Origin of the sequence: Bacillus sp. FSL W7-1085, assembly GCF_038595035.1 — a bacterium.
GTDB lineage: Bacteria > Bacillota > Bacilli > Bacillales > Bacillaceae > Bacillus > Bacillus altitudinis.
In genome coordinates this window covers 995,344-1,110,686 of sequence record NZ_CP152000.1, presented here as the reverse complement: position 1 = coordinate 1,110,686, position 115,343 = coordinate 995,344, and the positions used below count along the sequence as shown (strand labels likewise).

Here is a 115,343-nt window from a genome sequence, read left to right as displayed (position 1 = left end):
CTTTTTTCAACTAAGCACTGATGAATCGGACTCGCTAGAAGAGCACCTTCAATCAGCGGTTTAAAAGCCTCTTCAGTTAAAGCGATGCCTCCCCCTTTACCACCAAGTGTGTAGGCTGGTCGAAGAATGACGGGAAAACCCACTTCTTTTGCAAATTGAAGGGCGTCTTTCGCATTATCTACAATTTCACTTTCTGGTACAGGTTCATTCAAATGCTTCATGAGAGCACGGAATTTCTCACGATCTTCACCGTTTTCAATTGTTTCAACTGACGTTCCGAGCAGTTTTACCCCATGCTTTTTCAGCACACCGGCTTTTTCCAGCTCGACAGCAAGGTTTAAAGCCGTCTGTCCGCCAAGATTGGCTAAAAGACCATCTGGTTTCTCTTTTTCAATGATTCTTGTCACTGAATCAACTGAAAGCGGTTCAAAATAAATTTCATCAGCAAATGACTCGTCTGTCATAATGGTTGCTGGGTTGTTATTCACTAAGATGACGTTGTAGCCTTCTTCTTTTAAGGCCATACAACCTTGTGTTCCTGAGTAATCAAATTCTGCTGCCTGACCAATGATGATTGGACCAGACCCGATGACTAGAATGGTTTGTATGCTTTGATCTTTAGGCATGTGCGACTTCTCTCCTTGCTTGTTTCACTTTCTCAATAAAATCATCGAATACCCATTCACTTTCTGCAGGGCCTGGATGTGCTTCTGGATGAAATTGAACGGACATAATCAGCTTCTCTTTATGAATGAATCCTTCAACAGATCCGTCATTCACGTGGAGGAATTTGACGTCCACTTCTTTGTCATTCATGCTTTTTTCATTGACCACATAGCTATGATTTTGGCTTGTCATAAAGACACGTTTTGATTCTGTATCTTGTACAGGATGATTCGCCCCGCGGTGGCCAAAAGGAAGCTTATACGTATCCCCGCCAAGCGCAAGAGCAATTAATTGATGACCTAAGCAAATGCCTAGTGTCGGGAAGGTCATCATGATGTCATGAATGGTTTTTAAATATGGCTTCATTGTTTTTGGATCTCCAGGTCCATTTGACAAAAGGATCGCATCTGGCTTGATATCAAATACCTTTTCCATTTGTTTGTACGGAATCACTGTGACTTTACAGCCGCGCGCTTCGAGTGAGTCCGCAATAGATTTTTTAAAGCCAAAATCAATGAGCGCTACATGTTCCTCGCCGCTTCCTTGTGTGTATACTTCATCTTCTGTGACCTGCTCAATCACATTGTCTTGCTTCATTGCAGGAGGCGTTTCATTTTCGTCTAAACTAAGCACTGCATTCATCGTTCCATTTGCTCGAATGTTCTGCACAACTGCGCGAGTATCTGTATGTGTAAGAAGCGGAATGTTCCACTTCTGTAAATAATCTTTTATGCTTACGGCTGCAAGGTGATGAGAAAAATGGTCAGCTGCCTCATAGACAACGACCGCCTTCACTTGTGGTTTTTTGCTCTCAAAGTCTTCATGATTGATGCCGTAATTTCCGATGAGCGGATATGTGAAGACAATGATTTGTCCTTTATAAGAAGGATCTGTAAGCACCTCTTGATAACCTGTCATCCCTGTAAAAAAGACCACTTCACCTGTCATGCCAGCTTCTCCTGTCAGATCTCCTTCAAAAGAGGCTCCATCTTCTAAATTTAAATAACCTTTCATGCTTGTGTCACCCCATATTGAATAATTAATAATATAAATGCATGTTTATGCGTTCTGGTGTAAAAAAATTTAGACCGTTACTGCTTCATTTGCTAACACTTGAATGATGGCTTCAATGGCTTGATCCAATTCAACTTTTTTGACATTCAGCGGAGGTAATAATCGAATAACATTCGGACCAGCTGGAAGCACAAGCAAACCTTGCTCTCGAAGGGCTGTGATGTAATCACCTACTGGCTGATGACACTCAATTCCTGCCATTAATCCTTTGCCACGTACTTCTTTCACGATGTTCAGCTGCTTGACTTCTTGCAGTCTCTTTAAGAGGTACGCACCCTTTTCTTTCACTTCTGAAAGAAAGTCTTCTTTAAATATTACATCAAGAGTTGCGTTCACAGCTGACATAGCGAGCATATTGCCACCAAATGTTGTGCCATGAGAGCCTGGAGAAAATGCATCCCCTAAAGCTTTTTTCCCTATCACTGCACCTACTGGAAACCCATTTCCTAAACCTTTTGCGGCTGAAATAATATCAGGATCAAGTCCCGATTGCTCATAGGCAAATGCTGTCCCTGTTCGACCAATACCCGTTTGGATTTCATCTACAATTAGCAGTGCTTGATGTTTTTTGCAAAACGTTTGAACGGCTTCTAGAAATTCAGCTGTAGCTGGATTCACTCCACCTTCACCTTGCACCACTTCCAGCATGACCGCTGCGACATCATCGATTTCACACGCTGTGATCGCTTCAGGGTCATTAAACGGTACATAATGAAAGCCTTCCAGCATCGGTCCAAAACCAGTTTTGATTTTATCTTGACCTGTGGCAGCCATACCAGCATACGTGCGCCCATGGAAAGAGTGCAAAAACGTCACAATATTTGTTTTACCTGTTGCTTTTCGGGCCAATTTGATAGCCCCTTCATTCGCTTCAGCCCCGCTGTTGCAGAAAAATACGAGATCTCCTGAACTGTTGGCTGCCAGCTTTTCCGCTGCTTTTTCTTGCAGTCCATTTTCAAATAGATTTGATACGTGCCAGACCTCGTCAAGCTGCTTCTTGATGGCTTGATTGACCTTTGGATGATTGTGACCTAAATTCGTGACCGCAATGCCTTGTATAAAGTCTAAATATTTTTTCCCAGTTGTATCAACTGCCCAAGAACCTTCTGCCTCTTTAATTTCAACATTCCACCGTCCGTACGTTTGAAAGAGATGACTCACAGGACCGCCTCCTTTTGTTTTACAATTCGAGTTCCTTTAAAGGTATCTCCTGTAAAAATACTACCTTTTCCATTCACAATCATGACTTCATCCACATCTCCCGATAAAGCACTTAGCGCAGATTGCACTTTTGGAATCATTCCCCCGGAAATAATACCTTCATCGATGAGCTTGAGAGCTTCTTGTTCGGTGACAACGTCTAACAGCTCACCATTTTTTAAAATTCCTTCCACATCTGTGACAAACATGAGCTTATCAGCTTTCATAGCTCCTGCGACTGCTGATGCTGCAAGATCAGCATTTACATTTAACGTTTGGCATTCTTCGGTCATAGATAGCGGCGCGATGACGGGAATGAATTGTTTCTCCATTAGTGCTTCTGCCATCTCTGGATTGACTTCTTTGATTTCGCCAACGTACCCATATACATCTTGATCGAGAAAATCGGCGACAAGCATCTGTCCATCTTTACCAGATACACCGACAGATGATATATCATGCTTTGCCAACTCTGAAACAAAGTATTTATTTACCGTTCCTGAAAGGACCATTTCGGCTACCTCTAACACCGGCTTTGTTGTTTTGCGCTGTCCATCTACAAATTCCGTTTTCACTTCTAATTTTTGCAGCATGCTCGTGATTTCAGGACCCCCGCCATGTACGATAGCCAGTTTAAATCCAGCAGCTTGAAGTGAGCGGACATTTTCATAAAAGGTATCGGAAAGTTCTCGAATGACACTGCCTCCACACTTGAACACGATCGTTTTATCCATGTCTATCTCCTTCATTATGTGCGATAGCTCGCGTTAATTTTCACATAATCATAGGTAAGGTCACAGCCCCATGCTGCCGCTTCACCATTTCCTTCATTCATTTGAATGAAAATCGTAATCTCATCCTGCTCTAGATACGCTTTTGCTTCCTCTTCTGAGAAAGACTGAGGTTCATTATGTTTAAACAGACATTGCCCGCCTAAGTAAACTTCAACCTCTTCTGGCGTGACAGAAGCTGCGCTATGACCGATTGCTCCGATAATCCGTCCCCAGTTGGCGTCCGTACCGTATACGGCTGTTTTCACAAGACTTGAACCTACGATTTTTTTTGCAATAATACCCGCTTCTAAGTTGTTTTTAGCACCAACAACTTTCGCTTCGATTAATTTAGTTGCGCCTTCTCCGTCTCTTGCAATCTCTTTTGCTAGATCTTCACAGGCTAGTTTTAATCCTTCTTTAAACAATGGCCATTCTGGATGTTCTTCATTCAGTGCCTGGTTTTCTGCCATTCCATTTGCCATCACAAGCACCATATCGTTAGTTGATGTTTCTCCATCGACGGTAATTTGATTAAACGTCACATCTGTAATGTCACGAAGAGCATTTTGCAAAGCTTCTTGTTCGACATTTGCATCGGTTGTGACAAACCCGAGCATTGTTGCCATGTTCGGATGAATCATACCAGAGCCTTTTGCTGCACCTGAAATGAGAATCTCTTTCCCGTCTATCGTCAAGGAGTATGTCGTATTTTTAATGACTGTATCTGTTGTTAAAATCGCTTCTTCAAAGTGGCCATTTCCTGCTTTTGCTTCTTTTAGCTGAGCGATGCCTGTTTTGATTTTATCCATATCCAGACACTCTCCAATGACACCAGTAGAAGAAACGGCAATGTAATCAGGCTCTGTGCCTAACATGTCTGCACAGGCTGCCTGCATGTCGTATGCATCTTTTAATCCCTGTTCACCTGTGCATGCGTTGGCGATGGCACTATTGACAATGACACCTTTTAGTTTGCCCGTCTTTTTTAAGCTTTTTTGTGTGACTTGAAGAGGCGCAGCTTGAAAGTGACTTTGAGTGTATACCGCTGCACTCGCTGCTGGTACTTCACTGATGATCAAGCCAAGGTCTTTTTTTGAATAGCGTAATCCTATATGAATCCCCTTTGCTTCAAAACCTTTTGGTGATGATACGTCCCCGTCTATTTTGACAATACTTTTTTCATTCAATTCGATCATGTTTGTTGTCTCCCCTGTTCTTATGGATAGAGAGGTGTCATTGTGAGGCCCGCCTCTTCATGTAAGCCTTTGATGATATTGAAGTTTTGAACCGCTTGGCCGGCTGCACCTTTCATGAGATTATCTATCACAGATACAATCGTCAGTCTCCCTGTTCGCTCATCTAAATGAAAACCAATGTCACAGAAGTTACTGCCATATACTTCTTTTGTTTGCGGATATATCCCATGATCTCTCACTCTTACAAAATAGGAATCTTCATAAAAGTCCTTCATCCGTTTCATTAATTCTTCTTTTGTGACATCTGATTTCAATTGTGTATACATCGTCGCCATAATCCCTCTTGTCATCGGGACAAGGTGTGTTGAAAATGTGATGTTCGCCGTTTGCGGGTTCCATTCTCTAAGTATTTGTTCTATTTCAGGTGTGTGCTGATGTTCATTCACCTTATAAATTTTAAAGTTATCGTTCAGCTCTGAAAAATGTGTGCCAAGTGAGGCTGATCGTCCTGCACCGGACACCCCGGTTTTTGCATCTATTATGATCATAGATTCATCGATTAAATTCTGTTTCATCAGCGGTGCTAAACCTAGAAGAACTGCAGTAGGAAAGCAGCCGGGGTTTGCAATGACTTCCGCTTGCTTAATGGTTTCACGATTCAATTCAGATAATCCGTATACAGCTTGTTGAACCGATGCTTCATCCGCTGCCCTTCGTTTATACCACGCTTCATAAACAGTTCCAACTTGAATGCGCAAGTCACCTGATAAATCAATAATTGGCACCCCTTGATTCATGAGCTTCGGTGTGAGTTCACTTGAAACGCCTGCTGGTGTCGCTAAAAACACAGCATCTGTTTCTTGCACAATGGCAGCCGGATCAATGGCTTTTAATGTTTGGTCAGTAATCGTTGTCAGATGCGGATAAGATTGACTGTATAATTGCCCATCACCACTTGATGAATACAATATACATTCCTCCACATGTGGATGCTGCTTAAAGATACGAACTAATTCCGCACCACCGTACCCTGTAGCACCTATAATACCTATTTTCAACGTCAATACACCCTCTTGATCTTTGTGAAATTATTTAACATTATAACATGTATAAAAATTAATTCAATTGTATATTTAATATTTGTTTTCATTTTTTTTCATAAAAAAATCCACATATCTTCGTGAGACATGCGGATTTTATCTATTGTTCTTCATATTGAGGACCAGAAGCGCACTGCATAAATATAATAGGGAACTTGCATAAAAAATCAAATGAATGGTGAAGAAATCAGCAAACAGGCCGCCAAGCATAATGGCGATGGATGAAAAAAGCGCTGTCCAAAAATGATAGTGCCCAACTTCTTTCATTCGCTTTTTCTCATTTGTGAGTTCGGTGACGAGTAGTTTCTCTCCGTGCTTCTGAACACCACCTAGCACACCTAAGGCAAGCTGAATCATATAAACTTGCTCTACTTCTGTGATATGTGGAAAAAGTAGAAGAAGAAACGCCATACCAAACGAATGAATGATTAAAAAGAGACGCTTGTCGGTCGTTTCAGGAAGTTTTCCTAATAATAAATGAATGAACGCACCGCTCAAACCAAACAGACCATAAGCAAGACCAAATTGAGAATAGCTCGACCCAACATTTTTAATAAAAAGAATATAAAAAGGGAAAATGAGACTACTGGCGAAAAACAGTAGACTTTGTGAATAGACGAACCATTTCATTGCTTTAGCATTCATTGTGTATTGTACCTTTCATAAAAGTAGTTGATAAATCTGCCATCTGGATCTGCTTGCTTTTTCTTTTGAAAGAATAGATCGGTTTTTGGATAAGCTTGTTTCATTTGTGCTTTCGTTTGATACGGCATGTATGGTAAGTAATAGCTTCCATGGTGCCGCAAGGTGATATCTGTCATTTGCCGGATGACCCGCTCCGCTTCTGCCTTCTCTTCTTTCTCAAAACCATAATTCACTAACAAAACAAGTGCAAACATATCTTCTTTCGCATATGAGAGATCCGCTTTTTCATTTTTTTGTACGTAGCGGATCGTGATGTTCATTAAATTCAATTCTTCCTGTTGCAAAAAGCTTCTCATGTCATCGATATACGCACGAAAACGATCAACTGGAACAAAGTATTCTTGAAGCACATCGGTATCTGACTCATTTTCATATTCTAAAAAAGCAGAATCAGACCGCATCACGTTATTTCTTGTGATCAGCTGGTCATTTTGACTTTGAAAATACTTCTTTTGCAAGTTCCATAGCAAATCTTTCCCCATATCAAATCTTCTCGAAAGGCCGAGCATAAATTTTAAAGGGATGACGAGCTGATCTTCTTTGAGCTCGCGGTATGGATCAATCTGTTGATCAGAAGTAAGCGAATAATTCGTCACATACATCTCTTTCAAAAAATTTGTTTTCGCTGTAGAGATTCTTGCGAGATGCATGCGCACTTCTTTATTGTTCTTTACATGCTTTTGAAAATAATCAGTGTATTCATCGAAGTGTAAAGAGGTTGTCTCCATCTTATATAATTCATCCTTTGTTAAGGAAAGCTCAACATCTAAAATGACACCGAATAAGCCGTATCCTCCAATCACGGCAGTAAATAAATCATCGCTAGGCTTTACTGTGATGATCTCTCCATCTGCTTTTAACAGTGTGAAAGAGCGCACAGTGTCAATAAGTGAGCCGTAGCGAATGTCACGTCCATGTGCATTTGCACTTAACGAGCCACCAATCGTAAAGATGTTTTGAGATTGCATCACCTTTACTGCAAGACCATATGGGTTCACATATTTTTGAATATCATCCCATGTGGCGCCGCTCTGGACCCGAATGGTCTTCTTTTTTTCATTAAATGACACGATTCGGCGAAATTTCGTCATGTCTAGTACAATGCCATTTTCATAATACGTGTGGCCGCCCATACTATGCTGCTTTCCGGCGATTGAAATGGGCAGATTCTTCTCTTTTGCTTCTTCTAATACTTCTTTTAAAGATTCTATTTCTTTTCCTTGCACGACTTTTTTTATTTTGACCGGCATAAGGTGACTCACATCTGTAAACGCATCAAATCCTTGTCTTTTGTGTGCTTGACCTTCACGTATAGAGACTGATGCAAAAAAGGCAGCGCCATATCCCATCAAAAGAACGATCCATATCCACTTTCGTTTCATTATAGGTACTCCGTTCTATAAAATTACATCCATTATATCAAGCCATACTCCTCCTCTACCTTAATTTTTCATAAAAAAACCTGGTACGAGTTCAACTCATACCAGGCATTTTTCGTATTTACTTATTGAATACCAAGCGCAATTTTAGCGTATCTTGACATTTTGTCACGTGTCCAAGGTGGATTCCAGACGATGTGAACTTCAGTTTCCTTCACTTCAGGCAAGTCACTTAATGCTTTTTTGACTTCATCGACGATAACTGGTGCAAGGGGACACCCCATTGATGTTAAAGTCATCGTGATATCCGCTTTTCCATTCTCATCAAGATCGACATCATAGACAAGTCCAAGGTTGACGATGTCTACGTTTAACTCAGGGTCAATCACCTGTTCTAGGGCGCCTAAAATATTTTCTTTCAATGCTTCATCCATGATATCCACTCCTTTTTCAACTAGTATAACGTACTTTTCCTTTTGGCTAAACGTTTGTGCTTTTCAGGTGTGTCACAAACCAGTCAATGGTTTCAAACATTGCTTGTCTTGAGACCTTATGGCCAGCCTGTCCATCTGTGATAAAACGAATCAAGTGCGGATCTTCTTTATATTGGGTTTCTGCTAACTGGTCATAAAGAGCTTTTGCATGTCTGTAAGGGACAACTGGATCGTTTTCTGCATGCCAGAATAACAGCGGTCTTTTGTTTAATCGATCTGTTTGCAGCGTTAAATCATAAGGGCGCAGCGCGTCTAATTGCTGATGAACCTCTTCATCTGTAATCTCTTTCATCAACCCTTTGTGCCGCATGTCCATAATTTGTGCTTGTAGGAATGTCGTATATTTCGGACTGCCCATCAAGCTGACTGCCACTTTAATCCAATCATGTTTTGCGAGTGCACCAAAGGTCGTGATGCCTCCCATGGAAGTACCTGCAACACCTATTAGATCGGCTTCAATCAATTGTTTTTCTTGAAAATATGTTTTTAAGATATCGATTTCACGGATTTCGTTCAGGACGATTTCCCAAAACTTTGATGCCAGTTCCTCTAAGCTGAGGTTTTCTGATCTTACACCATGATAAGCACAGTCAGGTAAAATGACTCTCATGCCTTTTTCCGCCAAATGAAAGGCGAAGTGTAAGTTGTGCTCTCGTGCACTTGTAAATCCATGAATAAAAAATACAAGTGGCATCGGTTTATCTTTATTTTCAGCTTTTACGATATGTAAAAATGGAATATCGTGCGTCATTTGCTCATCAATGGTGATCACAGCCTATGAATCCTCCTTTATCATTCCCGTCTTTGTTTATTTTAACATGTAGACAACGAAGATGTGATAAAGATACACTATAGGTGGAGGCACCCGCACCAGCTGCCTCCTATTACTTACAGATCAAAGGAGATTTTATGGAGACTAAACCTTATCTAATCGCACTTGACCTGGATGGCACGTTATTAAAAGACGATAAAACGATTTCTGCACACACACTTGATGTCATTCAAAAAGTGAAAGACAGCGGGCATCATGTCTGTATTTCAACTGGCCGGCCATTTCGTTCCAGCTCTCCTTATTATCAGCAATTGCAGCTCGATTCACCGATTGTGAACTTTAATGGAGCCTTTGTCCATCATCCTCTTGATGAAAAATGGGGCAGATTTCACACATCACTTGATCTTCAAGTCGTGAAACAGCTTGTGGATATTAGTGAGGAATATAAAGTGCACAATGTGTTAGCTGAAGTGCTAGACGATTTGTATTTCCATTATCATGATGAAAAGCTCATTGATATATTTAATATGAATGCAAACAAAGTGACCGTTGGAGACCTTCGGGACAATCTTGGAGAGAATGTCACAAGCGTCTTAATTCACGCAAAAGAAGAAGACGTCGGAGCGATCCGGAGCTATTTGACAGATGTTCATGCAGAAGTGATTGACCACAGACGCTGGGCTGCTCCGTGGCACGTCATTGAAATCATTAAAACAGGTATGAATAAAGCCGTTGGACTGCAAAAAATTAGTGATTATTACGGGGTGCCTCAGGAGCGAATTGTGGCATTCGGAGATGAAGACAATGATTTAGAGATGCTTGAATTTGCTGGATGCGGGGTTGCCATGGGCAACGGGATTGATGCAGTGAAACGCGTCTCTAATGAAGTGACAGATACGAATGAACAAGATGGGATTGCAAAATTCCTAACGAATTACTTCTCGCTTTAATTTTTCCATTCATACATAGCAGGTCGAAGCGGGCATACTACCGTTAGACAGGTTGTCCTGTCAGCTTGTGTAAAGGGGCGGATTCCGAATGGGTAAAAGAAGCAAATCGAAACGCTTTATACAACAAGGTAAAGATTCAGTCAGTCTGCATGACGCACGTTTTCCGTATCGTTCCACACTTGAAGAAGCTGCGGAGGACAGGGGAAATATGAAGACTGATGCTTCTGGAGGTTCATTGTGAGAAACGAACTTTTTGATCAAGCCAAATCATTTACTGAGGAAGCCCTTACTTCTTCATTTCCATCTGGTTTAGAGCGTCAACAAGCAGTTCAGCGAGCTAAAAACGCCGTATCATCTGCATTTGCTAATTCGACAGATGCAGAAAGAAACCAGCTGCATACGTTCCAAGACCTGCTTGATGATCTTTAACGAAAAAAGCTGTCCGCTTTGTGGACAGCTTTTCTTATGCTTATTTCACTTGGAACGTTTTCTTCTCAGTGATTTGCTTTAGCCCTTCTGCTTTTCCTTTAAATGTGACGACCGCTTCATACGTTCCCGGCTCCACACCGTTTGACCACGTATCTTGGAAGTCATATGTTTCATCTGCTTTCAGCACAAAGGATTGGATGGCTTGTGTGAACATACGGTCTTTCGAGTAACGGTATTTTTCATTTCCGTCTTCATCGTACACACTCAATTCGAATTTTTGGCTTGTGTTAAACGTGAATTCAATATCTCGATCTGATTCATTTTTTAGTGACATATGAAATTGAACCGAAGAACCTTTTTGGACGGGGTCTACTGTGAGTACAACGGTTTTTTCTCCCATTTGACCGGATACCTCCTTGTCTGGTTCATCCTTTTTTTGTTGTCCACAAGCTGTTAAAACCAATAGAACGAGAAAAAGCACTAACCCTTTTTTCATCTTCTACCCACCTTTTAATCTCGTCTGAAAAATCCAAGAATATTGGTTGTTTGAACAATATTTGTAAAGGCTTTTGGATCGACTTCCTTTATAATTTGTTCAAGTTCATACAGCTCATACCTTGTAATGACAATGACCATCATTTCTTTTTGTTCATTGGTAAATGCCCCTTTTGCCGGAACAGTCGTAATCCCTCTGACCATTTTTCCATAAATGGCTTCTTTGATTTCATCTGCTTTCTTTGTCACAATCATGGCAGTCAGCTTTTCATGTCTCGTATGGATAGCATCAATTACCCTAGTCGTCACATATAATGTGACAAGGGTATATAAAGCTTTCTCCCAACCTTGTAACAATCCTGCTGTAAAAATGATAATTCCGTTTAAAATGAAGAAATACGTGCCCACTGGTTTGTCTTTCCATTTCGCTAAAATCATCGCAATAATGTCAAGGCCGCCTGTAGATGCCCCATATTTCAGTGTAATCCCAATGCCAAGTGCAGAAATGACTCCGCCAAATACAGCATTTAATAAAATATCTTCAGAAACACTTGTCTCTGGTAAAATGCCGAGAAAAATCGTTGTCAGTGCCACACTAATAATGCTATACAAAGTAAAGGAACGACCAACCTTCATCCAGCCTAAAATGCCGACCGGAATGTTTAAAATAAATAATAGGATTCCTGTTGATAAATAAAACGGTGCATATTGATCGATTAAACTAGATAATAGCTGGGCAACCCCTGTAAAACCACTTGCATATACGTCAGCAGGGATTAAAAATAAATTCAGCCCAATCGCATTGAGTAAGGCACCAATGACGACGACGATGAATTTTTTTGCTTCTCCAATGAACATGTTGTCATTCCTCCACTTACCATTCTCTCTATGGTTTTCCCTAAAATTTAGAATTTGAACACGAAAAAATGATTTTCTATGATATAGTTAGGCTAAAAAGATGTAAAATATGGTTGATTTTTTTAGAAAGAAGGGATTTTGATGACTGTTCATATCATAGCAGACAGTGCTGCTGATCTGCCTCTTTCTTATTATGATGAACAAAACATGACACTCATTCCGCTTCGTGTATTACTCGGCGAGCAGGAATTTGAGGATTTGATCACCATTGAACCAAAACAAGTATTTGATGCGATGAGACAAGGCGCAAGTCCAAAAACATCACAAGCTTCACCGAACCGGATCAAAGAAGCCTTTGTTTCTGCAGCCCAAACCCATACATCCGCTATCTATGTTGCCTTTTCATCAGAGCTTTCAGGTACATACCAAACCGCTGTGATGATGGCAAACGAAGTGAAGGAAGAATACCCTGATTTCGATTTACGAATCATTGATTCTAAATGTGCTTCACTTGGTTATGGACTAGCTATCAAACACGCTCAATCACTTGCCATTGACGGAAATACAATACAAGAAATTGAAACGTCTGTAAAGCATTTTTGTGAATCTTTGCAACATATTTTTACTGTAGACGATTTATCGTATTTAGCAAGAGGCGGAAGAATCAGTAAAGCGTCCGCATTTGTTGGCGGATTGTTAAGTATTAAACCCATTTTACACGTTGAGGATGGAAAACTGATACCCCTTGAAAAAATTCGTGGCCGTAAAAAATTATTGAAACGCATTATCGAGCTGATGAAAGAACGCGGATCTGACTGGTCTAGTCAAACTGTTGGCATTAGTCATGGAGATGACCCTGCACTTGCAGAAGAAATGAGACAATTAATCGAAGCGGAATTTCACCCAAAAGAAATCGACATCCAGGTCATCGGAGCGGCTGTTGGGTCCCACTCAGGCCCTAGCACACTTGCCATCTTCTTTACAGGCAGCCCATCATAAAAAGCACCCTTCCCTGAAACATCACGGGAAGGGTGCTTTTCTTATGATAGCTTAAATCGGTGAACGGTTTCGTTTAACCTTGCTGTCATACTCATCAGTTCTTCTACTTGTTTGTTCATTTGATGGAAAGATTGCAGTTGTTCGTTTGCCGAGGCAGAAATTTCTTCGCTGCCCGCTGCCGTTTCTTCTACAACGGCACTAATATTTTCAATCGAGTGCAGCACTTGTCCGCCAAGCTCTGTTGATTGAATAATTTGGTCATTTAAGACCGCCATTTCTTGCTTAATATGTTGTGCTTTTGTTTCTATATCTTCAAAGGAGTGTGAGGTTTTGTCCATTGCATCTTGCTGCTGAAGTGATAGCTTGACCCCTTCTTGTACAGTTTGGCTAATGGATTGAATGCCTTTTTCAATATGACTCACCATGTCAAAAATTTGTCTTGTTGCACGAGACGATTCATCTGCCAGCTTACGGATTTCGTCCGCTACGACGGCAAACCCTTTGCCAGCTTCTCCTGCTCTTGCCGCTTCAATCGCCGCATTGAGCGAGAGGAGGTTTGTCTGGTCCGCAATATCAGAAACCGTTTTGGCCATTGCGGAGATTCCGCTTGCGTACTGAGTGAATTCTCCTGCAGACTCTTCAATTTGTCTCGTCGCACGTGTATTTTTTTCAATGGCTGCTTTTGTTTCTGTTAACGTGTTCTTTCCGCTTTCCACCGCTTCAATGGCATCCTCTGTACTACGGATGACTGTATGTGATCTTTCGGAATTCTTACGGCCATGTGAATCCATTTTCTCAATCAAACTAACGCCATGCTGAAGGTCTTCTGAAATCGCTTGTGAACCATTCGCCATTTCGTCTGTCGATACAGACACTTGATTGGCTGATTCCATAAGCTTTTTGTTTTCATCATCTAGCTGAATCGAGAATGATTCTACTTGGCTTGAGACATGGCTGATCTCTTGAATCAAGCTAATCAGCTGATCCGTCATTTGATTGAACGACTCATTTAATCCGCCGATTTCATCTTTCCGCTTGATGTTCATCCGCTCCACAGCGAGGTTTCCTTCGGCAATCTGTTTTGCCCGGTAAGAAAGGGATTTGATTGGCGTCACAATGGATCTCGTTAAACCAATATTTAAAAAGACGGCGATGACCATCAGCGTGAGGGCTGCGACAGATGCGCTTGTGATGATCCTTTGCACATTGTCTGCCGCCTCCTCTAAATGGTATTCATACGCTTCTTGTGCTCTTTTATTCATCGTATGCACGTCGTTTAAAACACCGTCAATTCTGGCAGCTACTCGTCTGGCATCAGAGGCATTTTTTTCACCAATGGCATTGTTTGCTTCTTGCGTCCATGTGTCAAACTTTGAATTTAACCGTGTTAGGGCTTCTTTGTTCATATTTCCTGCGTTTTTGTTTAACGTTTGCAGCTGTTTTTTCGCTGTCGATATATCGCTTTGAACGACCTCTAGCTGTTCATCTGAAAGGGTCATGGAATAATTGGTCATGGCTTGTTCGACACTTTCAAAGCTGGCCTTCGTTTTTTGTACGTTCAGTAAGGTTTGAACTTCTGTTTCGCTTGATGACTGAATCTTTGTCATGCTCACAATAATAAAGGCAATTACGCCAACCGCTAAAAGAAGTGAAATGAGTGAGTTGAGCAAAATTTTGATGCGTAAGCTCATGATGCTGCCCCCTCTTCTTTCAGAAGTGTCTGCTTCAGTCCATTTAATTTTTTGGTCAATTTCTCAGCATCTTTGAGCACCCGGATTCTTGCCATATCGATTCCGTCATTACTTAAGTCATAAACGATATGCCCGCTTTTGATTTTGCTGCTTTTGACGAGCTGTTCGCTGAATTGATAGACGACTTCATCTACTTTTTTGACCATAGACGAAATAACGGCTTTTTCAGCTGTATAATACTGATCGCTGTCCACGCCGATTGCATATTTGCCTTGCGTTTGCGCTTCTTTTAATACACCAACACCCGTATAACCGGCTGCAGCATATAAAACATCTGCTTTCTTTTTGATCATGTCTTTCGCTATTTTACTGCCTTTGCCTGCATCACTAAATGTGCCAGCATACGTGGATACGACCTTGATTTTCGGATTCACAGATTTTGCGCCTTTTTGATAGCCTTGTTCAAATCGGTGGATCACCTCTGCATCGACTCCGCCAACAAAACCAATGACATCACTTTTTGTTGTCATGGCAGCAAGTGCTCCCGCTAGATAGCTGCCCTGCTCTTCTTTAAAAGTCACTGATGTGACATTTTTCAGTTCAGACACAGCATCAATGAGTAAAAATTGCTTTTTCGGATATTTTTTCGCTACCTTTTCTAAGTCTTCTTGCATACTGAAACCTACACCGATGATCAGGTCATTTCCATCTTTCACAAGCTCGGTCAGCCCTTTTTCATATGTATCGGTTTCTGCAATTTCTCTATAATCGAATTCAATGCCAAGCTCATCACGTGCTTTTTCTAATCCTTTAAATGATGAATCGTTAAATGATTGATCACCAAGACCATCATCCGTCAGCATGACACCAATATGCTTCGCATTTGATATCGGTGGTCCTCCCTGCTGATTGCTGCATGAGGCGAGTACCATGATCATCGCTGCCATCAGAAGTAATGAAATCTTCACTTTCATCCAAAAACACACTCCTTTTATCATCCTACCCCTTATTTATCGGATTTGAGAGGCATTGTTTCAATGATAAAGTGAAGGATTTTCAGCTTTTTTCATGACTTTTTTCACTGAAAAAAACCATTATTTATGATAAAAATAAAAAAAGCGAGCAAATGCTCACTTTTTCTCGTATGTCCATCCTTCTTTTTGGTAAACAAGATCATTTTTCATCAGATGACCTAATGCTCGTTTGAAGGCTGCTTTGCTCATTTGAAATCTTTCCCGGATATCTTCTGGATCACTTTTATCCCCGTAAGGCATTGCACCGTTTCTCGTTCTCATATAAGTTAAGATTTCTTCTGCATCGACAGATAATGCATCCTGTTTTCTAGGAAGCAGAGAAACGTTCACGGTTCCGTCCTCTTTCACTGCAATGACACGTCCTGTCACGGTCGATCCTAATCTAGGCTCTTCCTTTCGTTCCGTGCGGTGGATAAACCCACGCACGCCTGTATCTGTCAGCATAAAAGAACCTGTCGCAATTAAGCGATAAATCGTTCCCGTAATTTCTTTGTTCATTAACGTTTCTGGCGCCTCAGTAAATAATTCACTGATCACATCTTCAGTGGCTGGTTTTGCGAACATTCTCCCGTAACTTGTCACTTTGAGCATACAGTATAGTTTGTCGCCTTTTTTCGGCCACGCTTCCTCAAAAGGCGGGAGGTGTTCAGTTGCAACAAGTGCATCCTTTGACAAACCTATATCGACAAAAGCACCCATATCTTCTACAACGTCTACGACTTCTACCCAGTCGTATGTATGTGCATTGATTTTAGGAATTTTCATCGTCGCTGCCAGTCTTTCCTCATGATCTACATATAAGTAGACCTCTACTTCATCACGATCTCCAATATCCTCTGTCATCTCACTGCGATGTAGGAGAACAGAATCTTCGCCATCTGTTAAAAAGTAGCCGTATTCCATCTCGTTATCTATTTGCAAGGTCAGTTGCTCACCTGGTCTCATGTTCTCTTCCTTCCTATCTGCCCTTAAAAGAGCGTTCGTTCATCTTTTGATTCACTTTATTCTACTATACTTCTGTCATCATGAACATCTCTAGTTCTGTTAGCTAAAGTGGACAAACTGCACTTGAATTATACCGCATACATCTGAACTCTCTTCGATAAAGTTTCTTCTTCCCCTATGGGCATGATAAAATAGACGCAATATCTATAGTTGGAGGTCATATGTGATGGCAAAAGAAAGTTCATTTGATATTGTATCGAAGGTGGAGCTGCCAGAGGTGCAAAACGCCATTCAAGCAGCACTGAAAGAAATTAAAAACCGTTATGATTTTAAAGGAAGTAAAAGTGATATTTCACTAGAAAAAGAAGAACTCGTTCTCATTTCTGATGATGACTTCAAGCTGGAGCAGCTAAAGGATGTCCTTGTGACAAAACTGATTAAACGAAACGTACCGACTAAAAACATTGACTATGGAAAAACAGAACATGCCCTAGGTGGAACCGTTCGCCAGCGTGCAAAGCTGATTAGCGGGATTGATAAGGACAATGCCAAAAAGATCAATGCCTTGATCAAACAATCTGGTTTAAAAGTAAAGTCGCAATTTCAGGATGACCAAGTGCGTGTGACAGGAAAAAATAAAGATGATTTACAAGAAGTGATGGCGCTCATGCGCAAGGCAGATTTACCGATTGACGTCCAATTTATAAATTTTCGATAAATTTCAAATTTTCCATTGATTATTTCCGATTTTTTCGATACAGTTGATGGAAGTTCAATTCATTGACATGTTCATATCGCTTTCTTATCAAGAGAGGCAGAGGGACTGGCCCTGTGAAGCCTCAGCAACCGGTGTAGTAGAAATCTATTTTCTATGACCAAGGTGCTAAATCCAGCAAGCAACTGCTTGGAAGATAAGGAGAAGAATTTCAATACAGCCAAAAAGTCTTCTTCTTATCAGAAGGCTTTTTTTGTTACATAGAAATAAGGAGGAAACCAATGGGCCTATTACAAGACTTACAAAATCGCGTACTGATTGCTGATGGAGCAATGGGAACACTTTTATACTCTTATGGCATTGACCGCTGCTTTGAAGAATTAAATTTATCAAAAGAAGATGAAGTCAAAAGAGTGCACGAAGCATATGTGCAAGCTGGAGCGGACATTATTCAAACGAACACATACGGTGCGAATTATATTAAACTATCCCGCTACGGTTTAGAGGAAGAAACAAAACGCATCAACACAAAAGCTGTACAAATTGCCAAAGCAGCCGCTGGCTCAGCTTATGTCCTCGGAACGATCGGCGGCATTCGAACATTTAACAAAAATGCCTACTCTTTAGACGAGATTAAACGGAGCTTTAGAGAACAGCTCTATATCCTTTTAAATGAAGAGCCTGATGGGTTACTGCTTGAAACGTATTACGATATTGAAGAAGCAAAAGCCGTTCTTGAGATTGCTCGCAAAGAAACAGCGCTTCCGATTGTCATGAACGTCTCCATGCATGAGCAAGGTGTTTTACAGGACGGTACACCGCTAAAAGACGGTTTATCTGAATTATCCTCACTTGGCGCTGATGTCGTCGGCATTAACTGCCGATTAGGCCCTTATCATATGATTCAGGCACTTGAAGGCGTTCCACTTTTGCAAAATTCGCATTTATCTGTCTATCCAAACAGTAGTCTCCCCTCCCTTGAAGAAGGCAGACTCGTCTATGATACAGATAATGATTATTTCCGAAAAAGTGCACTTGAGTTTAGAAATCAAGGTGCACGAATCATTGGAGGCTGCTGCGGAACAACCCCTCAGCATATTAGCGCCATGGCTGAGGCGGTCAAAGATTTAGCACCTATCACCGAAAAAGAAGTGAAAGTATTAAAAGAAGAAATCATTTCCATCCAAGATCAACGAACAGAACCAGGTCTTGACGAGCTTGCTGTGAAAAAACGTTCGATTATCGTCGAGCTGGACCCGCCGAAGAAGCTGAACTTTGAAAAATTCCTTATCGCAGCGAACGAATTAAAAAGTGCAGGCATTGATGCCCTCACACTGGCCGATAACTCTCTAGCTACCCCGCGTATTAGCAATGTGGCATGCGGCGCTTTATTAAAACAGCAGCTTGATATGCGTTCACTTGTCCATATCACATGTCGTGATCGCAATTTGATTGGACTCCAATCTCATTTAATGGGGCTAGACACGCTTGGACTAACCGATATTTTAGCCATCACAGGCGATCCGTCTAAAATTGGAGACTTCCCAGGTGCGACATCTGTGTATGATTTAACCTCCTTTGATTTGATCCGTCTGATCAAACAATTTAACGAGGGACTATCTTTCTCCGGGAAGCCGCTCGGGAAAAAGACTAATTTTTCTGTGGCTGGTGCGTTTAATCCCAATGTCCGTCATATTGATAAAGCGGTCAAACGCCTCGAGAAGAAAATCGAATATGGTGCCGATTATTTTATTTCACAACCTGTTTACTCTGAGGAACAGCTTGTGAAGATTCATGAAGAAAGCCGACATTTGGATAAACCGATTTACATCGGTATTATGCCGCTAACAAGCAGCCGAAATGCTGAGTTTATTCATCATGAAATTCCCGGCATTAAATTGTCTGACTCGATTCGTGAGATTATGGCAAAGGCAGGCGAAGATAAAGAAAAGCAGCGGACAGAAGGGTTAGCGATTGCCCGTTCTTTATTAGATACAGCCTGCGAATTGTTTAATGGTATCTATTTAATTACCCCTTTCCTTCGATCAGATTTAACAGCAGAACTGACAACTTACATCCATCAGAAAGAAAAGGAGCCAAACATCCATGCCAACTATCACTGAACAGCTCAAAAAACGCATCCTCGTCCTTGACGGTGCAATGGGCACAATGATTCAAAACGCCGATCTCACAGCAGAGGATTTCGGCGGAGAAGAGTATGAGGGGTGTAACGAATATTTGAACGTCACAGCCCCTCATATTATCTCCACGATTCACCGGCAATATCTTGAAGCAAGTGCAGATTTAATCGAAACAAATACATTCGGCGCGACGAAGCTCGTTCTCGATGAATATGGACTTGGCCATCTCGCCTATGAATTGAACGTAAAAGCAGCTCAGCTGGCAAAGCGTGAAGCAGACCGTTTGTCGACACCAGACTGGCCCCGCTTTGTTGTAGGCGCAATGGGACCCACTACAAAAACATTATCCGTGACAGGCGGCACAACGTTTGAAGAGCTCGTTGCAAATTACGAAGAACAAGCCCGCGCCCTGATTGATGGAAAATGTGATGCTCTTCTTTTAGAAACAAGTCAAGACATGCTGAATGTCAAAGCTGGATTTAAAGGCATTCAAGAAGCCTTTCACGCAACCGGTATTGAGCTACCACTGATGGTGTCAGGGACGATTGAACCAATGGGCACCACCCTTGCCGGTCAAGATATTGAAGCCTTTTATATCTCACTTGAGCATATGAAACCAATCAGCGTCGGTTTAAACTGTGCAACTGGTCCAGAATTTATGACAGACCATATCCGTACACTCTCCTCCATCTCAAAGTCGGCTGTCAGCTGCTATCCAAACGCTGGTCTCCCTGATGAAGAAGGGCAATATCACGAATCCCCTGCTTCGCTTGCTAAAAAAATTGCCGCTTTTGCAAAAGAAGGCTGGTTAAATATCGTCGGCGGCTGCTGCGGTACAACGCCTGCACATATTCAGGCATTGTCAGATGAAGTACGTTCGCTTCAGCCCCGCAGCATGACGCATGAGTCATCACCGCATACCGTATCAGGCATCGAGCCCCTCATTTATGAAGAAGCGATGCGCCCCCTCTTTGTTGGTGAGCGCACAAATGTCATTGGTTCACGCAAATTCAAACGGCTCATCGCAGAACAAAAGTTTGAAGAGGCAGCAGAAATTGCTCGTGCTCAAGTGAAAAATGGCGCTCACGTCATTGATGTGTGCCTAGCAGACCCTGATCGTGATGAGATAGCAGACATGGAAGGCTTTTTAAAAGAAGCCATGAAAAAAGTGAAAGCTCCTTTTGTCATTGATTCAACCGATAAACATGTCATCGAAAAAGCACTCATGTATTCTCAAGGAAAAGCCATTATCAATTCTATTAATTTAGAGGATGGAGAAGAGCGCTTTGAAGAGATTCTTCCGCTTGTCAAGCTATATGGCGGCGCACTTGTTGTGGGAACAATCGATGAAACAGGGATGGCCGTCACAGCAGATCGAAAACTTGAGATTGCCGTAAGATCGCATGACCTGCTCACGAAAAAATATGGAATCCCTGCGAGTGATATCATTTTTGACCCGCTTGTCTTTCCAGTAGGTACTGGAGACGAACAGTATATTGGTGCTGCTGAAGAGACGATTAAAGGCATTGAGCGAATCAAAGCAGCACTGCCTGAATGTCTCACCATTTTAGGCATTAGTAACGTGTCTTTCGGACTCCCGCCAGTTGGCAGAGAAATATTGAATGCCGTTTATTTGTATCACTGCGTAAAAGCAGGGCTTGATTATGCGATCGTGAATACTGAAAAGCTTGAACGCTTCGCTTCAATTCCAAAGGAAGAAATCAAGCTGGCTGAAACTTTACTTTATGAAACAAATGATCAAACCCTTGCTGAGTTCACCCAATTTTATCGCGGGAAAAAGAAAACAGAGAAGAAACCAAAGATCTCCTTATCACTTGATGAAAGGCTGGCACTCTATGTCGTCGAAGGGACGAAAGAAGGCCTGATTGATGATTTGGCCCTTGCTTTGGAGAAATTTGAATCACCTCTTCATATCATCAATGGACCATTAATGCAGGGAATGTCAGAGGTTGGGCGCCTTTTTAATCAAAACGAATTGATTGTAGCTGAAGTCCTCCAATCCGCTGAGGTCATGAAAGCATCTGTTTCATACCTTGAGCAATTTATGGAGAAAAAGGACGCAAGCGGCAAAGGGAAGATTCTCCTCGCCACCGTCAAAGGCGATGTCCATGATATAGGGAAAAACCTGGTCGACATCATTTTGAGCAATAATGGCTTTCACGTCGTCGATCTCGGAATCAAAGTAACCCCACAAACATTGATTGAAGCGGTGCAAAAAGAAAAGCCAGATATGATTGGATTATCAGGTTTACTTGTCAAATCAGCACAGCAAATGGTCTTGACCGCTCAAGATTTACAAAAAGCAAACATCTCTGTTCCCATTTTGGTGGGCGGCGCGGCGCTTTCACGGAAGTTTACGAAGATGAAAATTTCGCCTCAATATGATGGCCCCGTCCTTTACGCCAAAGATGCAATGGACGGCCTGTCTTTAGCGAATGAATTAAGAGCGAACCCTCTTCAATTTCAAACAAAACCCTTAGAGGATCAAGAAACACTCCATAAGGAAAAAGAAACAACGCAGCCAAAAGCCGTGATTGAATTACTAGAAAAACGCGCGACACTTCCGGAGGCAGCGATTTTCACACCAGAAAATACGAAACGCCATTATGTACGGGATATTGATTTGCACCACATTATGCCCTATGTCAATGAGCAAATGCTGATCGGCCATCATCTCGGTTTAAAAGGAAAGGTCAAAAAGCTCTTGGCTGAACAGCATCCAAAAGCATTGGAGTTAAAACAGCTGATCACAGATCTTCTTCAAGAAGGCAGAGAGAAAAACTGGTTTGCACCTGCATTCGTCTATCAATTCTTCCCTGCCAATTCAAATGGGAATGACCTGCATATCTATGATCCAGAAGCGCCTGACCGCGTCATTGAGACATTCCAATTTCCAAGACAGGAAAAACTTCCGTACCGGTCTATTTCTGATTATGTGCGGAAAAGCGGAGAGAACGAGAAAGATTATATCGCCTTATTTGCAGTGACGGCTGGTACCCGCATACGAGAGGTTGCGCAGCAATTTAAACAAGAGGGTGACTATTTAAAAATGCATGCGGTCCAAGCTTTAGCACTTGAGCTTGCAGAAGGATTGGCTGAACGAACGCACCAAGTAATTCGTGATAAATGGGGATTCCCAGACCCAGTCGATTTCACGATGGAGAAACGGTTCCAAGCCAAATATCAAGGTCAGCGCTATTCCTTTGGCTATCCAGCGTGCCCTAATCTAGAAGACCAAGAAAAACTATTCCATCTGCTGCAGCCAGAAAAAATCGGGATTCATCTCACAGAAGGGTTTATGATGGAGCCCGAAGCATCCGTTTCAGCCATTGTCGTTTCTCATCCTGAAGCTCGATATTTTAACGTTCACTAAAAAAACCTCCTGAATGGGAGGTTCTTTTTATAAATAAAAATGGAATAAATATGAAAAATTAAGTTTATTTACCGATATGATAAATGAAAGTCATTTACTTAAAAGGAGATGTTTGTCATGTTCAAAAAGAAGATCGCGGTTTTATTGCTTACAGGCCTCTTTATCGCTAGCCCTCTTTTCCAATCACCTGCTCAAGCGAGTGAAACTTCTACGAAACAAACAACATATTATACAGAAGAATTGGAGCATCTGTATCCAGACAGTGATTATGCAAACAATGATACGATGGAAAAAGCTCAGTTCTTACAGCACTCTCTTCATCTAAACAAGACCTATTTATATCACGAAGGTAGTATCTCTTCTATGAATGACATTGATTTTTACCGGTTCACCAGCTCTAAATTTGATGGAGCAGATGGCCGCTTTTCTATCAAACTCGTCAATGTGAAAGCTGGAAATGATTTCGATCTTTATCTTTACAATCAGAGCGGGTCACTCGTGTCTTCCTCTGTGCGGACAAACAACCAAAATGAAATCATCCATATGCCGAAAATTGCCGCAAGCACTGACTACTATTTAGCCGTCAAACCAAAGCAATTATTAAATGAAGAGGACAACATGTATCGTATTGTCTTTGATAAAAGTATTGAAAAAGGCACAACCAAACGATATGGATCACCTGCCACATTGAATAGTTTCAATGAAGCCGGATCTCCCAATTCTTCTTTTGATTTAAGCAGCTTGCCGCAGGATGCCGTTGTCACTGGCCTGTCATTAGAAGCTGAAAAAGGCAGTACAAATGCATATAATTATGTATTCACCGTCTCTTCCTTAAAAGGCGGAACAGTGAACGTACCTTGGAACGGTCAAAAAGTTGACATCTCTTCTTATAAAACAAGTCAAGTGCCAGCTAAAGACCGCTTTTTTGTTTCTTTTAATGCAACCGAGGTTCCTCAATTGATCGGTGGACGGCTAATCAAAGTAGGCGTTGTCTCAATTAAAAACTTACAGCTCACCTTTGAATATGAATACAACCGTGACCTCAATTATTAAACTATACAAAAGGAAAAGGGAGCACCGAAGCGCAGGACTGACACCAAATGCGAGGGTTTGTCTATACGCTGAAGGAAAAGGTATCCCCTTTTCCTTTTTCTTATGCGTTCTTATGGTACGATACATATAGTGAAATCAGCTAAGAAGGAGTTGCGTGTATTGCCAAACGTTATACAACGAACTTTAACCCTTGATGACATACCAGACCTTGTCGCATTGTCAAAAGAGGTCGACTGGCCTGATTACAATGCGGAAGAGCTCACATCTCTTTTAACAAATGGACATTTTACCGGTTTTACAACAACTGACGGACAAGTCATTTCATGCGCTGGACTTTTTCAGTATGACAGTGTGGCATCAATTGGGGCGGTGATTGTATCTGAGACACATCGAGGCCTCGGTCTTGCCCGTCAAATGATTGACACACTGCTTCGTCATAGTGATCCAAGTGTCCCTGTCGTTTTAACTGCTACTGTACAAGGACGCCCAGTTTATGAAAAAATCGGCTTTCAGACAGCCGGTTATATTCATACATACAAAGCACAAAAAACAAATCCTAGTGCCCTTCACCCGTCACATCAGATTCATCTTTTTCCCGCTGATCAAACGCACCTCCCGTCTATTGAAAGGCTGGATGAAAAAGGCGCAGGGACCAATCGATCAAACTTCTTAATAAAGCGAATGGAGCGAGCAGCATTTAAACTGATCGCAAAGGATGAACACCACGAAATCACCGGCTTCGCTTTTGGTGTGGAAACACCAGCTAATCTGATGATTGGCCCGCTTGCAGCAAACGATGAACAAACGGCGCTATCACTCATTCAATCACTTCTCACGTCTTATTCTGGCGCCTTTCGTTTAGATATGCAGGAAGAAACAGCTGAACGCCTGCATGCATCACTTGTAGAAGCAGGATTTACGAAAACAAACGTCGCACATTTTATGATGATTCGCGGGAACGAAAAGCAGAACGATCCGGCGCTTCTCTATTTCCTGGCCTCACAAGCATTTTCTTAAAAAATCAAAAAGCTGTAGACAGATGTTGTCTACAGCTTTTCTTTTTTATTTTTCGCCTACGGATGAGAGAACTTGAGCGAGTGCATTTGTGACCTTGCCATGCTCTGATGCATGCGGCCGGTCATCTCCATCTCCATAGCCGTAATCAATCATGCGATTACGGTTTAAGCAAAGCTTTGTCAGCTGAGGCTGGAATAGATCAAATAAAGCAAAACGATCTTTTAGCTGTGGAAATTGCTTTTGATACTGCTGAATTTCTTCTGCAAGCAAGCGCCAAAGCGTCGTTTCATCTAACAGATTGTGATTGTCTAACACGTTTGACACGTAACGAAGATTGCAAATAAACAGACCCGTAAAAATAAATTGTACAAGACCCTCAGGCGGCTCACTACGCAGCACTTCCTTTAGATCTTCTTCTAATGAAGCCAATTCAGGCAGCGGTTGATCACTAATGTTCACATCATCAACAAAATCTTTGATCGCCAAACGATGCGGCTTGTGATCTTTTAATACAAGAATTGTATTTTGTCCGTGCGGTGAAAACACCGTGCCATATTGATACATAAAGTGCAGAAGCGGCGGCATGACAACGTGGAAGAATGACGCCATCCATTCTTTTGCTGACAGACCCGATTTTTCAATGAGCTGCTTCAGATAAGGCTCGCCTTCATGATCTTCATACGTCAGTGCCGCCAACGTAACAGGGCTCTCCCCTTCATCTAAATACGTATAAATGCTTTCTCTAAAAATGACCCCAAGCATTTCAAGGTATTGATATGGCGCACCAGGTAGCTTGCTGTAATAAGGATGATCAACATTGATACTCGCATTCTCACCCGGTAAAATCACGCGGCATACATCGGATAAAAAGGCGTCTTGATCGGCGATTCCTTTAATATGTGCTGTAATACGAGGTGCAATCACCGTACGTTCTGATGGGAGCCCCCGGTACACTAGCGTATTTAAAATACTCATTGGCAGTTTAATATGATGCTTGCCTTTATTTGAGATGTTTGTAAAGGTTCTGATCGATTGCTGTGGAATATATTGATCCAGCCCTTCTCCTAAATACACAATACGGCGCATGGCTAAATCTTCAGGGAAATGCTGGATGATCATATGCGTCCACTGCCATTTATGAACAGGCATCATATAATAATCAGCCACATTCAGCCCTTCATCCTTTAACACACGTTGGAATTGACGAATCGTGACTTCGTCTAATTCTTTGGCAATGATGTGCTCATAGTTCTCATGATCGACCGCATGGAAAGTCGCAAGTTCTCGGTGAACAGCAATCCAAGACAGCTGCACACATTCCTGCCTTTCAGGTGCATAGGCTAAGTAATCATCGTAGCTGAATCCAATACGCCCTTTGTTATAGACGATCCACGGATGACCAGTCATCTCGCCCTCAATCCATGCATAATCTGTATCTGTTAGCTCATCTGCACGAAGTGCTTTTTTCGACAGCAAATGAACATCCGCTAACAAGGTATGGTGAAGCTCTTTGATCAGATGACCAGTTGTTTCAGAAGACATTGGGATGATTGGCTGAATGTCTAGTAAAAACACAATGGCACTAACATCCTTTGTCCATGTTCCGTCTTGACAGCACTCGATCGATTCAGCAATCGTATCAAAACTATCAAACAAACGAGGTTTTGCGAGATAACGATATTTCTTCTGATCGTGAATGATTAATTCATATTGGGCGATGCCATCCTGATGATTTAGCTGAACGGGGTGAAGCATATCCTCATACATATATTCGGACAGCATTTTTGCCACCATTCGCTGGTTTGCTTTTTTCCAAGCAGCAGGATTGACCGCTTTTTTCAATTCATCTTGTACACTCATCGGTTCATCCTCCTTACCCTCTGATTTCTTCAAATGTATTTGCGTGTTTATGTGTACCGAATGTCTGGAAAACATGCTTTTGATAAAGTGGATACACAGGTCGACGAGCCAGTTCATTGATAATGACACTGTTTCGGTACGCCCCTAGCCCTAAATCTGGTGCGCCTACTCCATGTGTATGAAGCTCTGCATTTTGTACAAAAATATCATTCTCACCTAATGTGTTTGTTTTCAATCGATATTCACGTTCAACCTGGAAGCGTCCTTGATGATCCCACTGAATATGATGGGAAATCGGATCAATAAATGGCGGTAATACAGATTGATAGCCCGTTGCCAAGACAACAATATCTGTCTCATGCGTAAAGGATTCCTCTTTGACCCATTGATTGCATGAAAGCGATAAGCCGTCCCTCGTTTCCTCAATCAAATTGACTTCCGTCATCGCCTGCAGCACGGTGTTCAGCTGCTCTCCGCAAGCAGAACGTTCATAAAGCAAGTGATAAATATCTCGGATCATCGCTGAGCTGATGCCTTTATACAGCAAATCTTGCTGCTTTAATAGCGCATCTTTTTTAGGCTGCGGAAGCTCATAAAAGAAATCAATATAGTCTGGAGAGAAATACTCAAGACCTAAATTTGAATATTCCATTGGGAAAAACCCTTTAGAGCGTGTAAACCAATGAATATCCTTCGCCTCATCGTCTGATAAAATGTCATAGAATACTTCTGCCGCACTTTGACCAGAACCGATGACCGTCACGGATTTTCCTTTAAAACAGCCTTCTTTCTTTCGTTTCAAGTAATCAGCAGAATGAAACACCCGATCCCCTAAAGCTGGCTGAAGAGATACTGGTACCGCAGGCTGTGTACCGATACCTAAAACAAGATGCTTACTTTCAAACACCTCTACCGTTTGATCTTTCACATGACGGACATGCACTTCATATCGTTTTTCTCCAGCTTTTTCAACGATGGAGACAGATTCGACATTCATGCCAAATCGGCAAGAATCTAATTGATCCGCGACCCAGCGGCAATAATGGCTATATTCCTTGCGCGGGATATGGAAGTCTTCTAGAAAGTAAAATGAATACAAACGGTTTTGTTCCTGCAAATAGTTGAGAAAGCTATATTTGCTTTTCACATCTGCCATACTGACAAGATCCGCTAAAAAGGGGACTTGAAGTGTTGTCCCTTCAATGAGCATACCTGGATGCCAGTGAAACGCTTCACTTCTTTCAAAAAACAAAGCGTCAATTTCGTCTACTTCTTCAGATAATGCAGCAAGCCCTAGGTTAAATGGTCCAATGCCAATCCCAATGACATCCACTACATTATTTTGCTTGTTGAACCGCGTCATGGTTATACTTCCTTTCAAATCGATCTCGATGACAAAACATCAAAAGACCTGTTTTATCTGGTAAAGTGACTGGTTTCACACGTTCGAATCCACACTTTTCAAAGACATGAATCATTTTTTCGTTCCGAATATCTGGCTCAGCCACGATTTTTTCTGTTCGTTTGTTCTGCTCAAACTGAAATGCTGTCATGGCTTGAAGCAGCGGAGCCGCAAATCCTTTCCCTACATAATCTGGCTCTCCAATTAACAGGTGAATGCCTTGATCATGCGGAGAAGGCTGATAGTACGATTCAATGATATCCCCTTTCACATTGTATGCTTCAAAATAGCTCATCGGCATGCCATCAATGGTTCCTAAATAAAGGGTTTGATGCGGATCATGAATGGCCTGATAAAAGTGCTTTTCAAAAGCAGGAAATGGAATATTCAAATGCCAAAATGGGTGGACATACTCTTCTTGCATCCACTTGTGGACAAGCTGGACGTCCCGTTCATATTCAGCGCGAATGAACCCAATTCGATGCCTCATCCAATCAGCGCCTCCTTATGTAAAAAGAGCGGATTCAACACAGACGTGTACCTGGATTGAGTTTCTAAAGAACCGGTCAGCTCATCCATATCTTCAAACCGCGTGAGTAAGTTCGCTTTTGAAGGCAGCTCCTGTGACCGAAGAAGACTGTTCGTCAGCTCAGATGCACCATATGTCTCTTCATGCGCAAGCAGTGTGTCTCTAATCAGGGCTAATAAATCTTCTTCTTTTGCAAGCCCCTCTGTACCAAAACCATTCACAAGACCAAACAAATGATTAAAGAAGAAATAGTAACGCAGTCTCTCAACCGCTACATCGTCTGCACAAATGGTTTCACTTCTGACGCTTAAGTTTTGAACAAGCTTCGCAAGCTGATCCTTTTTCGATTCGCTATAATAGTAGCCTTGGTTGTCACGATAATAGAATGTGTGCGGATATCCATTCTTTAGCTGTACGACAGCATTTTGCTGATGGGCTTCAAGGGCAAGTCCATACGTTTCAAACAGCCAAAGCATCGGCTCTAACGCAATCGATAAATATTGTGTGAACCAATCACGGCTGACATCTTCTGTTGATCTGCCTTCAGCGTCTGCTAATTCAAGGATAATGCCTGAAAGGCGTGATTTTTCTCCATATGCATGATCCTGACATAGCCCTGCAATTAAGCTTGCCCCTTTTTCATGATGCAAAAATGGATTTTGACGAATGACGACTTCAAAGCCAGATTCCGCCTCATCCCCTTGAATAGATAGATACGCAGGATCTTCAATCACACGGAATCCAGAGAATTTGTCATATAAAGAAACGCCTAATTCTGTTTTTAAGATACGAGACATCTCAACTCCACGATCAAGTTCCTTTTGTTTGTTAACGCGTAAAGAGTTTGTGATCTTTACAGGGACAGAGAATTTAAGCATGTACGCAGAGTCTTTTTGATAGACCGTTCTAAAGGAAGATGTCGCTGTGTATTCAGATCCTAGCGGCCCTAAATACGTCAGCATCCCGTCCTCTATATAACGCTTGACGAACGCTTTCTCCATGACCACTTGGACTTGTAGCGGATGAATCGGAATCAGGACATATTCACCGCCTTCTGTTAACGTCGTCAGTCTCTCTTTTTCTTCTGGCATCTGGCGCATGAGCTCCTCAAACATGAGACTTGCCGCAGATTGTGAAAGAGAAGAATCCTGAAGCACAATTGACGGATGTGCTTTAAAGTAATGAAGCTGGAAAGAGCCTTTCAACTCAGGAGAATAAATAGCTTCCTCCTCTTCTGTCATTCCTTGTCTGCTTTTTGGTGTAGGATGCGTTAAATGCCCAAGAAGAAGTGACTGCTCCGCTTCAATATATTCAAAATCAGCTGAAGAAAGAGCCGCTCGATCACTTTCTCTCTCTCTGATAAATCGTTCAATATTCCGGCAGCTTAAAATGATGCGAAGCATGAACTCATCCTCTGCATCTGTGCGGCCATATTCAATGAGAAGTTCCTTTGAACATAAAGCAACAAGTGTGGTGTAATCGATGATCGTTCCCTGTTGCTCACTGCCTTGCGGGCGAAAGCGAACGGGAAAATCAAAGAGATGACGGCCTACAGGCGAAAAATATCGAATCGGAATGACAAGCTCAAGATCTTGTTTTGCTAATGCTGCTACAAATACAAGTGAGCCGTCTGCTTTTGTCTCTTTCTTTGCAGATCGATCAATTCCTGTTTCACGTAAAAAACAGTTTAAAAAGCTTTGCATAGTTGCATTTTCAGCCATTTGTTTATATTGACTCAACGTAGTACCCTCCCGGATTGAATATGAGCGATCCCGATATCAACAATGTCAGAAAGGATTTCCTCAATATGTGTAATAGTCGTTCTCGGATTTAACAAAGTGAATTTTAAGCAAGTTTGACCATCGGCTACTGTTTTTGCTACGACAGCCGTTCCTGTTTGGAAAAGTGTGCGATGAATGATTTTATTGATGTCCTCTGCTTGTTGATCATCTATAAAACGAAACACGACTGCATTGATTTCAGGATCAGGATTGATCACCTCAAGATGCTCATTTTTCTCAATCAACGTAGCCACATCTTTCGCAAAATGGATGGTATGGTCAATGATACTTGCAAACCCTTCTTCTCCAATCATACGCAGAGAGAGAAGGAGTTTTAGCGCATCAAACCGGCGCGTCGTCTGAACAGATTTATTCACGAGATGCAGAATGCCTTCCAGTTCATCTTCCTTTGGATTGAGATAATCTGCGTGGTAATCAATCAAACCAAAATGTCTTTTATCCTTTAGTAAAAATGCCCCGCAGGAGATCGGCTGATAAAATTGCTTATGAAAGTCAATCGTGATCGAATCAGCCAGCTCGATGCCATCTAATTTTCCTTGGAAGGTTTTGCTTAATACAAGCGCCCCTCCATAGGCAGCATCTGCATGAATCCACAAACCGAAAGGCTTCACCATGTCATATATGTCACGTACAGGATCAATACTGCCAAAATCAGTTGTCCCGCAAGTCGCCACGACTGCAAATGGAAGCAAATCCTGCTCTTTAAGCTCCATAAGCTTCTTCTGCAAATCATGCAGGTCCATTCGGTGATGTTCGTCCGTCTCAACTAACACAACAGCCTGTTCACCTAAACCTAGCTGAGATGCTGATTTTTTCACAGTGAAGTGGGCATTCTTGGAGCAAAGAATCCGCATACGGTTTGCCTCGCTCGGCAACCCTTTCTGCTGTACGTTCCATTGCCAAGTATTTTCGCAAAATGCATCTCTTGCTAAAAGCAGTCCCATGTAGTTAGATTGGGTTCCACCGCTCGTAAAGGTCCCATCTGCTCGTTCTCCATAAGAAAACTTTTCACTTAACCACTTGAGGATTTCCTCCTCAACCAAAGATGCAATGCCGCTTTGATCAAAGGAATCCATTGATTGGTTAAAGGAACTTACGATCACCTCTGCTGCCAGAGCAGGGATAAGAGGTGGGCAATGCAAATGTGCCAAGCATTTAGGGTGTGACACATCAACTAAATGTGGTAAAAGATGATTTTTTATATCTTGAAAAACAGACTCAATGGATTCACCAGCCGGTTGAATCTGGAATAACGATTCGACATGAGCCGCTAATTTCCCAGGCAATATTCCGCTATACGGTCCTCTGCTTGTTTGCCACTCTGCCAGTAAGCTGTCGATGGATGTGTAGAGAGCCGCTTGGAAGGACTCCCTCCCAAGCTGGCTTTGTTGAATAAATAATGAATCGACAGATGGTTTAGTTGACTGCATCGTAAACTGCCTCTTTAAAAATCGTGATGACTTTTTCAAGCTGTTCTTCTGTCATGATCAAAGGCGGTAAGAATCGAATCACACTTCCAAAACGGCCTCCTGTCTCCACAATTAAGCCTTTATCAAAACAATTCTTTTGAATGAGACTGGCTAGCTCTGGATTTGCTGGATAACTGCCGTCCACATCCTGTTTCTCATCTGGATTCACAACTTCAACACCAATCATTAATCCTCTTCCTCGCACATCACCGAGAGCAGGCACTTGTTTTTGAATGTCTTTTAGATTGGCCTGCATACGCTGACCAAGCGCTTCTACATGATCAAGCAGATTGGTTTCTTTTATAAATTTAAGCGTAGCAGTTCCAGCTGCCATCGCCATTTGATTTCCTCTAAACGTGCCAATGTGTGCACCTGGATTCCATTGATCTAAGTCTTTGTCATAAATCACAACGGATAGTGGAAGGCTTCCCCCAATTGCTTTTGATAACACAATGACATCTGGCACAATACCAGCATGTTCAAAGGCAAACATCTTACCAGTTCGGCCGATGCCTGATTGAACCTCATCAATAATAAGTGGAATTCCTTTTTCTTTTGTGATTCGTCTCATTTCTTGTATCCATTCAATTGATGCCGGGATGGAGCCGCCCTCCCCTTGCACCGCTTCAAAGATCATGCCTGCTGGCGGGAGAATTCCACTCTCAGGGTCATTTAATACACGCTCAATATAAGAGCTTGAAATGCGATGTGAGTCTTTACCGCCAATTCCAAATGGGCAGCGGTATTCATATGGATAAGGCAGGAAGTGAACATCTGGCATTAATCCTTGTACTTTTTCCTTTGGCGATAAGTTGCCGCTTAATGACATCGTGCCATGTGTAGCACCATGATATGCTCCGTGGAATGATAGAATGGAACGATTTCCCGTCGCTGTCTTGACTAATTTAATTGCTGCTTCTATAGCATCACCACCAGTTGGTCCACAAAATTGAATTTTCGCTCTTTTTGCAAACTCTTCTGGCAAGTGAGAAAAAATCTCATTCACAAATTCTTCTTTAATCTCTGAAGTGATGTCCAGCGTATGCAACGGTCTTTTTTCATGAAGCATACGTTCAATAGCATCTATAACAACCGGGTGATTGTGACCAAGGGCAAGGGTTCCTGCACCTGCTAGGCAGTCATAAAATTCTCTACCATCTGCATCTGTCACGATCATACCTTCGGCTTTTTGCATGGCTAATGGGAACCGTCTCGGGTAAGACCTTGCATTAGATTCTCTTTGACTTTGTTGCTCTAAAAATTGCTGATTTTTAGAAACGGTTTTGATGGACATAATAAAACACTCCTCCAATTGATAAAGATTATCATTTTCATTTACTAGCCTAGAGGATGTAAGATACGAAAGTCAATTGTATTCAAAAAGATGATTCTAAAAGCATATGAATGCTATATTCTCTTTTTAACGAGTAATTTCGTGTATTTTTTACAAACATCTACAGCCATAAGGGCGATGTAACGTTTGAGTATGAAAAATATTGAAAAAAATTACAAAACAATTCTCCTGGTTCTTTTGCTCTATTCGTTGTAGCTCCCCTGTTTGATACAGGACGGCCGAATGAAATGAATGTAGTAAAACAAAAAATGAACGTTATTTTATCTTGATATAAATGGTTATGATGGTATAATTTCTCTGAAACGAAAGGGAATCGAGGGAGATCTGATGATTTTAACGAAGCATGACCTTCACCACTACTTGGCACAAGATCAGAAAGCACTTGCCATCAATCGAAAAAGACCAAAGTGGCTTGGGGATGATATTTGGAAATATCAAAGATATTTACGAAAATATGAGTACTATACGAATAGCGGTGCTACGTTACGCAAATGGTTTTATCGTTACTTACATAAAAAGAAAGGCATGCAGCTTGGCTTTGATATCCCAATTGGTGTATTTGGACCTGGGCTCAGAATCAACCATACTGGGCTGTTGATTGTGAACAAGCATGCCAAAATCGGCGCGTTTTGTGATATTCATCAAGGCGTGAATATCGGTCAAAACCATCATGAAAAAGATGTGCCCGTCATCGGAGATCATGTATGGATCGGCCCTGGAGCTAAACTGTTTGGAAATATTTATATTGCGAATCATATTTCCATCGGAGCAAATGCAGTAGTGAATCGCTCCTTTCATGAAGAGCGAATTGTCATTGCAGGTGTCCCTGCTCAAAAAATAAAAGAAAAAAGCCCTTCTTTATGAAGGACTTACTTGACCAAAGCAGTGAGCCACATGAGATAAAATAAGATGGATAAACATGAGGATCATCCTGCCCGAGCCCCATCACCATTTATCCTAAGATGCTTTGGCGCAATCAAACCATCAATCGGTAGCAACTTGAAGTGAAACAAATCACCACAGCCGTACTCTCTAATTTGCGTTGGAGTACCCGAAGACCAGCATGAGAAAGTACAAGACAAAGACGAGGATGGCAATCGCATAGATGAGAATGGACACAATCAGTACTGTCCAGCCCAACCCTTTTCTTCCTGTTTGAATGAGATATATTCCAAGTGTGAAGAGCCCGAGTAAAAGACCTAAGATGGCCCATAACCATTTATTTTTCCCGTGTTTTGGTGCATCAACGAATAGGTAGATTGCGACTAAGATGGATACAAACCAACCTGTAATCCATTTCACATTCATCCGCCACCCTTCTTTTTCAATTTATTTAATCTTACTATACTTTTTTCCTAATCTTAAAAACAACTATTCAAATGAATGATTCGGAAGGCTTTGCCATTCTTCTCTCAGCATCCCATACCGCATCGAATCATAATACTCCCCTTGATAGTAACGTACCTTACGCAGTCTTCCCTCAAGGATAAACCCGCATTTCTCTGCGCAACGCATCATGCGTTCATTTCCAGACCAGGTGGTCAGACCGATGCGTGGGATATCAATGTGTGAAAAGAGTTCATCGATCCATAGACGCAATGCCTTTGTTCCAACGCCCCCATTCCAAAAACGTGAGTCATAAATAAGAATCCCACACTCCAGCCAACGTGTGCGTTCATTCTCCCAATAATAAGAAACTGTGCCCTTTAATTCACCTCCAACATCAATGCCAAATAGTTTTGGCAGGACAGAATCATCCTGTAAATAGCGTTTTTTAAATGCAGCAAGCGATATGTCATGTTCAATAAAATACGGTGCATTCCACTTTCGATAAGCCTGGTCTGGCGCTTTAAACCTTAAATGCCATACCACTTCTAAATCGGTTTCGTCTAATGGACGTATGCTCACAATCTCTTCTTTTTTTCCTTTCATCTGTTCACGTTCCTTTACTTTGTCGTTCTTTTAGCAAGATGACGATACTCGATAGGCGTCATGCCTTCATTTTGCCGAAACAGCTTTGAAAAATACGTTGGGTCATCAATGCCTACATGTTCTGCAATGAGAGCTATTTTTTCATTCGTTGAAGCAAGTAGGCTTTTGGCTTTTTCAATTTTGAGTCGATTGATGTACTGGCTCGGCGTCAGTCCGTACACGGTCTGCATACACCTTGTCATGTAATCAGGATGATAATGAAGAATCTCTGCCAGCTTCTCCATCTGTAATTTTTGCGTAAAATGACGTTCAAGATAGTGAACCACTTCTGAAGCGACAGTCTCCTTTGCACTTGGAATATGAAATGCTTCTTTTTGTAAATGAATGAGCATTTCCTCAAATTGAAGCTGCTTTTTGAGCTGAAGTTCAGACGCATCATCATTTAAAGCGCGCATCGCTGAAAGATGCTTCTGTAGCACGCTTTCCCCTTTCACTTTTCCTTTTCGGGGCAGACGAAATTCATAGCTTGCTGCTTTTTCAAAAGTGGCTTGATTTTGCTTCATGTCAAACCAGTGTTCTCTCGGCCGATCTGTAAACTCAAATGAATCAATTGAAAAATGCAGCCACTCATAAAGTGTTTCTTCTTTGCATGGCAGATGTCCACCATGGGCAAGTCCCGGTGATAAGATGATATATTCTCCCTCTTTTACGTGATGAGGCACCTCGTCTTCTGTGATCCACAGTTCACCTTTCGTGACATAAAGAAGATCAAATACGGTGAAAATTCTGGAGATATGTCGTTCTCCTCGATGGAATACACCTTTGCCTGAAGCAATATAGACTGGAAATGGCGGTACAGTAAATGTAATAAACGGACCCATATTCATCCCCTTATGAAGTCGGATTTCTCCAATAAGTTTCGGTTTCATCTCTTCTTATTATAGTCGATGCAAGGTACACTATAAATCGGATTTATACGAAAGAAGGCGATGTGATGAAACCACAAGCACTGACAATACAAAAGGTTCAAGCCAAAAGTGAAAAATCCCACCCTTCATTATTTGCATTAACTTGGCCTATTTTTATCGAAATCTCTTTATATATGCTGATGGGGAGCGCAGATACACTGATGCTCAGCCAGTATTCTGACAATAGTGTTGCCGCAGTAGGGGTAAGCAATCAGCTATTAAATCTATTGATTGTGATGTTCAGCTTCATTACGACTGGGACGACGATTGTCATTGCGCAGCTTTTAGGAGCGAGCCGCAAGCAGGAAGCGACCCAAGTTGCCTATGTATCACTAGGCACCAACTTCCTCATTAGCTTTGTGATCAGTCTTCTTATGTTTGTGTTAGCTGTGCCCATCCTGCATATGATGGGATTATCAAGCGAGCTCATGCCAGATGCAACCGTCTTTTTACAGATTGTCGGCCTGCTTTCTTTTATTCAGGCGCTCATTATGACATATAGTGCTATTTTAAAAAGCTATGGATTCACGAGAGATACGATGTATGTCACCATCGGTATGAATCTGTTAAATGTTGCTGGTAATTATTTGGTCATCTTCGGACCATTTGGCTTCCCTGTATTAGGTGTCATGGGTGTCGCTCTTTCCACATCATTTGCACGGTTGATCGGTCTTACAGCCATGATACTCATTGTTCGACACCGCATTGGATTGCGGTTTTCATTCAAGCGAATGTTTTACATCCAGCGAACGCATTTAAAAAAACTGCTAAAAATCGGCATTCCTTCTGCTGGAGAACAACTTTCTTATAATGGCTCTCAAATGATTATTACGCTGTTTATCACATTTATGGGCACGCAAGCACTGGCAGCAAAAGTCTATACCCAGAATTTGATGATGTTCATTATGTTATTTGGTGCCGCCATTAGCCAAGGAACGCAAATCTTAATTGGGCGCCTGATCGGGGCGAAAGAATTTGATGCGGCCTATCGAAGATGCATGAAAAGCTTATACTGGGCCATTGCCATCTCACTTCTTTCTTCTACTGCTTTATCTTTATCATCGACGCATTTACTTACTTTTTTCACTAGCAACAGTGAGATCATTCAAATAGCGAGTCTCCTCCTCATATTGACAATTATTTTAGAGCCTGGACGTTCTTTTAATATGGTCATCATCAACTCCTTGCGGGCAGCTGGTGACGCGAAGTTTCCAGTCTATATGGCGATGATTTCAATGTGGGGCATCGGCCTTCCGATCGCTTATTTATTAGGCATTCAACTTGAGATGGGCCTTATCGGGGTTTGGATTTCTTTTATCGTGGATGAATGGGTAAGAGGTATCTTCATGTATAGGCGGTGGCGTTCAAGGGTGTGGACGGGGTATCGGTTTACTTCCACATAAAAAGGACTGCGGGTGCAGTCCTTTCAGATTGTTGACAAAGGGCTAAAACGAACGAACTCTATTTTACCCTTTGTCTTCTTTTCATTACGTAATATCTTCTAAAATAAGTGCTTTTTCTTGTGTTGAAATATATGACCGCTTCGTAAAGACGCGGTATTCGTTTTCTCTAGTTTTATCTAAAATAGCCTTATAAAAGTGAGCAGCTGCTTTCACTGGTATCCTTGAATAAAGTGGGAATTCATGGAGATGGTCAAAAAATTCCTCATAGTACGCCTCTGCCTCAAAAGCAATATATTCCCATACATGCTGGAAGGCTTGATTGACGATCCCTTCTTGTAATTCTTGCTCTGTATACCCAAATTGATCCATGACTTGTTTTGGCAAATAAATGCGGTTCCTTTCCGCCTTATCCTCACCAATGTCTCGAAGAATATTGGTCAACTGCATGCCAATCCCAAGGGAAATCGCTGCTTCTTTTAGCTGTTCTTTTTTACGCGGTGCAATGATCGGAAGCAGCATTAATCCAACTGTACTTGCGACATGATAGGAATAGATGAGCAGTTCATCTAACGTTTCATATCGATGCTGCTCTAAATCCATCTCCTGTCCTCGCAGCAGGTCACGGAATGGGGATTCATCCATACGAAACTGTTGAAATGTATACTCCAGCGCCACCCACATTGGATCATCACGATCTACTTCTCCTTGCAAGAAACGTTCAAATGCCTCCTGAAAAGACGCCAGTTCTTCCTTTGGTGAAGGAGACTCATCTACAATGTCATCCGCTCTCCTACAAAAAGAATATACGGCCCAAACAGCCTGTCTTTTCTTTTTAGGCAGCATGGAAAAGGCACGATAAAACGTTTTTGAATGGGTTTGAATGGTCTCTTCACATATTTTCAATGCTGTTTGCACATCAACCACTTAGCTTCACTTCCTTTCTGTTGTTCAGCTCTTTAAGCAGTACAGAAGCCATGAGCTTTGCACTTTGCATCACGATCGGTACCCCGCCGCCGGGATGGATGGAAGCACCTACCGCATATAGATTGTCTACATCTGCAACCTTTACTTGCGGGCGAAACACACCTGATTGAAACAAATTAGGAGCGAGTCCAAAGCTGCCGCCTTCAAACAATCCTTCTCGCATTGAATCATTCGGTGTTCTCACCTTTTGCCAGACAACCGCCTCTCGCAGCTGTGGAAAGCCTCTTTTCTCAAGACGCTCCACCATTTTATCCACAAAGTCTGTCTCTTGTTCCCAGTTGATGTGATCTCCTGATGGAACAGGAATGAGCATATATAGGACACTGCTGCCTTCTGGGGCAAGGGATGGATCGATGATAGATGGATTAAAAGTATAAAATGATGGATCTTGAGGTATCGTTTTCGTTTGGAACACCTCTCTCATATGCTGATCAAAGTGTTCTCCCATGAAAAATTGATGAACAGGTGCTTCATCGTATACTTTGTTTAACCCTAGATACACCATCACGCAGCCGGAGGATGGAACGTATTTACGCCGGTCTTGTTCACCTAAACCAAGCTGTTTTAACGCCGCTGGATAATCTCCGTTCAGCACAAATGCATCAGCTGCTATGTGCTCATCATTTATTTTTGCCTTGACCACACGTTTCCCCTCAAACTCAAATTGTGCGACTTCTTCACTTTTTCTTATGTGTACACCCGTCTTTAAGAGCTGTCTCTCCAATATATCTACTAAACTCGCATATCCGCCTTTTAAATAGTAAATTCCGTGTGCGTGCTCACTATATGAAACAAGCGAATAAATGGCAGATGCTTCATACGGATTTCCTCCGACATAGAGGGTTTGAAGTGCATATGCATCTCGGAGGCGCTCATCTGAAAAATATTTTTTGAGAGAACTTTGAACGGTTCGATATGCTTTTAATTTCATTAAAATCTTCATGTTCGCTTTTGTAAAAAAGGTTCGTTTTTCATGAAATGATTTTTCTAGAAAAGCTTCCTGCCCTTCTTGAAATCGATCCGTCATTTCTTGCATAAATGTTAAATATCCCTGTTCTTCCTTTGGAAATACACGTTTGATTTCTTCTAGTTGTCGCAGTGTATCAGAGTATTTCGTATAGGAGGTCCCATCTTGATAGTGGATCGTATACAGCGGATCGAGCTGCAAGAGATCAAGAGATGTTTCATCAATGCCTACGTCATGTAAAATGCCTTTTAACATATCAGGAAGCAGGACAATGGTCGGACCTTCATCTACTTTATATCCTTTCTCACGTACAAAAGCAAGTCTCCCGCCGAGCCGTTCCTTTTTTTCAACAAGGGTGACATCATGTCCAGCTTTTTTTAAATAGAGGGCTGAGATCATACCGCCAATACCGCCGCCAGCAATCAATATATGTTTTTTCATGAGGCGCTCCCCTTTTCTTGATGTGGCACTCTTTTGTGCGTATGTTTCTCTTTTGACAGAATCGCATTTGTCGTAATACGCGCTGATTCTAAAATGGTTGGCAATCCGCTGCCCGGGTGGGTTCCTCCACCAACGAGCCAGCAGTGTTTCAACTCATCAAATTCATTATGCGGCCTGAGTACCATCATCTGCGTCAACTGGTGACCAAGATTAAATGTAGCTCCTTCATACACGTACAGCTCTTCTTCCCAATGCTTCGGCGTGATCATCCGCTCGACTTCAATATGCTGCCTGATATTCTTAAAGCCTGTTTTCCGCTCCAGCGTATCCAGCACAAGCTCTCTAAATTCTTCTTGATACACTTCCCAGTCAATACCGCTTTGATTATTGGCAACGGGTGCTAACACATAAAGAGTGGACTTGCCTTTTGGCGCAAGCGAATCATCTGTCACACTTGCATTTTGAATATAAATGGACGGGTCATCCGGCAGCTCAAAGGTTTTCGTAATTTCTTTGACGAACTTCGCATAGTCATCGGAAAAAACGATGGTATGATGCGGCTCATCATATGTCGTATCTAAACCTAGGTACAGCATAAAGGTGGAGCATGAGAATTTTTTCTTTTTCAGTTTCTTCTCGCTATATTTCTTTAAAAGACCCGGCTCTACAAGCTTTGTCATCACGTGTGCAAAATCACCATTTACGACCACCTCATCTGCCTGTATTTCTTCACCAGTTTCTAAGCGAATGCCCTTCACTTTCCTGCCTTCCGTCAGTAACTTGTCAACTCCAGTTGATAGATGAAGGGTAGCCCCAGATTCAACAGCTGCCTTTGCCATCGCTTCTGACAGCTGATTCACTCCGCCTTTCGGATGATAAACGCCTGTGTCATGCTCCATAAAGGAAAGAATTGAGAACGCTCCTGGGCATTCCCAAGGTGACATCCCTAAATATTTTGATTGGAATGTAAAGGCATATTTCACTGATTCATTTGAGAAATAATCCGACAGCACATCATATAAGCTTTTATTTAATGAGAGCTGAGGAAGTGCTTTGATGACTTTTGGACGCAAATAATGATGGAAACGATCCATTTTACTTTGTAGAATCGGCGTTAGGCGGTCCATTTTTCGTTTTGTATCATTCATAAAACGTACATACCCCTCGCCCTCACCAGGTGCAAAGGCTTCTAGCCGTTTGTACATTTCGTCTCGATCTCGAATCATATCAAGCTTCTCATCTTGAAAGATTAATCTATACATTTCTTTTAATTCAATCACATCTATATAATCATAGAGATTTTTACCGGCAAAGGTGAACAGTTCCTCTGCAATATGAATCATACTGAGAAAAGTAGGACCTGTATCAAACGTGAAATCACCAAGTTGAAACTTAGAGTTACGTCCGCCAACAAAGGACTGTTTTTCATATATATGAACATCATGTCCTTTGCTTTGCAACATCATAGCTGCTGCAAGTCCCCCTGGTCCTGCTCCGATCACAATGATTTTCATTATCCTTTTTCCTCCAAATTAATTCACTTTAAGTTAATTATACAAATTGAAGCGGTTAGATCAACTTTTGATGTGCTCTAAAAGTCTCATGTTATGTATCAAAAAAGCCGACTTCCTTTCAACAAGTGCAAGAAAGCCGACCCTTTGTTATGCTTCTATATCAATTCGATATGTTTCAAACCAATGATGAATCTGTGCCAAATGGGCAATGAGCTGTGGGCCTTTCATTAACTGACCATACCAAGGAACCTGGAAAGAAGCCCCTTCTGTTTCAATCAGCTGTTTTAATTGATGTGGATCTAAAAATTCATGAAGCACAGAATCCTTTTGCGCGAGACAATCTGTTAACATCTCTTTTACCGCCTGAGTATAAGCAGGATGATGTGTTTTCGGATAAGGGCTCTTCTTGCGATAAAGCACTTCATTCGGTAAAATTCCCTCTAATGCTTTTCTCAAAACCCCTTTTTCCCGATTTCCATACATTTTCATTTCCCAAGGAATATTCCATACATACTCAACAAGACGATGATCTGCGAATGGAACACGTACCTCAAGGCTCGCCCCCATGCTCATACGATCTTTTCGATCCAGCAGTGTTGTCATAAACCAAATCATATTTAAGTAAAAAAGTTCTCTTCGGGCTTTATCTACTCCAGTTTCCCCATCTAAAAGAGGGGTTTCTGCCACGGTTTCTTCATATTTGCTTTGCGCATATTCCTTCAGTGATAATTTCTTTTGCCATGAGTCTTGAAGAAGCTGAATGCGTGCTTCCGTTGATCTCATCCACGGAAATCCATTGGTTTCGCTTGCCATGTGAAACCATGGGTAACCTCCAAAAATTTCATCTGCACATTCACCTGATAAACCAACAACAAAATCCTTTTTAATTTCTCGGCAGAACCATAGTAAGGAAGAATCAATATCTGCCATCCCCGGCAAATCTCGCACTTCAACCGCTTCTTTCAAATAAGAAGCCAGCTCTTTTTGCCCAATGATACAGCTATGATGATTCGTTTGAAACGCTTTGGTCATTCGATCAATCCACGGGCCGTCAGCATTCGGCTGAAATTGACTTGCTTCAAAGAATTGATCATTTCCGTCGTAATCAACGGAATACGTATGCAGCGGGGCTTTCCCTATTTTCTCAAAGTGCTTGGCGGCAATGGCCGTAATGGCACTAGAATCCACACCGCCCGATAAAAACGTACATACAGGCACATCAGAGACGAGTTGTCTTGTAACAGCATCCGTAAAGAGTTCCTTCACGTGCTGAGCGGTGTCATCAAGCGAATCTGTATGCTGCTTGCTTTTGACATTCCAGTACCTCCACACACGCAAACCATCTTTTGAAAAGGTTAGGGCATGAGCAGGTCTCAGCTCTTTCACCCCTTTAAATACGCCTTGCCCTGGTGTTCTAGACGGCCCTAAACCAAAGATTTCTGATAACCCTTCATGATCCACTTTGGCTTTCATTTCAGGATGAGCTAGAAGTGCTTTGATTTCTGAGCCAAACAAAAAGGAATGATGACGTTCTGTATAGAAAAATGGCTTGACACCGAGCCGGTCTCTCGCTGCAAATAATAATTCACGCTCACTATCCCAAATGACAAATGCAAAAATTCCATTAAAATGGGTCACACACTCTTCCTTCCATTCTGTATAGGCGTGAAGAAGAACCTCTGTATCAGAATGCCCAAGAAAGCGGTGCCCTCTTTTGAATAATTCTTTTCGTATATCCTCCGTGTTATAGAGTTCTCCATTGTATACCACCGTATAATCATGGTGTTGATGGGTATATGTCATCGGCTGCTTTCCGCCTTCAACATCGACAACGGCTAACCGTTTATGGCCGAAAAGAACGTGCTCACTTTTCCACGTATTTGTATCATCCGGCCCTCGTTTAGATAATGTATCTGTCATTTGATTGATTACATGATCCTGTTGGATGAGCTGCTTTTTAAAGTCTGCCCAGCCTGTTATTCCACACATCATCATCAGCTCCCATCCGTTTTTCATCAAGTGTTCTCATTTAGCCTTTCTTAGTTTATGCATCGGCTCCTTGATAGTTGATTTGTCCTTTTTCCCCCTGTGTATAGGACAAGCTTCATTTGGTAAGAAAAGAAAGAGGAAAGGAGGTTTTGCGAATGGAGAACCGAATGACATATCTTCAGCAAAACCACCCAAAATGGTGTAACGGGTACTTACTGATGGAAAACGGTCATTGTCTGATTGAAGACGAAGAAGGAGACATCATGCTGCCTGAAAGCCTTCAAAGTTCTATGATCTGTTTGAAAGAAAAGGAGCGATGGACAAAAGGAGAATTGCTCGGGTCTGTCGTTCTTTGTGAGAATGGGAAGTTGATGGAGGTAAAAGGCGGTGAACGCATTCAATATCCAGCGTCTCTTTCTAAAGGGTGGCTTGATTTGCTTCTGTTCGTACCGGAAAGCGTCTTTTATCAGATCATTGACTATGTAGAACAGCTTGGCTTTTCCGTCTATGATTGTGTCTTCTCTTCCTTCCACCCTTCTCATCGCGTGTCTTTTTTTCAGTTTTCAGGAGACATGCAATCACTTGCCCTTCAATGCCACCATCATTCGGGTACAAATCAAGTTCAATTGGAATGGACGACTTCTGATGGTCACCGGCTGATGTCTCAGTTTGATCTCACATAAAAAGGGCACTGCTTTTTGTTTGAATCAATAGGCTTTGGATGTAGTGAATGAGTCAACTCCTTAATGCTCACTTTCGTTCCGCTTACCATTGACTCATTCCGTATGTTTTTCACTCCATTTTTTAAACAGTAACGCTCTTCTTGTTTTTCCTTTTTGTGGTATGTTAGTTTTGCCGTTTCTGTCACTTCTTCTCATTTCCCATAAATCCATCACATGAATTTCGATCGTCATCACATTCATCTCCACAGTGAACGGATTCTATCACAAAAATATTCAATAAAACGAAGTATTAAAAATAAAAAAATGGTTGCGGACACCGCAACCAAAAATAAATTTCTTAATGATTCTCTAACACGAAATCAATGAATTATAAATCTGAAAGCACAAACACACAAATCATACTTTATTTTTTCTTATACACAAAATAAAATACTCCATTAGCATTACCATCTGATAATCTTTTAGGTATACGAACATACCCTTTTTTATTTGTTTTAAAGCATCCCATACCTCGACTATAACATTGTTGGAAATATCCATCTCTTCTAATCTTATATGGTTTAAATGCTACATATCCTTTTTGCCCTTTTTTTAAGTTGAAAGTAAAAGAATTTGTAGTAGCCTTTACCTCTGTATACGTAATATTTAAAGATTGACTTATAGCACTTTTTTCAGCTTTTGTAGCTGTACCATATGTAACAGCTATAGACCTACTAAAAGAAACCCCATGACCTAATGAACATGTAGAAGCTGTACAATTAATATCTGCTGACACTTTTACTGGATCTCCAACATAAGAAGTAGATTTTGTTGGAACAAACTTTAAATAAGACCAAACTGTATCTCTTGTTCCCATTTTAGGTTCTTCATTCTCTACAACACTTGATAAATCATCTTCTGATTCATGTTTTAAATCCAAAGCTTTATACTCTTCTTTTGTTAACTCAATCAATTGACCTGTATCCGATAATGTAAATGCATTTACAAATGCATCAAACTCAGGAGAATAAAATTTTTCATCATCATTAATAGTAACTTCTGAATCTAACTCTTTAGCCTGAGTAACACCACTAATTCCAAAACAAAACATTAATAATGCTACAGCAAAAAATTTAAAGATTTTCATTCAATTACACACCCTATAATTAGATTTAAACAAACCCAATTATACCATAAAATATGGGTAATTTATTGTTTTTTTGAAAATTTACCAAATAAAAACACCGATAAAAACAATATACCTAAAACAAAACAGACAATTGCATAGTTTGAAAGTCCATATTCTTCGATTGTTTTAATACCAACACCATAAACTGATTCAAGAATAGCTGTAAAAACCTTATTTAAAAATAATAAAAAAACACCTAACAAAAAAGATATTCCACTTAACATCATAAATACTGGATTCATTCTACATCGCTCCTCTTATTCTCTTTCCTTTATCTTCAACTCAGAAATTGTAAAACAATAAATGTTAACTTTCCATAGAAAACACTATTTTTAGTAGTTAAGTAACAAAATTAAAAATACAAAAGCAGACTCTAATAAGCAATGCTCTTTTTATCTTAAAAGATATGGAAACCGATCGGCAGACGTAAGCCGAGAAGAATGGTCACAATAGCAACCACAATAAAACCAATGAATACACCCGTCACCGATTTTCCTTTTTTCTTGCGTACAAGGACCATTTCCATGAAACCAATCACAAGAATACCAAGTATCATTTTTCCAACATACTCGCCCCCGTAACCCGGGATTTTCATTCCTGTGCGAACATACAGCTCTACACCCGTTGCAATAATAATCAAGTAAAATAGGCGTACGATCATATGCACAATTTTAGCGCCTTTATCGTTTTTACCTGCTAATGCAAAGGCAACGAAAAATAAAATAATACCTAGCACCCACGCTGTAATATGTAAATGTGTTCCCATTTGTGATTTCCCCCTTTATCAGAACAATTATCTTCTCATCGTACCACGAAATAAGTCGAACACAAAGCGACAATCCTGTGTCAACACGCCTTTATTTGACGCGATTTGATAACGTCCCAATTGGTTCAATTGTTACTTCAACCTGATCGCCTGAGGCTAAAAATTTTGGCGGTTCAAAACCTTTGCCGACTCCAGAAGGTGTACCTGTTGCAATGATGTCTCCCGCTTCCAGCGTCATCCCTTTTGAAAGAGTTGACACAATGTCTTCAATTGGGAAGATCATTAATTCCGTACTGGCAGACTGACGAACCTCTCCGTTTACCTTTGTTTCCACATGGAGTGCTCCATGATCCTCGATCACTGACTTGTGAACGATATAAGGTCCCATTGGACAAGTTGTATCTAAGCTTTTTCCGATGAAAAATTGTTTGTGTTTTTTCTGCAAATCTCTTGCCGTTATATCATTTAAAATGGTGTAACCGAAAATGTAATCGTGGACCTCTTCAGGAGCAATATTCTTTCCTGTTTTGCCAATGACAATGGCAAGCTCCCCTTCGTAATCCAATTCACTTGTCACATCTTCATGGAGAAGAATGTCCGCTTCCTGCCCTACAACAGAGGTAGGCGCCTTTGTAAAGATCATCACGTCTTTAGGAATATCTGCCGCACTTCCCATTTCCATGACGTGATCTTGATAGTTTTTCCCAACACACATGATGTTTTTCGTTGGTTTTGGAATCGGTGCATGGAGTGTCACGTCCGAAAGCGGATAGACATAAGAGCCGCGGTCTTCTTCTTTTTTCTCCGCCCAATCAAGAAGCTGTTTGACGTGTTCGACAAACTTGTCCCCCATGTTGATGCATTCAAATAAAGAGTTTGGCAATGTTTCTAGCTCAAATAGTTTTGCTTCTGCCTTTTTGACGTCCATCACCCATTCATCATCAATGACGACCCCGATAAACAATCTGTTATGTATCTCACCTGTAAAAAACTTCATGTCTTCCCCTCACAATCTTCATTTCAATACATTATGATGTCTCATTTTTATTTCTCTACGAAATAAAAAAAACCCTTTTTTATCATACTCTCTTTTAAAAAGGGTTTCAAAAATGAAGACCTGACATTTAGCGGTAGCGTCGATACTCCCACATATTCCCTTGATCCCATTTACGATCAACATTTCCTTGATGGCGGGAATGATGTTTTTTCTTTCCGCATCTTCGGCAAGAGTGACTTCGTTTATGGTGATGAGAACGTTTAGATCGATGGCTGCGATGTGATTTGCGGCAGCTTTTCTTATGAGATCTGTATTTGCTGCGGCATGATTTTTTTGGTTTACTCTTTTTACTGCGGTATGACTTTTTGCTTTTATACGACTTTTTGCTTTTGCATGATTTCTTGCTTCTATACGACTTTTTGCTTTTGCATGGTTTCTCGCTCTTTACACTTTTCTTTGAGCAGCGACTTTTTTTAGAGCGATAGCTTTTTTTAGAACGATAGCTTTTATGGCTTTTTTTGCTGCGATGTGACTTACGGCAGCCTCCTCCACCAAAGAACCAGTGACGGCGATTTGAATGACGAGAACGAGATGATTTGTGCGAATGTCCCGATTCTGGTTCACGATCTAAGTGTTGATCACGCCCCTCACTTCGAAGTGAATCAACTGCATGTTCAATATGCGAATGATCAAATGTGCTCACGAACAATTCCCCTCCCAAACTGTGCTCTGACAAAACAAACAGACAAAGCTGTTTATCTTCTCTGCTTTATGTTACGAGACTCGGTAGACAAGTGTTCTTGGCGAATGCCTCTTTCTTAGAAAACTCCATGAATACCTACCAGCAGGTACAGGACATTCCTTCATTTTCATATAGTGGAAGAGATATAGGAGGGTGATGAACGCATGGACACAGAACCTTTAAAACAACTGGATATCTGGATTCATCCAAAAGATCTCATGGAATTAAAAAAGGACATATGGAACGATGAACCCGTCGAGGCCATTCTGAAAACCGGCCAAACCAAGTCACATATTTATGCCTCATACCGAGGATCACACATCCGAAAGCTCAAGAAAAAATCCTATCAAATTGAATATCGAAAACCAAAGCAAAGACAGGGCGAATCCCTTTTTCACTTAAATGCAGAGTACAATGATCCTTCTTTCATTCGCAACAGGCTGTCTTTTTATTTCTTTGAACAAATGGGTGTGTTCAGCCCGACCGCTTCTCATGTGTTTCTTACTATTAATGGAAGAAAAGAAGGCATTTATTTAAAAATAGAATCTGTAGATGAGCTGTTCCTCCAAAAACGACAGCTGCATGGAGGCGGCATTTATTATGCTGTAGATGATGACGCCAATTTCTCTCTTTTAAGTTCATTTGATAAAAAGCCAAAAAAACATCTTCTTCTCGGTTATGAGAAAAAAACGGGAACTCCTGAACACGACAAGCAGCTGAGTGAATTTATTTACTTTTTGAACACCGCAAGGGACGACACGTTTGCAAATAAGATTGAGCAGTACCTTGATGTAACACAATATTTCCGCTGGCTCATTGGTGTCGTGTGTACCCAAAATTTTGATGGCTTTGTTCATAACTATGCGCTTTATGTGAATGATCAAGGAAGGTTTCAAGTAATGCCTTGGGATTATGATGCGACTTGGGGTCGTGATATTCACGGAGAAGAAATGGCGTTTGATTATATTCCAGTCAGCGGTTTCAATACATTAACCGCTAGATTGCTAGACATCCCTGCATTTAAAAGAGACTATTATGCCCTTTTCCAGCACGTACTAGATACACATTTTTTAGAAAAACGGCTTCTCCCCATCATTGAGTCATGGCATGCTTCGATTGAGCAGCGAATTGGAGATGATCCATATACGAAAAACCGACAAGACATGCTGCGTTCAGAGCGAGAATTAATCCGACAGTATATCAACAAAAGACGACGTTATTTACAAACTGAGATTAAAAAAGAGACATCGCGCCTGTAAAGACACTTTCGAATTTTGTCACTTTAGTTCTCATATTGACGAAAGAGCTTTTTTTATAGAAAAATAGGGTATACTAACCATATCCTTCTATTTGATAAAAAATGTGAGAGTTGGCGTCCGTTATGATCAATTATGAAATTGAACAAAAAAGATTACATTTGATTGAGACCGCAAAAAAATTCGGAATGAATGCCGAAGAAACCATCAGGTGCAGTCAAGAGCTTGACACACTCTTAAATAAAGGCATCAAAACCACCTCTAAAGAATGCTCGAATAAAGGGTAAACCATACACTTCATTCCTCTCATCAAAGTTCTTCAAAAAGACAATCACATATTAAAAGACCCATCATAAGCTATGGTGAAACGCCCAAAAACGAAGTGCCCTATTTTTCTAAAGGATGTGCACCGCTATGCCGGCTATTGTTGGAGCCTTTAAAGTAAATGCCGTCGGAACGAGCGGAGTCGTTCATGTTGGAGACTGCATCACCATTTCTCCAAATAGTCAGGTTAAAACGTTTGCCGGCGCAGGCAGTTTTAACACTGGTGATCAATTACGCATTAGCAACTATAAAAGTGTGACAAATACGTATGATAGTGATGTCATTGATCAACCGCTTGTTGGTAACTTGTAAGGAGTGAGAATCCATTGAACTTCTATATTAATCAAGCGATACAAATTAATTACTTACGTGTGGAGTCTGTGAGTAACTCATCCGTTCTGCAAATCGGCAGTGCTGGATCAATCAAGGCACTCTCCAATCTGTATAACACTGGAAGCTATGTAGAGTCAGCACCTGCCGCAGCAGGCACACAAGGAATTGAAGAGTCTCAAGGCGCAAGCACGGCACCTTTTGTACCGCTTCAGTCACCAACAACATAAGTTCATCTGCAATCCCCGGAGGTGTATGCATATGTATGACTATCAAAACAGCGCTTCACAAATGTATGGCATCATTCAAAAGCAAACACAGCAAATCATGATGCTTGAAAAAAGGCTTAACGAGCTTCAGCAGGAAATGCAAATGATCAAAGATAAACCGACAACAACGATTGAACGGATTGATTATCAATTTGATCAACTGAAAATCGAGCGGCTGGAAGGCACATTAAATATCGGCCTCAATCCATCTGATCCAAATAGTGTTCAAAATTTTGAAGTGGGCCAAACAACAACCCCGGGAATTGGAATGATGCAGCAAGAAATGGCTGATCAATTTTTCAATCAAACACGCCAGCTTGTCGATGCATTCTTAAATGAAGAAGCACCGCAGCTTCTTGAAGAACTAGAGCAGCGATACGAAGGCTCGCTTGATGAAAGCAACAAACACCATATCATTGAGGACATTCGAAAACAAATAGACAGCAGAATCAAATATTATGCGGGGCAGCTGCCACAAAGGGAAGATATGACCCCGCTTCAACGTTCCGAGCAAATTGCTGAATACGTGAAACATGATGTCAAACGGGCAATCGAGCACTTTTTAGCCCATATTCCAAATGAAACGAAAGGAGAGGAAAACGGATGAATTTCACAGTCGTCAACCGCAACATCGAAACTGGAAGCATTAAAGTAGTTGGGGTATCGTCCTCTTCCCTATTTATTATCGGGGACACGGACCATGTACAACTGTCATCGATTTTCGATACACCGCCAGAATCATTAATTATTGGCCCGTTTGTTCCTCTAGCCCCTCGATAATGATTAAGCGCACATCTCAAGTGAAGTTCTCGAAGGTGAATTCTGTCGGGATTGCAAGTGTTGTTCAAATTGGTGATACACAAGAGCTATGTCCGAACGTAAAGGTGTTAGCTGTTCAGAGAACCATTAGTTTATTTTATGGAAATGAAGCTGAAAACCTAGATGCAAAAGAATTTGAAGTGTATTATGAGCCGATCCCATTGATGCTGCCAGAACGAGCGGTTAGAACGGCCTTTTATCATGAAAAGCCTCTCATTAAAGTGTCGTCCATTCATGTAGAAGGGGTCTCTTCCTCCTCTATCTATCAAATTGGCTCTACATGCGGAATAAATGCCGTTGCGCGAGTGAAGCATATTCGAGAGTTATTTAGCAACAATGACGAACATCCGCCAAACTCACAATTGGACCTACCTGCGCATATGATGGTGATATGACTTCGAATAAAGGATGTCGATTATGCCAGCAATTGTCGGACCCATTTACATTAACTCGATTTCTGGGGGCGTCGTAAACGTCGGTGACTCATTTTATCTTTCGCCTAAAAGTTCTTCAAAATCTGCTTTAGGCTCTGGAGCGGGGAATACCGGAGATTTCTTGATTTTAAATAATGGCATTAGCGCCACCAACTATGTGGATCCTGACTTAAATGATCAGAATATGGTAGGCAATGCATAAAGCGGCTCCTCTACACTCAGTTCATTTAGAGGAGCGCTTTTTTATGCTTATTTCTTTCTGCGTTGTCTTGATTTCTTTGTCTTGACCAGCTTGCTTGCCGGCTGCTTTCTAATCCATTTGATGTACGGAACAAGCTTTTCATCTTGTCTTAGGGCATCCAGCGTATTCAAACGTGCGGCAAGCTCCTGGTTTGTATAAAGAGCATGTACCTGTTTATGGCAAGGGATACACAGGAAGGCAGTCGGTAGAAAGGTCCCTCCTTCTTCTCTTGGCGTTAAGTGATGTTCTGTAAGGACGACCTCTTGTCTTCCGCACAGCTCGCATAATCCAATCGTTTGCTTTGCCATCCTGAGATCACCTCACTTTACATTAATTCCATCGAGACTGTTGTTCCTTTCCCACTTGGATCTGCTGGGTGGACAATCAGTTTCTTAGGCAGTCTCATCTTTAATTCTTCCACATGGCTGATCACACCAACAGCCAAATTTTGAGATTGTAGCTTCTCTAATGCTGTAATCACCGTATCTAACAAGTCTTGATCGAGTGTACCAAATCCTTCATCTAAGAAGAAGAATTGCAGCGGGAACTCACCTCTCAGCTGAATTTGTGCAGACAGAGCAAGGGCAAGTGCTAAAGACGTCAGGAAAGTTTCTCCCCCAGACAAGCTGGATACCGGACGTCTGACACCTCCATTGGCATCATCCCGCATCACAAAACCGCCCTCTGAATCGACTTCAATGGCATACCTTTGTCTTGTCAAAATCCCAAGACGATGAGAAGCATCACGGCTGACACTTTCTAGCTGTTCTTCTGCTAGGAACTCAACAAATGTATTCCCTTTAAACACCGTTTGAAGCTTATCCAGCCGGTCAATTTCTTGCTGCAGTTCTTCAAGGCGTTCATGAATGCTTGCAAAGCGCTGATGGTTTGCTTCAATCACTCGCAGATGCTCCTGTGCAGATCCACTCAGCGCTGTCGCTTCTTCAAGCGCTTTTTCTGCCGCTTCTTTTTTTAGTTGAATGTCTGTCCACTCGTCTTCATCCAGCGACTCACCTTTTAACAGTTCAGAAATTCGCTTTAAGTTTGCTGCACATTGCTTTCTTTTATCCTCAAATTCTTCAATTTCCTGTTTGACTGTAAGACGTACAGATCGATCCATTAAAGCAGGTGCTATCTCCTGAGGATGATCAAAAGGAGTAGATGCTGTTTCTTTTTGCCACGCTTTCTCAGCTTCTTGTTTTCGCCGCTTCGCCTCTTGGAGCTGACGTTCACTGCTTGAGAAATGGCTTTGCGCCTCACTAAATAATTGCTGTGCATGCTTAAATTGCTCGTACGATTGCTGTTCTTTTTCATTTAGATGAACAAGAGATTGTTGAACTTCGTCCAGTTCATCAGAAAGAGAAGCGGCTTTTAAAGGATATCGCTGTAAATCTGTTTCATATTGATCGATCAGGTGTTGCTGGCTTCCCAGCTGATGCGCCAGCTTATCGAGTTCCTTCTCTAGATCGTATATAGCTGTTTGCAGATGCTCTTTTGCCTGCTGTTTTTCCTCTAGAAAAGAAATACTCTTCTCAATACGCTCTTGATAACCTTCCGCTTGTTGATCCTTTTCATCAATTTGTTGCTGCATTTCCTGCACTTGGTTGATTGTCAGGTGAGGAAAGGTTTGTTCAAATTGCGTCAGTTGTTCGGAAAGCTCAGATCGAAGCTCCTTGATCAGCATGTCTAGTTCTTGTATGCGCTGCTGCTCAAATGTCAGTTGGTCTTTTACTTTGCTCATTTCTGCCGCTTGATCATAAGTGACGTCCATTAAACGAGCTCGTTTGCTTTCGATTGCTTGAATATCTTGTTTTACGCCTTTCCATTCTTGAATCAGCTGGTGCAAAGACTGCGGATTCTGTACTGCTTCTACTGCTGCAGCTACTTCCGAATCGGGGGCTTTTTGAGATAAAAAGGAGAACTGTTTAACTAATTGATTGGCATGCGTTTCAAGCAGCTGCTTTGCAGCAAACATGTCTCTAGCATATTCCTCTGCCAGCTTGAGCTCTTTATCCATTTTTACAATCCATTCATCAATTTGGGCAACCGTTTCTTCATGGTCATTGTCTATCACAGCCTTTGGATCATGATGAATCGATCCACAAACAGGACATGGTTCACCGTCTACTAGCTCTGCCGCTAATTCTTTTCTTAATTCTGCCGATCTGACAACATCACGCTGTTTTAATTTTTCTTGTTTTTTGTCCTGCTCTTTATGACTCCATTCTGTAAGACCTCGTTCAAATTCACATACATAAAAATACAATTGCTCTATCGCTTGAAACGATTGATTTATTTTTTCATGATGATCTTTTTGCTGTTTTTGAAGCTTTTCATACGATTGTGTCGCCTGTGCTGAACGCTGTCTTAGCTCCTGAATCTTTTGTTCTTCCTTTTGAATGCTCACATTCATTCTTTGAACATTTTCACTGAAACGAAGTGCGTCTTGTACAAGTTTCCGCTCTTTGACAGAGACTTGTAATTGTTCCAGCTCATGCTTCAACTGTGTTTGTTTCGCAAGCGCACGCTCTAATAAAGATTGCACGTTTTCGGCTTCCGCTTTTTTTTGAGTCAATTGCTGCGCTTTTTCATTGTTTTGCTGCTCTAGCACGGCCTTTTCCTGAAGAGCTGTTTCTTTTTTTCGTTCAATTTCTTTTAATTGAATAAGCTGCTCTTTCTTTTGAAGAAGCTCTGGCTCATTTTCCATTTTCTTTTGCCGCGTTTGCTCATACTCCTGCGTCATTTGATCATAGATCGTTCGTTGATGAAGTAAATGTTTTTCTGCTTCCTGCTTCTCTTTTGATGCTTGAGAGAGCTGCTTTTCAGCCTTTGTTAATGCATCCGCATAAGGCTTTAATGTCTCTGCCTGCTCTGCAATGTGAAGTTGATTCTTTTTCTCTTCCATCGTGGATGCCAGTATATTAAGGTTGTTTTGTTCCTTCTCGTACGCTTCTTGTTCCTTTTGATACTGCCAGATGGCTTGCGCTTTTGTAAAAGCAGTGAACGCTTCGTCCCGTGTTTGTTTTTTCTCATGAAAAATAGCTTGCGCCTGCGCAGCTGCTTCTTTAGCTTTCGCTAATGCCTCTGGACCAGCTTCTCCTAATCCAGTCAGTTCAGCCAGCAGTTCGTTTTTCTGTCCATAGTGATTTTGAGCTTTTGCGCGTAAACGTTTGACGAGCTGATCACCATATTTCTCTAAATTAAACAAACGCTGCAGCATTTGGCGTCTGTCGGCTCCTTTCAATGAAAGGAATTCCGCAAACTTTCCTTGGGGTAAAACAACCGCTCTCGTAAAATCGTCAATGGTTAAACCAAGTAATTCTTCTATTTTACGATTGACCTCACTTGCTTTATCTGCAAGAACTGTCTGCGTATCACCAATTTCAATCAATCGGCATAACGTCGTTCTAACCTTCATTTCATCTGCCCGTTTAAAGGCACGTTCCACTTTATAAGAAATATGGTGTTCCCTTTGCAAAGCGAACGTAAAGGAGACAGACAGCTTTTCTTCAGCTTGGTTCAAAATACCATGCGTATTATTGAGTGCACGTTCGACCTTGCCATAGAGTGCGAGTGTCATGGCATCTAATATGGACGATTTTCCGCTTCCAGTCGGTCCAAAAATACCAAACACACCTGCATCACATAAGGAGCTAAAGTCAATGGTTTGCTCTTCTCTGAAGCTATGAAGTCCTTTAATGGTTAACGTGATCGGCTTCAATTCGCTTCCTCCTCTTGCATGTCATTGGCAAGCTCTAAAAATAGCTTGACGGTCTTTTCATCAGGTAGACCTCCACCTGTCTGACGCTCATAAAATTTCACGAACCGCTCTTCAATCGAGAGCTTTTCCACTTGTTTTTGTTCTTCTTTTTGCTGTAATTCTTTAAACTTTGGCCTAATATGGACAAATCCACTATGCTGTTTTCTAAGCTGATGAATTTGTTCGATCGACAGCTGATCTGTTAAGTGAATCTCTAAATCAATCCAGGCTTGAAGATCCCGCTTTTCATCCAGCCAACTGTGTACTTGGCTCAGCCCTTCAGTCGCCTTCCACTTCATAAGTGGTTTACCGCTTGATAAAAACACTTCTTTCCAGCTTGCTGTTTCATTCGGTTTTGCATCCACAATGGTGACTGATTTGGCGTAGCCTGCTTCAGAAAAGCTGTATGCAAGTGGAGATCCAGAATAGCGGGCAATCGTCTTGGCACGTTTAATGGTTTGGGGGCGATGCAAATGCCCCAATGCGACATAACAAGCCGCCTCAGGCAGACTTTCGGCCGCAACGGTATATGCGCCTCCCACTTCAATCGGCCTTTCCGAATCCGTTTGACTGCCACCTGCCACATAAATATGACTTGTTGCGATATTGACCGTATCCGCCTGAAATTGGCTGCTTAAATGTTGAAACATTTGTTGTATTTTTAAATTGTACTGATCACGAAGCAGTTTCTCTTCAAATGTTTCAGCCAGCACCTCGTTTAGCCTTGCTTCAGACGGGTAAGCGAGTGCTGCAATAGATAGACGTTCACTTGCAGAAGAAACATCGACATGAATTAAATCATTTGTCGGATATCCAATTAAATGAATCCCCTGCTCATTCGTTAAAGGAGATGCGGCTGATAAACGGTCTGGGTTATCATGGTTGCCAGAGATCACAACCACCTGACGCTTTCCTTTATCAGATAATGCAGACAAACTTTCATAAAAAAGCTGTTCTGCGCGAGCAGGAGGGTTCACTGTATCAAAGGCATCGCCTGCCATCACAATGACATCAATGTGTTCATCCTTGACGATGTGATTTAATTCATCTAAAAACTCAGCTTGCTCCTCAAGCCGGCTTCGGCCTTCAAGGGTTTTCCCTAGATGCCAATCCGCTGTATGCAGAATCCTCATGTGATTCACCTCTCATTCATTCCACCTATAAAGAAATTTCTAGATTTCCATCAAAGAAATAAAGGATTTTCTCCTCTAATGTTCTGTTTGTTAAACGTTCTACCGCTGCTGAATACAACGATATTTGCGTTTCATAGCGTTTTTTTAACATCGCTTCAGCTTCCTCTAATCCACCTGAGAATCTGCCAGTCACTCGATCTGTTTTATAATCAAGTAAATAGAGCTTGCCATCTGCTTCAAATAAACAATCAATCATTCCTTGAATGAGCACAGGTTCACCTTCTGTATCAATATGACTGTATACCTCTTTAACCGGTAAAACCATACTAAACGATACTTCTCGTTTCACCCAGTCCGCTTTCTGCAGTTTTTGACCAATAGCAGTAGAAAAGAAGGCCACAATTCCTTCTCGATTGATGGACTGAATTTGTTCATCTGTTAGTAAGTCTTTCTCTTTTAAAGAATGGAGCAGCTCTTCTACACGAGATTCATCATATGGTTCATTTGAAGGAAGAGGGATATGCTGCATGACTGTATGCATGGCCGTCCCTTGTTCTGCAGCTGTGAGTGTTTTTTTCTTCATAAAAGTCGGTCGTTCGTACAGTGTCGCATGAGCTTTTCGAATGGAAGAAGGCACACTGTATTCATCCTGTATTTCTTTCATTCTTTTGATCTCTGAAACTGACTGCTTTGTCCCTACTTGGGAGGCCGCTAAATATGGATAACGCCATGAAAGTCTTTCTTTTACTTCCTCCTCGTAATCGCCATATCCTTGAACAGGCACACCTTCCATTAATGCTTGTACCACTTCGTCTTGTTTTTGTTTTTCAAGTGACATGTCTTCTTGTAGAAGATCGGACGCTTGATGAAAGGTGATAGAAAATGATGATGGATGCAAGAGAACGACTTCTCTCGATTCTTCTAAAAGAGAAGACATCGCTTGATGACGGATAAGAGCAGGGCCAATAAAATCTAAGTATGTTCTCGCTTGATATCGTTCAAAATCAGGGAGGAGCCAGTCGTCTCCGTTTGCGGCATTTTGCCACTTGCTTAAAGCTTTCACTTGATTTTTGACAGAGCCGACTAAAAATAATTTTTCCTTTGCCCTTGTGAGCGCCACATATAGAACCCTCAGTTCTTCAGATAATAGTTCTTTTCTCATCTTTTTTTTCATCGCGATCAGCGGTAATGTTGCATAACTAATTCTCAGCTCAGGATGAATATATTTGCTGCCAAAACCTAATTCTTTATCAAGCAAGTAGGACTGGTTTAAATCCATCATGTTAAAGTTCCTGCCAAGTCCTGCAGTAAATACAACAGGGAATTCGAGTCCTTTACTGCTATGAATGGTCATCATGCGGACAACATCCTCTGTTTCACTGAACGTTTTTGCCGCTCCAAGATCATCTCCACGCTCTTGCATTCTTTCAATAAATCGAAGAAATCGAAACAGTCCTCTAAATGCAGCCTTTTCATACTGTTTCGCTCGATCATATAAAGCCCGAAGGTTTGCCTGTCTTTGCTTACCTCCTGGCATCCCGCCGACATAATCTAGATATTGTGTATCTCGGTACACTTCCCAAATCAGTTCTGCTACCGAATGCTGAATCGAAAAATCACGCCATTTGCGTAATTGAAGGAAGAATCGCTCCAGCTTTCTGCATGTCGGATGATCAGAGTGTGTCACACTCATAAATGCCTTCACAGCGTCATAATAAGTGCCTTTTTTATCACTGGTTCTAATCAGTGCCATCTCATTTTCGTCTAAATGAACAAGAGGTGACCTTAAAACAGCAGCGAGCGGAATATCTTGATATGGATTATCAATCACTTTTAACAAAGAAAGAATGACAGATACCTCTGTCGCTTCGAAATAGCCTGAGGAAAGATTCGCATAAACAGGGATTCCCTGCTTCTTCAACTCTTCCATCATTTGCGGAGCCCACGGCATTGAGCGAAGCAAGATCACAATGTCTCGATACTGCAAGTTGCGGGTCAGCTGCTGTTTTGCATCGTACACTTGAAAAGGCTGTTCTACCAATTCTTTTATTTTCTTTGCAATCACTCTCGCCTCAAATTGTACCGTCTCTAGCTCTTCTCGTTCTTCATCGCTTTCTGTGTCGTGCTGATCTAAATGAACAAGAAGCATTTCTGTCGTCGTGTCTTCGCTTTGCGGATAACTCGCTCCAAGCTTTAATTCAGCTTGTTCGTCATATTCAATTTCTCCAACTGTTTCTCCCATCAGCTGTTTGAACAGAAAGTTGGTACTGTCTAAAACATCAGCCCGGCTACGGAAGTTTTTATTTAGATCAATTCTTTTACCTGTTTCTTTGTTATCTGCTTTAAATTGTTTATATTTATTTAAAAAGAGCATCGGCTCTGCAAGTCTAAAGCGATAAATGGACTGCTTCACATCACCAACCATAAAGCGATTGCCTTCTGCCGGTTGTTTCCCTTTAGACACAAGCTTTAAAATCGTTTCTTGGACAAGATTTGTATCCTGGTATTCATCCACGAGTACTTCTTCAAATTGCTGTTGATAGTATTTAGCCGCTTCTGTTTCAATGAGATTTCCTTCTGCGTCCTGCTTCGCTAAAATGCGCAAACAATAATGTTCTAGATCCGAAAAGTCTACGATTGATTTTTCTTGTTTGGCTCTTTCGAAACGCTCTCCATATTGAATCACAAGCTCTACAAGTGTTTCTACAACTGGCTTCATTTCAGCCAAGCTTTTTAAATGCTGATCGGGACTGCGCATAAAGTATTCATCTTTTAGCTTTTCTAATTGTTTTTTGGCTTGATTGCGTGCATCTGTTGCTTTTTCTAACAGAGCTGGGTCATAGTCATCCCCTTTGCAAGTCTTTAATCTTTTAAAATTGATATTTGGCAAAAGCTCATAAAGTGTTCCAAAATCATCTTGATGCCTTATTAATTCATTTACTTGCTCTAAATCATCTATAAAATTCTCTGCTCTCGGTGCTGGACCGCCCGGCTCTTTTGATAAAGCGAGCGCTTGTTCCAGCAGTTCCTGGCAGCTTCTTAAAACGAGAGAAAGGTCCTCTTTGATATATGGATAAAAGGGTAATTCTTCTACCTTTGTCTGTGTATCCACATCATAAAGAGAAAGGAATGCCCGCATCCATTGTTCGGGCGCTGGATGTGATCTAGAAAACTCATAAATTCTTTTGACAAGCCATTGAAGATCTAAATCATGCCGATCAGATGTGTAACGATCAACGAGTTCAAAGAATGACGGCTTTCCAGCCTTATACTCATCCTCAAACAGTTCATCTAACACTTCATCTCCTAGTAATTCTCCTTCTGTTTGATCAGCCAAACGAAAACCTGGATCAAGGTCAATCTCATAATAAAAAGTGCGCAGAACTTGCAAACAAAAGGAGTGCAAGGTAGAAATATTGGCACGATTCATAAGTGACAGCTGTCTCCGCATATGAAGGGATCCAGGGTTTTTAGATAGTTCTTTTTCAAGTGCTTCAGTGATCCGATGCTTCATTTCTGCTGCTGAAGCATTGGTAAAAGTCACTACGAGCAGCCTATCCACATCAACTGGCTGCTCCGGCCGAGTCATTTTTCGAATGAGCCGTTCAACCAAGACCGCTGTTTTCCCTGACCCTGCCGCCGCAGCAACAAGAATATCTTGTCCTTCTGAAACGATGGCGTTCCATTGGTCATCTGTCCAAGTACTGTTATTCGGTTTTGGTATTTGCATACTGATCCCCTTCTTTTTTGATCCGGTCTAACATGACATCATCCTTCTCAGAGGTGAGCACCCTAAATTCATTATCTTCTATTGATTCATCAAATTGGCAAATAGACTTAAAGGAACAAAAGCGGCAAGGGGTTTGATCCTTTAATTTATATGGGTTTATCTCTACCTCACCGCTTGTAATTCTTTCTCCTGCCTCTTCAAAGGTTCGCCGAACGTGTTTTGTGAGAATGTGAAAATGATATTCACTTAATACCGCAGAGTCAGATCGGAAAGAACCATCCTTTTTCAAACCAGCTTGGATGACTTGTGATCTTCCTGATTCGAGTGTTTGATCCATCAACTTCACTGCTTCCACATCTTCGAGCAATAGACCCTTCATTTTAAATTTCTTCAATATTTCCTGCTCAATTGCATCCTCTGCGAGCGGAATAGGGGCTTGAATCAGCGGGTCATGAATATGGAAGTATAAAATTCCTGCCGGTGTCGCCTCCATGCCAAGCCATTCTTTAGAATACGTAATGGTTAGGTCTAAATAAGTGAGCATTTGCAAGGCTAAACCGTAGTAAACTTCTGCTAGATCAAGCCCCTTCTCACTGGACTTATAGTCGACAATTCTTAATAGAAGTCCTTTTGACCCTTCTGCTTTATCCACTCGGTCAATCCTTCCAACAAGCTCCATCGTGCAGCCATTTTTTAATTGAAAAGTAAACGGCGGCAGAGGTCCTTGACCTCCAAAACCTAACTCAAGTCCAACCGGAGAGAATCCGCTCACTTTTGCATGTTCGCTTAATATAGAAGACACCCTGATGAGGATTTTTTGAAGCTTTTCTTTTATATAAGCATGCCGATTAGAGCTTAATAAAATTTCTTTTTGCAGACGTGGAGCCAGCTGTTCAATTGCATGCCTTGAGTAGGTCACACAATCTTCCTTCGTTAAGTTTTTCCAATCCTTTTTTTGTTCAACAAGCGTATCTGAAATCAGTTTTAAAGCCGAGTGAAAGAGCTGACCGATATCAGGTGCTTCTAATTTGTAAAATTGTCGATCTTTTAGTTTTAGCCCGTGGGAAGCAAAATGAGAAAATGCACATGCATTGAATTTCTCCATTCTTGAAACACTGCCCTGAATATGGTCACCGTAAAGTTCTTTTGTGACATTCGGCTTTAAACGCTTCGCTCTATTGGTAAAGAACAAGCTGGACATGATTTTTTTTGATACGTCGCGGTTTGACGAGGTCATCAAATGATTATATACACTCCACCATACGCCGCTGATCGGATATTGATTGAGCCATTGTTGCAGCTGCGAAACGGTATAGGATAATGAGACATGCTCGTTTGTTACAAATTTTAATTGCTCCTGATCATCCAACTGCTCTGGATCTAACACATAGAGGGCTTGCTGATGGTTTGGCATCAGTTCCTCACAATACTTGATGAGGGTCGAAGGCAAAAGAGACCGCCCTTCCGTATCTGAAGCTGAATAGGATAAATACAGGTAGTGCGATGGACTGGACAGCGCTTGATATATCAAAAATTGTTCATCCAGCAGCCGTTCCTTCCCTGTCTCTGCCAGCTCTGCTCCTGCCCGTTTTAACCATTCCCGGTCGTCTTCAGACAATACACTTTCATCAGAGGGCCGTGCAGGTATAACTCCATCATTTACTCCAATGACAAACGTACACTTTACTTGATACATTCTGGATAAATCCATACTTCCGATAAACACTTGATCAAGTGAAGGGGGAATCAAAGCAAACTTGAGAGAGGACAGTCCTGTATCCATCATCTGTTGAAATAATGGAAATGAGAGCTCCTCCTCGCCCAGCATTTCAACAAATTCATCCATCAATTGAATGACAGCATCCCACACTTGCCCATGCTGCATCGCTTCAGCTAACCTGCCTGCTTCTTCTGCCTCAAGCCTTGCCTTTTCAAGCTTTTCTGGCACTTGGGCTTCTTCTAGAAAGACATACACTGCCTCCACCATGTCTCTTAGCTTTTGCGCTTTTTTCAATCTTTTTTGCAATTGAAAGAGAGGCGGAACAATCCATTCTTTTACATCATTCAGCATTTGCTCCATTTCTATTTCTTGATCGGTTTGTCCAAAATCTTCATCTAGTGATTGGAAGCGGCGATAATGAAATCGTGAACCATTCGTCCAGCGTTCACCTTTTACACCGTAAGCAATACAATAGTTTTCAAGCTGATCCGCCTGTTCTCTCGCTTTGTTTTTGGCGAGTTCAAGCGGAAATAAGAACTCCGTTTTCACACAGCGAAACACCGCCTCATACCGCCAGTTCCCTTTTATGACATCGAGGCTCGAACGAATGAACTCAATGAGCGGATGATACTGCATCGATTCATTTCCATCAATAAAGAAAGGAATATCATAATCTCGAAACACCTCTTTTAACGTATCTTTATAGTCGTCTACATGTCTTGCAACAATTGAGATGTCTCGTAACCTAAGACCTTCCCCTCTTACTAAATCAAGAATATCTCTCGCTACTCCCTCAATTTCAGCTCGTTTATTTGCACTTTTCGATATGGTAAGGTGAGGCGTTTCTTCTTGATACGGCTGCAAAGGTCTCTGTTCATATTGATTTTCTAAATAAGCTAGATCTGGGGTATGAAGATGCCGCTTATTTCTCTCCAAAATGTTCTCAGAAATAGCCGCTCCGCACTCTTTGGCCAGCTGATAAAGCTGGGAATATGTCTTACCTGTCATGCGAAATAAATCAAGTTCATTTGGCTGCGTGTCATGATAGGAACGATCCACTGTGAATGCAGCTGTTATTTTTTCGGCATGTAGCAAAAGCTGTTCAATGACAAGAAGCTGCTGGGGGGTAAACTGATAAAAACCATCTATATAAATGTGTGCCCCTCTCAATTCTTCTGATAAAGGAATTTGCTGAGTCAGAAGTGTCAAGTAATCCTCTGAGTGCACATACTCATCTTGCAGATGCTGCTCCATCTGCTGATAAAGAACATGAAGATCATGCAATTTTTCCGCCGCACGTCTTTCTTCTGTATACTCTGAATGCATGCTGGATGCCGAGATTTTTTCAATATCCTCCGGCATCATACAGTACCTTTTGAATTCAGCCATCGTCTTTTCTATTTGCTCAACAAATCCCGGTTTATCACTCGCCTTTTTGAATACCTTAAACTTGTCTTTCTGTTCTTCTATTACTTTTCTTAAGAGCATTTGGATCCCTGTGCTTGTGACAAATTGACGGTTCGCACCGCCAGTCTGCTGTAATATAGACCAGGCAAGCCGAGTAAAACTAAAGACTTTGGCCCTGATCATTCCACCAGCTTCAGACGTTTTTGCAAGCTCATATTCCATTAAAAATGTCATTTGATCCGGGACTAAAAAAATGATTGGCGGACCCAGCGGATCAAGCCGAAGTTGTTCTTTGATTTCTTCTAGAATTGCAGTCGTTTTTCCACTCCCCGATCTGCCTGCTAAAAACTGAATCTCCACATTCCACAACACCTTTCTTATGTACTCATATTCTAGCGAAAATAAAGGTAAATAGCTATTTTCCTATCACCTTCCCTTTCTCCTCCGATTGAAAAGAAAATAGGCACCTTTCCCGACTCTTTTCATATCATAAACCATCATGATCTAAAAGGAGGCTGGCAATATCATGTATTACGGTTATTATGACTACTCGCCATATGACATGCGCCAAAACACAAGGATCATTGCAGACCTTGAAAAGGCCATCAATGGCGAATATTCTGCGATCCAATGCTATGAAAAACTTGCACAAAAAGCAAAAAATCCTGAAGCGAAAAAAATCATTCAAGAAATACGTCAGGATGAAGTCAGACATTATCAGCTATTTACAAAGCTATACTATTCTTTGACTGGTAAAAACCACAAACCAAGCATAACAGAGCCTTGTCCAGACCAATTTAGGGAAGGTCTCTTATTTGCCTTTAAAGACGAACAAAAAACAGTCGATTTTTACTTAACGGTATCAGACTATGTCCGTGATCAAGGAACAAAGGAATTAATGAAGCGTATTGCTCAAGATGAACAGCAGCATGCCGTCTGGTTTCTATATCTTTTAACGCACCATGTTTCTTAGTTACCCCTATTTTAATAGGAGATCGTATGTTCCGTCAAAAAATGAAATTGCTTTTTTGCTCATTCAATATGTGAAATAAAGGGCTGTCATCATCAAAACCCCTCTTCACTTTTCCTTTTTTAATGATAAAACGACCTTTTGACCATAAAAAAACTCCTCTGCTACAAATCGCAGAAGGAGTTTTTTGTTATTTAATGAAATTTTGCTTCATTGCTTTGCTGCTGTTGTTTTAACAATCCATCAATCGATAGCATCTTGCTGCCACTAAGTGTCAAGTAAAGCGCCATGACCATTAAAGAAAGTTCAAATTCATAACCGCCCACAAATCCTCTTGCAAAACCAACTGTGATAATGGCTACAGCCATAATTGGCACAAATAAAGCTGCGAAAAGACGTGTGCCTAAACCTAGAATCAGGGCAATTCCACCAACCAGTTCAATTGTTTTGACAATATAGGCCATAAATTCTGGGACACCAATTTGACCAAAAAATGCAGCAGTACCTCCTAGTCCACCTTGATATGCTTGAAGCCCATGTAAAAAGAAAATAATGCCTAAGATGACGCGTACAAAAAGTGTTCCTATTTCTTGATTTGTTTTCATATAGTGATTTCCTCCCATTTTTACACTACATCATGTAATGTTCATTCGTAAAAAAAATTAGTAATTTAAGTTGAGCATAATCATTAAGACCAGCATGAGGATGGTTGATGTCACAATTGGGATAAGTGGCACATTGAACGGTATGTTGTATGTTGGGTTTAAGATTTTTTGGATTCTTAAATTCAATGCTCGATCTCCAAAGGACACGGCAAATTTCGTTTGTTTTTGAAACTGGGTTCTATTTTTAATGAGTTTCAAAAGGGCTTGCCCTACTCCAAGCTCAGTCCCTGTCTGCTGAATGGCATAGTCATCTGCAATGACTTCACGAAAAACGGAGTAACTTTGTCTCATATGCTTTAACACAGGAATGTACCAAATCACTTTTGTGAGCATAGAGAAAGCGAAAGTCTTTAAAGGATCGTAGCTGTATTTGTGATGTAATTCGTGATAGACAACAGCATCGATTTCCCCTTCATCCAGCATGTCTATAAGCGCTGTTGAGAGATACACTTTTGGCCGAAGCATCCCCATTGCGAAAGCAAGCGGTTCATGGCAATGAAACACAATGATCTCATTTCTATAATTGTCTGATAGACTTTGCGTTGCATGTTGATCGACTGCCATCATCATATTTCTTTTGAAATGAAGATACTTTCTGACCTGCTTTGTCATATAGAAAACGGCAAAACCAAGCGTATACAAGACGAACGCATCCAGAAAATACTTTAAAGGAGTGAATCCATAAAATTCGAGAACAGATTGACATACATGGATCAGGTTATATGCTTGATTCCAGCCAAAAAAGCTTGAGAGTACATAATAGCCCATCTGGTAAAAGATCACTAAGCCAATCAATATACCGCCTAAAAACAGCAGACTCGACTTCATTTTAATCATGTCGTTTCTCCTCTTTTTTGGATGCAAGCCTTGCTTCGAGTACCTTCAGTAATTCAGGATCAGCACTTTCAATTGCGTCCACCATATGATTGACTGCAAGGGGGCCGAAATCATCCATCAGTCCTTGAGTAATCCATTTCGTTTGCTCATTTAGAAATTCTTCTTTTGTTAAAACAGGGTTATAGATAGATGAACGCCCTTTTGTTTTCTTTTCCACAATTCCTTTTTCGGTTAATCGATTGAGTACCGTCATGACCGTGTTGAAATTAATTGGCTTCTCATCTAACAGCTTCTGCTGTACCTCTTTAATCGGCATATCCTCACCTTGATAAAGGATCTCCATAATCCTTCCTTCTAAAGGACCGAAAAAGCGGTTCAATCCCTTTTCGTTATATTTAAAAGAAGGAATTTTCATGTCATCACCTCACACTAAGCATTGTAGTGTAATTGAAAATGATAGTCAACCGATAACAAAAATAGGGGAAAATCGTTGTATATTGTATTTGTTTTTGGCGAAAATTATATGTCATTTATATCAAAAACAATATTTTTTCTAACAGAGTTAAACATAAGTTAATCTTATGAAAATACTAAAAAAATTCGTATTTTATTTATAGAGACTTTTGTATTATAGTGAAGATAACAACATTTCACTTACTGAACAAATATACAGGAAGAAGGTTTATACGTGATGAAGCAAGGAAACAGCCTTCGAACCGATCTCATTTTGATTGCGGTAAGCGGTTTAGGTGGATTCCTTTTGTCTCTAACAGGGATGTCTATCGGCTGGATGATTGGCACATTAATGACAGCTGCATTTATTGCCCTGCGCCGTCCCGCCCTGTTTCAGCGTAAAGGAAAGAATACCTTACGTATTCACAGCAGATGGCTACTCCTTGGTCAATTCATTCTCGGAATCGAACTAGGACAAAAAATGAACATGAAAGTCCTTCACATTTTCGCTGAAAATTGGCTTCCCGTGAGTTTCATGCTCGTTTTTTCTATTTTATTAGCCATGCTCTCCGGGTTTGTCTTATGGAAGCTGAGTAAAACAGATATGCTGACCAGCTTTGTAGGCACTGCCCCCGGCGGTCTTTCCGCTATGCCGGGCATAGCCCAAGAGGTTGGAGCAAATACAGCTGTAGTGAGTCTTGTACAAACGATACGCGTGTTAATGGTCGTACTGACCATTCCTTTTACGGTATTTTATTTAAATACAAAAAGCCAATCAGATGTGGTAGTCGCCCAAGGCAGCGCCTTCTCATCAGGCGTTTTCACAATATCAAACATTTCTTGGACTGCTGCACTCATTTTAGGGGCATGGCTGATGTCACGCCTAGCCGTGCGTCTTCACTTTCCCGCCCCTTGGCTGATCGGCAGTATGTTAGGTGTGGCGGCTCTCCAAGTAGGGGCAGGCGCCTTGACAGGTCATGATTTGATTCCTTACTGGCCAGCCCAAGCGAACATTGCGTCACAAGTATTTCTAGGGGCAACCATCGGGTCAAAAATGAATAAACAAATGTTTGTCGGACTAAAAAATACCTTGATTGTGGCCGTCGTCAGCTCAGCCGGATTGATTGCTGCGACCGTTCTCAGTTCAATTGCCATTGCAGAAATAACAGGTATTTCTGTCATTACGGCCATTCTTGCTTTTTCGCCTGGCGGTATTGCAGAAATGGCCACAACAGCTGTGACACTTCATGAGGATTCCACATTTGTTGTGGCTGTACAAGTTGTCAGAATTATTTTGGTCATCGCCATGCTGCCACCATTTTTTCGTTTCTTACATCATGTCTGGGCAAAAAGACAGACTGATTATAAAGCCGCTAAATAAAAAGAGCCGCTTTGCATAAGCAGAGCGGCTTTCAGATGGTCTGACAACGGGCTAAAATGATGTTGATTTTAGCCCGTTGTCTTCTTTTCAGCGTGATAGAAAACCTTTGAAGTCTAGGAAGGTCGAGCACAAGAGCGGAGCGAATTTGACATTCGTGAGCACTGGAGCGCAGACATGACAACGAATGCGAGGGTTTGTCTACACGCTGAGCCGCTTTGCATAAGCAGAGCGGCTCTTTTTTATTCATCATGATTCCTTTTTACACCGACTACTTGATCCTTTGAGATCGTTCCAAAATGCCGGCTGTCAAAGCTATGTATTCGATTATCTCCGATCACGAAGTAATGATTGTTTTGTATGTTCTGACGACCGGTGATGGCTTTCAGCTGAAAATCACCTGTTAGGACGTTGCCCATTTTATGTTTTTTCTGCTCTTTTAAATACGGTTCTTTCCATTTCACACCATCAACAAACAGTTGATCATCTTCATATTTGATTGTTTCTCCTGGAAGTCCAATGACCCGTTTGATCAAGATTTGATTTTTAGGGCCATGAAATAACACATAGTCAAACCGGCTAATTTTCGTGAGTTTTGGCGAGAACTTGTTAATTAATAATTCTGTTCCATCTGTAAATGTCGGGTCCATACTAACCCCTTCTACTTTGTACGTGACAAACATGAAATTCTTTACTTGGAACAACAAGACGATGCATGTAATAATCATGAACCATAGCAATGGCTTCTTTTTCATTAAGAGCCTCCTTTGTCCTCACGCTGACTCATCCGAATATTCAACCTATTTTCTACTCTCTTTCCAACATACCATAATAAAGCAATGACTAGAACCGCAAAAACACTTCTTAACGGATTCTTTACTAAAGCTGAAATGTCATAGCCAATAAAACTAATAATAAAGAGCATGACACACTTCCCTGATAAAGCAGCTAATGAGAACTGCCAGACGCTGATTCTTGATAGACCTGCTACGACATTAACGGCAGCAGAAGGTGTAAAAGGAAAGCAGAGTAAAATAAATAACGGACCAAATCCCCGTTTTTCAACCCAAAGCATTAGCTTTTGAATAGAAGGGTGTCTGCTAATAAAGTTCAGCATCCTCATCTGTCCAAATTTTCTGATCAGTAAAAAGACAAGGATAGACCCTGCACTTGCACCAATCCAGGTCAATAAAAAGCCTTCCCATAGCCCAAAAGCATTTGCATTGGCCACCGCAAATGCCACGAGAGGTAAAAACGGTAGAAATGCTTCTATTAAAGGGAGTAATATAGCCACAATGGGTCCAAAAGCCTTGTAGCTTTCAAAAAATGATGTGATATTTTCATGAGTAAATATAGAAAGAAATAATGGCAACTTGTTTGACTCCTTCAAGGTTTGTCTATCTTTCATTTTACATGGAAAACATAAAAATATACAAATGAATCCCTCTCAGCCCCCCTTGAGATTTTTTAACTCATCCGATATAATAAATAAGAACAAATGTTCTATAAATAAAGAAAGCAGGCATGGACATGACGAGATTATCAAGCGTACAGCTTCAGATGATGGAACAGGCCATCTTTCTTCCAATGGTCATCTCCATCCTCAATCGTGATTTGACGTACCTTAAAAAACATCAAACATTCAAACTAAATGAACCATATATTCAGCTAGTCACCTCTTCATTAAAAGAAGCACAAAAAGCCCTTTATCAACTGAAACAACAGTTACGTAAAGAAAAAATGAACGTACAGCAAATTGAACACGATGAAGGATTTACGACATATTTATTTCTGATAAATGGCTATGAAGAAAAGCATAAATATTTTAATCCCCGTATACGTCATCGTGTAGAGGAAATGCTCACCCATTATTTCCTCCATTCAGGAAAATAATATGGTTATATTTTACATTTATAGAAGGAACTCTTCAGTTTTTGGCGAATTGATTGTTATACCAAAAATTAGGAGGTTCCAACTCATGTTCAAAAAAATAACAGCACTCACCTTAGCAGCAGGATTACTTGTGCCAAGCACAGTGTCAGCATTAGAACCACTGCAAACAGGAAAACAAGCCCCAGCAGCATCTGCACAAATAACAAGTGTAGCCTATACAACGGTTTCTATCGTTGGAAAACGAGTGAAGTTTGAAGTGAAAGCACTCGAAAATCCTTTTAACATGAATTACTATAATCGAATTGCTTGGACGAGTACGGACGAAGAGCCAAGTGTATTCAATGACAATATTCTATCGGTCATTGTCGCTAAAAAAACCGGACAGGCTTATCAAGTCTTTTCATACGAAGCACTCACTTCGGTAAAGGACAAGATTGAATCAGGTCAAAAGGTGTATGGCTGGGCGCTTGCTTTAAATGGTGTGTGGTACCCAACGATGCCTGCAACCCTCTATTATTAAAAAAAGCCTGCCACAGTGGCAGGCTCCAGATTGTTGACAAAGGGCTAAAATGAACTTTATTTTAGCCCTTTGTCTTCTTTTCAGCGTGATAGAAAACCTTTGCAGTCTAGAAAGGACGAGTACTGGCGCGGAGCGAATTTCACATTCGTGAGCACCAGCACGCAGGACTGACAAAGAATGCGAGGGTTTGTCTACACGCTGAAGCCTGCCACAGCGGCAGGCTCTTTCTCAATTATGATAATTCGAGCTGTTTTCTCAGCTCTTGTCTCACTTCTTCTAATCCTGGTCCATCTAACTCAAAGTAATACACATTCCCAGGCTGGTAATCGTGCCCTTTTAACTGAATGGTATCCACTGATTTTAATGAACTCAGTAAAGGGAATAGACCGATCAACTGCTTCATGGATAAATTGGTGGAGACGTTATCCCCAAGTGTATCAATGATGTTGTCATAAGACGGTATGGAAGAAATGGATTTGGATTTTTCAAAGATGGCTTGAAGTGCTTCCATTTGGCGCTTTCCGCGCATGAGATCACTATCTGCCTTTCTCGTTCTCACAAACGCTAATGCTTCTTCACCACTGAGCGTATGCGTGCCTGTTTCCACATGAACTTTTCCTTTCGAATCCTTTTCCATTTGTTTTGCAATGCCTTCATCTTCAATCGTTACGTCAATTCCATTTAGCTCATCGACAATGTCTTGAAACGCCTTAAAGTTTCCTGCAATCACATAGTCTACCGGGATGTTTAACAAATTCTCTACCGTTTTGACTGATAAATCTGCACTCCCAAACGCATGGGCGTGAGCAATTTTATCATATCCTCTCCCCGGTATATCAACATAAGAATCACGAGGAATACTTAGGAGCTTGATCGTTTTGTCTGTTCGATTCACCGTCGCCAGTAAGACCGCATCACTTCTTGCTTCGTCTACCGTTTCACCTGGACGGCTGTCAATCCCTAAGAGCAGCACCGAAAAGCTATCCTTTCCTGGATCAAAAGCTTTCACACGCTTTTGCGAGGTCTCTCCTCTTTCTAAAGATACTTGCGCTTTATTCGACGCTTTTGAAATTTTATAGTATGCGTATCCTGTGACAGATACTGCCATGATCATGACAAATGCCATGATAAACAGCACGACTTTCACCCAAGGTCTTAGCCTTCTTTTTGATCTTGTTTTCTCCTTCATCCTTTCCGAACCCTCACTCTATCTTAGTCTCACAATGTAGGTTCCACTATAACATATTTTGATGAAAGTTTCCTGCATGCAACATATTTTTATGTATCCACAATAAAAAAGCTGCTCAAAATAAGCAGCTTCAGATTGCTGACAAAGGGCTAAAATGAACTTGATTTTAGCCCTTTGTCTTCTTTTCAGCGTGATAGAAAACCTTTGCAGTCTAGGAAGGACGAGTACTGGCGCGGAGCGAATTTCACATTCGTGAGCACCAGCACGCAGGACTGACACCGAATGCGAGGGTTTGTCTACACGCTGAAGCTGCTCAAAATGAGCAGCTTTTCATCCATTACTTTTGTTCAATTCCTTTTTTCACTTCATCAATCATCGCATTCAATGATTCAAGGCCGCCGCCTGCTAAATACCACATGTCAGAGTTTAAATACACCACATGATTGTTTTTAACCGCTTTGACTGATTTCACATAATCATTTTCAACAAGCTGTTTCGCAGACGTTTCTTCTCCAATCGCCGCGCCGCGATCCACGACAAATAAGTAATCTGGGTTCGTTTTGACCATATACTCATACGAAATGCTTTGTCCATGTTTATCAGATGGCTCTAGCTTTTGATCTGCTGGTGTGATGCCAAATACATCATGGATCAGACCATATCTTGACTTAGGACCAAATGCCGTCATTTTGCTGTCGTTCGCCATGATGACGAGTCCATTTTTCTTTAACTCTTTTGCTTGTTTCTTTAATGCAGCCACTTTTTGGTCAATGGCAGAAAGTTCTTTTTTGACTTTGTCTTCCTTATCAAAAATCTTTCCTAATGTTTCAGCATTCTTTTTAAATGAATCCATATAGTTTGCATTATCTACATCCATATAAATCGTCGGAGCAATTTTAGAAAATTCATCAAATGCATCTGCTTGACGGTGCTGAATAATGATCAAGTCAGGCTTCATCTCTGCAATTTTCTCAAAGTTTGGTTCTTTTAACCCGCCGACATTTTCATATTTGTCACTTTCATATTTAGATAAATAGTGAGGAATCACTTGTTTTGGTAAGGCTGTCACGTTGACACCAAGCTTATCAAGTGTATCGAGACTTCCCATATCAAAGACGACGACTTTTTTCGGGTTTTTCTTGACCTTCACACCGTCTTTATTCAACATATCCTTTACTGTTACGGTTTCCTCATTCGTTCCCGCTGTTTTTCCTTGGTTACCACAGGCAGCAAGGACAGCAATCGCTGTTAATACTGTTATCATCCAAATCCATTTTTTCATGATTGATCACCTCTTCATTTTTTCAAGAAAAATATAAGCAAATACGCTCACCACGAATGACTTCGATCGGTATGCGCATGTCATAAATGTGTTCAAGTGCTTCTGTTTGAATCACTTCATCAACGCTTCCTTCTTTGATCACCTGACCCTCTTTTAAGGCGACGATGTGATCTGAATAGACAGATGCAAAGTTAATATCATGGAGAACAACAACAATCGTTTTTCCAAGATCTTTCACGAGCTGCTGAAACAGCTTCATCATTTCAACTGAATGGTTCATATCTAAATTATTTAAAGGCTCATCTAAGAAAATATAATCCGTATCCTGAGCTAGCACCATGGCAATAAAGGCTCTCTGCCTTTGTCCGCCGCTTAGTTCATCTAAATATTGATGCTGGATTTCGACGAGTCTCATGTATTGAAGCGACACATCAATCATGTTCTCATCTTCTTTTGTCAAGCGGCCTTGAGAGTAAGGAAAGCGGCCAAAGCTGACAAGCTCACGAACGGTCAGACGCACACTCATGTGGTTCGACTGCTTCAAGATGCTCATTTTTTTCGCAAGCTCCTGAGGAGAGTAAGCACGATAAGGTTTGTCCTCTAAATAAGCTTCCCCAGTATCAGGTTGAATCAGGCGGCTCATGATGGACAAAAGCGTACTTTTGCCTGCGCCATTTGGACCAATGAGAGAGGTCAGCTGTCCTTTTTTTACACTGACAGTTGTTTCGTGAAGCACTGTTTTTCCGTTATATGTCTTACTGACTCCCTTCATCACGACCATGAACGACTCTCCTTTAAAAGTAGATAAATAAAATACAGTCCGCCGACTAAATCAATTAGCACACTAAGCGGTGTTTGAAACGTAAATACCTTTTCCACAAGAAATTCCCCGCCTACAAGCGCAATGACACTAATGAAAAACGAGCCTAATAGCAAGTACGTGTGCCGATATGTACGAAACAGCTCTCTTGCCACATTTACGACGAGTAAGCCAAGAAACGTAATCGGGCCGACGAGGGCCGTCGCAATCGAAACAAGGACGGCAATGACGATCAGCATCTTTTTTGTGATCCCGTCATAGTCAATCCCAAGATTCACAGCCTGTTCCTTTCCTAATGACATGACATCTAATTTCGCGCGGAAGGTCCATATATAAAGACAAAGTGCCGCAAATAAAAGAGAAGCGAAGAGTAAAATATCTGTGTTCATGTGATTAAAGCTGGCAAAGGACTTGTCCTGTACGACTTGGTATTCATTCGGGTCAATGAGCATTTCCATAAAGGAAGAAAGACTTTTGAACAATGTTCCAAACACAATCCCGACAAGCAGGAGTAAGAAAATATGCTTGTTTTTGCGTTTGAACATGACCGTATAGAGCAGCACAGAAAAAAGAATCATTAATCCAACGCAGAGAAAGAAATTCAGGTTCTTATTCGCGATCATCATATTGGTCGATCCAAAAAGATAAATAATCGCCGTTTGCAAAAACAAGTAAAGCGCGTCTAACCCTAAAATGCTTGGCGTTAAGATTCGGTTATTGGTCAATGTTTGAAACACAACAGAGGAAAAGGCAATCGCGCCTCCTGTCAAAGTCATGGCAAGCACCTTTTTTAAACGGCTCGGCACTGTGTACTCCCAGTACCCCATTTGAAAGGTGACGAAGATGACAACGAATACGGCTGCAATGGCTGCAATGAGAAATAATGTTCGTTTCTTATGCATAGCGCTTCCTCCTTAATAACATGTACAGGAAGATCGCACTTCCAATGATGCCAACCATAAGCCCGACAGATATTTCATATGGATAAATGATCACCCGTCCGAGTACATCACATATGAGCACAAAAATGGCCCCTAATAAAGCCGTATGCGGCAGGCTCTTTTTCAAGTGATCCCCTCGGTAGATCGATACAATATTCGGAATGATTAAGCCGAGGAATGGCAGCATGCCAACAGTCAAAATCGTTACAGACGTAATCATCGAAACAATCACCAAACCAACTGCCATGACACGTTTATACGTTAAACCTAAATTGACGGCAAAGCTCTCACCCATACCAGCCACTGTAAAGCGGTCAGCATATAAATACGCGATGATCAATAGAGGAACACTCACATAGAGCAGTTCATAACGCCCCTGAACAATAAGAGAAAAATCCCCTTGCAGCCATGCGGATACGTTTTGGATCAAATCATATTTATAGGCTATAAACGTGGAAATTGAACTAACAATTCCGCCAAACATTAAGCCGACTAACGGTACGTAGATCGTATCGTTCACCTTAATATGGCGTAAAATTTTTAAGAATAATAGATTGCCAGCTAACGTAAATAAAAACGCAATCGCCATTTTCATCAGCGGGCTTGCCTGTGTAAAAACAAGCATGGCGGTTAAAATACCCAGCTTGGCCCAATCCATTGTTCCTGCAGTCGTTGGAGAGACAAATTTATTTCTCGTCATGCTTTGCATGATAAAACCGCATAAGCTCAGGCTCATGCCAGCAAGCACAATACTCATTAGCCGCGGGATGCGACTTGAAAATAAGGTGTTCATTTGTTCATCTGATAGATGAAACAACTGTAAAAGAGACAGGTCCTGTACCCCGACAAACAGCGACGCACATGCCAAACACAAAAACAACAAACTTAATTGGTACAACTTCATACAGGGTTCACACTTTCTATCAAGCTCTCTGCCACAAATGATTATCATTATCAATTAAGCGACAGTTCATATATTATCATATTTAGTGAAATATTCAATAGTAGAATGAGGGTGAAAACCGCATAAAAAAAACAGCTTTTGGAATCAGCTGCTTTTTACGCTTCAATATTCAATTGAAACTGCCCTTGCAGTTCCTCTTCAGCTTCTTGTAATAACTGCCGCAAATTCTCTGCATAATCACCAAGCTCGTCTTTGCTTGCTTGATAATGAATCCACGTGAGCTCTAAAGGCAAGCTCACTTCTCCTGTTAAACAGTCCCAAAGGGCATCAAGATTTTTGCCGTAATGATCAGGAAGTTGTAACACTGTTTTTAGTTGATCATGAAGCTCCTCTTGTGATCTGCACATCGCACCATTTAGCTGTACTTTTTTCATTTCCCTCCCCCTCTTCTGTCTTTATTTTAAACGAATTGGAGAGGAAAGAGAAAGAATCCATTTCACTTTTGCCTCTCTCTGAAACTTAAACTAAGTAAGATCAGGCAGGCAGCCAGCACGAGCATGAAAAAGAGCGTTAACACTGTCTGAGTACCGTACATATCAGCAAAGAGACCAACGAACACACTTGGTATGCCAAGACCTAGATACGCAAACAAGTAATATCCAGCAACGGCTCTAGCCGCTTCCTTCTTCCCTTTCTCAACAATCAGCTGGAGACCACCTAAGTAAGTAAATCCATAGCAAGCTGTGCCCGCTAAAAGAGTTCCAGCAAGGACAAGGAAAATGGACCCGCTATTAGCACCGAATAACAGCAGGCCATATCCACACGGAAGACAAATAAAACCGATACGAAGCGCTGCACTGCTATTCATCTTTCGGACAAAAGGCTGCATCAGAACACCTGCCATATTAATAAAAAACAGCGCCGGGCCTACCCACAATTCATAGCCATTTAATTTAAGCTGTGCTGGCAAAATCGAAATGACAAGACCGCACACAGACCATGCGATAGCAATGGCTATGTTCGCAGGCATTGTCCCTTTTGGAAACCTCGGCATGTTCATTAGCGGTTTACTTGCCTCTCCTTGTACAGGCGGCACCAAAAAGAATACAGCAACAATCGTCAACATAATCAAGACCAACACAATCCAATAGCTAAGAGGCGTCAGTGACACTTGCTCAAAAGAAAGAATCGCTGTAAAAAGAGCACCTCCCCCAAATCCAATTGAACTGCATAATGCGATAAACGTTGGGATCCAGCCCGATTTCTCTGGATATAAAGCAATCAAGTAGGCAGTACATGTGCCAACACTTAACCCAAGTCCCACTCCTTGCAGCAGCCGGGCGACAAAGAGCATTTGTATGGTCGGATGCACGATCATGAGCAGGGTGGCACATAATGAAAAGCAAAGTGCGATCAATAAAATCGGTTTTCGTCCTGCCCGGTCAGACATGCCGCCAAGTAACAATAATACTGGAATCAGTCCGAAAACATACGCAGCAAACACAAGGGCTGTTGACGCCTTTCCGTATCCTGCCTGCTCTGCATATTCCGTATAAAGAGGGACTTGCAGGTTCACTGCTGTTGTAATCATAAAAAGGCTAAATAAAACGAACACAAACGGAATCATAGATAGCTGTGCTGTTTCTTCTTTTGATGCAGGAATCATGGGACTCTCTCCTCTGTGCAAATGATATGAACCAGTGTACACATCATTTGGATTTCTTCCTACATCCAAAAACGAAGCTATTGACCAGTCCATAATTCCATGTCATCATCAATGATGACATGACAAGGGAAAGAAGGTGCACTGTGTACATTCATTTAGACCGTTCCAGCTCTACCCCGCTCTGGCAGCAAATCGTCAATGGCATCATTCAAAAAATTCATACAAACACACTGAATCCTGAGGATCAGTTGACTCCGTCAAGAGTATTAGCACAAGAGCTCAACGTATCTCGATCCACCGTACAGCTTGCCTATGATGAACTGCTGGCAAGAGGCTATGTCAGCACCTCTAGAAGAGGCGGAACAAAGGTCATTTCAAGTGATCACAATGCTGCTTCTCCCCCACATCAAAACGAACCGCCTTTTGCACTTCCGACAAGACCTCACTTTGACGAGGCTGAGAAACAAATGAATCACTGGCTCTCGGCCAATCAATTTCATGACACACTTGAGATTGATTTCCGCCATCAAGAACCAGCCATCGACGACCATTTTCAAAACATATGGAAACGCTCGCTTCTAAAAGCATTACAGCGCTTAAATATGAAAGATTGGGGCTATTCTTCTCCGCATGGATTATGGGAAGTGCGTTCTGAAATTCGCCAATACTTATCGGTTGAACGCGGCATTGATATAGAAGAAGACCAAATCGTGTTAACAGGGGGCACACAGCAAGCCATTGACTTAATTTCACAAGTCATGCTCAAAAAAGGAGATACAGTAGCTGTTGAAGATCCTGGTTTTCCTGGAGCTAGGTTGTCCTTTTTACATCGCGAAATGACTATTTACCCCGCACCAGTCGATGAAGAAGGAATGATGGTGAATACATTGCCAGAACGTACAAAGCTGATAGCTGTAACGCCCTCTCATCAGCGGCCAACCGGTGTCTGTATGAGCGTCAATAGAAGACGGGAGCTGTTGCAGTTTGCTGCGAAGGCTCAATCTTATATATTGGAAGATGATTTCGATGGGGATTATCGTTATCATGGCGGACCGCTTCCTTCTTTATTTTCAGAAGCACCCGATCATGTGATCTATATTGTCAGCTTTTCCAAGGTACTTGCTCCAGGCATCCGCCTTGCTGCCATCATCGGCTCCAAAGCAGTCATCAAAGAAATCGCTGCACTGCAATCACTTATTCAAAGACAGCTGCCGATCATGGAGCAAATCACTCTTGCCTCTTTTTTCAGAGAAGGAGAGTTTACGCGATATGTCAGGCGGATGAGACAGGTGTATAAAAAACGGCAGGCAGCGATGATGGATGCTCTTTTGACACATCACTTTGACAAACACTTCCGTTTATATGGAACCGATACAGGCCTTCACGTCTTTTTGGAAGGAACATCAGACTTTGATGAACAAGGTACGATTGAGGCCGCAAAAGCGGCAGGTGTCGGCATTTATCCATTAAGCCCCTATTGTTATGAAAGCAAAAGGAAAGGGTTGCTGCTTGGTTTTGCCTGTACGGATGAAGCCATGATTCAAGAAGGTGTACGCCGATTAAAGCAAACACTGCACATCTAAAAAAGCCTGGAAGTCTCTCTTCCAGGCTTTTCATTGTGATTGCTGAACGTTTCCCACTTCTTCAATGAAAGAGGCTGTCTCTTGCAATCCATCTTGAAAATGTTGAGTGGCTGACATAAACAGCTTTTCTTGATCAGGACGCTTTAACAGCTGCTCTACCTTGCTAATTCCTTTTTCAAATGAAGCAAGACCTGCCTTTAATTGTTTGTCTGCCTTTTGATACACAGCTGGCACTTCTTGATGAGTAAGCCCTTTTTGAATGACACGGTCGAATGCTTTCGTCGCTTTTGTCAATTTTTCATTTACTTGAATTTTTCCGTGTCCATCTGAAATAAATTGATCGGTCATGTTTTCATATGCTTCATTTAACTCATCCATATAACGCTGAACCCATTGTTCATACGCAGCTTCTTTTGTGTTTTGTTTTGAAGGCGGCTGACCTGCTTGATTGCAGGCCGTGAGTAGTGTCACTGTCACGGTAAATAGCAGCATCAAATGCCATCGTTTTTTCATACAGGGCCCCCATTTCTCTTTCCCATTTGTTCATATCGGTCAAATATGATCAACTTTTACCTCATACGAACACCTTGTAAGAAATGACTTATTTTTATTGTAACAGACCGCATGTATCACTTCTGTGATTTATGCGGAAATGAATGAAAATCCTTCTAATGGTTCACATTTCCCTGCCATTTCATGATGATACAGTCAATAGACGACGAGAAAGGCACATTTGGTTTCAATCTATTTCATCTTCGTCATTTTTTCTCAAATAAAAAAGACCCCTTTCGGCGCCTTTTCCTTAGATGTATGGATTTCAAATGATGATCTTTCTTGAATGGAAGCTACCTTATATTCTGCTCTGCATAGCGGCAACACCCTCTATGATCCTACCCATTTATTGCAGCTTTCCTTTACAAGCAATCTCCAGCTCTTCTACCACCTTGCCATCTTGAATGAGGTATGCTTTTTCATGAAGATTCACAGCAGGACAGATGTGATTCGGAATCATTTGCACCTTCTCACCAATCTGTACACTTTGACGAAAGCCTTCATGATAGATAATGGCATGCTCGTCAAATACGTTTGAAACAAATACATCATCATATTCTTTCACTTTGCCTAAGCCCTCTGTTTTGGTCAGCCCTTTTGTACGCGTTTGTGCCGTCAGCCCCTTGGCCCCTACATCTGTAATCACCCGGCGCTCTGTCGGTTTACTAATGACCGTCGTCAGCACAGATGCTGCACAATGTGAATATGTGCCGATTACATTGGACTGGGAAGCATCCATCAAGATGTATGTGCCTGGCCGTATTTCAGTGACTCCTTTTGGAATATCAAATTGAAATAAAAATGGCGGTGTTGATCCAATACTGACGACCTCTAGCGGCATACCAGCTTCTTCTGCAATCTGCGCAAAACGGAGTGTTCGATTTACAGCCTCCTCGTATAATGTCCGGCAATGTGCTTTACTTTCCGCTTGATACGTATGACCATCATGAGAAAAAATCCCCTTTAAATGAACGGCATCACTTGTTTGAATCGCCTCTAATATGTGGCAGAAATCACGTTCTTCAATGACACCAGACCTTCCCTCTCCAACCTCTATCTCAATTAAAACCTCCGCTTTTTTCTCTGATTCACAAAAGACTTGCTCAATCTGCTTCACATGCTCAACACAATCTATACCGAATGAAATCTGTATCGACTCTGCCAGTTTACGAATCCGCTTGAGTTTAATCTCACCTACAATTTGATTGGCGATAAAAATATCCTTTAGCCCATGGGCTGCCATTACTTCAGCCTCTCCTACTTTCGCTACCGTAATGCCAGATGCACCTTTCTCTTCCTGCAGCTTGGCAAGTGCAGGCGTTTTATGAGTTTTCGTATGAGGGCGCAATTTGACATGCTGACGGTCTGCGTATTGTTGCATCGCCGCTACATTCTCCATCAACACCCGTTTATCAATGAGTAGTGCCGGCGTATCCAGTTCTTCATACATCATCCCCATGACCCCTTTCATTATATAAAAAATTATACGATATAGATAAATTATATATTTTTTTATACGATAATCAATGGTTTTTTCTGCAAAAAAGTGATGGCGATGAGTAAGCAGTCCAGCGGCTGTCTGCCGCTGGTCTCTCACTAATAACGATTACGAAGTTCTCTTAAGATAAAATCATACACAAGGTTGAGCTGCTGTTCCTTTGGATACAGCATAAATTCTTGTTTCTTAGGAAGACCTCCATCAAGTCGATCTTGAAATTTCGTTCGGAGATACGCTGTTCGGTGTACCTGACTCTCAAATGACTTATATGAGACATCTAGTTTGACCGATTGCTCATTTGTAAAAGTAACAACCGTATCTCCGAGGGATGATTCCTGAAAGTTATGAATGTATTTGTGGGAGATCCATCCGCATTGAGGGCGGTTGGATGAATAGGTTGGGAAGAAATACAGATGATTGGATGAGTCAATCACGATGGGAGGCTTGTGGGAAATACCTGTTACTTCATATGTTCCCGCTTTTCTGCCTGCATAGCTTGAGCCAAAGAACCTGCAACTGCGTTCTATAATTTGCAGCGGCTTTAATTCAACGTAAAAGCTTGTCTCTCTTTCGATCACTTTTGAATATACTCGTTTTCCTTCTTCAACCGGAAGGACCGCCATTGTTGTTTGATTAATGACGTATGAATCTAATGGTGTTTCACTAATTCCTGACACTTCATTTCCTCCTGTGTTAATTTTTGGTTATTTTAGATACTATTAATCTATCACCAACGTATAAGAAACGACAGGATTTTTTCAATATTTATTTAAAATTATCTTTTTATCATGTTATTTAGTACATTCGATCTATCTAAAAGCCATTTTTAAAGATATATCGCATCTTGTCGACTGGACAAGGAGTGTCGATATGGCTCAAAAATAAATTGTCTAAAAATTATAAATTCTTGTTGATTTTTTCTCCGCCAATCCATATACTATAAAAAAGGCATCGGGGGGATTCTTTATGAAAGAGAAAAAAACGTATGCTGAGCTCATGAAGTCCCGCAACACCCAAAAAACCGAAGAAAACGGCGTGACGATTTTAGACATCTATATTCAAATGGTTTTAGATGAGGCGCTTTATAAACAGCGCTTAACCTTCCTTAGAGAAGAGATTGATAAGGCACTGGATCAGCGTGATGAAAAGCGATTCAACGACCTGTCAGCTCAATATGCAGAACACTGCTTACATTAATTATGATGATTTTACTTGCGGCAGAGAGACAGAAACTTGTCTCTTTACCGCAAGTTTTTTGTTTTTATCCATTTAATATGGTTCCGCCATTCACATGAATCATTTGTCCATTCATATAAGAAGAGTCTTCGCTCGCTAAAAATAAATAACTTGGCGCTAACTCTACTGGCTCACCAGGCCGCTCCATTGGGACATCTCCACCAAATTCAGACACTTCCTTTTCCGTAAATGTGGATGGAATCAGTGGTGTCCAAATCGGTCCAGGCGCTACCCCATTTACCCGAATCCCTTGTTTGATCAGAGATAGAGATAATGACCTTGTAAACGTTACAACCGCCCCTTTTGTCGATGAATAATCAATTAAGGTTTCATGACCTTTATAAGCAGTGACCGATGCTGTATTAATAATACTGCTTCCTTTCTTTAAATGAGGGAGCACCGCTTTTGTTAAATAGAACATGGCAAATATATTCGTTTGAAATGTCCGAAGAAGCTGGTGAGAGGTAATCTGTTCAATGCTTTTTTGCGGATGCTGTTCACCTGCGTTGTTGACCAAAATATCAATCGAACCGAAAGCATCTTTTGTTTGTTTGACGACCTCGTTTGAAAAAGCTTCATCCCCTAGATCACCTGCTATTAAAATGACGCGGCCTCCCATTTTTTCAATATAGTCCTTCGTTTCTTCCGCATCACGATGTTCATTCAAATAAACAATCGCTACATTGGCTCCTTCTTTCGCAAATAAGACAGATACTGCTCTTCCAATCCCGCTGTCTCCACCTGTGACAATCGCCGTTTTCCCTGTCAGCTTTTTGCCTTGCACCTCTCGATCAAAGATAGGTCTAGGGTTCATTTTATATTCAAGTCCTGGACGTTCGCTCTGATGCTGAGGCGGTAACGTTTTCTTTGGCTGCTTTGTTGACACGTCAGTCCACTCCTTCCTTTTATCTCGTTTATTTTTATGTGTTGCTCATTTTTTTATGTATTTCGCTCTTGTTTTCACTAAAATGTATGATTTTCAGCATCGTGGAAAAATTATACACAACAAGTGACTGGAGGCGACAACATGGAACAAGAACATAAAGGATCGGAACAAGCAAAGTCGTTATGGCTAGCTGATAGTGAGAAGCCCTCTTTTCCTACTGTCAGCGAAGACCTTACAGCAGATGTCATCATTGTCGGTGCCGGTATTACCGGTATCGCTACTGCATTTGAAATGACAGAACGCGGACTGGATGTCATCATCATAGATGCTGATCAAGTATTGCAAGGAACCACTGGACATACGACAGCGAAAATTACCTCCCAGCATGATGTGTACTATCATGAGCTGATTCAGCATATTGGTATGCCGAAAGCCCGTTTATATGTAGAAGCAAATGAAAAAGCTAAGGAACTCATCCAAGCACGTGTGAAAGAGTATGACATTGATTGTCATCTTGAGGTAAAAGATGCTTATCTTTATACAACAAAAGAAAACGGCGTCAAAAAGTTAAAGAAGGAATTAGATGCGTACAAACAGCTCGGTATCGATCGCGAATGGAAAACAGCGCTCCCGTTTGATGCTGGCATCAAGGCAGCCCTCGCCATGACGCAGCAGGCACAATTTCATCCTCTTCATTATCTTCATGCACTGATCGATCAACTCATTGACCGAGGCGTGCGCATATTTGAACAGACAGCGGCAGTCGATGTAAAAGAAGGAAAACACCCTGCTGTCATCACAAAAAGTGGTCATCATCTGATGGGGCGCTCTATCATTTCATGCTCACACTTTCCTTTTTACGATGGCAAAGGACTGTATTTCACACGAATCCATCCTGAGCAATCTTATGTCGTCGCAGCCAAAACAAGCAAACCGCTTCCAGACGGCATGTACTTAGGAATTGATCAGCCTGCCCATTCATTAAGAACGGCGAAATTCCATGGAGAAGATGTCGTGCTCATCGGTGGACAAGGCCATAAAACCGGACAAGGCGGAGATGAATCCGCACACTATGAAGCACTAGAAAAGTTTGGTGAAGCCACCCTTGGTATAACGGAAGTCCTTTACCGCTGGTCCACGCATGATATGGTCACAATGGATCAAATCCCTTACATTGGCCGCCTGACAACACATCATTCGAATATTTTTGTTGCAACAGGCTTTAGAAAATGGGGCATGACCACAAGCCACGTAGCAGCGACACTGATCGGAGATTTGATCGAAGGAAAATCGGATCCTTACGAATCCATCTTTACTCCATCAAGACTCGTGTCAGACGCATTCGTAAAAGACTTTATCAAAGAAAACACCAATGTTGCAGCGAAGCTAATCAGCGGTAAATTAAAACGAGCTGATCAAACAATTGATGATTTAAAACCGGGTGAAGGCGGGATTGTGTCTTATGAGCATAAAAAATGTGGCGCATTTAAGTCAGAGGACGGCGATATCTTTCTTGTCGATACAACCTGTACTCATTTAGGCTGTGAAGTCGCGTGGAATAATAGTGACCGCACGTGGGACTGTCCTTGTCACGGGTCTCGTTTCTCCATTACGGGAGAAGTAGTAGAAGGTCCGGCTAAAAAACCACTAAAAAGGTCATATAAAGAACAGTAAAATTTCACTGTTTTCCCTTTAAAAAAACCAAAATTATCCGATAAAAAACATAAAGTCTGATATTTTTGATAATCATGGGGGGACAAACACATTGTTATTTAAAAAAGAGAGTAAAAAGAAAAACACTGCTTTTTTCACACAGCAGGATGATGGGATAAAACGAATCAATTTTCCGGAGAATACGGACATTGCCAAACAAATTAAAATGATTGATTTGACGCAGCAAGACCTTTTTATCTTGAAACAGCTGAATCCAATCGTTCAAGATGAAATTGAACATATCGTCGATAAATTTTATAAAAACCTAGAAGTCGAGTCTTCCTTGATGCACATCATTCAAGATAACAGCTCAGTCGAGCGTCTAAAGAAAACACTACGCATTCATATTAGTGAAATGTTTGCCGGTGTGATTGACGAATCTTATGTGGCCAAAAGAATTAAAATTGCACAAGTTCATTTAAGAATTGGACTTCAACCTAAATGGTATATGGCAGCCTTCCAAGACCTATTGCTATCCATTATGGATTTATTTGCCCAGCATATCCAAGATTTCAAAGAATATCAGACGGCAGTGAAAGCGACGACGAAAATTTTAAATCTAGAGCAGCAGCTTGTCCTAGATACGTTCCAAAATGAATACTCTAAAGTTCGTGATGAAGCAGAACTACAGCAAAAAGAGCTTCATACAAAAATTACAGAAACATCTAATTCACTTGCATCTCTCTTCTCAAACACAACAAATGCAGTGGACAAACTTGTATCAAAATCTGATGAGATGGCGGATATGTCACAGGCTGGCACAAAGATTTCAGCACAAGTTGAAGAGAAATCAATTGGCGGTAAAAAAGAGTTAGAAATTCAGCAGACGCAAATGAACCAAATTGACGGCAGTATGACAAAGATTGAAACAGAAATTAAACGCTTAGAAGAAATTGCGAAACAAATTGAACAAATTTTTGGGATCGTCACAGGTATTGCGGAGCAAACGAATTTACTATCTTTAAACGCTTCAATCGAATCAGCTCGAGCAGGTGAACATGGCAAAGGCTTTGCTGTCGTTGCAAACGAGGTTCGCAAATTATCAGAGGATACAAAGAAAACGGTTTCAACTGTATCTGAGCTCGTCAACAACACAAATTCACAAATCGCCATTGTGTCACAGCATATTGCTGATGTGAATTTACTTGTGACAGACAGTAAAGAAAAAATGACCCAAATCAACTCGCTATTCGATGATATCGTCAGCAGCATGAACTTAAGCAAAAACCAAAACGGAAAAATTGAAATAGATTTGCAAACATTCCTAAACGAATTGAAAGAAGTCAAACAAACTGTGTCCCAAGTGGCAAGTTCGGTCGAGTCCTTAACGAGTCTGACAAATCACTGATCCAGTCATTCTTCTTCTGTTTTAGTATAATAGAGGAAAAGATAGAAAAGGCGGGATTTGATTGACAGCAATTTGCCTAGTCAGACACGGAGAAACCGATTGGAATGCAGCGAAACGAATTCAAGGACGAACAGATATCCCTTTAAATGACACTGGTAAATGGCAAGCGGAACAAACCGGTCTTTACTTAAAAGATGCGCACTGGGATGTTGTCATTTCCAGTCCGCTATCAAGGGCAAAAGAAACAGCTCATTTGATTTTACAGTATGTACATGCACCGCTCGTGATCATGGACGATTTTATTGAACGTGACTATGGCGACGCTGAAGGCATGTCATTTGAGGAACGTCAGAAACTGTTTCCGAATAAACAGTATCCAAATATGGAACCATTATCGGCACTTCAAGATCGAATGCTAGAAGGTATTGAAAAAGTGAGAGCAACCTACCCAGATCAACGGGTACTAATCGTAGCACACGGTGCTGCCATCCATGCCTTACTCACCTCACTAGCTGACGAACATATGGGTATTAAGGATACAAGACTTGAGAATGCCTGCTTAAATTATGTGGAATGGACAGATGGTGAATGGAAGGTGAGCGATTACAACGTGGTCAGCCATTTAACACAATCTGCCCCTTCTTAAAGAACCTGTTTTCATAGCAGGTTCTTTTTCATGTCAAAAACAATGATAAAATAATATTTTTTTATATCGAAATTCGAAATAGATGATAGCCTTTTCTACCTATTTTATGGCATTTCGGGTATCGAATGTTTATCCTCAAATGGATCATGAGAAAAAAAGCACGATTCCTTTTTAATAGGAAACCGTTGGAAATATAGAATAAACATATTTTACCATCATTTCCAAGCGACTTAATTCCCTATTTTTCGCTAGGACTTCCACAAAAATTCGGGCCTACTCTTATTTGCCTATCTCTATTAAACTGAAAATACAGAATAATCAAACGGATCATTCTAATAGACTACGGATGATTATTCTGAAATAAGAAAAAGGGATGTGGAATGTGCGTGAAAAAGAAAAATGTGATGACAAGTGTTTTATTGGCTGTCCCTCTTCTGTTTTCAGCAGGGTTTGGAGGCTCGATGGCAAATGCCGAGACTGCCTCAAAGTCAGAAAGCGAAAAAAGCTATATCGTTGGCTTTAAAGCTTCTGCCACCACAAACAGCTCTAAGAAACAAGCAGTGACACAAAATGGTGGGAAATTAGAAAAACAATACCGCCTCATTAATGCTGCACAAGTGAAGATGTCTGAACAAGCCGCAAAAAAACTTGAACACGACCCTAGCATTGCTTATGTAGAAGAAGACCACAAAGCAGAAGCATATGCCCAAACCGTCCCTTATGGTATCCCTCAAATCAAAGCTCCAGCCGTACACGCTCAAGGTTATAAAGGTGCTAACGTCAAAGTAGCTGTCCTTGATACTGGAATCCACGCCGCACACCCTGACTTAAATGTTGCAGGCGGTGCTAGCTTCGTCCCTTCAGAGCCAAATGCCACACAAGACTTTCAATCACACGGAACTCACGTAGCCGGAACCATTGCTGCCCTTGATAACACGATTGGTGTTCTTGGGGTTGCGCCAAGCGCCTCCTTGTATGCCGTTAAAGTGTTAGATCGAAACGGAGATGGACAATACAGCTGGATTATCAGCGGTATTGAATGGGCTGTTGCCAATAACATGGATGTCATCAATATGAGCTTAGGCGGACCAAACGGCTCCACAGCGCTTAAAAATGCTGTAGACACAGCGAATAACCGCGGAGTAGTTGTCGTTGCCGCAGCAGGGAATTCAGGTTCAATTGGCTCTACTAGCACCGTAGGCTATCCTGCAAAATACGACTCTACAATTGCTGTTGCCAACGTGAACAGCAACAATGTCAGAAACTCGTCTTCTAGCGCAGGTCCTGAATTAGATGTTTCTGCACCTGGTACATCGATTTTAAGTACAGTACCAAGCAGTGGATATACGTCTTATACGGGAACATCAATGGCATCTCCTCATGTAGCAGGAGCAGCAGCGCTTATCCTTTCTAAGTACCCGAATCTATCAACGTCTCAGGTTCGTCAGCGCTTAGAAAATACGGCAACACCGCTTGGTAATTCGTTCTATTATGGAAAAGGATTAATTAACGTTCAAGCGGCTTCTAACTAAAATAAGTGTGACAAAAAAATCCGGCGAACTGAGCCGGATTTTTTATTTATTGCTTTTTCGATGTTTCCTCTTTTTTTGCGGCTTTTTCCATATCGATGATTCTCTCCATCATCGTCGGGTGTCCATAGCGGAATATTTTCACTAAAAGTGGCGGATTGACTTGGGAAAGCCCTGATTTTGCAAGCTTTTGAAATGACGTCACCCCCGCCTCTCCATCTTTCGTCAAGTTCACGGCGTATTCATCAGCTGCACGTTCTTGATGCCTTGACACAGCATTTGTAAAAGGAGAAGCAGCAAATGACAGCATAGATACAATGATCAACAGAAGCGGAAGAGCAGCAACGTCATGTGGTGCCTTCAGACGAAATGGAGAAGCGCCTTTTTGGTAAAGGGAAAAATAAAGACGGTCAATGGCAAAAAATCCAACCAGAGACAACACTAAATATCCTGCTAAACCGATATACACATGCTTCATCACGTAATGTCCCATCTCATGCGCCATGATAAATAAGATTTCACGGTCTTTCAACTTTTGAAGTGTCGTATCCCACAAAACAATACGCTTATTTTCACCAATTCCTGTGACGTAAGCATTCATCGTGTTTGTTTTCTCTGACATGTTGACTTCATATACATGATCTGCTGGAATGTGTGCTTTCTCTGCAAGAGTTAATATCTTTTTCTCAAGAGCTTGATCCTTCAATGGGTAAAAATCATTGTAGAGTGGATCAATAACGACCGGCTGTATAAAGAAGAGAAACAGTGTAACTGGAACGGTTAAACACCAAGCATACAGCCACCAATATTTCCTTTTCTTTTGAATGAGCCAAAAGAACACAATGGCGCATAGAACAAGCAGTGGATATTGAATCCAAAAATCAAGCGTTTGGTCTTTTAGCCAACTTGCCGTGCTTTGTGCTGAAACACCGTAGTACAAGGACAACTGGTAGCTCACCCACTTGACTGGCAATGTGATCAGCATCGTCAAAAGTGACAGCACAAACACATACACAAGTTTGCTCAAAAGGTGAAAACGAGCTGCTGCCAAGCTCCAATCTGCTAATTTCCTTGAAAACCCTGAAATGAGCAAAAGGAAAAAGACATACCAATCTAAAGGAATTGTCATAAAGTACAACAGGTTACGAATGTTCGAGTAATTTCCACTGATCAAAAGCTCATGGGTTGTCATAAATGTATGCGGGTCTGCACTTGTCCCTTTCACACTGTCAGGGACAGATGAATCCCCCATTAGAAATAAGTAAGAATAAATAAAAAGACCGTACAATATGTATGCTACCGTTGCAAGAGCTACCCATTTGCGTACTCGCACTGGTCAGCCTCCTTTCCATTTCTCTCTCTATTGTAATCACGCACGTTTTTGTTTAGAACCTGTCTCATGTGGCTCCATCATAGCATGCCCTATCTGAAAAAGCTTGAGTGAAAAAAATGATTATGCTGTTCAAAAATCGGAGAAACTAGCTATAAAAAAGTGAGTTGGAGGTTCATCATGAAGAAAATCCTTGCAGGAATTGTGATCTTTGGGCTTTTACTGATTACCTTCTTTTATGTGTTCAGCCGGACAAGTGACATCTTCGATGAAAATCGAGCAGAGAAATTATTGCTTTCACCGACGAACCAGTCCATTTCTTATGAAATAGATGATAAAGATACAACTGAGGATCTAATTGAACAATTAAACAAAGGGAAACAAACAAGCAGCCATCTCAAAAAGAATGTAAAGAAGCCAGATTATATCGCCAAGGTCATGTTCGGACGGACAAATGGCACTTCTTTTCAGCTATGGACCAACCGCTCTCAAGTTGTTTTTTTAGTAGACGGCACCTATTATGAATTAAATCAAAAACAGTCAAATTCCTTTCGAAAACAGGTACAAGAAGCGATTCAAAAAGGAGCCTCTTCATAAGAGACTCCCTAGATTGTTGACAAAGGGATAAAATGAACTTGATTTTATCCCCTTGTCTTCTTTTCAGCGTGATAGAAAACCTTTGCAGTCTAGGAGGCGCGGAGCGAATGTGAACCAAGCACGCAGGACTGACAAAGAATGCAAGGGTTTGTCTACACGCTGAGGAGCCTCCCCATAAGAAGAGACTCTTTTTTTATTTACTTGTTTCTGCTTGGTACTTATCCTTTAGCGCTCTTCTTAAAATTTTACCAGTCGTGTTTTTTGGAATATCATCAATGAAATGGATCGTTTGGGGCTGCTTATATTTCGCCAAATAGCGTGAACAATGTGTGATGATGTCTTCTTGATTGATGTGAGCATGTTTCTTAGGGGAAATGTAACAGACAACAGCCTCTCCTGTGTTTGGATCGGGCACACCGATGACAACGGCTTCTGCTACAGCTTCATGTTGATAAAGCACTTCTTCTACTTCTCTTGGATAGACATTATACCCGCCAACGAGAATCATGTCCTTTTTTCGATCGACGATATAAATATATCCGTCTTCATCTCTTCTCGCCAAATCTCCTGTGTACAGCCAGCCATCTTTCAGTGCTGCTTCTGTGTCTTCTGGCATTTGATAATAGCCTTTCATAATGTTTGGCCCTTTTGCAATCAATTCTCCGACTTCGTTTGGTCCAACTTCCTCTCCAAGTTCATTCACGATCTTATTTTTCACATTCATAATATCAGTTCCGACTGAACCTGGTTTTCTTTTTCCATCAAGGGGATTGAATGCCGTCACTGGGGAAGCCTCTGACAATCCATAGCCCTCTAGCACCGTGACACCGAACTTTTCTTCAAAACCGTGAAGTAAAGCAACAGGCATGGACGCACCGCCTGATATACAAATCCTCACCGACTTCATCGCTTCCTCATGACCGTCCTGGCGGTATAAATAGTTATACATGGTTGGAACACCAACAAATAGCGTTGGTTTTTCTTTCTCCATCATTCGTAAAAGCTCTGATGGGCTGAAATGCGGCAGGACATAGATGGTCGCTCCATGAATCAAAGGGGCATTCATACAGACGGTCAAACAAAACACATGGAACATCGGCAAAGCAGCAATCACCTTGTCCTTCTCATCAATTGACAGGTACTCCGCAATGTCTCTTGCATTTGAATTTAGGTTAACATGAGTGAGCATTGCCCCTTTTGGTTTTCCTGTTGTGCCAGATGTAAATAAAATAACGGCCGTATCGTCAGGTTGTATGACAGGATGCTCAGTTTCCGGCGCATCTCCAGACACAAGCTTTCCGAAGAAAACAAGACGATCAGATACTTCTTTTAAACTTGACCTGCACGCAGATTCATTTTGTGCACAAATAATGACTCGTTCAATAGCTGGAAGCTGTTCATACACCTGCTCGTATATCGGCAGAAGCTGATCCGGTGCAACAATCCCTTTTACATCACCAGTGACCAGCATATAGCCGATTTCACTTGGCGTATATGTTGGATTGACAGGTACAACAACAAGTCCTGCCTTTAATGCACCAAAAAATGAAATCACAAAATGCGGTGAATTTCCTAAAATCAGCGCGATATGATCTCCCGCTTGAAACCCTTCGCTCACTAAACCATCTGCAAAACGTTCGATACTTGTCATCAGTTCTTGATAGGTCCACTTGTTCCCTTCAAAGATCAGTGCGACGTTCTCTCCCTTGGTCATCGCAGTCTGCTCAAGATTTTTGATCAAATCCATTCTCCCACCCCTTATACTTCATCAATGAATGAATAGCCATTCATTTTATGACCAAACATTCCTCCTTTCTATTATAATAGACAATCGAAAAAATTCACAAGATCAAATGTAAACCGCTTTCATCTCTTTCATTAGAAAAAGCACCGCTATCTCTAGCCGTGCTTGTCCTTGCTTAATAAATCAAATCCAGAAAATCTTCTTTTGATACGTTACCAAAATAATGGCGCATATCCATGTCTTCTAATACATCACTAATGGTTTTGCGATCATATTGCTGCCCAATGAGTCGTTTCTCAATATCAGCAATATCCCCTACACCGAAGAAGTCACCAAAAATTTTGCAGTCTTGAATGATGCCTTTTTTCACTTCTAATCGAAGATCAATCGATCCAGCTGGAAAACGCTTAGAGTGCTGCAAGTTAAACTTAGGTGAACGGCCGTAGTTCCATTCCCATTTTTGGTATCGATCACGAGAAATCTCATGAATCTTCTCCCAATCCTTTTCTGTCAGCTGATACTCAGGCACGTCTCCGTTCGTGTCAAAAATATAGCTTAAAAGAATTTTTCTAAATTCTTCTGTTGTCATCTTTTGATCCATCAGTTCACTAATATTCGCAACCCTGCTTCTAATGGATTTAATGCCTTTTGATTCGATCTTTTCTTTCTTCACATTTAATGCCGAGACAACATGTTCGATTTCTGAATCAAATAATAGGGTGCCATGACTGAAGATACGTCCTCGTGTAGCAAATTGAGCATTCCCCGAAATTTTACGCCCATCTGCCATGATGTCATTTCTGCCGCTTAATTCCGCTTTGACGCCAAGCTTTTCAAGCGCTTTGATGACTGGCTCGGTGAATTTTTTAAAGTTATGAAAGCTGTCCCCATCGTCTTTTGTAATAAAACTGAAGTTCAAGTTTCCTTTGTCATGGTAAACTGCACCACCGCCAGATAACCTGCGAACGACTTTGATGCCATTGTCTTCCACATATTTTGTATTAATTTCTTCTATTGTATTTTGGTTCTTTCCAATAATAATGGACGGCTGGTTGATGTAAAACAGCAAATACGTTTCTTCTGGATCTAAATATTTTAAGCAATACTCTTCAATTGCTAAATTAATCATTGGGTCATAATGTTGCTCGTTATCGATAAACAGCATCTCTATCTTCCTTCCTTGTTCCATCTAAGCCCTGATTGGGCAAGCTGTATATTGCAAGTATATAACGCCTGTGCTTCATTGACTAGGTCTTTATGCCGGCCGAAATGAGGCAGATGGGTGATGATGAGCTCTCCAACATTTGCTTCACTTGCCAGCTTCCCTACTTCAGTGCTGTTCATATGTCCTGCACCCGATCCGTCTTGTCCGGCGTAAAAGTTGCTTTCGGCAATAAGTAAGTCTGCATCCTTGCTAAAAGGGATAAATGCATCTTGATAGCTGGAGTCAGCTGTATACACCACCACAGCCTCATTTGCCTGAATTCTCATCGCATAGCATTCTGCCGGATGAACCGTTTTCAAAAAATCAATTTGAAATGGTCCAATTTGAATGCCCTCTTCCGGGTGATAAGGTTTTGTCTTTGTATGTACATCATCAGAGAGCCGCTGAAATGCTGCTTGATCCCCGGTATGTCCGTAGATCGTTAGCGGACCACTGCTTTTTCCTAAATGATAACCCACTAGCTTCGCATATTGGAGAGGTCCGATATCTGCAATATGATCGTGATGATAATGAGAAAGGAGTACAGCATCTAGTTCTTCTATATCAATGAATTGCTGAAGCTTTGACAGAACTCCGCTCCCGCAGTCAACAAGCAGACGAAAACCATCTGATTCAAAAAGATAACCTGATGTGGCTTCACCTGCTGCTGGAAATCCTCCGTAGCAGCCAATCACGGTTAATTTCATCGTCATATTTCCTCCTTTTCAAAAAATCCCCTTCTTACAATATACCCATTTTTCATAAAAAAAGCATTCTTCTTGCCTATTGTTACAAAACAGATTGACAATTATCAATCTGTTATAATACAATGATAACAATAAAACGTATTGGAGGATGACAAATGCTAGGAAAAATCACTGAGTTTTTTAGAAATTTGCCTTCAAAAAAATGCACAAAATGTGGAAATGATTTAATGGAACAGCACGAGTGTTACGGTAATGAATGTGAGGAATGCTCACAAGTAAGTTATCTTAAATAAGGAAATAAATAGAATAAAAAAGCACTTTTTTCCTCCTTCGTCAGTTGGAGTCAAAAGTGCTTTTTATTTTTTCTGAAAAATAGGTAAAAAGGTAAAACCCTTGGTACAGAAGGGTTTTTTAGTATTTTCATATGATGACTTTTAGTTCGGAAGGCACTTTTTATTGACTTAAAACAACGAATGGGGTTCTAAGTGTCCATTTTTTCAAATAATTTTGTATTTTCTTAATATAATTTAATCGTGGACGAACCTCTTTAATTTTAGTTATACTTTAATTCATATATTAAAACTTAATATAATGGGAATATTCCTTTAATGAATATGTTAGGGAGGAAATCTATGAAAAAATTAAAATTTGGATTAGCAACTCAAATCCTAATCGGTCTTATTCTCGGTGTCGTGGTTGGTGCGATCTTTTTCGGTAACCCTGGTGTTGAGACATATTTAAAACCAATTGGAGACTTCTTCTTACGACTCATTAAGATGATTGTCATTCCGATTGTCGTATCTAGCTTAATTTTAGGTGTTGCAGGTGCGGGTGATGGTAAAAAAGTAGGGAAGCTTGGTTTTAGAACCATTCTTTATTTTGAAATTATCACAACGTTTGCGATCATCCTTGGTCTTGTGCTTGCGAACTTTGTTCAACCAGGTGCAGGCGTTGACTTTGGACATACAGAAAAACAGGATATTAGCCAGTATGTTGAAACGGAAAAAGAACAAAGCAGTAAATCAGTTGCTGATACGTTCCTTCATATCGTTCCGACGAACTTCTTCCAATCATTGGCGGAAGGTGATTTGCTTGCGATTATTTTCTTCACTGTATTATTCGCACTTGGCGTTTCAGCGATTGGTGAACGCGGCAAACCAGTGCTCGCCTTCTTTGAAGGTGTGTCACATGCGATGTTCCATGTCGTCAATGTTGTGATGAAAGCTGCACCATTTGGTGTGTTCGCGCTCATTGGTGTGACAGTATCAAAATTTGGTCTTGAATCTCTCGTTTCATTAGGTAAGCTCGTAGGTCTTGTTTATTTTGCGCTCGCTCTCTTCCTTATCGTTGTATTCGGAATTATTGGAAAGATGATTGGCGTCAATATTTTCAGATTTCTTGCTTACATGAAAGACGAAATGCTTCTCGCCTTTAGTACATCCAGCTCTGAAACAGTTTTACCGAGAGTCATGGATAAAATGGAGCGCATCGGGTGTCCAAAAGGAATTGTTTCTTTTGTTATCCCAATTGGTTATACGTTTAATCTGGACGGCTCCGTCTTGTATCAAGCCATTGCGGCGCTTTTCTTAGCGCAGGTATATGGCATTGACCTCACGATCGTACAGCAGCTCACACTAATCCTTGTATTGATGGTGACATCAAAAGGAATGGCTGCCGTTCCTGGTACATCCTTTGTCGTATTACTTGCAACACTTGGAACGATCGGTGTTCCTGCTGAAGGTCTAGCCTTTATTGCAGGTGTTGATCGTATCATGGATATGGCAAGAACCGTTGTCAACTTAACTGGTAATGCACTTGCAGCTGTCGTGATGTCTAAATGGGAAGGGCAATATGACCCTGAAAAAGGACACCGCGTGATGACTGGACAAGATGTACCTGAGCCAACACAACTTTCAAGCTAATCAAAAAGAACCCCGCGATCGGGGTTCTTTTTTTATACTGTGATTAATTTGCTTTGAACATAGTGGTACAGTAGATTGGCTGTATGAATCAATGAGTCTTCATGGGTTCTTTCAAAGGCATGCGAAGAGTCAATGCCAGGTCCAATCAGTCCATGAATGATATCATGCCCTGCTCGAATCGCTGCTGACGCATCTGAACCATAATAAGGGTATATATCAAGGCGGTAATCGATCTTATTTGCCTCAGCTAATGCGGCTAAATGTTTGCGCAGACCATAGTGATAAGGACCGCTAGAATCCTTCACACATATTGACACACTGTATTCATCAGTTGATTGACCGTCACCGATGGCTCCCATATCAACAGCCAAATATTCCACCGTTTCTTCCGGAATATTCGAGTTCCCACCGTATCCGATTTCTTCATTATTTGAAATTAAGAAATGTGTCGTATGCGGCAATGTGATGTTCTCTGTTTGAATGCGGTGAATCAATCTCAGCAACAACGCCACACTTGCCTTATCATCAAGGTGTCTTGATTTAATAAAACCTGAAGATGTCACTTCCACTCTAGGATCAAATGAGATAAAGTCTCCTACTTGAATGCCAAGTGCTTGCACATCGTCTGCATTTTTCACTTTCTCATCTAAGCGAATCTCCATATTTTCTTGATTTCGCTTCGCTTTTCCAGCATCCTCATATACGTGAACGGACGTTTGATGCATCAGAATGGTACCTGTGTATGTACGGCCTGTTACTGTTTCAATTTCACAATACTCGCCTTCTATCGAGTTATATTGAAAGCCTCCAATGAGTGCAAGACGCAGCCGGCCATTTGATTTAATTTCTTTGACCATCGCACCGAGCGTATCGACATGTGCTGTCAGCATGCGGTGTTCCTTGTCATCTGTTCCTTTTAGGGTGGCAATTAATCCGCCTTTTCGATTTCGCTTCGTTTCAATATTTAAATCTTGTAAAAAACGTTCGACAAAGCCAATCACTTTCTCAGTATTTCCTGATGGACTTGGGATCGACACAAGCTTTTGAATAAGCTGAATCGTTTCATTTACTTCCGTTGTCATTCGGCATATCCTCCTTCATCTAAAAGAAATTCTTTCCAAGCATGCCTTTTTTCAGCATCCTTCTTAAAATATATCGCTTCGGGTTCCTGATGTCTAATTTCTAATAGAAAAAACCTTTCTCATGAAAGAGAAAGGTTTTTTTGATTAAGCTTCTTCTTGTTTCATTTTTCTTATGTTCCAAGCAAAGTATGCTGTTGTTGCAGCCATCATGATGATGGCTACTGTTCCAAGAATCGCTGCTTGGTGCCATAAATAACTGTTATCACCGCTTGCAATGATCGTTCTAAATCCGTTGATGGTATACGTCATTGGAAGCAGACTGTGAATAACTTGGAAGAATTTTGGTACAAGCTCAAGCGGGAATGTACCCGCACTTGCTGCAAGCTGAAGAACCAAGATAATGACGGCAATAAAGCGTCCTGGGTTCCCCATCGTCGTCGCAAGAAGCTGAATGATCGCTAGGAATGTCAGACTGACGATGATTGCAAAGAGATAGAAGCGCCAGAGGCTTTCCACTTCAAGTCCAAGTCCAAAGATCAGCATGGAGCTTGCAATCACTGCCTGCAAGATACCGACTAAGAGAAGCACACTATATTTGCTGACAAACCATTCAAACGCATTTCTAGGGCGTCCTGCAGGATCTTTCATTGGGAATACAACAGTCAGCATAAGAGCTCCAACAAAGAGTCCCATTGATAAAATATATGGTGTGAGCCCTGTTCCATAGTTATCAATTTTTTTCGCTGTATCATTCTCTGTTTTGACTGGGCTTGCAATCATATTGTAGTTGTCCTGCCCCGCATCAATGTCTCCTGTTTCATCTGCAGCGCTTTTTAGCTTATCAGAAAGCTTTCCAGTTCCACTTTTTAAGTCACCTAATCCTTTATCAAGGGATTTTGACCCTTCAGCCAGTTTAGATGAGTTGCTTTGGATACTCGCTGATCCACTTTCTAGTTTATTCAATGCTGCACTAAGCTGGCTTGAACCATTTGCCAGTTTATCCGCACCACTTTTCGCTGTATCAAGCTTTCCATTTGCTGTTTGCAGGCCATCTTGTAATTTCCCTTGGCCCGTTTGAAGCTTCAGTGCACCTTGATACAATTTATTCGTACCGGATGTCATTTGATCAATCGCATTTTGTATGGCGACTGTCGATGTATACAGCTGTTCTGTTTTCTCTGGCAGCTGCTTGACTTGCTGTAGCTGTGCTTTTGCAGATGCAACCGCAGACTGAACTTCACTTGCGTCAGGCAGTTCCTGCAGCGCCGCTAAGCTTTGCTCAAGACCAGACAAATCAGGCAGTTCGATTGTAGGAAGACTGTCTAGCTGATCCATTGCCGCCTTTTTCTCTTCATCTGTCATCGAGCTGTTTTGAATAATACTTTTAACTTTTGCATCTCGATTAGATAATGCTTCTTTTAAAGAAGCAAGTTTGGTACTGAACGTTTTTGCATCTTCTTTCACCTGATCAATCTTAGGCGCCATCTTTTCAAGATTCGCTAATTCAGGTGAAGACAATACTTTCTCCACAGCAGCGATTTTTTCTGAAAATGACTGTGCTTTATTGTTCAGCTGCTCAATGCCTGCTGTGAATTGCGGCATTTTAGAAGAAAGCTGCTCATGTCCTTCACGGCTTGTGTTTAACCCTTCGGTCAATGTATCAATTCCTGTGCCAAGTTCACCAAATTTCTGATCAATCGTTTGATAGCCTGTTAAGAGCTGACCAAGACCGCTATCAAGAGATTGAATTCCAGTGTTCAGTTCACCCATTTTTCCTGCAAACTGATGAACACCTTCGCTATACGTTAACGTTCCTTCTGCCAATTTCGCCAGATTGTCTTTTAACTTTTGGCTACCGTCTTTTGCGCTTTTTGTTCCGTCATCAATTTTCTTCGCTCCATCGCTTGCTTGATCTAATCCTTTTGCAATCGTTTTGAAGTTATCAAAGATGACCTCTGCATAATTTTCTGTGACTTCCTTTGAAACCGAATCTTTTAATTTGATAATGGCGTTATTCGCAATTTGAGACGCAGCATAGTTTGCGCCTGGATTCGTATAATATTTCAGATTCGATTTTTTCGGATGTTTGTCTAGTACTGTACTCGCATTTTTCGAGAAATCTTTCGGAATCTCGACGACGAGATAATAGTCTTCGTTATTTAACCCCTTGATGGCCTTTTCTTCACTATCAACAAAATGCCATTTAAAACTATCGTTTTTCTTCAATTCCTTCACTAAATCATCGCCCACTTGAAGGGTTTTGCCGTCATAATGACTGCCTTCATCCAAGTTGACAACTGCTACAGGTAATTGATCAACTGTACCATATGGATCCCAGTAAGCTTTTAAAAATACACCACTATAAATCAGTGGAATAAATAAGACAGCTAAAATCGGGATCAGTAGTTTTTTGCTCGTCACAATGTCTTTCCATTGATTCCGAATTAAATTCATTGCTGTTTTCCTCCCATTGATGAATGACTAAATTAAGAATTCGGTCATTTGAACTCAAAAAAAATTATGTTGTTGCAGACAGTCCTTTTAGTACATAAAGCTCGAGCGATTCAGCGACCTCTTCTTTTGTTAAAGGCTCATATCGCTTTTCCCAGTCAAAAATAAGTGCAATATATAGTTTCACCATCACAAATGCCGTCAATTCAGGATCACAGGGCTTAATGTCGCCTTTTTCAATCGCTTCTTTTACTTTTGTTTTAATATAGCGAATGATCATCTGCTCCATTTTTTCAATCATTTCTTTCACTGCTGATGTGCCAAGCTCCGCATTTTCCTGAAAGATTTTAATTGTAAGCTGGTGGTTTTTTCGAAATTCTAATATTGCAAAGAGTGCTAAATGAAGGTTTTCTGAGAAACTATTCTTCTCATCTATTGCTTCATCTGCAATTTTCCTCATCTCCATTAACAGTGATGTGAAAATTTCATCGAACAGCTCTTCTTTGTTTTTGAAAAAAGTATAAATCGTTCCTTTTCCAACGTTGGCAAGCTTTGCTACAAGGTCCATTGTCGTGGCTTTATACCCGAACTGGGTAAATGCCTTTGTTGCTCCATCTAAAATCATTTGTCTCCTATCAACACTCATGATCTCACTCCCAAAATGACTATTTGAACGTTTCGGTCATTAAGTACAGAAAGTAATATACCACATCCTTTTCCTCAGATGCAACAACTTTGTTCAATTTTATTATTCACCACTCTTTTCTAAACATACGAACATGAAAAACTCCCTTTCCATGACAGAAAAGGGAGTTTGTTTTTTATGAAAATAGATAAGATACAGCTTCTGAGATGGCAGCTTTTCCTTGATCAATACAATCAGGAATCCCAACACCTTCAAATGCAGCACCCGTGATATAAATACCAGGATATGATTGCATAAACGTTTCTCGCATCGTCGAAATCTGTTTTTGATGACCCACATGATATTGCGGCATGCTTGTTTTCCAGCGAGTCACTGTCGTCAGCTCTGGATCTGCTTTAATATCCATGATTTTCTTCAAATCCTCCAGCACGATGCTCACGATTTGATGATCAGACTGTTCGACAATTGATTCATCGCCAGCTTTCCCAACGTATGCACGGAGCAATGTTTTTCCTTTAGGTGCAGTGTGAGGCCATTTCTTATTTGTCCACGTACATGCTGTAATGGAGAAATCACTATTTCTTGAGATGACAAAACCAGTACCATCATATTCATTGTGAACATCCTCTTCTTTAAATCCGAGTGCAACTGTTGCAACAGAAGTCGATGTCATGTCATGCAAGTACTCAAGCCCTGCTTCTTTTGGAAACATGGAATAGATCGATTGGTGAGGAGTTGTCACAATGGCAGAATCTGCAAAAAGCGTTTGACCGCTGTCTAATTGAACGCCATAGCCTCCCTCTGCTTTTTCGATCTGGGTCACTTTTGTCCCTTTGTAAATCTTCGTCAGCTTGAGTTTACTTTCGACCGCTTCAACAAGTGCTTGCAGCCCTTGATTGATTGTCTGGAACTGTCCTTGCTTTTTCGCTGTCACTTGTTGCGCTTTTGCATGCTGCTGTGATTTTTTCATCCCAAGAATCAAACTGCGATGCTTCTGTTCTGTTTGATAGAACTGCGGGAAGGTAGACATTAAGCTCAGGCGATCAATGTCACCAGCATAAATGCCTGATAGTAGCGGTTCAATTAAATTCTCCACCACTTCATCACCCACACGTCTTCTAAAAAATTCCCCCAGAGACTGATCTTCTGTCTGTTTGCTTTTTGGCAAAACGAAATCCATCGCTGCACGTGCTTTTCCGGCAACTGAAAAAAGCCCAGTTGTAATGAACGGACTGATTTGAGTTGGAATGCCCATGACAGCCCCCTTTGGCATCGGATGAAGGGTTTCATTGACTAATACATACGCTTGCCCTGTTTCATTATTGACGAGCTGATCAGATAGGCCAACATCTTTTGCCAGCTGGGGTCCACTAACCTTTCTTTCTAAAAATGAATCGGGTCCACGTTCAATGATATAACCGTCTTTATATAATGTTTGAATTTTTCCACCTAGCCTAGGACTCGCTTCAATAAGAGATATTTGGATAGGAAGGCCTTTTTCTTCAATTTCCTTTTCCAAATAGAAGGCGGCGGCCAAACCCGTGATGCCACCGCCAATGATGACAAGGTGTTTTTGATTGTCATGCATAGGATCGCCTTCTTTTATATGATTACTTGCTTTCATTAAGCTTCTTTAATACGACTGCTGCCAGTGCATCAATAAATGCTGGTTTCGCATTTGGCATTTCTGGACGATAGTAGGCTGCACCAATTTCATCCGTGACGACTTTACATTCATAATCATTGTCGTATAACACTTCAAGGTGATCAGCGACAAATCCAACAGGCACGTATACAAATGTTTTATAGCCTTTTTGCTCAAATAGGTCACGCGTGAGATCCTGTACGTCTGGTCCAAGCCATGGATCAGGCGTATTGCCTTCACTTTGCCAGCCAATTTCATAATGCTCAATTCCTGCACCTTCAGCAATCATTTTTGCAGATTGTGCAAGCTGATCAGGGTATGGGTCCCCTGCTGCAATAATTTTTTCAGGAAGACTGTGTGCAGACACAATCAGCACTGCTGAATCTCTTTCTTCCTGACTCATGGATGCATACGTCTCTTTCACTTGTTTCACCCAATAGTCCACAAACTTCGGTTCATCGTACCAGCTTTCAACAGAAGTAATGTTCAGATGGCCAAGCTTTTCTGCTTCATCTTGTGCACGTTTGTTATACGATTTCACACTAAATGTGGAGAAGTGCGGTGCAAGGACAATACTCACCGCTTCTGTGATGCCATCTCGGTGCATGTCAGCGACTGCATCTTCAATGAAAGGCTCAATATGTTTTAACCCAATGTATACATGAAATTCAATCTCATCTTGGATCTCATTCAAATGTTCACACAAACCATTTGCCTGCTGTTCTGTAATTTTTGATAAAGGAGAAATGCCGCCAATTGCCTTGTAGCGGTCCTTTAAATCTTGCAGCATCTCCGGCTCTGGCTTTCTGCCTCTACGGATATGTGTATAGTAACGTTCAATGTCTTCTTCTTTATATGGGGTGCCATATGCCATGACAAGTAGCCCCATTTTCTTTTTCTCCACAACCAACACTCCTTCAGATCATTTGAAATCATTTAGATGGATGTCTTTTTATGTTTAGCTGAATAATCGTGAATAAAATCTGTCAGCTTCTTTAACGTGTCTGGTGAGACATCAGGAAATACCCCGTGACCTAAGTTAAAGATGAATTGATCTGATTTCATCCCTTGATCTAAAATCGCTGCTGCTCTTTCTTCAATCACTTCCCAAGGAGAAAGTAAAATCGTTGGATCAAGGTTTCCTTGTAACGTTTTTGTTAAGCCTTCTTTTCGCGCTTCGTCTATACTCATACGCCAATCCAGTCCAACGACATCAAGCGGCAAGTCATGCCAATCTTTGGCCAGATGGCTCGCACCGACACCATACATAATCATTGGTACGTTTTCAGACTTCAGCTCTGTGAAAATACGCTGCATGACAGGCTTAATGAAGGTCCGGTAATCTGCTGCATTTAAAGCGCCAACCCAAGAGTCGAAGATTTGAAATGCTCGGACGCCTGCTTTTACCTGAGCGCGTATGTATGTGATCGTCATATCGGCTAATTTATTCATCAAAAGCATCCATGTCTCTGGCTCACTGTACATGAGCGCCTTTGTTTTATGATAATTTTTAGATGGACCGCCTTCGATCATATAGCTTGCCATCGTAAAAGGTGCACCTGCGAAACCAATCAGCGGAACATTCAACTGCTCCTCTGTTAACAGCTTGATCGTATCAAGCACATACGGCAGGTCTTCTTCAGGATGAAGCTCTCCAAGACGCTGGATATCTGCCTTTGTCCGAATAGGCGAGTCAATCACTGGTCCAATTCCATTTTTAATTTCAACATCCACTCCAATAGCTGGAAGCGGAGTCATAATATCTTTATATAAAATAGCGGCATCTACACCATATTGTTCTACAGGAAGTCTTGTTACGTAAGCACATAGCTCTGGCTGATGCGTAATTTCAAATAGCCCGTATTTTTCTTTAAGGGCACGATATTCAGGCTGCGAGCGTCCTGCCTGTCTCATATACCAAACCGGTACATGGTCTGTTTTTTCCCCTTTGCACGCCTTTAAGAACGTGTCATTAAAAGCCTTCGTTTTTCCCATTACCTTTCATTCCACCTTTCGCCTCACACTCTCTTTGTATAAGGCTCAAACACTGCTTTTACTATACCGCTTTTTCAAGGCTCGGTATACTAAAGCGGCTCAATGTTCAAAAAATCGCCGAATATTAACGTCCAAAAGCCTCTGGCTTGATATAAGCACTGCCTTCGCCTTCTTCTTGTGTTTGAGTATTGTATGGAACAACCTTATACTGCGCATCTGAAAACACATTTGCATACGGCATTGTGTAGCTGTTTGTTCCTGTTACAGAATCGATCAGGGTCTCGCTTCCATTTCTCTTTTCATAAATACGATATTCAACGCGTTTGTCTTCCTGTTCATCCCATGACAGCTCCAATGTAAAGAGCCCTTTGATTTTAAATGCATAACGTGCTTCAAAGCCTGACAGTCCTTCTAAATGGATTGGCGATTGAAGTTCTTTAATTCCCTCTGGTTTTTGGAATGTTTCATTGGTTATTTGGGCTGTCGTTAAAATATCTTTCATTAACTGCACTGGATACTGACTGCCGCCAGTTAAATAATGACTGTTATCCGTTTTGTCATACCCCATCCAGATTGCCCCTGTTGTACTAGGCGTGTAGCCAGCAAACCAAGCATCTTTCGTTGCCCCTTTGACACCGGAATACGTAGTTGTCCCTGTTTTACCAGCCAAATCTCCAGCGTATGATCCGCTCTGAGCGGTTCCGCCTTTGACGACCTGTTGAAGCATTCTTGTCATATTCCAAGCATTTTGTACGCTAAACACTCGTTCTTCTTTGTTTCGATTTTTTTCTACGGTTTCTCCATCATCATTCGTGATTTTCTGAATGAAGAACGGCTTTTTATAGACGCCTTCATTTGCAAATGTATGAAATGCTCCAGCTATCTGCAATGGAGAAACCCCTTTTTCTAGACCACCAAGCGCTATGGCAAGTCCTTTATCCGAAATATCCATCCCCATTTTCTCAAGATAGGATTTAGACGTATCGATGCCAAGCTGGCTTAACGTCCATACGGCAGATGTATTTTTACTTTTCATGAGAGCCTCTACCATCGTGACCCTGCCCTCGTACTGTCCATCGTAGTTCTTTGGAGAATAGCCGTCATAGCTTTTTTCCTTGTCCTCAAGCAGTGAATACGGTCTGAATTTTTTCTCCTGCATCGCTGGACCATATACTGCGATCGGCTTAAAGACAGAACCAGGCTGTCTAACAGCTGTGACTCTGTTATAGCCTCTTGCCTGATATTCTCGTCCGCCTATTGCTGCTTTTACACCACCAGATGCGTTGTCAATAAACACAGCGCTGCCTTCAGGTGACCCGCTTTTTCCCGGGAAATAACGATTGTTTTTCATTGCATCATAGGCAACTTTTTGCAAATTCATATCGATTGGTACCGTAATGGTATAGCCGCCTTGAAGCAATTGTTCATGCGAAATCGAATACTGTGATTCTGCTTCTTTAATCATGAGATCTACATAACTGTCCACCCAAGGGGTTTCTGATTTCTTTTTTAAATGAATACCAAGTGTTCTTCCTTTTGCTTCAACTGTTTCTGTAGAAGACAAATATCCTTGTTCATTCATTAAATTCAGGATGGTATCCCGTCTTTGTTTATTTTTATCTGGGTGTAGAACAGGGGAATACGTTGAAGGTGCCTTTGGCATGGCAGCAAGTGTAGCTCCTTCACTGACAGTGAGATCTTTTACATCTTTACTAAAATAGTAATTGGCCGCTGCTTGGATCCCATAGACGCCATGACCAAAGTAAAGCTGATTCAAATACATTTCAAGCAGCTTGTCCTTTGAATAATCTCTTTCTAAATTGATCGCAATAATGACTTCTTTTGTTTTTCGAAGAAACGTTTTATCATTTGTGAGAAAGATATTTTTGGCGAGCTGCTGGGTGATGGTACTGCCGCCTTCTACCTTTCCACCTGCTAATATATCTCGATAAACCGCCCTTGAAATCGATTGTGCATCAATTCCGTGGTGCTCATAAAAGCGCTTGTCCTCTACAGCAACAAAAGCTTTCGCCACTTTATCTGGGACCTCTTTTAATGACACAGGATCCCGATTTTCTGAATACATGCTTGTGAGTTCTTTTCCATTCTGATCAATGATTTTCGAGGAAGCGTGAAAAACGAGCTTCTTCTCATCTATGACATAATGTCCTAAAAATAAAATGGTCAGATAGCCAATAAATGAAAGCACGATTGTACTTCCTGCAATGACTAATGGAATGATTATCTTCTTTTTCTTCAAATTAGGTCACCTCATTCCTTTATACGGATAGTATGGGATGTATTGCTTCATAATATGTTTTATGGATTGACTACCAAAGAATTATATATCATTCTTTTGTTATACTATCAAGCAGGAGGCGGTTTAGATGAATTTCTATATTACATATGGAACAGCAGACTTTTTGCAAAAAATCGCAAAAAAACATCATCTTGAAAATCTGCTTTATACGGTCGGTAAGGAACAAGCGGCTCTTTTTCATGAAACGGAGGGTGAGACAGTCTTTAAAGCACCCCATGCCTATGATGTGATTTATACAAAAGGTGAGCTCGTCCAATCTGGCTTTGTCACGCTGAATCATATCCCTGTAAAGCTCGAAAGCAGAGCACTTTTTGAATCCACCTTTCAGAAAAAAACAAACATGTCAGAGCACCAGCGCGGCTTTCAGGCGCTTCGTGTTTTAAGACCAAAAAAGGATGAAGAGGTGTACTTAATTTTGACCCTTTGGGAATCTGAAGACTTATTTCAAGACTTCCAAGAATCAGAAGCATTCTTTCAGCCACACGAGGATACTGGCTCCATCTTCTCTCGTCCTGCCTATCTGACATCCTATCATGCCGTCATAGACCATTAAGGAAGTGCTGCTTTTCGCACTTCTTTTTTTCATAAAAAAAAGCCCTTCTGCTGGGCTTTCAACGCTTATCTCTAAGCTCGTACCGATGAATGATTGGCTGAAGTACATAAAAATTCAGCAAGATCCACCCTAATAAGATTGGCCATTTGAGCATAGGTGAAGCACCTTTCATCTGAATAAGTAGTACCAACAGTGGAATCAAACAAATCATCAAAAAGCTCATCTTCGAAACGAACGTTTCTTTGATTTGATGCCGGCAGCTTGGACAAAGCATCATTCTCGTATGCGATAAATGAAATTTTTCGACGAAAGAAAATGCTTTTGAACAATTTGGACAGCTTCCCAATGCCACTCCCCCTTTTCAAGCTTCATACTTAACCTTCGACTTTTATATAAAATGACCTTTTCTGTCATTCTCGACATCCTCTTCTGTTGAAAGATTCTAACAATTACCATACAATCAGTAAAAGAGCCTAAAGGAGGTTTTCGGATCAATGACAGTATCCACTTTACACAAAAGGATCAATGAACGTCTTGATGAACATTATGAGGAAATGGTTGAAATTAGACGCCATCTCCATATGAATCCAGAACTTTCTTTTCAGGAAGAGGAAACCGCTGCTTACATCGCTCAATATTATGACAGATTACATATCCCAACACGCACACATGTAGGCGGACATGGTGTACTCGCTTTTATTGAAGGAGCTTCCCCTGGACCGACCATTGCACTGAGAGCTGATTTTGATGCACTTCCCATTCATGATGAAAAGGATGTACCTTACCGTTCAACAAAACCTGGCGTCATGCACGCATGCGGTCACGATGGCCACACAGCAACACTTCTCGTCTTAGCGAAGATCTTACATGAGCACCGAGATCAATTAAAAGGAAAAATCGTCCTCATTCATCAACACGCTGAAGAATATGCCCCCGGCGGTGCGAAACCAATGATTGAAGATGGCTGTTTAGACGGTGTTGACGTCATTTTCGGCACCCACCTTTGGTCCTCAGAGCCATGCGGCACTGTTCTTTATAAAAGCGGGAACTTTATGGCAGCCGCCGATCGTTTCTCTATTCAAGTGCAAGGGAAAGGCGGACATGGCGCACAGCCGCACCTAACGAAAGATGCCGTACTCATCGGTTCACAAATTGTAGCCAATCTTCAGCAGGTCGTGGCCCGTAAAGTCAACCCGATTGATTCTGCGGTGGTATCTGTAGGGGGATTTGTCGCTGAAAATGCCTTTAACGTCATTGCAGATTCGGCCGTGCTAACAGGTACTGCACGTTCCTTTGAAGAGAGTGCACGCCATATCATTGAACGTGAAATTGAACAGGTGGTGAAAGGTGTCTGCCACATGCACGATGCCTCTTATACTTATGAATATGTAAGAGGCTATCCTGCAGTCAAAAATCACCCTGCACCAACTGAATATATAGCAGAAATAGCCAAACAGACAGAAGGAGTCACAGAAGTAAAAGAAGCCGAAACTCAAATGGGCGGAGAAGACTTCGCTTACTACCTTCAGCATGTTCCTGGTACTTTCTTCTACACAGGCGCTATGCCAGAAAACAGCCAAGATGTGTATCCACATCACCATCCGAAATTTGATATTAACGAAAACGCAATGCCTGTCGCAGCAAAGGTACTCGCTCATGCCGTCCTTTCCTACGATGAATAAAAAAAAGCCGCTGCCACCAGCGGCTTTTCTATTTCGATTCTTTCAACACTCTCAAGTGAAACACATGGCGTGCGACTTCACCAAGCTGTCCTGTCAGCTGATGATTTGCCACCCCACCAACAGCGGCACCGACCACAGGCATTAATTGAAACAGCTTCACAAGGTCAATATAATCTCGATATTCCTGCTGAAAGCTATACCAATCCATTTCTTCCCGGGTTGTTTCCCATTCTTCAATGAGTTTCATCATTTTTTGACGGTGTGCACTGCTTGAAAAGGCGAGTTGAAAAATACAAAGCAAAAAGAGCCTTTCCTCTTTTTGAGACAAATCAAATCCATATATACAAGCAAGCTCATATAGACATTTCATTTTAATACTCAAAAGGAGAGGGAAATCCGCCATTCCGAGAAACAATCCACCCGCACCTGTGCCAATTCCTTCAATCGCAGCGGCCTTTTGATAATATGTCACCTTTTCCTTTGCCAGCTCATTTCGCTCTACAATAGACAATTGTTCATCAATGACTGTAAATGAAGTAAAATGGCTTCCTGATACGGTGGATTCAACCATTGTTTTCACCGCACTTGTGATGACTTGATGAAATCGAGCAGGGATTCGACGATTCACTTGCTGCTGAACACCTTTTGAAAACCGCTCGATCTTGGATGGTTTTCTTAAAAAACGCATTTGAAAAAAAATGGCCTCTTCATACAGTTCCCGTTCAGCTGCATTCATCCCAGTACCCTCCTTGGTGACATCATACGCTCGCTGTAAAAAACAAATCTCCGCTTATCTCATCTTTTTTAATCTGCTTTGTACGTAAGGCTTGAATAGGACAAGCACAAATACCAATGAAATGAGAAGAGCAAGTCCGCTTCCCTTCCATCCACCTGCTGGGAAAACGGCGGAGCTCAGTACAATTGACTGGATGATGAGTACATTTCGTACGAGAACAAAAAAGCTTCGATCTTTTTCTTGCTGAGACACAGGATAAAGTGCCTGTAACGACAGATGAGCAAAGTGCTTTGTTAACGGGACAAGCTGTACACCTGTGATAAAGACTGTAAACAAGACAAGTAATGCCCCCACCCAGCCTGCTGCACCTGTATACAAGAGGATGAGCACAAACACGACCGTTAACCTAAACACAAGACCAAAATAGTCATTTGAACGTAAAAACGCCCTCACATACATATAAGAAAAAGCTTTACGCTGTTCATAAGGGACAAACTGCAAGACCCAGTCCATATACGCCCTTCTTTTCACTTGCTTCTTTAAATGAGGGACATCCGTAAATAAGTTTGCCAAGCGGTAAAAACGCTGTTTTCGTTTTAACTCATCAGAAATATGCAATTCCCATTGAAAGGGCTGTTTTTTTACTGCATTTGTTAGATAAATGAGATAGACAGCATATAAAAGATAAAAAACAATGGCAATGGCATAAGCTGCTTGTAAAACGGTATACATTAACATTGTATTGAGCAGAAAACGAATCACTGCATCAATCCATCTGACATGTTTCCCTTGAAAATAAGTGATTCTCCATTGAATCGCTGTATTCAGACCTTTTATTAAGATCATTTGCGCCAAAATGAGCACATATAGCATCAGATCGCCTGTGGAGACAGCCGAATATAGCGGAAGTGCAATAATGGACACGGCAATCAAAGGAAATAACTGAGAAATGAAGCTAAAGTTAAACGCTTGTTTTAAATAAGGGTCCATCTTAGCTTCCAAAGGAAGCATAAACACAAGATCTGCCTCTTTGATCAACGTTCGCACGTAAGAACTAGTCAGTACCAATGAGAAAACAACTGCCATGACCCAATAGGATGGGAAGTGAGCTGGAATATGCTTCAGCCAATTACTGTACCAACTCGCCCCGCCTGCAAGGAAAAAAATGAGCACAATCACAAGATGATCGTTGAACATATATTTTAAATATTTTCTTGTTTCTTGTACGTGTTCTTCTAATCGTGATTTCCAAATGGTTTGCGTTGTTTTACTCATAGCTTTCTTCCTTTGTTAATTCCAAATAAAGATCATCGAGTGTCGCATCTCTCATGTTGAACTGCTCTCTTAGTTCTGTCAGTGTTCCTTTCGCTCTAATTTCCCCTTCATGCAAAATAATAAAGGAATCACAATAACGTTCCGCTGTGGCTAAAATATGCGTTGACATCAGAACACTTGCGCCATTTTGTTTCGCCGCATTCATACGTTCTAATAGTGCGTTGATCGCAAGCGGATCAAGCCCTAAAAACGGCTCATCGATAATATACAACTCTGGCTCCACAAGAAACGCACACATAATCATCACCTTCTGCTTCATCCCTTTAGAAAAATGAGCAGGGAACCATTTCAATCGCTTCTCCATTCGGAATTCCTTCAGCAAAGACGGCAGACGTTCTTCTAATTGTTCTTTTGAAAGGCCGTAAGCCATCGCTGTCAGCTCTAAATGCTCTTTTAACGTTAATTCTTCATATAAGACAGGTGTCTCTGGAATAAACGTAAATTGTGAACGATACGCCTCTTGATCTTCTTGAAGGGTTCGTCCGTTCAGCTCAATGACCCCTTTATGAGGTTTCATTAATCCAATAATATGACGAATGGTTGTACTTTTTCCCGCCCCGTTTAAGCCAATGAGACCAACGATTTGGTTTCTTTCTAATTCAAATGAAATATTTTTCAGAACGGGATTCTTTGTATATCCACCCGTTACATCTTTTACAGTTAGAAGGGACATCAGTTCGTTCCTTTCTTTCTTTTTTCCTTTATAGTACCAAAAACGAAAGACAATTTGAAATGTTTACCTATAGACAACTCATGAATAAAACATCGGCATACTGGTCATCATAATGTATGTAGAAGAAATGAACTTGATGACCAATACGTAAATGAGGTGTTTGTTAAAGGCAATAACCGCATGACAAATTGGTTTTTCATCTAAAAACCTTAGCTTCTGTTTTGCTTCACTGATTCTTGATTTTTGTGTCCTATACAAATATGTATACGACGAACCAAAACGTCAAATGAGGTGTTTACGGCAGAAATAGCAGGCATATGAATTCTTTATTTCAGTAAATAGAGAATTCAAAAGGCATATCAAATGAAAGCATCAGCATTTCTTCTGCAGGAGCAGGATGAGCGACCAAAGGAGTTCGCTTGTCCTGTTTTCTTTTTTGCTTCTTTTTGTGATACGATAAAGGAAAAATAATGAGGAGTGACATGGCGTGAGCGACTGCATTTTTTGCAAGATCATTGATGGAGACATTCCATGTGCAAAAGTATATGAAGACGAGCATGTATTGGCTTTTCTTGATATCAGCCAAGTAACAAAAGGACATACCCTTGTAATCCCGAAAATACATAAAGAAAACATTTATGACATGACACCAGAAGTGTCTAATCATTACTTCCAAGCGATTCCAAAAATCGCTAGAGCCATCAAACAGGAATTTGAACCAATTGGTTTAAACCTTCTAAACAACAACGGTGAAAAAGCCGGGCAATCTGTGTTCCATTACCATATGCACATCATTCCACGTTATGGCAAAGGCGACGGCTTTGGTGCCGTATGGAAATCTCACCAAGATCAATATACATCAGAGGATTTAAAAGATATTTCTTCCGCCATCCATACGCGCCTTACCTCATCTTAATTGATGAGGTTTTTCTTTTTTTCACTTCTTTCCTGTGCTTATCCTCTGAATCGTAAGATATTTAGGACGATTCAAATTTTTTGTCCAAATGCTTCAAATTTGTGATAGGATGGTTTTATCTTTTGATCCATTAACGCGAGAAATAGGGAGAGATTGTGATGAAGCGAACGACGAATTTTAATGCTGGTCCGGCGGCGCTGCCGCTAGAAGTGCTTCAAAAAGCACAGGAAGAACTTGTTGATTTTAAACAAACCGGGATGTCTGTGATGGAACTTTCTCATCGCAGCGGTGAGTATGAAGAAGTCCACAATAAAGCGAAAGCACTCTTGGTAGAATTGATGGACATTCCAGAAGATTATGAGGTCCTCTTTTTACAAGGCGGGGCAAGTCTTCAATTTGCAATGATTCCGATGAACTTCTTACATGAAGGCGAAACGGCTCATTTCATCCAAACAGGTGCTTGGTCAGAGAAAGCCTTGTCAGAAGCAAAAGGGTTTGGTGAAACATCAGTGTTTGCCTCAAGTGAAGACGACAACTATTCGTATATTCCAGATGTAGATGCTTCCGTTTTAAATGACGGTGCTTACTTGCACATCACATCGAACAATACCATTTTCGGTACTCAGTGGAAAACGTTCCCGAACACGTCACTCCCGCTTATTGCCGACATGTCCAGTGATATCCTCAGCAAAAAAATAGACGTGTCTTCATTTGATTTCATTTATGCCGGGGCACAAAAAAACCTAGGGCCTTCTGGTATCACGATTGTGATCGCGCGCAAACGTTTATTAGAGAAAGAAAAAAGCGGCACACCTAAAATTTTAAAATATTCAACACATGCCAAAGCCAATTCTCTTTATCACACACCACCGACTTTTGCGATTTACATGCTGTCCCTTGTCTTGGAGCATGTGAAACAGGCGGGCGGCGTAGAAGCAGCAGAAAAACGCAATGAACAAAAAGCAGCGCTTCTGTATGATACGATTGATCAAAGCGGCGGTTTTTACAAAGGGCATGCACGTGCTGACAGCCGTTCACATATGAATGTCACGTTTACCCTGCGTGATGATGCACTCACTGCATCCTTTGTGGAGAAAGCAAAACAAGAACAAATGGTTGGACTCGCCGGCCATCGTTCTGTTGGCGGATGCAGAGCCTCGATTTACAACGCTGTCTCTATAGAAGACTGCCAAAAGCTTGCGGACTTTATGAAAAAGTTCCAGCAAGAAAATGAGTAAAAAGGCTTTTCTATCGTGAAATAAATTTGTTATAATAACGAGAAATATAAAGTCATGACTCTTGCAATAAATGATCAGCCATATTATTGGAGAGTTCTAAGAGCTTAGCAGAGGAGAGCATAGAAATGAAAACAAAAGAATTAGTGATTATGTCATTGCTTGCAGCAATGGGAGCTGTTTTGCATACGATTTTCCCGCCCATCTTTTTCGGAATGAAACCTGATATGATGCTGGTCATGATGTTTTTAAGCATCATCCTTTTTCCAAAGGTACAGCATGTCGTTGTGATCGCCCTAGTCACTGGGGTCATTTCCGCTTTGACAACAGGTTTTCCAGGCGGACAAATTCCAAATATGATTGATAAACCGGTGACAGCCTTTATCTTCTTAGCCCTTTTCTTATCTTGCCAGAAGATCAAGAACAAAGTCGTTCTGACCGCTGTACTCACCGCTGTTGGGACCGTCGTATCGGGCGTGATTTTCCTATCTGCCGCTTTACTGATTACTGGACTGCCGGCTGCGTTACCAGCACTTCTTGTAGGTGTTGTCCTGCCAGCAACTGTGATCAATACGATAGCTATGGTATTTGTCTTCCCGATTGCTCAGTCCATATTAAAGCGTGCAAGAATGATTGAAGTCGCTTAACGAATAACTGAACCTCTTCATTGGATGAAGAGGTTTTTTTCATACTTCTATAAAAGAAAAAGGGTAAGCAGCAAAATGGAGAGCGAAATCCCTGCACCTGCTGCACACACAATTGCTTTTTGTCTTAATACATGTTTTGGCGGATAAGACCCTGCATACCCAAGCTGCCTTACATAATGAATGGAACCCCCTGCGAAAATCACACACATACACGTAAAAACGAACAGAAAGACAGACAACCTTCTCCCCTCCCTTTTCTTCAAAAGTATGCTAAAATAAAGCAAGCTATGTATGGAAGTTCAATGAAGCTGATCGTCAGCTCAGAGAGAACATGCGAATGTGTAAAATTTGACTAGAGGTGATTGGAATGGCTAGTGGACGTTCTTTATTAACAGGATTATTTGTAGGCGGTCTCCTCGGAGGTGCGGCAGTGCTCCTGACGACTCCCTCTTCTGGCAGAGATGTACGCGGAAAGATGAAAGACGGCTATGACAAATTCGAAGATACGCTGACAAGATTAAAAAGAGATGGACAAGCTTTAAAAGAGCAGATTGTTGAAACCGCAAAAGAAAGTGCTGAAGTCATTAAAGAGGTCGGAACTGAATTGCAAACATCCATTCAGCAATGGCGCGAGGAAATCAAACCTCATCAACAGGACCTACAAAAGGAAATTCAGGAAATTGAGGAAAAGCTCAAACAACTGGAGAAAACCTTACAAAACTAATATACTCACAAAAAAATATTCGTTTACAAAAGTGTGCGGGGTGCGTATCCCGCACTTTTTTTGTTGAAAAAAGGTTATTTTGTCAATGTTTTTCATGACTTTTAAAAATTCTTGAATTTTCAGCTTTATTAATCTTTATTTTATTGGCATAATAGAATTACAAGAAAAAGAGAAGTAGGTGAAATGGATGAATCATTCGGAACAGCCTTTCGATGTAAAAGAAGCACTTTTATTCAGTCAAAGAATGGCCCAATTGAGCAAAGCTCTTTGGAAATCCATTGAAAAGGACTGGCAGCAGTGGATCAAACCGTATAACCTAAATATCAATGAACATCATATTTTGTGGATTGCGTATCAATTAAAAGGAGCTTCAATATCAGAAATTGCAAAGTTTGGCGTCATGCATGTATCAACGGCGTTTAACTTCTCTAAAAAATTAGAGGAAAGAGGATTTTTAAAATTTTCTAAAAAGTTAAACGATAAACGCAATACGTATATTGAACTAACGCCAAAAGGCGAAGAGACATTCCATAAACTACTCGAAGATTACGACCCGGCCCGAACTGGTATTGTCAAAGGCGCACAGCCGCTTCATGACATTTACGGAAAGTTCCCTGAAATTTTAGAAATGATGTGTATTATCCGAAACATTTATGGTGAGGATTTCATGGAGATTTTTGAGAAATCGTTTTCAAACATTGAGAAGGACTTTTTGAATGAACGTGGGAAAGTCACGAAAAAGCCTGAAGAACTTGAAGACTCAGTGGAGGAAAAAGCGGCTAAAGCAAATCAAATTGTTTAATGATCTTTATAAATTCATTCATTAACGGCTGAAACAGCCCTTGATCATGCAAAGCAAAAATCGTCTCATGAACATCCAGCTTTTCAATTAACTGTCCCGCAAACAGCGCAAGGAGATCGTCGAACATGACGTAGCCTTGTGCTTTTTGCTTGTCCATTTCATCTGAGAGCTCAGCACAAATACGCTCAATGTCCTTTGCCTCTTCTTTCGATACACGCTGCCGGATCAATAGCGCATAATATGGATAAGGGCTCATATCTGTCGCCGTCAGTAACAGTTCCATATAATATTCGAGCTGGCTCATTCGTTCCTCAATACTCATGTACGTTCCCTCTTTCTCTTAGTCACTCTATTTTAGCCGAAATTACTCATTGACGAAAGAGACGAACCTCCCTCTTATGTCTTTTTTTCTTGA

Annotated in this window: 111 protein-coding genes and 1 riboswitch (1 of these 112 running past the window's edge); of the genes, 40 read left to right on the top strand and 71 right to left on the bottom strand. The window is 41.2% G+C overall.

Translation table 11 applies throughout. From position 1 onward, the window contains the following. From MKY11_RS05540 to MKY11_RS05495, 10 genes are all read right to left on the bottom strand, one after another. Window positions 1–626: the start of a carbamoyl phosphate synthase large subunit gene (locus MKY11_RS05540; protein ID WP_096881231.1), read on the bottom strand. 2,455 nt of this gene lie to the left of the window's left edge; only the first 626 of its 3,081 coding nucleotides appear in the window; it begins with the start codon at window positions 624–626; the stop codon falls past the left edge of the window. After that, entirely contained in the window at window positions 619–1,680 is a 1,062-nt protein-coding gene (locus tag MKY11_RS05535; RefSeq protein ID WP_342501927.1) for a carbamoyl phosphate synthase small subunit, read from the bottom strand. Before MKY11_RS05535 ends, MKY11_RS05540 begins: the two co-directional genes overlap by 8 nt. A gap of 69 nt (window positions 1,681–1,749) precedes the next feature. Next, window positions 1,750–2,901, bottom strand: a complete 1,152-nt coding sequence (locus MKY11_RS05530; RefSeq protein WP_008348527.1) for an acetylornithine transaminase — start codon at window positions 2,899–2,901, stop codon at window positions 1,750–1,752. Next, window positions 2,898–3,674, bottom strand: coding sequence for an acetylglutamate kinase (gene argB, locus MKY11_RS05525; RefSeq protein WP_017360181.1), 777 nt, complete (start codon window positions 3,672–3,674; stop codon window positions 2,898–2,900). Before argB ends, MKY11_RS05530 begins: the two co-directional genes overlap by 4 nt. Window positions 3,675–3,688: 14 nt before the next feature. Continuing rightward, window positions 3,689–4,909 (bottom strand): bifunctional ornithine acetyltransferase/N-acetylglutamate synthase, encoded by a 1,221-nt coding sequence (argJ, locus tag MKY11_RS05520; RefSeq protein WP_039167371.1) that lies wholly within the window; start codon window positions 4,907–4,909, stop codon window positions 3,689–3,691. Between the two features lie 20 nt (window positions 4,910–4,929). Further along, window positions 4,930–5,967 (bottom strand): N-acetyl-gamma-glutamyl-phosphate reductase, encoded by a 1,038-nt coding sequence (gene argC / locus MKY11_RS05515; protein ID WP_342501926.1) that lies wholly within the window; start codon window positions 5,965–5,967, stop codon window positions 4,930–4,932. A 138-nt stretch (window positions 5,968–6,105) separates the two neighbouring features. After that, window positions 6,106–6,654 (bottom strand): MFS transporter, encoded by a 549-nt coding sequence (locus MKY11_RS05510; protein ID WP_047945533.1) that lies wholly within the window; start codon window positions 6,652–6,654, stop codon window positions 6,106–6,108. Next, window positions 6,651–8,096, bottom strand: a complete 1,446-nt coding sequence (locus MKY11_RS05505) for an FAD-binding oxidoreductase (protein ID WP_056407977.1) — start codon at window positions 8,094–8,096, stop codon at window positions 6,651–6,653. Before MKY11_RS05505 ends, MKY11_RS05510 begins: the two co-directional genes overlap by 4 nt. Before the next feature lie 122 nt (window positions 8,097–8,218). Next, on the bottom strand, window positions 8,219–8,527 hold the full coding sequence (locus tag MKY11_RS05500; RefSeq protein WP_003211530.1) for a metal-sulfur cluster assembly factor: 309 nt from the start codon (window positions 8,525–8,527) through the stop codon (window positions 8,219–8,221). Window positions 8,528–8,573: 46 nt separating this feature from the next. After that, on the bottom strand, window positions 8,574–9,359 hold the full coding sequence (locus tag MKY11_RS05495) for a prolyl oligopeptidase family serine peptidase (RefSeq protein ID WP_342501925.1): 786 nt from the start codon (window positions 9,357–9,359) through the stop codon (window positions 8,574–8,576). 137 nt (window positions 9,360–9,496) lie between these two features. Between MKY11_RS05495 and MKY11_RS05490 the strand changes: the two genes are divergently transcribed. The 3 genes from MKY11_RS05490 to MKY11_RS05480 all read left to right on the top strand — a co-directional run bounded on the left by MKY11_RS05490 (window position 9,497) and on the right by MKY11_RS05480 (window position 10,738). Next, window positions 9,497–10,309 (top strand): Cof-type HAD-IIB family hydrolase, encoded by an 813-nt coding sequence (locus MKY11_RS05490; RefSeq protein WP_039167379.1) that lies wholly within the window; start codon window positions 9,497–9,499, stop codon window positions 10,307–10,309. A gap of 88 nt (window positions 10,310–10,397) precedes the next feature. Further along, a complete protein-coding gene (locus tag MKY11_RS05485) occupies window positions 10,398–10,550 on the top strand; it encodes a hypothetical protein (RefSeq protein WP_008348539.1) in 153 nt (50 codons plus the stop codon). Further along, window positions 10,547–10,738, top strand: coding sequence for a DUF3813 domain-containing protein (locus MKY11_RS05480; RefSeq protein WP_008348541.1), 192 nt, complete (start codon window positions 10,547–10,549; stop codon window positions 10,736–10,738). Before MKY11_RS05485 ends, MKY11_RS05480 begins: the two co-directional genes overlap by 4 nt. Before the next feature lie 40 nt (window positions 10,739–10,778). Here the strand turns inward: MKY11_RS05480 and MKY11_RS05475 are convergent, their stop codons facing one another. Beyond that, window positions 10,779–11,234, bottom strand: coding sequence for a BsuPI-related putative proteinase inhibitor (locus MKY11_RS05475; protein ID WP_008348542.1), 456 nt, complete (start codon window positions 11,232–11,234; stop codon window positions 10,779–10,781). 14 nt (window positions 11,235–11,248) lie between these two features. Further along, a complete protein-coding gene (locus MKY11_RS05470) occupies window positions 11,249–12,091 on the bottom strand; it encodes a YitT family protein (RefSeq protein WP_007499067.1) in 843 nt (280 codons plus the stop codon). Between the two features lie 141 nt (window positions 12,092–12,232). Between MKY11_RS05470 and MKY11_RS05465 the strand changes: the two genes are divergently transcribed. After that, entirely contained in the window at window positions 12,233–13,090 is an 858-nt protein-coding gene (locus MKY11_RS05465) for a DegV family protein (protein WP_274660974.1), read from the top strand. A 41-nt stretch (window positions 13,091–13,131) separates the two neighbouring features. On the opposite strand, the gene MKY11_RS05460 is transcribed toward MKY11_RS05465, so the two are convergent. The 3 genes from MKY11_RS05460 to MKY11_RS05450 form a co-directional block, all read right to left on the bottom strand. Next, window positions 13,132–14,781: a methyl-accepting chemotaxis protein gene (locus MKY11_RS05460; RefSeq protein WP_342501924.1), complete on the bottom strand. Its 1,650-nt coding sequence runs from the start codon at window positions 14,779–14,781 to the stop codon at window positions 13,132–13,134. Then, window positions 14,778–15,755, bottom strand: a complete 978-nt coding sequence (locus MKY11_RS05455; protein WP_025207132.1) for a BMP family ABC transporter substrate-binding protein — start codon at window positions 15,753–15,755, stop codon at window positions 14,778–14,780. The genes MKY11_RS05460 and MKY11_RS05455 overlap by 4 nt, the downstream gene beginning before the upstream one ends. Window positions 15,756–15,911: 156 nt before the next feature. Then, the gene (locus tag MKY11_RS05450) at window positions 15,912–16,760 is read right to left on the bottom strand and encodes a S1 RNA-binding domain-containing protein (RefSeq protein ID WP_017360190.1); all 849 of its coding nucleotides are present in this window, start codon (window positions 16,758–16,760) and stop codon (window positions 15,912–15,914) included. 226 nt (window positions 16,761–16,986) lie between these two features. On the opposite strand from MKY11_RS05450, the gene MKY11_RS05445 reads away from it, so the two are divergent. From MKY11_RS05445 to MKY11_RS05425, 5 genes are all read left to right on the top strand, one after another. Next, window positions 16,987–17,478, top strand: a complete 492-nt coding sequence (locus MKY11_RS05445) for a YajQ family cyclic di-GMP-binding protein (protein ID WP_024720044.1) — start codon at window positions 16,987–16,989, stop codon at window positions 17,476–17,478. 81 nt (window positions 17,479–17,559) lie between these two features. Continuing rightward, window positions 17,560–17,678: riboswitch (SAM riboswitch) on the top strand. A gap of 78 nt (window positions 17,679–17,756) precedes the next feature. After that, window positions 17,757–19,598, top strand: a complete 1,842-nt coding sequence (locus MKY11_RS05440) for a bifunctional homocysteine S-methyltransferase/methylenetetrahydrofolate reductase (RefSeq protein WP_096881227.1) — start codon at window positions 17,757–17,759, stop codon at window positions 19,596–19,598. After that, window positions 19,582–23,010, top strand: a complete 3,429-nt coding sequence (metH, locus tag MKY11_RS05435) for a methionine synthase (protein WP_342501923.1) — start codon at window positions 19,582–19,584, stop codon at window positions 23,008–23,010. The genes MKY11_RS05440 and metH overlap by 17 nt, the downstream gene beginning before the upstream one ends. A gap of 117 nt (window positions 23,011–23,127) precedes the next feature. After that, on the top strand, window positions 23,128–24,063 hold the full coding sequence (locus tag MKY11_RS05430) for an anti protein (protein WP_342501922.1): 936 nt from the start codon (window positions 23,128–23,130) through the stop codon (window positions 24,061–24,063). Window positions 24,064–24,222: 159 nt separating this feature from the next. Beyond that, the gene (locus tag MKY11_RS05425) at window positions 24,223–25,080 is read left to right on the top strand and encodes a GNAT family N-acetyltransferase (RefSeq protein WP_217967372.1); all 858 of its coding nucleotides are present in this window, start codon (window positions 24,223–24,225) and stop codon (window positions 25,078–25,080) included. A gap of 45 nt (window positions 25,081–25,125) precedes the next feature. Here the strand turns inward: MKY11_RS05425 and MKY11_RS05420 are convergent, their stop codons facing one another. The 6 genes from MKY11_RS05420 to MKY11_RS05395 are packed head-to-tail and all read right to left on the bottom strand — an operon-like array spanning window position 25,126 to window position 33,436. Then, window positions 25,126–26,940: an IucA/IucC family siderophore biosynthesis protein gene (locus MKY11_RS05420; protein WP_342501921.1), complete on the bottom strand. Its 1,815-nt coding sequence runs from the start codon at window positions 26,938–26,940 to the stop codon at window positions 25,126–25,128. A 13-nt stretch (window positions 26,941–26,953) separates the two neighbouring features. Beyond that, window positions 26,954–28,303: a lysine N(6)-hydroxylase/L-ornithine N(5)-oxygenase family protein gene (locus MKY11_RS05415; RefSeq protein WP_342501920.1), complete on the bottom strand. Its 1,350-nt coding sequence runs from the start codon at window positions 28,301–28,303 to the stop codon at window positions 26,954–26,956. After that, window positions 28,278–28,832, bottom strand: a complete 555-nt coding sequence (locus MKY11_RS05410; protein WP_342473986.1) for a GNAT family N-acetyltransferase — start codon at window positions 28,830–28,832, stop codon at window positions 28,278–28,280. The genes MKY11_RS05415 and MKY11_RS05410 overlap by 26 nt, the downstream gene beginning before the upstream one ends. Beyond that, window positions 28,829–30,610 carry an IucA/IucC family protein gene (locus MKY11_RS05405; RefSeq protein WP_342501919.1) on the bottom strand — a complete coding sequence of 594 codons (1,782 nt, stop codon included), beginning with the start codon at window positions 30,608–30,610 and terminating at the stop codon, window positions 28,829–28,831. Before MKY11_RS05405 ends, MKY11_RS05410 begins: the two co-directional genes overlap by 4 nt. Next, on the bottom strand, window positions 30,607–32,103 hold the full coding sequence (locus MKY11_RS05400) for an aspartate aminotransferase family protein (RefSeq protein ID WP_342501918.1): 1,497 nt from the start codon (window positions 32,101–32,103) through the stop codon (window positions 30,607–30,609). The genes MKY11_RS05405 and MKY11_RS05400 overlap by 4 nt, the downstream gene beginning before the upstream one ends. After that, the gene (locus MKY11_RS05395; RefSeq protein WP_008348573.1) at window positions 32,090–33,436 is read right to left on the bottom strand and encodes an aspartate aminotransferase family protein; all 1,347 of its coding nucleotides are present in this window, start codon (window positions 33,434–33,436) and stop codon (window positions 32,090–32,092) included. The genes MKY11_RS05400 and MKY11_RS05395 overlap by 14 nt, the downstream gene beginning before the upstream one ends. A 387-nt stretch (window positions 33,437–33,823) precedes the next feature. On the opposite strand from MKY11_RS05395, the gene MKY11_RS05390 reads away from it, so the two are divergent. Beyond that, the gene (locus tag MKY11_RS05390; protein ID WP_017360201.1) at window positions 33,824–34,360 is read left to right on the top strand and encodes a serine O-acetyltransferase; all 537 of its coding nucleotides are present in this window, start codon (window positions 33,824–33,826) and stop codon (window positions 34,358–34,360) included. A gap of 168 nt (window positions 34,361–34,528) precedes the next feature. Here the strand turns inward: MKY11_RS05390 and MKY11_RS05385 are convergent, their stop codons facing one another. The 3 genes from MKY11_RS05385 to MKY11_RS05375 form a co-directional block, all read right to left on the bottom strand. Beyond that, window positions 34,529–34,804 carry a hypothetical protein gene (locus MKY11_RS05385; protein ID WP_008348576.1) on the bottom strand — a complete coding sequence of 92 codons (276 nt, stop codon included), beginning with the start codon at window positions 34,802–34,804 and terminating at the stop codon, window positions 34,529–34,531. Window positions 34,805–34,867: 63 nt separating this feature from the next. Continuing rightward, window positions 34,868–35,428, bottom strand: coding sequence for a GNAT family protein (locus MKY11_RS05380; RefSeq protein WP_035392472.1), 561 nt, complete (start codon window positions 35,426–35,428; stop codon window positions 34,868–34,870). A gap of 14 nt (window positions 35,429–35,442) precedes the next feature. Then, window positions 35,443–36,309 carry an AraC family transcriptional regulator gene (locus MKY11_RS05375; RefSeq protein ID WP_045034702.1) on the bottom strand — a complete coding sequence of 289 codons (867 nt, stop codon included), beginning with the start codon at window positions 36,307–36,309 and terminating at the stop codon, window positions 35,443–35,445. Window positions 36,310–36,422: 113 nt separating this feature from the next. Between MKY11_RS05375 and MKY11_RS05370 the strand changes: the two genes are divergently transcribed. After that, window positions 36,423–37,799: an MATE family efflux transporter gene (locus tag MKY11_RS05370; protein WP_326378621.1), complete on the top strand. Its 1,377-nt coding sequence runs from the start codon at window positions 36,423–36,425 to the stop codon at window positions 37,797–37,799. Between the two features lie 84 nt (window positions 37,800–37,883). Here the strand turns inward: MKY11_RS05370 and MKY11_RS05365 are convergent, their stop codons facing one another. The 4 genes from MKY11_RS05365 to asnB form a co-directional block, all read right to left on the bottom strand. Further along, window positions 37,884–38,723: a phytoene/squalene synthase family protein gene (locus MKY11_RS05365; RefSeq protein WP_024720032.1), complete on the bottom strand. Its 840-nt coding sequence runs from the start codon at window positions 38,721–38,723 to the stop codon at window positions 37,884–37,886. After that, window positions 38,716–40,191 (bottom strand): phytoene desaturase family protein, encoded by a 1,476-nt coding sequence (gene crtI, locus MKY11_RS05360; RefSeq protein WP_342501917.1) that lies wholly within the window; start codon window positions 40,189–40,191, stop codon window positions 38,716–38,718. The genes MKY11_RS05365 and crtI (MKY11_RS05360) overlap by 8 nt, the downstream gene beginning before the upstream one ends. Further along, the gene (gene crtI, locus MKY11_RS05355; RefSeq protein ID WP_342501916.1) at window positions 40,188–41,705 is read right to left on the bottom strand and encodes a phytoene desaturase family protein; all 1,518 of its coding nucleotides are present in this window, start codon (window positions 41,703–41,705) and stop codon (window positions 40,188–40,190) included. Before crtI (MKY11_RS05355) ends, crtI (MKY11_RS05360) begins: the two co-directional genes overlap by 4 nt. 147 nt (window positions 41,706–41,852) lie before the next feature. Continuing rightward, entirely contained in the window at window positions 41,853–43,694 is a 1,842-nt protein-coding gene (asnB, locus tag MKY11_RS05350) for an asparagine synthase (glutamine-hydrolyzing) (protein ID WP_024720029.1), read from the bottom strand. 155 nt (window positions 43,695–43,849) lie between these two features. On the opposite strand from asnB, the gene MKY11_RS05345 reads away from it, so the two are divergent. Next, complete coding sequence (locus MKY11_RS05345; RefSeq protein WP_342501915.1) at window positions 43,850–44,377, top strand: DUF2777 family protein; 528 nt, start codon at window positions 43,850–43,852, stop codon at window positions 44,375–44,377. A 93-nt stretch (window positions 44,378–44,470) separates the two neighbouring features. On the opposite strand, the gene MKY11_RS05340 is transcribed toward MKY11_RS05345, so the two are convergent. The 5 genes from MKY11_RS05340 to MKY11_RS05320 all read right to left on the bottom strand — a co-directional run bounded on the left by MKY11_RS05340 (window position 44,471) and on the right by MKY11_RS05320 (window position 47,308). Next, window positions 44,471–44,608 carry a hypothetical protein gene (locus MKY11_RS05340; protein ID WP_341015593.1) on the bottom strand — a complete coding sequence of 46 codons (138 nt, stop codon included), beginning with the start codon at window positions 44,606–44,608 and terminating at the stop codon, window positions 44,471–44,473. A 172-nt stretch (window positions 44,609–44,780) separates the two neighbouring features. After that, on the bottom strand, window positions 44,781–45,503 hold the full coding sequence (locus tag MKY11_RS05335; protein WP_341015591.1) for a hypothetical protein: 723 nt from the start codon (window positions 45,501–45,503) through the stop codon (window positions 44,781–44,783). 62 nt (window positions 45,504–45,565) lie between these two features. Continuing rightward, window positions 45,566–45,787 (bottom strand): hypothetical protein, encoded by a 222-nt coding sequence (locus tag MKY11_RS05330; protein WP_341015589.1) that lies wholly within the window; start codon window positions 45,785–45,787, stop codon window positions 45,566–45,568. A 155-nt stretch (window positions 45,788–45,942) separates the two neighbouring features. Beyond that, the gene (locus MKY11_RS05325) at window positions 45,943–46,311 is read right to left on the bottom strand and encodes a YisL family protein (RefSeq protein ID WP_007499115.1); all 369 of its coding nucleotides are present in this window, start codon (window positions 46,309–46,311) and stop codon (window positions 45,943–45,945) included. 91 nt (window positions 46,312–46,402) lie between these two features. Beyond that, window positions 46,403–47,308: a fumarylacetoacetate hydrolase family protein gene (locus MKY11_RS05320; RefSeq protein WP_342501914.1), complete on the bottom strand. Its 906-nt coding sequence runs from the start codon at window positions 47,306–47,308 to the stop codon at window positions 46,403–46,405. A 906-nt stretch (window positions 47,309–48,214) separates the two neighbouring features. Between MKY11_RS05320 and MKY11_RS05315 the strand changes: the two genes are divergently transcribed. The 8 genes from MKY11_RS05315 to MKY11_RS05280 all read left to right on the top strand — a co-directional run bounded on the left by MKY11_RS05315 (window position 48,215) and on the right by MKY11_RS05280 (window position 51,684). Then, complete coding sequence (locus MKY11_RS05315) at window positions 48,215–49,309, top strand: CotH kinase family protein (RefSeq protein ID WP_277519199.1); 1,095 nt, start codon at window positions 48,215–48,217, stop codon at window positions 49,307–49,309. A 122-nt stretch (window positions 49,310–49,431) separates the two neighbouring features. After that, on the top strand, window positions 49,432–49,593 hold the full coding sequence (locus MKY11_RS05310; RefSeq protein WP_008348605.1) for an aspartyl-phosphate phosphatase Spo0E family protein: 162 nt from the start codon (window positions 49,432–49,434) through the stop codon (window positions 49,591–49,593). A 127-nt stretch (window positions 49,594–49,720) separates the two neighbouring features. Further along, complete coding sequence (locus MKY11_RS05305) at window positions 49,721–49,942, top strand: spore germination protein (RefSeq protein WP_003211745.1); 222 nt, start codon at window positions 49,721–49,723, stop codon at window positions 49,940–49,942. Between the two features lie 14 nt (window positions 49,943–49,956). Further along, window positions 49,957–50,190, top strand: a complete 234-nt coding sequence (locus tag MKY11_RS05300; protein ID WP_035392485.1) for a spore germination protein GerPB — start codon at window positions 49,957–49,959, stop codon at window positions 50,188–50,190. Window positions 50,191–50,221: 31 nt separating this feature from the next. Next, on the top strand, window positions 50,222–50,836 hold the full coding sequence (locus tag MKY11_RS05295) for a spore germination protein GerPC (protein WP_008348607.1): 615 nt from the start codon (window positions 50,222–50,224) through the stop codon (window positions 50,834–50,836). Next, entirely contained in the window at window positions 50,833–51,009 is a 177-nt protein-coding gene (locus MKY11_RS05290) for a germination protein GerPD (protein WP_003210893.1), read from the top strand. The genes MKY11_RS05295 and MKY11_RS05290 overlap by 4 nt, the downstream gene beginning before the upstream one ends. Further along, the gene (locus MKY11_RS05285) at window positions 51,009–51,443 is read left to right on the top strand and encodes a spore germination protein GerPE (protein ID WP_008348609.1); all 435 of its coding nucleotides are present in this window, start codon (window positions 51,009–51,011) and stop codon (window positions 51,441–51,443) included. The genes MKY11_RS05290 and MKY11_RS05285 overlap by 1 nt, the downstream gene beginning before the upstream one ends. 22 nt (window positions 51,444–51,465) lie before the next feature. Beyond that, window positions 51,466–51,684 (top strand): spore germination protein, encoded by a 219-nt coding sequence (locus MKY11_RS05280; RefSeq protein ID WP_003211468.1) that lies wholly within the window; start codon window positions 51,466–51,468, stop codon window positions 51,682–51,684. 47 nt (window positions 51,685–51,731) lie between these two features. Here the strand turns inward: MKY11_RS05280 and MKY11_RS05275 are convergent, their stop codons facing one another. Genes MKY11_RS05275 through addB form a run of 5 tightly spaced genes read right to left on the bottom strand, consistent with a single transcriptional unit; the run spans window position 51,732 to window position 63,833 of the window. Next, window positions 51,732–52,031 carry an HNH endonuclease gene (locus tag MKY11_RS05275; protein WP_217816402.1) on the bottom strand — a complete coding sequence of 100 codons (300 nt, stop codon included), beginning with the start codon at window positions 52,029–52,031 and terminating at the stop codon, window positions 51,732–51,734. Between the two features lie 17 nt (window positions 52,032–52,048). Beyond that, window positions 52,049–55,444, bottom strand: coding sequence for an exonuclease subunit SbcC (gene sbcC, locus MKY11_RS05270; RefSeq protein WP_342501913.1), 3,396 nt, complete (start codon window positions 55,442–55,444; stop codon window positions 52,049–52,051). Further along, on the bottom strand, window positions 55,441–56,616 hold the full coding sequence (gene sbcD / locus MKY11_RS05265) for an exonuclease subunit SbcD (protein ID WP_056705134.1): 1,176 nt from the start codon (window positions 56,614–56,616) through the stop codon (window positions 55,441–55,443). Before sbcD ends, sbcC begins: the two co-directional genes overlap by 4 nt. Before the next feature lie 25 nt (window positions 56,617–56,641). Next, the gene (gene addA / locus MKY11_RS05260) at window positions 56,642–60,346 is read right to left on the bottom strand and encodes a helicase-exonuclease AddAB subunit AddA (RefSeq protein ID WP_342501912.1); all 3,705 of its coding nucleotides are present in this window, start codon (window positions 60,344–60,346) and stop codon (window positions 56,642–56,644) included. Further along, complete coding sequence (addB, locus tag MKY11_RS05255) at window positions 60,324–63,833, bottom strand: helicase-exonuclease AddAB subunit AddB (RefSeq protein WP_342501911.1); 3,510 nt, start codon at window positions 63,831–63,833, stop codon at window positions 60,324–60,326. The genes addA and addB overlap by 23 nt, the downstream gene beginning before the upstream one ends. A 166-nt stretch (window positions 63,834–63,999) precedes the next feature. Here addB and MKY11_RS05250 point away from each other — a divergent pair, with 166 nt between their 5' ends. Beyond that, window positions 64,000–64,446: a ferritin-like domain-containing protein gene (locus MKY11_RS05250; RefSeq protein ID WP_007499129.1), complete on the top strand. Its 447-nt coding sequence runs from the start codon at window positions 64,000–64,002 to the stop codon at window positions 64,444–64,446. 191 nt (window positions 64,447–64,637) lie between these two features. On the opposite strand, the gene MKY11_RS05245 is transcribed toward MKY11_RS05250, so the two are convergent. From MKY11_RS05245 to MKY11_RS05235, 3 genes are read right to left on the bottom strand one after another with little or no spacing between them, the layout of a single operon-like run. Beyond that, window positions 64,638–65,048, bottom strand: a complete 411-nt coding sequence (locus tag MKY11_RS05245) for a DoxX family protein (RefSeq protein WP_008348626.1) — start codon at window positions 65,046–65,048, stop codon at window positions 64,638–64,640. 57 nt (window positions 65,049–65,105) lie between these two features. Beyond that, window positions 65,106–65,945, bottom strand: coding sequence for a M56 family metallopeptidase (locus tag MKY11_RS05240; RefSeq protein WP_058337506.1), 840 nt, complete (start codon window positions 65,943–65,945; stop codon window positions 65,106–65,108). After that, window positions 65,938–66,360 carry a BlaI/MecI/CopY family transcriptional regulator gene (locus tag MKY11_RS05235; RefSeq protein WP_251210850.1) on the bottom strand — a complete coding sequence of 141 codons (423 nt, stop codon included), beginning with the start codon at window positions 66,358–66,360 and terminating at the stop codon, window positions 65,938–65,940. Before MKY11_RS05235 ends, MKY11_RS05240 begins: the two co-directional genes overlap by 8 nt. Window positions 66,361–66,636: 276 nt before the next feature. On the opposite strand from MKY11_RS05235, the gene MKY11_RS05230 reads away from it, so the two are divergent. Further along, complete coding sequence (locus MKY11_RS05230; RefSeq protein WP_007499137.1) at window positions 66,637–67,779, top strand: AbrB family transcriptional regulator; 1,143 nt, start codon at window positions 66,637–66,639, stop codon at window positions 67,777–67,779. Window positions 67,780–68,018: 239 nt separating this feature from the next. Here MKY11_RS05230 and lepB read toward each other — a convergent pair whose 3' ends face one another. Continuing rightward, entirely contained in the window at window positions 68,019–68,531 is a 513-nt protein-coding gene (lepB, locus tag MKY11_RS05225) for a signal peptidase I (protein WP_007499139.1), read from the bottom strand. Next, window positions 68,531–69,148, bottom strand: coding sequence for a TVP38/TMEM64 family protein (locus MKY11_RS05220; RefSeq protein WP_017366969.1), 618 nt, complete (start codon window positions 69,146–69,148; stop codon window positions 68,531–68,533). The genes lepB and MKY11_RS05220 overlap by 1 nt, the downstream gene beginning before the upstream one ends. Before the next feature lie 158 nt (window positions 69,149–69,306). Here MKY11_RS05220 and MKY11_RS05215 point away from each other — a divergent pair, with 158 nt between their 5' ends. Further along, on the top strand, window positions 69,307–69,669 hold the full coding sequence (locus MKY11_RS05215) for a hypothetical protein (RefSeq protein ID WP_017360224.1): 363 nt from the start codon (window positions 69,307–69,309) through the stop codon (window positions 69,667–69,669). A gap of 85 nt (window positions 69,670–69,754) precedes the next feature. After that, window positions 69,755–70,189: a hypothetical protein gene (locus MKY11_RS05210; protein WP_039167431.1), complete on the top strand. Its 435-nt coding sequence runs from the start codon at window positions 69,755–69,757 to the stop codon at window positions 70,187–70,189. Between the two features lie 232 nt (window positions 70,190–70,421). Here the strand turns inward: MKY11_RS05210 and MKY11_RS05205 are convergent, their stop codons facing one another. The 7 genes from MKY11_RS05205 to MKY11_RS05175 form a co-directional block, all read right to left on the bottom strand. Then, a complete protein-coding gene (locus tag MKY11_RS05205) occupies window positions 70,422–71,378 on the bottom strand; it encodes an LCP family protein (protein ID WP_007499147.1) in 957 nt (318 codons plus the stop codon). A 337-nt stretch (window positions 71,379–71,715) separates the two neighbouring features. After that, complete coding sequence (locus MKY11_RS05200) at window positions 71,716–72,660, bottom strand: siderophore ABC transporter substrate-binding protein (protein ID WP_045034716.1); 945 nt, start codon at window positions 72,658–72,660, stop codon at window positions 71,716–71,718. 22 nt (window positions 72,661–72,682) lie between these two features. Beyond that, window positions 72,683–73,441: an ATP-binding cassette domain-containing protein gene (locus MKY11_RS05195; protein WP_019743341.1), complete on the bottom strand. Its 759-nt coding sequence runs from the start codon at window positions 73,439–73,441 to the stop codon at window positions 72,683–72,685. Then, a complete protein-coding gene (locus MKY11_RS05190; RefSeq protein ID WP_045034717.1) occupies window positions 73,432–74,382 on the bottom strand; it encodes an iron chelate uptake ABC transporter family permease subunit in 951 nt (316 codons plus the stop codon). The genes MKY11_RS05195 and MKY11_RS05190 overlap by 10 nt, the downstream gene beginning before the upstream one ends. Next, complete coding sequence (locus MKY11_RS05185) at window positions 74,375–75,325, bottom strand: ABC transporter permease (protein WP_039167438.1); 951 nt, start codon at window positions 75,323–75,325, stop codon at window positions 74,375–74,377. Before MKY11_RS05185 ends, MKY11_RS05190 begins: the two co-directional genes overlap by 8 nt. Before the next feature lie 155 nt (window positions 75,326–75,480). Beyond that, window positions 75,481–75,759, bottom strand: coding sequence for a barstar family protein (locus MKY11_RS05180; RefSeq protein ID WP_039167440.1), 279 nt, complete (start codon window positions 75,757–75,759; stop codon window positions 75,481–75,483). A gap of 62 nt (window positions 75,760–75,821) precedes the next feature. Continuing rightward, window positions 75,822–76,991, bottom strand: a complete 1,170-nt coding sequence (locus MKY11_RS05175) for an MFS transporter (protein ID WP_203144230.1) — start codon at window positions 76,989–76,991, stop codon at window positions 75,822–75,824. 143 nt (window positions 76,992–77,134) lie between these two features. On the opposite strand from MKY11_RS05175, the gene MKY11_RS05170 reads away from it, so the two are divergent. Then, window positions 77,135–78,574 (top strand): PLP-dependent aminotransferase family protein, encoded by a 1,440-nt coding sequence (locus MKY11_RS05170; RefSeq protein ID WP_342501909.1) that lies wholly within the window; start codon window positions 77,135–77,137, stop codon window positions 78,572–78,574. A gap of 30 nt (window positions 78,575–78,604) precedes the next feature. Here MKY11_RS05170 and MKY11_RS05165 read toward each other — a convergent pair whose 3' ends face one another. The 3 genes from MKY11_RS05165 to MKY11_RS05155 form a co-directional block, all read right to left on the bottom strand. Further along, on the bottom strand, window positions 78,605–79,087 hold the full coding sequence (locus MKY11_RS05165; RefSeq protein WP_138278362.1) for a hypothetical protein: 483 nt from the start codon (window positions 79,085–79,087) through the stop codon (window positions 78,605–78,607). A gap of 385 nt (window positions 79,088–79,472) precedes the next feature. Continuing rightward, the gene (locus MKY11_RS05160; protein WP_268356343.1) at window positions 79,473–80,579 is read right to left on the bottom strand and encodes an alanine racemase; all 1,107 of its coding nucleotides are present in this window, start codon (window positions 80,577–80,579) and stop codon (window positions 79,473–79,475) included. A gap of 143 nt (window positions 80,580–80,722) precedes the next feature. After that, entirely contained in the window at window positions 80,723–81,301 is a 579-nt protein-coding gene (locus tag MKY11_RS05155; protein WP_041507498.1) for a competence protein ComK, read from the bottom strand. Window positions 81,302–81,590: 289 nt separating this feature from the next. Between MKY11_RS05155 and MKY11_RS05150 the strand changes: the two genes are divergently transcribed. Beyond that, entirely contained in the window at window positions 81,591–81,821 is a 231-nt protein-coding gene (locus MKY11_RS05150) for an IDEAL domain-containing protein (protein WP_003210924.1), read from the top strand. Between the two features lie 64 nt (window positions 81,822–81,885). Here the strand turns inward: MKY11_RS05150 and MKY11_RS05145 are convergent, their stop codons facing one another. Then, on the bottom strand, window positions 81,886–82,746 hold the full coding sequence (locus tag MKY11_RS05145) for an SDR family oxidoreductase (protein ID WP_268356345.1): 861 nt from the start codon (window positions 82,744–82,746) through the stop codon (window positions 81,886–81,888). 141 nt (window positions 82,747–82,887) lie between these two features. Here MKY11_RS05145 and MKY11_RS05140 point away from each other — a divergent pair, with 141 nt between their 5' ends. The 4 genes from MKY11_RS05140 (at window position 82,888) to MKY11_RS05125 (ending at window position 87,985) form a co-directional block, all read left to right on the top strand. Then, window positions 82,888–84,420, top strand: coding sequence for an FAD-dependent oxidoreductase (locus MKY11_RS05140; RefSeq protein ID WP_342501908.1), 1,533 nt, complete (start codon window positions 82,888–82,890; stop codon window positions 84,418–84,420). 91 nt (window positions 84,421–84,511) lie between these two features. Further along, window positions 84,512–85,807 carry a globin-coupled sensor protein gene (locus MKY11_RS05135; RefSeq protein ID WP_007497200.1) on the top strand — a complete coding sequence of 432 codons (1,296 nt, stop codon included), beginning with the start codon at window positions 84,512–84,514 and terminating at the stop codon, window positions 85,805–85,807. A gap of 61 nt (window positions 85,808–85,868) precedes the next feature. Then, complete coding sequence (locus MKY11_RS05130; protein WP_061418594.1) at window positions 85,869–86,453, top strand: histidine phosphatase family protein; 585 nt, start codon at window positions 85,869–85,871, stop codon at window positions 86,451–86,453. Between the two features lie 386 nt (window positions 86,454–86,839). After that, window positions 86,840–87,985, top strand: a complete 1,146-nt coding sequence (locus MKY11_RS05125) for a S8 family peptidase (protein ID WP_045034875.1) — start codon at window positions 86,840–86,842, stop codon at window positions 87,983–87,985. Between the two features lie 46 nt (window positions 87,986–88,031). Here the strand turns inward: MKY11_RS05125 and MKY11_RS05120 are convergent, their stop codons facing one another. After that, window positions 88,032–89,315 carry a M48 family metallopeptidase gene (locus MKY11_RS05120; RefSeq protein ID WP_159145568.1) on the bottom strand — a complete coding sequence of 428 codons (1,284 nt, stop codon included), beginning with the start codon at window positions 89,313–89,315 and terminating at the stop codon, window positions 88,032–88,034. Between the two features lie 177 nt (window positions 89,316–89,492). Here MKY11_RS05120 and MKY11_RS05115 point away from each other — a divergent pair, with 177 nt between their 5' ends. Then, a complete protein-coding gene (locus tag MKY11_RS05115) occupies window positions 89,493–89,909 on the top strand; it encodes a hypothetical protein (protein WP_007497192.1) in 417 nt (138 codons plus the stop codon). 193 nt (window positions 89,910–90,102) lie between these two features. On the opposite strand, the gene MKY11_RS05110 is transcribed toward MKY11_RS05115, so the two are convergent. From MKY11_RS05110 to MKY11_RS05100, 3 genes are all read right to left on the bottom strand, one after another. Then, on the bottom strand, window positions 90,103–91,656 hold the full coding sequence (locus tag MKY11_RS05110; protein WP_342501907.1) for a fatty acid--CoA ligase family protein: 1,554 nt from the start codon (window positions 91,654–91,656) through the stop codon (window positions 90,103–90,105). A gap of 172 nt (window positions 91,657–91,828) precedes the next feature. Continuing rightward, window positions 91,829–92,818: a lipoate--protein ligase gene (locus MKY11_RS05105; RefSeq protein WP_008348846.1), complete on the bottom strand. Its 990-nt coding sequence runs from the start codon at window positions 92,816–92,818 to the stop codon at window positions 91,829–91,831. Window positions 92,819–92,820: 2 nt separating this feature from the next. Further along, entirely contained in the window at window positions 92,821–93,564 is a 744-nt protein-coding gene (locus MKY11_RS05100; RefSeq protein ID WP_201297446.1) for an MBL fold metallo-hydrolase, read from the bottom strand. A gap of 155 nt (window positions 93,565–93,719) precedes the next feature. Here MKY11_RS05100 and yhfH point away from each other — a divergent pair, with 155 nt between their 5' ends. Both yhfH and MKY11_RS05090 read left to right on the top strand, forming a co-directional pair. Further along, complete coding sequence (gene yhfH, locus MKY11_RS05095) at window positions 93,720–93,857, top strand: protein YhfH (protein ID WP_008359029.1); 138 nt, start codon at window positions 93,720–93,722, stop codon at window positions 93,855–93,857. Between the two features lie 339 nt (window positions 93,858–94,196). Beyond that, window positions 94,197–95,486 (top strand): cation:dicarboxylase symporter family transporter, encoded by a 1,290-nt coding sequence (locus MKY11_RS05090; protein WP_008348850.1) that lies wholly within the window; start codon window positions 94,197–94,199, stop codon window positions 95,484–95,486. Window positions 95,487–95,518: 32 nt separating this feature from the next. On the opposite strand, the gene MKY11_RS05085 is transcribed toward MKY11_RS05090, so the two are convergent. The 7 genes from MKY11_RS05085 to MKY11_RS05055 form a co-directional block, all read right to left on the bottom strand. Beyond that, window positions 95,519–96,568 carry a M42 family metallopeptidase gene (locus MKY11_RS05085; RefSeq protein WP_024720001.1) on the bottom strand — a complete coding sequence of 350 codons (1,050 nt, stop codon included), beginning with the start codon at window positions 96,566–96,568 and terminating at the stop codon, window positions 95,519–95,521. Window positions 96,569–96,712: 144 nt separating this feature from the next. Beyond that, the gene (locus MKY11_RS05080) at window positions 96,713–99,022 is read right to left on the bottom strand and encodes a YhgE/Pip domain-containing protein (protein ID WP_039167547.1); all 2,310 of its coding nucleotides are present in this window, start codon (window positions 99,020–99,022) and stop codon (window positions 96,713–96,715) included. Window positions 99,023–99,086: 64 nt separating this feature from the next. After that, window positions 99,087–99,665, bottom strand: a complete 579-nt coding sequence (locus MKY11_RS05075; protein WP_007497184.1) for a TetR/AcrR family transcriptional regulator — start codon at window positions 99,663–99,665, stop codon at window positions 99,087–99,089. Window positions 99,666–99,840: 175 nt separating this feature from the next. After that, a complete protein-coding gene (hemY, locus tag MKY11_RS05070) occupies window positions 99,841–101,253 on the bottom strand; it encodes a protoporphyrinogen oxidase (protein ID WP_039167644.1) in 1,413 nt (470 codons plus the stop codon). A gap of 22 nt (window positions 101,254–101,275) precedes the next feature. Next, a complete protein-coding gene (gene hemH / locus MKY11_RS05065; protein WP_017366949.1) occupies window positions 101,276–102,214 on the bottom strand; it encodes a ferrochelatase in 939 nt (312 codons plus the stop codon). Window positions 102,215–102,246: 32 nt separating this feature from the next. Then, window positions 102,247–103,305 carry a uroporphyrinogen decarboxylase gene (hemE, locus tag MKY11_RS05060; RefSeq protein ID WP_025207037.1) on the bottom strand — a complete coding sequence of 353 codons (1,059 nt, stop codon included), beginning with the start codon at window positions 103,303–103,305 and terminating at the stop codon, window positions 102,247–102,249. Between the two features lie 124 nt (window positions 103,306–103,429). After that, window positions 103,430–105,565: a transglycosylase domain-containing protein gene (locus tag MKY11_RS05055; RefSeq protein WP_017360307.1), complete on the bottom strand. Its 2,136-nt coding sequence runs from the start codon at window positions 105,563–105,565 to the stop codon at window positions 103,430–103,432. A gap of 127 nt (window positions 105,566–105,692) precedes the next feature. Between MKY11_RS05055 and MKY11_RS05050 the strand changes: the two genes are divergently transcribed. After that, complete coding sequence (locus MKY11_RS05050; protein WP_007497177.1) at window positions 105,693–106,178, top strand: antibiotic biosynthesis monooxygenase; 486 nt, start codon at window positions 105,693–105,695, stop codon at window positions 106,176–106,178. 58 nt (window positions 106,179–106,236) lie between these two features. Here the strand turns inward: MKY11_RS05050 and MKY11_RS05045 are convergent, their stop codons facing one another. Next, window positions 106,237–106,524 carry a hypothetical protein gene (locus tag MKY11_RS05045; protein ID WP_223255613.1) on the bottom strand — a complete coding sequence of 96 codons (288 nt, stop codon included), beginning with the start codon at window positions 106,522–106,524 and terminating at the stop codon, window positions 106,237–106,239. Between the two features lie 148 nt (window positions 106,525–106,672). Between MKY11_RS05045 and MKY11_RS05040 the strand changes: the two genes are divergently transcribed. Continuing rightward, window positions 106,673–107,860 carry a M20 family metallopeptidase gene (locus tag MKY11_RS05040; protein WP_008348870.1) on the top strand — a complete coding sequence of 396 codons (1,188 nt, stop codon included), beginning with the start codon at window positions 106,673–106,675 and terminating at the stop codon, window positions 107,858–107,860. Between the two features lie 28 nt (window positions 107,861–107,888). On the opposite strand, the gene MKY11_RS05035 is transcribed toward MKY11_RS05040, so the two are convergent. The 3 genes from MKY11_RS05035 to MKY11_RS05025 are packed head-to-tail and all read right to left on the bottom strand — an operon-like array spanning window position 107,889 to window position 110,604. Further along, window positions 107,889–108,596, bottom strand: coding sequence for an EcsC family protein (locus MKY11_RS05035; RefSeq protein WP_024719995.1), 708 nt, complete (start codon window positions 108,594–108,596; stop codon window positions 107,889–107,891). A 54-nt stretch (window positions 108,597–108,650) separates the two neighbouring features. After that, the gene (locus tag MKY11_RS05030; RefSeq protein ID WP_058337518.1) at window positions 108,651–109,871 is read right to left on the bottom strand and encodes an ABC transporter permease; all 1,221 of its coding nucleotides are present in this window, start codon (window positions 109,869–109,871) and stop codon (window positions 108,651–108,653) included. Then, window positions 109,864–110,604 carry an ABC transporter ATP-binding protein gene (locus MKY11_RS05025; RefSeq protein WP_008348877.1) on the bottom strand — a complete coding sequence of 247 codons (741 nt, stop codon included), beginning with the start codon at window positions 110,602–110,604 and terminating at the stop codon, window positions 109,864–109,866. The genes MKY11_RS05030 and MKY11_RS05025 overlap by 8 nt, the downstream gene beginning before the upstream one ends. Window positions 110,605–111,091: 487 nt before the next feature. Between MKY11_RS05025 and MKY11_RS05020 the strand changes: the two genes are divergently transcribed. The 3 genes from MKY11_RS05020 to MKY11_RS05010 all read left to right on the top strand — a co-directional run bounded on the left by MKY11_RS05020 (window position 111,092) and on the right by MKY11_RS05010 (window position 113,402). After that, window positions 111,092–111,520: an HIT family protein gene (locus MKY11_RS05020; RefSeq protein ID WP_008348883.1), complete on the top strand. Its 429-nt coding sequence runs from the start codon at window positions 111,092–111,094 to the stop codon at window positions 111,518–111,520. Window positions 111,521–111,678: 158 nt separating this feature from the next. Further along, window positions 111,679–112,758, top strand: a complete 1,080-nt coding sequence (serC, locus tag MKY11_RS05015) for a 3-phosphoserine/phosphohydroxythreonine transaminase (RefSeq protein ID WP_007497164.1) — start codon at window positions 111,679–111,681, stop codon at window positions 112,756–112,758. Between the two features lie 125 nt (window positions 112,759–112,883). Then, window positions 112,884–113,402: a tryptophan transporter gene (locus MKY11_RS05010; protein WP_008348886.1), complete on the top strand. Its 519-nt coding sequence runs from the start codon at window positions 112,884–112,886 to the stop codon at window positions 113,400–113,402. Window positions 113,403–113,449: 47 nt separating this feature from the next. Here the strand turns inward: MKY11_RS05010 and MKY11_RS05005 are convergent, their stop codons facing one another. Next, window positions 113,450–113,641: a hypothetical protein gene (locus MKY11_RS05005; RefSeq protein ID WP_008348888.1), complete on the bottom strand. Its 192-nt coding sequence runs from the start codon at window positions 113,639–113,641 to the stop codon at window positions 113,450–113,452. Between the two features lie 128 nt (window positions 113,642–113,769). On the opposite strand from MKY11_RS05005, the gene MKY11_RS05000 reads away from it, so the two are divergent. Beyond that, the gene (locus MKY11_RS05000) at window positions 113,770–114,126 is read left to right on the top strand and encodes a YtxH domain-containing protein (protein WP_007497160.1); all 357 of its coding nucleotides are present in this window, start codon (window positions 113,770–113,772) and stop codon (window positions 114,124–114,126) included. Window positions 114,127–114,313: 187 nt separating this feature from the next. After that, the gene (locus MKY11_RS04995; protein WP_342501906.1) at window positions 114,314–114,928 is read left to right on the top strand and encodes an HTH-type transcriptional regulator Hpr; all 615 of its coding nucleotides are present in this window, start codon (window positions 114,314–114,316) and stop codon (window positions 114,926–114,928) included. On the opposite strand, the gene MKY11_RS04990 is transcribed toward MKY11_RS04995, so the two are convergent. Then, window positions 114,906–115,250 (bottom strand): YhaI family protein, encoded by a 345-nt coding sequence (locus MKY11_RS04990; protein WP_058337520.1) that lies wholly within the window; start codon window positions 115,248–115,250, stop codon window positions 114,906–114,908. The genes MKY11_RS04995 and MKY11_RS04990 overlap by 23 nt on opposite strands. Window positions 115,251–115,343: the final 93 nt, after the last annotated feature.

What these genes read in the sequence shown, in the direction of transcription:
- MKY11_RS05280 (WP_003211468.1), top strand. Translation starts at nt 51,466, where the DNA reads ATGCCAGCAATTGTCGGACCCATTTACATTAACTCGATTTCTGGGGGC.
- MKY11_RS04990 (WP_058337520.1), bottom strand. Translation starts at nt 115,250, where the DNA reads ATGAGTATTGAGGAACGAATGAGCCAGCTCGAATATTATATGGAACTG.
- MKY11_RS05240 (WP_058337506.1), bottom strand. Translation starts at nt 65,945, where the DNA reads ATGATTAAAATGAAGTCGAGTCTGCTGTTTTTAGGCGGTATATTGATT.
- MKY11_RS05420 (WP_342501921.1), bottom strand. Translation starts at nt 26,940, where the DNA reads ATGAGTGTACAAGATGAATTGAAAAAAGCGGTCAATCCTGCTGCTTGG.
- hemY (WP_039167644.1), bottom strand. Translation starts at nt 101,253, where the DNA reads ATGCATGACAATCAAAAACACCTTGTCATCATTGGCGGTGGCATCACG.
- crtI (WP_342501917.1), bottom strand. Translation starts at nt 40,191, where the DNA reads ATGAAAAAACATATATTGATTGCTGGCGGCGGTATTGGCGGTATGATC.
- MKY11_RS05390 (WP_017360201.1), top strand. Translation starts at nt 33,824, where the DNA reads ATGATTTTAACGAAGCATGACCTTCACCACTACTTGGCACAAGATCAG.
- MKY11_RS04995 (WP_342501906.1), top strand. Translation starts at nt 114,314, where the DNA reads ATGAATCATTCGGAACAGCCTTTCGATGTAAAAGAAGCACTTTTATTC.
- MKY11_RS05400 (WP_342501918.1), bottom strand. Translation starts at nt 32,103, where the DNA reads ATGCAGTCAACTAAACCATCTGTCGATTCATTATTTATTCAACAAAGC.
- MKY11_RS05475 (WP_008348542.1), bottom strand. Translation starts at nt 11,234, where the DNA reads ATGAAAAAAGGGTTAGTGCTTTTTCTCGTTCTATTGGTTTTAACAGCT.
- MKY11_RS05000 (WP_007497160.1), top strand. Translation starts at nt 113,770, where the DNA reads ATGGCTAGTGGACGTTCTTTATTAACAGGATTATTTGTAGGCGGTCTC.
- MKY11_RS05195 (WP_019743341.1), bottom strand. Translation starts at nt 73,441, where the DNA reads ATGGTCGTGATGAAGGGAGTCAGTAAGACATATAACGGAAAAACAGTG.
- MKY11_RS05330 (WP_341015589.1), bottom strand. Translation starts at nt 45,787, where the DNA reads ATGAATCCAGTATTTATGATGTTAAGTGGAATATCTTTTTTGTTAGGT.
- MKY11_RS05275 (WP_217816402.1), bottom strand. Translation starts at nt 52,031, where the DNA reads ATGGCAAAGCAAACGATTGGATTATGCGAGCTGTGCGGAAGACAAGAG.
- MKY11_RS05085 (WP_024720001.1), bottom strand. Translation starts at nt 96,568, where the DNA reads ATGACAACGGAAGTAAATGAAACGATTCAGCTTATTCAAAAGCTTGTG.
- MKY11_RS05205 (WP_007499147.1), bottom strand. Translation starts at nt 71,378, where the DNA reads ATGAAGGAGAAAACAAGATCAAAAAGAAGGCTAAGACCTTGGGTGAAA.
- MKY11_RS05325 (WP_007499115.1), bottom strand. Translation starts at nt 46,311, where the DNA reads ATGGGAACACATTTACATATTACAGCGTGGGTGCTAGGTATTATTTTA.
- MKY11_RS05490 (WP_039167379.1), top strand. Translation starts at nt 9,497, where the DNA reads ATGGAGACTAAACCTTATCTAATCGCACTTGACCTGGATGGCACGTTA.
- lepB (WP_007499139.1), bottom strand. Translation starts at nt 68,531, where the DNA reads ATGAAAAAGAAGCCATTGCTATGGTTCATGATTATTACATGCATCGTC.
- sbcD (WP_056705134.1), bottom strand. Translation starts at nt 56,616, where the DNA reads ATGAGGATTCTGCATACAGCGGATTGGCATCTAGGGAAAACCCTTGAA.
- MKY11_RS05115 (WP_007497192.1), top strand. Translation starts at nt 89,493, where the DNA reads ATGAAGAAAATCCTTGCAGGAATTGTGATCTTTGGGCTTTTACTGATT.
- argJ (WP_039167371.1), bottom strand. Translation starts at nt 4,909, where the DNA reads ATGATCGAATTGAATGAAAAAAGTATTGTCAAAATAGACGGGGACGTA.
- MKY11_RS05375 (WP_045034702.1), bottom strand. Translation starts at nt 36,309, where the DNA reads ATGGGTCCGTTTATTACATTTACTGTACCGCCATTTCCAGTCTATATT.
- MKY11_RS05140 (WP_342501908.1), top strand. Translation starts at nt 82,888, where the DNA reads ATGGAACAAGAACATAAAGGATCGGAACAAGCAAAGTCGTTATGGCTA.
- MKY11_RS05235 (WP_251210850.1), bottom strand. Translation starts at nt 66,360, where the DNA reads ATGAAAATTCCTTCTTTTAAATATAACGAAAAGGGATTGAACCGCTTT.
- MKY11_RS05310 (WP_008348605.1), top strand. Translation starts at nt 49,432, where the DNA reads ATGATCAATTATGAAATTGAACAAAAAAGATTACATTTGATTGAGACC.
- MKY11_RS05485 (WP_008348539.1), top strand. Translation starts at nt 10,398, where the DNA reads ATGGGTAAAAGAAGCAAATCGAAACGCTTTATACAACAAGGTAAAGAT.
- MKY11_RS05190 (WP_045034717.1), bottom strand. Translation starts at nt 74,382, where the DNA reads ATGCATAAGAAACGAACATTATTTCTCATTGCAGCCATTGCAGCCGTA.
- MKY11_RS05320 (WP_342501914.1), bottom strand. Translation starts at nt 47,308, where the DNA reads ATGAAGTTTTTTACAGGTGAGATACATAACAGATTGTTTATCGGGGTC.
- MKY11_RS05210 (WP_039167431.1), top strand. Translation starts at nt 69,755, where the DNA reads ATGTTCAAAAAAATAACAGCACTCACCTTAGCAGCAGGATTACTTGTG.
- MKY11_RS05465 (WP_274660974.1), top strand. Translation starts at nt 12,233, where the DNA reads ATGACTGTTCATATCATAGCAGACAGTGCTGCTGATCTGCCTCTTTCT.
- MKY11_RS05290 (WP_003210893.1), top strand. Translation starts at nt 50,833, where the DNA reads ATGAATTTCACAGTCGTCAACCGCAACATCGAAACTGGAAGCATTAAA.
- MKY11_RS05100 (WP_201297446.1), bottom strand. Translation starts at nt 93,564, where the DNA reads ATGAAATTAACCGTGATTGGCTGCTACGGAGGATTTCCAGCAGCAGGT.
- MKY11_RS05505 (WP_056407977.1), bottom strand. Translation starts at nt 8,096, where the DNA reads ATGAAACGAAAGTGGATATGGATCGTTCTTTTGATGGGATATGGCGCT.
- MKY11_RS05470 (WP_007499067.1), bottom strand. Translation starts at nt 12,091, where the DNA reads ATGTTCATTGGAGAAGCAAAAAAATTCATCGTCGTCGTCATTGGTGCC.
- MKY11_RS05415 (WP_342501920.1), bottom strand. Translation starts at nt 28,303, where the DNA reads ATGACGCGGTTCAACAAGCAAAATAATGTAGTGGATGTCATTGGGATT.
- MKY11_RS05150 (WP_003210924.1), top strand. Translation starts at nt 81,591, where the DNA reads ATGAAAGAGAAAAAAACGTATGCTGAGCTCATGAAGTCCCGCAACACC.
- MKY11_RS05500 (WP_003211530.1), bottom strand. Translation starts at nt 8,527, where the DNA reads ATGGATGAAGCATTGAAAGAAAATATTTTAGGCGCCCTAGAACAGGTG.
- MKY11_RS05040 (WP_008348870.1), top strand. Translation starts at nt 106,673, where the DNA reads ATGACAGTATCCACTTTACACAAAAGGATCAATGAACGTCTTGATGAA.
- MKY11_RS05185 (WP_039167438.1), bottom strand. Translation starts at nt 75,325, where the DNA reads ATGAAGTTGTACCAATTAAGTTTGTTGTTTTTGTGTTTGGCATGTGCG.
- MKY11_RS05075 (WP_007497184.1), bottom strand. Translation starts at nt 99,665, where the DNA reads ATGAGTGTTGATAGGAGACAAATGATTTTAGATGGAGCAACAAAGGCA.
- crtI (WP_342501916.1), bottom strand. Translation starts at nt 41,705, where the DNA reads ATGAAAATCATTGTGATCGGAGCAGGACCAGGGGGACTTGCAGCAGCT.
- MKY11_RS05160 (WP_268356343.1), bottom strand. Translation starts at nt 80,579, where the DNA reads ATGATGTATGAAGAACTGGATACGCCGGCACTACTCATTGATAAACGG.
- MKY11_RS05245 (WP_008348626.1), bottom strand. Translation starts at nt 65,048, where the DNA reads ATGAAAACAAATCAAGAAATAGGAACACTTTTTGTACGCGTCATCTTA.
- MKY11_RS05510 (WP_047945533.1), bottom strand. Translation starts at nt 6,654, where the DNA reads ATGAATGCTAAAGCAATGAAATGGTTCGTCTATTCACAAAGTCTACTG.
- MKY11_RS05090 (WP_008348850.1), top strand. Translation starts at nt 94,197, where the DNA reads ATGAAAAAATTAAAATTTGGATTAGCAACTCAAATCCTAATCGGTCTT.
- MKY11_RS05105 (WP_008348846.1), bottom strand. Translation starts at nt 92,818, where the DNA reads ATGCTGTTTATCGATAACGAGCAACATTATGACCCAATGATTAATTTA.
- hemE (WP_025207037.1), bottom strand. Translation starts at nt 103,305, where the DNA reads ATGGGAAAAACGAAGGCTTTTAATGACACGTTCTTAAAGGCGTGCAAA.
- MKY11_RS05440 (WP_096881227.1), top strand. Translation starts at nt 17,757, where the DNA reads ATGGGCCTATTACAAGACTTACAAAATCGCGTACTGATTGCTGATGGA.
- MKY11_RS05385 (WP_008348576.1), bottom strand. Translation starts at nt 34,804, where the DNA reads ATGAATGTGAAATGGATTACAGGTTGGTTTGTATCCATCTTAGTCGCA.
- MKY11_RS05395 (WP_008348573.1), bottom strand. Translation starts at nt 33,436, where the DNA reads ATGTCCATCAAAACCGTTTCTAAAAATCAGCAATTTTTAGAGCAACAA.
- MKY11_RS05030 (WP_058337518.1), bottom strand. Translation starts at nt 109,871, where the DNA reads ATGAGTAAAACAACGCAAACCATTTGGAAATCACGATTAGAAGAACAC.
- MKY11_RS05035 (WP_024719995.1), bottom strand. Translation starts at nt 108,596, where the DNA reads ATGAATGCAGCTGAACGGGAACTGTATGAAGAGGCCATTTTTTTTCAA.
- MKY11_RS05215 (WP_017360224.1), top strand. Translation starts at nt 69,307, where the DNA reads ATGACGAGATTATCAAGCGTACAGCTTCAGATGATGGAACAGGCCATC.
- MKY11_RS05080 (WP_039167547.1), bottom strand. Translation starts at nt 99,022, where the DNA reads ATGAATTTAATTCGGAATCAATGGAAAGACATTGTGACGAGCAAAAAA.
- MKY11_RS05295 (WP_008348607.1), top strand. Translation starts at nt 50,222, where the DNA reads ATGTATGACTATCAAAACAGCGCTTCACAAATGTATGGCATCATTCAA.
- MKY11_RS05370 (WP_326378621.1), top strand. Translation starts at nt 36,423, where the DNA reads ATGAAACCACAAGCACTGACAATACAAAAGGTTCAAGCCAAAAGTGAA.
- MKY11_RS05230 (WP_007499137.1), top strand. Translation starts at nt 66,637, where the DNA reads ATGAAGCAAGGAAACAGCCTTCGAACCGATCTCATTTTGATTGCGGTA.
- asnB (WP_024720029.1), bottom strand. Translation starts at nt 43,694, where the DNA reads ATGTGTGGAATAACAGGCTGGGCAGACTTTAAAAAGCAGCTCATCCAA.
- MKY11_RS05430 (WP_342501922.1), top strand. Translation starts at nt 23,128, where the DNA reads ATGTTCAAAAAGAAGATCGCGGTTTTATTGCTTACAGGCCTCTTTATC.
- MKY11_RS05335 (WP_341015591.1), bottom strand. Translation starts at nt 45,503, where the DNA reads ATGAAAATCTTTAAATTTTTTGCTGTAGCATTATTAATGTTTTGTTTT.
- MKY11_RS05450 (WP_017360190.1), bottom strand. Translation starts at nt 16,760, where the DNA reads ATGAGACCAGGTGAGCAACTGACCTTGCAAATAGATAACGAGATGGAA.
- MKY11_RS05460 (WP_342501924.1), bottom strand. Translation starts at nt 14,781, where the DNA reads ATGAGCTTACGCATCAAAATTTTGCTCAACTCACTCATTTCACTTCTT.
- serC (WP_007497164.1), top strand. Translation starts at nt 111,679, where the DNA reads ATGAAGCGAACGACGAATTTTAATGCTGGTCCGGCGGCGCTGCCGCTA.
- MKY11_RS05250 (WP_007499129.1), top strand. Translation starts at nt 64,000, where the DNA reads ATGTATTACGGTTATTATGACTACTCGCCATATGACATGCGCCAAAAC.
- MKY11_RS05340 (WP_341015593.1), bottom strand. Translation starts at nt 44,608, where the DNA reads ATGACGATCGAAATTCATGTGATGGATTTATGGGAAATGAGAAGAAGT.
- MKY11_RS05410 (WP_342473986.1), bottom strand. Translation starts at nt 28,832, where the DNA reads ATGAGGCATCGAATTGGGTTCATTCGCGCTGAATATGAACGGGACGTC.
- MKY11_RS05345 (WP_342501915.1), top strand. Translation starts at nt 43,850, where the DNA reads ATGGAGAACCGAATGACATATCTTCAGCAAAACCACCCAAAATGGTGT.
- metH (WP_342501923.1), top strand. Translation starts at nt 19,582, where the DNA reads ATGCCAACTATCACTGAACAGCTCAAAAAACGCATCCTCGTCCTTGAC.
- MKY11_RS05285 (WP_008348609.1), top strand. Translation starts at nt 51,009, where the DNA reads ATGATTAAGCGCACATCTCAAGTGAAGTTCTCGAAGGTGAATTCTGTC.
- addA (WP_342501912.1), bottom strand. Translation starts at nt 60,346, where the DNA reads ATGCAAATACCAAAACCGAATAACAGTACTTGGACAGATGACCAATGG.
- MKY11_RS05180 (WP_039167440.1), bottom strand. Translation starts at nt 75,759, where the DNA reads ATGAAAAAAGTACAGCTAAATGGTGCGATGTGCAGATCACAAGAGGAG.
- MKY11_RS05010 (WP_008348886.1), top strand. Translation starts at nt 112,884, where the DNA reads ATGAAAACAAAAGAATTAGTGATTATGTCATTGCTTGCAGCAATGGGA.
- MKY11_RS05535 (WP_342501927.1), bottom strand. Translation starts at nt 1,680, where the DNA reads ATGAAAGGTTATTTAAATTTAGAAGATGGAGCCTCTTTTGAAGGAGAT.
- MKY11_RS05110 (WP_342501907.1), bottom strand. Translation starts at nt 91,656, where the DNA reads ATGGATTTGATCAAAAATCTTGAGCAGACTGCGATGACCAAGGGAGAG.
- MKY11_RS05380 (WP_035392472.1), bottom strand. Translation starts at nt 35,428, where the DNA reads ATGAAAGGAAAAAAAGAAGAGATTGTGAGCATACGTCCATTAGACGAA.
- MKY11_RS05445 (WP_024720044.1), top strand. Translation starts at nt 16,987, where the DNA reads ATGGCAAAAGAAAGTTCATTTGATATTGTATCGAAGGTGGAGCTGCCA.
- argB (WP_017360181.1), bottom strand. Translation starts at nt 3,674, where the DNA reads ATGGATAAAACGATCGTGTTCAAGTGTGGAGGCAGTGTCATTCGAGAA.
- yhfH (WP_008359029.1), top strand. Translation starts at nt 93,720, where the DNA reads ATGCTAGGAAAAATCACTGAGTTTTTTAGAAATTTGCCTTCAAAAAAA.
- MKY11_RS05025 (WP_008348877.1), bottom strand. Translation starts at nt 110,604, where the DNA reads ATGTCCCTTCTAACTGTAAAAGATGTAACGGGTGGATATACAAAGAAT.
- MKY11_RS05050 (WP_007497177.1), top strand. Translation starts at nt 105,693, where the DNA reads ATGAATTTCTATATTACATATGGAACAGCAGACTTTTTGCAAAAAATC.
- MKY11_RS05165 (WP_138278362.1), bottom strand. Translation starts at nt 79,087, where the DNA reads ATGAAAAAACGATGGCATTTGATGCTGCTATTTACCGTGACAGTGACA.
- MKY11_RS05305 (WP_003211745.1), top strand. Translation starts at nt 49,721, where the DNA reads ATGCCGGCTATTGTTGGAGCCTTTAAAGTAAATGCCGTCGGAACGAGC.
- MKY11_RS05200 (WP_045034716.1), bottom strand. Translation starts at nt 72,660, where the DNA reads ATGAAAAAATGGATTTGGATGATAACAGTATTAACAGCGATTGCTGTC.
- MKY11_RS05315 (WP_277519199.1), top strand. Translation starts at nt 48,215, where the DNA reads ATGGACACAGAACCTTTAAAACAACTGGATATCTGGATTCATCCAAAA.
- MKY11_RS05175 (WP_203144230.1), bottom strand. Translation starts at nt 76,991, where the DNA reads ATGATTCCTGCATCAAAAGAAGAAACAGCACAGCTATCTATGATTCCG.
- MKY11_RS05455 (WP_025207132.1), bottom strand. Translation starts at nt 15,755, where the DNA reads ATGAAAGTGAAGATTTCATTACTTCTGATGGCAGCGATGATCATGGTA.